This is a genomic window from Flavitalea antarctica (assembly GCF_054461535.1).
Map to the genome: position 1 here is coordinate 57,672 of NZ_JBTLQG010000007.1, position 115,343 is coordinate 173,014.

At 44.5% G+C, this 115,343-nt stretch carries 118 protein-coding genes and 1 riboswitch (2 of these 119 cut by a window edge); of the genes, 31 read left to right on the top strand and 87 right to left on the bottom strand.

Annotated elements, in window-relative coordinates:
* Positions 1-719, top strand: the 3' portion of a protein-coding gene (locus tag ACX0G7_RS09235) for a glycoside hydrolase family 43 protein (protein ID WP_458923168.1). 250 nt of this gene lie to the left of the window's left edge; 719 of the gene's 969 nt are visible here — the last part of the coding sequence; its start codon lies off the left edge, out of view; the stop codon is at positions 717-719.
* Between the two features lie 7 nt (positions 720-726).
* Here ACX0G7_RS09235 and ACX0G7_RS09240 read toward each other — a convergent pair whose 3' ends face one another.
* Positions 727-1,689 (bottom strand): sugar phosphate isomerase/epimerase family protein, encoded by a 963-nt coding sequence (locus tag ACX0G7_RS09240; protein WP_458923169.1) that lies wholly within the window; start codon positions 1,687-1,689, stop codon positions 727-729.
* A gap of 226 nt (positions 1,690-1,915) precedes the next feature.
* Entirely contained in the window at positions 1,916-3,988 is a 2,073-nt protein-coding gene (locus tag ACX0G7_RS09245) for a penicillin acylase family protein (RefSeq protein WP_458923170.1), read from the bottom strand.
* Positions 3,989-4,168: 180 nt separating this feature from the next.
* On the opposite strand from ACX0G7_RS09245, the gene ACX0G7_RS09250 reads away from it, so the two are divergent.
* On the top strand, positions 4,169-4,489 hold the full coding sequence (locus ACX0G7_RS09250; protein WP_458923171.1) for a hypothetical protein: 321 nt from the start codon (positions 4,169-4,171) through the stop codon (positions 4,487-4,489).
* Between the two features lie 101 nt (positions 4,490-4,590).
* Here the strand turns inward: ACX0G7_RS09250 and ACX0G7_RS09255 are convergent, their stop codons facing one another.
* Entirely contained in the window at positions 4,591-5,994 is a 1,404-nt protein-coding gene (locus ACX0G7_RS09255) for an alpha-L-fucosidase (protein ID WP_458923172.1), read from the bottom strand.
* Between the two features lie 113 nt (positions 5,995-6,107).
* Between ACX0G7_RS09255 and ACX0G7_RS09260 the strand changes: the two genes are divergently transcribed.
* The 5 genes from ACX0G7_RS09260 (at position 6,108) to ACX0G7_RS09280 (ending at position 15,475) form a co-directional block, all read left to right on the top strand.
* Complete coding sequence (locus tag ACX0G7_RS09260) at positions 6,108-7,643, top strand: patatin-like phospholipase family protein (RefSeq protein WP_458923173.1); 1,536 nt, start codon at positions 6,108-6,110, stop codon at positions 7,641-7,643.
* Between the two features lie 296 nt (positions 7,644-7,939).
* Positions 7,940-8,140, top strand: a riboswitch (cobalamin riboswitch).
* A 122-nt stretch (positions 8,141-8,262) separates the two neighbouring features.
* Entirely contained in the window at positions 8,263-9,231 is a 969-nt protein-coding gene (locus ACX0G7_RS09265) for a ribonucleoside-diphosphate reductase small subunit (RefSeq protein ID WP_458923174.1), read from the top strand.
* A 64-nt stretch (positions 9,232-9,295) separates the two neighbouring features.
* Positions 9,296-11,677, top strand: a complete 2,382-nt coding sequence (locus ACX0G7_RS09270) for a ribonucleoside-diphosphate reductase subunit alpha (RefSeq protein WP_458923175.1) — start codon at positions 9,296-9,298, stop codon at positions 11,675-11,677.
* A gap of 325 nt (positions 11,678-12,002) precedes the next feature.
* A complete protein-coding gene (locus ACX0G7_RS09275) occupies positions 12,003-12,437 on the top strand; it encodes a response regulator (protein ID WP_458923176.1) in 435 nt (144 codons plus the stop codon).
* Positions 12,438-12,541: 104 nt separating this feature from the next.
* Entirely contained in the window at positions 12,542-15,475 is a 2,934-nt protein-coding gene (locus tag ACX0G7_RS09280; RefSeq protein WP_458923177.1) for an FAD-binding and (Fe-S)-binding domain-containing protein, read from the top strand.
* Positions 15,476-15,532: 57 nt separating this feature from the next.
* Here ACX0G7_RS09280 and ACX0G7_RS09285 read toward each other — a convergent pair whose 3' ends face one another.
* The 8 genes from ACX0G7_RS09285 to ACX0G7_RS09320 form a co-directional block, all read right to left on the bottom strand.
* Positions 15,533-16,726, bottom strand: a complete 1,194-nt coding sequence (locus ACX0G7_RS09285) for an FG-GAP repeat domain-containing protein (RefSeq protein WP_458923178.1) — start codon at positions 16,724-16,726, stop codon at positions 15,533-15,535.
* A 5-nt stretch (positions 16,727-16,731) separates the two neighbouring features.
* On the bottom strand, positions 16,732-18,486 hold the full coding sequence (locus tag ACX0G7_RS09290; protein WP_458923179.1) for a glycoside hydrolase family 9 protein: 1,755 nt from the start codon (positions 18,484-18,486) through the stop codon (positions 16,732-16,734).
* A 148-nt stretch (positions 18,487-18,634) separates the two neighbouring features.
* Entirely contained in the window at positions 18,635-19,963 is a 1,329-nt protein-coding gene (locus tag ACX0G7_RS09295) for a vanadium-dependent haloperoxidase (RefSeq protein WP_458923180.1), read from the bottom strand.
* Positions 19,964-19,968: 5 nt separating this feature from the next.
* Positions 19,969-23,379 (bottom strand): VCBS repeat-containing protein, encoded by a 3,411-nt coding sequence (locus tag ACX0G7_RS09300; protein WP_458923181.1) that lies wholly within the window; start codon positions 23,377-23,379, stop codon positions 19,969-19,971.
* Between the two features lie 134 nt (positions 23,380-23,513).
* Complete coding sequence (locus tag ACX0G7_RS09305; protein WP_458923182.1) at positions 23,514-25,391, bottom strand: RagB/SusD family nutrient uptake outer membrane protein; 1,878 nt, start codon at positions 25,389-25,391, stop codon at positions 23,514-23,516.
* 10 nt (positions 25,392-25,401) lie between these two features.
* Positions 25,402-28,560, bottom strand: coding sequence for a SusC/RagA family TonB-linked outer membrane protein (locus ACX0G7_RS09310; RefSeq protein WP_458923183.1), 3,159 nt, complete (start codon positions 28,558-28,560; stop codon positions 25,402-25,404).
* A 539-nt stretch (positions 28,561-29,099) separates the two neighbouring features.
* Positions 29,100-30,446: a 3-keto-disaccharide hydrolase gene (locus ACX0G7_RS09315; protein WP_458923184.1), complete on the bottom strand. Its 1,347-nt coding sequence runs from the start codon at positions 30,444-30,446 to the stop codon at positions 29,100-29,102.
* 31 nt (positions 30,447-30,477) lie between these two features.
* A complete protein-coding gene (locus ACX0G7_RS09320; RefSeq protein WP_458923185.1) occupies positions 30,478-31,770 on the bottom strand; it encodes an acetylxylan esterase in 1,293 nt (430 codons plus the stop codon).
* 194 nt (positions 31,771-31,964) lie between these two features.
* On the opposite strand from ACX0G7_RS09320, the gene ACX0G7_RS09325 reads away from it, so the two are divergent.
* From ACX0G7_RS09325 to ACX0G7_RS09335, 3 genes are all read left to right on the top strand, one after another.
* On the top strand, positions 31,965-33,626 hold the full coding sequence (locus tag ACX0G7_RS09325; RefSeq protein WP_458923186.1) for a UxaA family hydrolase: 1,662 nt from the start codon (positions 31,965-31,967) through the stop codon (positions 33,624-33,626).
* Positions 33,627-33,734: 108 nt separating this feature from the next.
* Entirely contained in the window at positions 33,735-34,997 is a 1,263-nt protein-coding gene (locus ACX0G7_RS09330) for a DUF6786 family protein (protein WP_458923187.1), read from the top strand.
* A 47-nt stretch (positions 34,998-35,044) separates the two neighbouring features.
* Positions 35,045-35,902 carry a fumarylacetoacetate hydrolase family protein gene (locus tag ACX0G7_RS09335; protein WP_458923188.1) on the top strand — a complete coding sequence of 286 codons (858 nt, stop codon included), beginning with the start codon at positions 35,045-35,047 and terminating at the stop codon, positions 35,900-35,902.
* A 103-nt stretch (positions 35,903-36,005) separates the two neighbouring features.
* On the opposite strand, the gene ACX0G7_RS09340 is transcribed toward ACX0G7_RS09335, so the two are convergent.
* From ACX0G7_RS09340 to rhaT, 6 genes are all read right to left on the bottom strand, one after another.
* Positions 36,006-36,899, bottom strand: a complete 894-nt coding sequence (locus ACX0G7_RS09340) for an SMP-30/gluconolactonase/LRE family protein (protein WP_458923189.1) — start codon at positions 36,897-36,899, stop codon at positions 36,006-36,008.
* 53 nt (positions 36,900-36,952) lie between these two features.
* Positions 36,953-39,676 (bottom strand): family 78 glycoside hydrolase catalytic domain, encoded by a 2,724-nt coding sequence (locus ACX0G7_RS09345; protein WP_458923190.1) that lies wholly within the window; start codon positions 39,674-39,676, stop codon positions 36,953-36,955.
* Positions 39,677-39,791: 115 nt separating this feature from the next.
* A complete protein-coding gene (locus ACX0G7_RS09350) occupies positions 39,792-41,198 on the bottom strand; it encodes an FGGY-family carbohydrate kinase (RefSeq protein ID WP_458923191.1) in 1,407 nt (468 codons plus the stop codon).
* Positions 41,199-41,215: 17 nt separating this feature from the next.
* Positions 41,216-42,490, bottom strand: a complete 1,275-nt coding sequence (locus ACX0G7_RS09355) for a sugar isomerase (RefSeq protein ID WP_458923192.1) — start codon at positions 42,488-42,490, stop codon at positions 41,216-41,218.
* Between the two features lie 103 nt (positions 42,491-42,593).
* Positions 42,594-44,714, bottom strand: a complete 2,121-nt coding sequence (locus ACX0G7_RS09360) for a bifunctional aldolase/short-chain dehydrogenase (RefSeq protein WP_458923193.1) — start codon at positions 44,712-44,714, stop codon at positions 42,594-42,596.
* Positions 44,715-44,750: 36 nt separating this feature from the next.
* Complete coding sequence (rhaT, locus tag ACX0G7_RS09365) at positions 44,751-45,845, bottom strand: L-rhamnose/proton symporter RhaT (RefSeq protein ID WP_458923194.1); 1,095 nt, start codon at positions 45,843-45,845, stop codon at positions 44,751-44,753.
* A gap of 141 nt (positions 45,846-45,986) precedes the next feature.
* On the opposite strand from rhaT, the gene ACX0G7_RS09370 reads away from it, so the two are divergent.
* From ACX0G7_RS09370 to ACX0G7_RS09390, 5 genes are all read left to right on the top strand, one after another.
* Positions 45,987-46,961 (top strand): alpha/beta fold hydrolase, encoded by a 975-nt coding sequence (locus tag ACX0G7_RS09370; RefSeq protein ID WP_458923195.1) that lies wholly within the window; start codon positions 45,987-45,989, stop codon positions 46,959-46,961.
* 360 nt (positions 46,962-47,321) lie between these two features.
* Positions 47,322-47,843 carry a hypothetical protein gene (locus ACX0G7_RS09375; RefSeq protein ID WP_458923196.1) on the top strand — a complete coding sequence of 174 codons (522 nt, stop codon included), beginning with the start codon at positions 47,322-47,324 and terminating at the stop codon, positions 47,841-47,843.
* A gap of 46 nt (positions 47,844-47,889) precedes the next feature.
* Positions 47,890-48,114 carry a hypothetical protein gene (locus ACX0G7_RS09380; RefSeq protein WP_458923197.1) on the top strand — a complete coding sequence of 75 codons (225 nt, stop codon included), beginning with the start codon at positions 47,890-47,892 and terminating at the stop codon, positions 48,112-48,114.
* Between the two features lie 222 nt (positions 48,115-48,336).
* Positions 48,337-48,810, top strand: a complete 474-nt coding sequence (locus ACX0G7_RS09385) for a 23S rRNA (pseudouridine(1915)-N(3))-methyltransferase RlmH (RefSeq protein ID WP_458923198.1) — start codon at positions 48,337-48,339, stop codon at positions 48,808-48,810.
* A 35-nt stretch (positions 48,811-48,845) separates the two neighbouring features.
* Positions 48,846-49,487: a rhomboid family intramembrane serine protease gene (locus ACX0G7_RS09390; RefSeq protein ID WP_458923199.1), complete on the top strand. Its 642-nt coding sequence runs from the start codon at positions 48,846-48,848 to the stop codon at positions 49,485-49,487.
* A gap of 20 nt (positions 49,488-49,507) precedes the next feature.
* Here the strand turns inward: ACX0G7_RS09390 and tilS are convergent, their stop codons facing one another.
* The gene (tilS, locus tag ACX0G7_RS09395; RefSeq protein WP_458923200.1) at positions 49,508-50,911 is read right to left on the bottom strand and encodes a tRNA lysidine(34) synthetase TilS; all 1,404 of its coding nucleotides are present in this window, start codon (positions 50,909-50,911) and stop codon (positions 49,508-49,510) included.
* Between the two features lie 180 nt (positions 50,912-51,091).
* Between tilS and ACX0G7_RS09400 the strand changes: the two genes are divergently transcribed.
* Positions 51,092-51,301, top strand: coding sequence for a hypothetical protein (locus tag ACX0G7_RS09400; RefSeq protein ID WP_458923201.1), 210 nt, complete (start codon positions 51,092-51,094; stop codon positions 51,299-51,301).
* Between the two features lie 17 nt (positions 51,302-51,318).
* Here ACX0G7_RS09400 and ACX0G7_RS09405 read toward each other — a convergent pair whose 3' ends face one another.
* Positions 51,319-51,630, bottom strand: a complete 312-nt coding sequence (locus tag ACX0G7_RS09405) for a tetratricopeptide repeat protein (RefSeq protein WP_458923202.1) — start codon at positions 51,628-51,630, stop codon at positions 51,319-51,321.
* Positions 51,631-51,739: 109 nt separating this feature from the next.
* Between ACX0G7_RS09405 and ACX0G7_RS09410 the strand changes: the two genes are divergently transcribed.
* The 5 genes from ACX0G7_RS09410 to rocD all read left to right on the top strand — a co-directional run bounded on the left by ACX0G7_RS09410 (position 51,740) and on the right by rocD (position 56,551).
* Positions 51,740-52,483, top strand: a complete 744-nt coding sequence (locus ACX0G7_RS09410) for an electron transfer flavoprotein subunit beta/FixA family protein (protein WP_458923203.1) — start codon at positions 51,740-51,742, stop codon at positions 52,481-52,483.
* A 42-nt stretch (positions 52,484-52,525) separates the two neighbouring features.
* Entirely contained in the window at positions 52,526-53,488 is a 963-nt protein-coding gene (locus ACX0G7_RS09415; RefSeq protein WP_458923204.1) for an electron transfer flavoprotein subunit alpha/FixB family protein, read from the top strand.
* Positions 53,489-53,654: 166 nt separating this feature from the next.
* On the top strand, positions 53,655-54,254 hold the full coding sequence (locus tag ACX0G7_RS09420; protein WP_458923205.1) for a bifunctional nuclease family protein: 600 nt from the start codon (positions 53,655-53,657) through the stop codon (positions 54,252-54,254).
* A 2-nt stretch (positions 54,255-54,256) separates the two neighbouring features.
* Entirely contained in the window at positions 54,257-55,087 is an 831-nt protein-coding gene (gene ispE, locus ACX0G7_RS09425) for a 4-(cytidine 5'-diphospho)-2-C-methyl-D-erythritol kinase (RefSeq protein WP_458923206.1), read from the top strand.
* A gap of 225 nt (positions 55,088-55,312) precedes the next feature.
* The gene (gene rocD / locus ACX0G7_RS09430; RefSeq protein WP_458923207.1) at positions 55,313-56,551 is read left to right on the top strand and encodes an ornithine--oxo-acid transaminase; all 1,239 of its coding nucleotides are present in this window, start codon (positions 55,313-55,315) and stop codon (positions 56,549-56,551) included.
* Between the two features lie 67 nt (positions 56,552-56,618).
* On the opposite strand, the gene ACX0G7_RS09435 is transcribed toward rocD, so the two are convergent.
* The 4 genes from ACX0G7_RS09435 to ACX0G7_RS09450 all read right to left on the bottom strand — a co-directional run bounded on the left by ACX0G7_RS09435 (position 56,619) and on the right by ACX0G7_RS09450 (position 58,611).
* Positions 56,619-57,017: a hypothetical protein gene (locus ACX0G7_RS09435; RefSeq protein ID WP_458923208.1), complete on the bottom strand. Its 399-nt coding sequence runs from the start codon at positions 57,015-57,017 to the stop codon at positions 56,619-56,621.
* Positions 57,018-57,067: 50 nt separating this feature from the next.
* Entirely contained in the window at positions 57,068-57,301 is a 234-nt protein-coding gene (locus ACX0G7_RS09440) for a hypothetical protein (RefSeq protein WP_458923209.1), read from the bottom strand.
* Between the two features lie 102 nt (positions 57,302-57,403).
* The gene (locus ACX0G7_RS09445; RefSeq protein WP_458923210.1) at positions 57,404-58,249 is read right to left on the bottom strand and encodes an MBL fold metallo-hydrolase; all 846 of its coding nucleotides are present in this window, start codon (positions 58,247-58,249) and stop codon (positions 57,404-57,406) included.
* A 50-nt stretch (positions 58,250-58,299) separates the two neighbouring features.
* Positions 58,300-58,611, bottom strand: a complete 312-nt coding sequence (locus ACX0G7_RS09450; RefSeq protein WP_458923211.1) for a hypothetical protein — start codon at positions 58,609-58,611, stop codon at positions 58,300-58,302.
* Between the two features lie 144 nt (positions 58,612-58,755).
* On the opposite strand from ACX0G7_RS09450, the gene ACX0G7_RS09455 reads away from it, so the two are divergent.
* The 3 genes from ACX0G7_RS09455 (at position 58,756) to ACX0G7_RS09465 (ending at position 61,984) form a co-directional block, all read left to right on the top strand.
* Positions 58,756-60,351 (top strand): PAS domain-containing sensor histidine kinase, encoded by a 1,596-nt coding sequence (locus ACX0G7_RS09455; protein ID WP_458923212.1) that lies wholly within the window; start codon positions 58,756-58,758, stop codon positions 60,349-60,351.
* A 20-nt stretch (positions 60,352-60,371) separates the two neighbouring features.
* Positions 60,372-61,646 carry an MFS transporter gene (locus ACX0G7_RS09460; protein WP_458923213.1) on the top strand — a complete coding sequence of 425 codons (1,275 nt, stop codon included), beginning with the start codon at positions 60,372-60,374 and terminating at the stop codon, positions 61,644-61,646.
* A 62-nt stretch (positions 61,647-61,708) separates the two neighbouring features.
* Positions 61,709-61,984 (top strand): SemiSWEET family sugar transporter, encoded by a 276-nt coding sequence (locus tag ACX0G7_RS09465; protein ID WP_458923214.1) that lies wholly within the window; start codon positions 61,709-61,711, stop codon positions 61,982-61,984.
* A gap of 38 nt (positions 61,985-62,022) precedes the next feature.
* Here the strand turns inward: ACX0G7_RS09465 and ACX0G7_RS09470 are convergent, their stop codons facing one another.
* The 8 genes from ACX0G7_RS09470 to ACX0G7_RS09505 form a co-directional block, all read right to left on the bottom strand.
* The gene (locus tag ACX0G7_RS09470) at positions 62,023-63,942 is read right to left on the bottom strand and encodes a glycoside hydrolase family 97 protein (RefSeq protein WP_458923215.1); all 1,920 of its coding nucleotides are present in this window, start codon (positions 63,940-63,942) and stop codon (positions 62,023-62,025) included.
* 8 nt (positions 63,943-63,950) lie between these two features.
* Complete coding sequence (locus tag ACX0G7_RS09475; RefSeq protein WP_458923216.1) at positions 63,951-64,388, bottom strand: hypothetical protein; 438 nt, start codon at positions 64,386-64,388, stop codon at positions 63,951-63,953.
* A gap of 65 nt (positions 64,389-64,453) precedes the next feature.
* Entirely contained in the window at positions 64,454-64,786 is a 333-nt protein-coding gene (locus ACX0G7_RS09480; protein ID WP_458923217.1) for a DUF6496 domain-containing protein, read from the bottom strand.
* Positions 64,787-64,869: 83 nt separating this feature from the next.
* On the bottom strand, positions 64,870-65,112 hold the full coding sequence (locus ACX0G7_RS09485) for a hypothetical protein (protein ID WP_458923218.1): 243 nt from the start codon (positions 65,110-65,112) through the stop codon (positions 64,870-64,872).
* Between the two features lie 177 nt (positions 65,113-65,289).
* Entirely contained in the window at positions 65,290-65,472 is a 183-nt protein-coding gene (locus ACX0G7_RS09490) for a hypothetical protein (protein ID WP_458923219.1), read from the bottom strand.
* Between the two features lie 93 nt (positions 65,473-65,565).
* Positions 65,566-65,796, bottom strand: a complete 231-nt coding sequence (locus tag ACX0G7_RS09495) for a hypothetical protein (protein WP_458923220.1) — start codon at positions 65,794-65,796, stop codon at positions 65,566-65,568.
* A complete protein-coding gene (locus ACX0G7_RS09500; protein WP_458923221.1) occupies positions 65,793-66,218 on the bottom strand; it encodes a hypothetical protein in 426 nt (141 codons plus the stop codon). Before ACX0G7_RS09500 ends, ACX0G7_RS09495 begins: the two co-directional genes overlap by 4 nt.
* On the bottom strand, positions 66,199-66,432 hold the full coding sequence (locus tag ACX0G7_RS09505; RefSeq protein ID WP_458923222.1) for a hypothetical protein: 234 nt from the start codon (positions 66,430-66,432) through the stop codon (positions 66,199-66,201). The genes ACX0G7_RS09500 and ACX0G7_RS09505 overlap by 20 nt, the downstream gene beginning before the upstream one ends.
* A 184-nt stretch (positions 66,433-66,616) precedes the next feature.
* On the opposite strand from ACX0G7_RS09505, the gene ACX0G7_RS09510 reads away from it, so the two are divergent.
* Positions 66,617-67,027, top strand: coding sequence for a response regulator (locus ACX0G7_RS09510; protein ID WP_458923223.1), 411 nt, complete (start codon positions 66,617-66,619; stop codon positions 67,025-67,027).
* Here the strand turns inward: ACX0G7_RS09510 and ACX0G7_RS09515 are convergent.
* Positions 67,020-67,406, bottom strand: a complete 387-nt coding sequence (locus ACX0G7_RS09515; protein ID WP_458923224.1) for a response regulator — start codon at positions 67,404-67,406, stop codon at positions 67,020-67,022. The genes ACX0G7_RS09510 and ACX0G7_RS09515 overlap by 8 nt on opposite strands.
* Positions 67,407-67,631: 225 nt before the next feature.
* On the opposite strand from ACX0G7_RS09515, the gene ACX0G7_RS09520 reads away from it, so the two are divergent.
* Positions 67,632-68,375, top strand: a complete 744-nt coding sequence (locus ACX0G7_RS09520) for an NIPSNAP family protein (RefSeq protein WP_458923225.1) — start codon at positions 67,632-67,634, stop codon at positions 68,373-68,375.
* 20 nt (positions 68,376-68,395) lie between these two features.
* On the opposite strand, the gene ACX0G7_RS09525 is transcribed toward ACX0G7_RS09520, so the two are convergent.
* On the bottom strand, positions 68,396-69,352 hold the full coding sequence (locus ACX0G7_RS09525; protein ID WP_458923226.1) for a D-2-hydroxyacid dehydrogenase: 957 nt from the start codon (positions 69,350-69,352) through the stop codon (positions 68,396-68,398).
* Positions 69,353-69,642: 290 nt separating this feature from the next.
* Between ACX0G7_RS09525 and ACX0G7_RS09530 the strand changes: the two genes are divergently transcribed.
* The 3 genes from ACX0G7_RS09530 to ACX0G7_RS09540 are packed head-to-tail and all read left to right on the top strand — an operon-like array spanning position 69,643 to position 72,154.
* Complete coding sequence (locus ACX0G7_RS09530; protein WP_458923227.1) at positions 69,643-70,341, top strand: DUF2306 domain-containing protein; 699 nt, start codon at positions 69,643-69,645, stop codon at positions 70,339-70,341.
* Positions 70,342-70,392: 51 nt separating this feature from the next.
* The gene (locus tag ACX0G7_RS09535) at positions 70,393-71,427 is read left to right on the top strand and encodes a sensor histidine kinase (protein WP_458923228.1); all 1,035 of its coding nucleotides are present in this window, start codon (positions 70,393-70,395) and stop codon (positions 71,425-71,427) included.
* The gene (locus ACX0G7_RS09540) at positions 71,381-72,154 is read left to right on the top strand and encodes a LytR/AlgR family response regulator transcription factor (protein WP_458923229.1); all 774 of its coding nucleotides are present in this window, start codon (positions 71,381-71,383) and stop codon (positions 72,152-72,154) included. The genes ACX0G7_RS09535 and ACX0G7_RS09540 overlap by 47 nt, the downstream gene beginning before the upstream one ends.
* On the opposite strand, the gene ACX0G7_RS09545 is transcribed toward ACX0G7_RS09540, so the two are convergent.
* The 43 genes from ACX0G7_RS09545 to ACX0G7_RS09755 all read right to left on the bottom strand — a co-directional run bounded on the left by ACX0G7_RS09545 (position 72,143) and on the right by ACX0G7_RS09755 (position 108,845).
* Complete coding sequence (locus ACX0G7_RS09545; protein WP_458923230.1) at positions 72,143-72,601, bottom strand: GNAT family N-acetyltransferase; 459 nt, start codon at positions 72,599-72,601, stop codon at positions 72,143-72,145. The two genes, ACX0G7_RS09540 and ACX0G7_RS09545, sit on opposite strands and share 12 nt — an antisense overlap.
* A 37-nt stretch (positions 72,602-72,638) precedes the next feature.
* Entirely contained in the window at positions 72,639-74,741 is a 2,103-nt protein-coding gene (locus ACX0G7_RS09550) for a glycoside hydrolase family 3 protein (protein WP_458923231.1), read from the bottom strand.
* A 315-nt stretch (positions 74,742-75,056) separates the two neighbouring features.
* Entirely contained in the window at positions 75,057-75,293 is a 237-nt protein-coding gene (locus tag ACX0G7_RS09555; RefSeq protein WP_458923232.1) for a hypothetical protein, read from the bottom strand.
* A gap of 879 nt (positions 75,294-76,172) precedes the next feature.
* Positions 76,173-76,790, bottom strand: coding sequence for an N-acetylmuramidase family protein (locus ACX0G7_RS09560; RefSeq protein ID WP_458923233.1), 618 nt, complete (start codon positions 76,788-76,790; stop codon positions 76,173-76,175).
* Complete coding sequence (locus ACX0G7_RS09565) at positions 76,787-77,149, bottom strand: hypothetical protein (RefSeq protein WP_458923234.1); 363 nt, start codon at positions 77,147-77,149, stop codon at positions 76,787-76,789. The genes ACX0G7_RS09560 and ACX0G7_RS09565 overlap by 4 nt, the downstream gene beginning before the upstream one ends.
* Positions 77,146-77,367 carry a hypothetical protein gene (locus tag ACX0G7_RS09570; protein WP_458923235.1) on the bottom strand — a complete coding sequence of 74 codons (222 nt, stop codon included), beginning with the start codon at positions 77,365-77,367 and terminating at the stop codon, positions 77,146-77,148. Before ACX0G7_RS09570 ends, ACX0G7_RS09565 begins: the two co-directional genes overlap by 4 nt.
* A 25-nt stretch (positions 77,368-77,392) precedes the next feature.
* Positions 77,393-77,680, bottom strand: a complete 288-nt coding sequence (locus ACX0G7_RS09575; protein WP_458923236.1) for a hypothetical protein — start codon at positions 77,678-77,680, stop codon at positions 77,393-77,395.
* Positions 77,681-77,858: 178 nt separating this feature from the next.
* The gene (locus ACX0G7_RS09580; protein WP_458923237.1) at positions 77,859-78,482 is read right to left on the bottom strand and encodes a hypothetical protein; all 624 of its coding nucleotides are present in this window, start codon (positions 78,480-78,482) and stop codon (positions 77,859-77,861) included.
* A 165-nt stretch (positions 78,483-78,647) separates the two neighbouring features.
* Positions 78,648-79,058, bottom strand: a complete 411-nt coding sequence (locus ACX0G7_RS09585) for a hypothetical protein (protein WP_458923238.1) — start codon at positions 79,056-79,058, stop codon at positions 78,648-78,650.
* Between the two features lie 12 nt (positions 79,059-79,070).
* Complete coding sequence (locus ACX0G7_RS09590; protein ID WP_458923239.1) at positions 79,071-79,352, bottom strand: hypothetical protein; 282 nt, start codon at positions 79,350-79,352, stop codon at positions 79,071-79,073.
* Positions 79,353-79,464: 112 nt separating this feature from the next.
* Positions 79,465-81,117, bottom strand: coding sequence for a hypothetical protein (locus tag ACX0G7_RS09595; RefSeq protein ID WP_458923240.1), 1,653 nt, complete (start codon positions 81,115-81,117; stop codon positions 79,465-79,467).
* Between the two features lie 2 nt (positions 81,118-81,119).
* Positions 81,120-82,403: a hypothetical protein gene (locus ACX0G7_RS09600; protein WP_458923241.1), complete on the bottom strand. Its 1,284-nt coding sequence runs from the start codon at positions 82,401-82,403 to the stop codon at positions 81,120-81,122.
* A 68-nt stretch (positions 82,404-82,471) separates the two neighbouring features.
* Positions 82,472-84,049: a phage tail protein gene (locus ACX0G7_RS09605; RefSeq protein WP_458923242.1), complete on the bottom strand. Its 1,578-nt coding sequence runs from the start codon at positions 84,047-84,049 to the stop codon at positions 82,472-82,474.
* A 9-nt stretch (positions 84,050-84,058) separates the two neighbouring features.
* Complete coding sequence (locus tag ACX0G7_RS09610) at positions 84,059-84,544, bottom strand: hypothetical protein (protein ID WP_458923243.1); 486 nt, start codon at positions 84,542-84,544, stop codon at positions 84,059-84,061.
* Between the two features lie 9 nt (positions 84,545-84,553).
* Positions 84,554-88,663: a tape measure protein gene (locus ACX0G7_RS09615; protein WP_458923244.1), complete on the bottom strand. Its 4,110-nt coding sequence runs from the start codon at positions 88,661-88,663 to the stop codon at positions 84,554-84,556.
* Between the two features lie 12 nt (positions 88,664-88,675).
* Positions 88,676-89,137, bottom strand: coding sequence for a hypothetical protein (locus ACX0G7_RS09620; RefSeq protein WP_458923245.1), 462 nt, complete (start codon positions 89,135-89,137; stop codon positions 88,676-88,678).
* A gap of 4 nt (positions 89,138-89,141) precedes the next feature.
* On the bottom strand, positions 89,142-89,561 hold the full coding sequence (locus tag ACX0G7_RS09625; protein WP_458923246.1) for a hypothetical protein: 420 nt from the start codon (positions 89,559-89,561) through the stop codon (positions 89,142-89,144).
* Positions 89,562-89,563: 2 nt separating this feature from the next.
* A complete protein-coding gene (locus ACX0G7_RS09630) occupies positions 89,564-90,241 on the bottom strand; it encodes a hypothetical protein (RefSeq protein ID WP_458923247.1) in 678 nt (225 codons plus the stop codon).
* A gap of 36 nt (positions 90,242-90,277) precedes the next feature.
* Positions 90,278-90,787 (bottom strand): hypothetical protein, encoded by a 510-nt coding sequence (locus tag ACX0G7_RS09635; protein ID WP_458923248.1) that lies wholly within the window; start codon positions 90,785-90,787, stop codon positions 90,278-90,280.
* Between the two features lie 12 nt (positions 90,788-90,799).
* Positions 90,800-91,213 (bottom strand): hypothetical protein, encoded by a 414-nt coding sequence (locus ACX0G7_RS09640; RefSeq protein ID WP_458923249.1) that lies wholly within the window; start codon positions 91,211-91,213, stop codon positions 90,800-90,802.
* A gap of 339 nt (positions 91,214-91,552) precedes the next feature.
* Positions 91,553-91,873, bottom strand: a complete 321-nt coding sequence (locus tag ACX0G7_RS09645) for a DUF6706 family protein (protein WP_458923250.1) — start codon at positions 91,871-91,873, stop codon at positions 91,553-91,555.
* A gap of 21 nt (positions 91,874-91,894) precedes the next feature.
* A complete protein-coding gene (locus ACX0G7_RS09650) occupies positions 91,895-92,998 on the bottom strand; it encodes a major capsid protein (RefSeq protein ID WP_458923251.1) in 1,104 nt (367 codons plus the stop codon).
* A 28-nt stretch (positions 92,999-93,026) separates the two neighbouring features.
* Positions 93,027-93,617: a hypothetical protein gene (locus ACX0G7_RS09655; RefSeq protein ID WP_458923252.1), complete on the bottom strand. Its 591-nt coding sequence runs from the start codon at positions 93,615-93,617 to the stop codon at positions 93,027-93,029.
* 32 nt (positions 93,618-93,649) lie between these two features.
* Positions 93,650-94,282, bottom strand: coding sequence for a hypothetical protein (locus ACX0G7_RS09660; RefSeq protein ID WP_458923253.1), 633 nt, complete (start codon positions 94,280-94,282; stop codon positions 93,650-93,652).
* 180 nt (positions 94,283-94,462) lie between these two features.
* Positions 94,463-95,002: an NUMOD4 domain-containing protein gene (locus ACX0G7_RS09665; RefSeq protein ID WP_458923254.1), complete on the bottom strand. Its 540-nt coding sequence runs from the start codon at positions 95,000-95,002 to the stop codon at positions 94,463-94,465.
* 65 nt (positions 95,003-95,067) lie between these two features.
* Complete coding sequence (locus tag ACX0G7_RS09670) at positions 95,068-96,111, bottom strand: structural protein (RefSeq protein ID WP_458923255.1); 1,044 nt, start codon at positions 96,109-96,111, stop codon at positions 95,068-95,070.
* Between the two features lie 14 nt (positions 96,112-96,125).
* Complete coding sequence (locus ACX0G7_RS09675) at positions 96,126-99,674, bottom strand: PKD domain-containing protein (RefSeq protein WP_458923256.1); 3,549 nt, start codon at positions 99,672-99,674, stop codon at positions 96,126-96,128.
* Complete coding sequence (locus ACX0G7_RS09680; protein ID WP_458923257.1) at positions 99,671-100,321, bottom strand: hypothetical protein; 651 nt, start codon at positions 100,319-100,321, stop codon at positions 99,671-99,673. The genes ACX0G7_RS09675 and ACX0G7_RS09680 overlap by 4 nt, the downstream gene beginning before the upstream one ends.
* Positions 100,299-102,494, bottom strand: a complete 2,196-nt coding sequence (locus ACX0G7_RS09685; protein WP_458923258.1) for a beta strand repeat-containing protein — start codon at positions 102,492-102,494, stop codon at positions 100,299-100,301. Before ACX0G7_RS09685 ends, ACX0G7_RS09680 begins: the two co-directional genes overlap by 23 nt.
* Positions 102,491-102,745, bottom strand: coding sequence for a hypothetical protein (locus ACX0G7_RS09690; protein WP_458923259.1), 255 nt, complete (start codon positions 102,743-102,745; stop codon positions 102,491-102,493). Before ACX0G7_RS09690 ends, ACX0G7_RS09685 begins: the two co-directional genes overlap by 4 nt.
* A complete protein-coding gene (locus ACX0G7_RS09695; RefSeq protein ID WP_458923260.1) occupies positions 102,727-103,101 on the bottom strand; it encodes a hypothetical protein in 375 nt (124 codons plus the stop codon). Before ACX0G7_RS09695 ends, ACX0G7_RS09690 begins: the two co-directional genes overlap by 19 nt.
* Positions 103,091-104,503: a phage portal protein gene (locus ACX0G7_RS09700; RefSeq protein ID WP_458923261.1), complete on the bottom strand. Its 1,413-nt coding sequence runs from the start codon at positions 104,501-104,503 to the stop codon at positions 103,091-103,093. The genes ACX0G7_RS09695 and ACX0G7_RS09700 overlap by 11 nt, the downstream gene beginning before the upstream one ends.
* 86 nt (positions 104,504-104,589) lie before the next feature.
* Positions 104,590-104,799 carry a hypothetical protein gene (locus ACX0G7_RS09705; protein WP_458923262.1) on the bottom strand — a complete coding sequence of 70 codons (210 nt, stop codon included), beginning with the start codon at positions 104,797-104,799 and terminating at the stop codon, positions 104,590-104,592.
* Entirely contained in the window at positions 104,796-105,023 is a 228-nt protein-coding gene (locus ACX0G7_RS09710) for a hypothetical protein (protein WP_458923263.1), read from the bottom strand. The genes ACX0G7_RS09705 and ACX0G7_RS09710 overlap by 4 nt, the downstream gene beginning before the upstream one ends.
* A gap of 60 nt (positions 105,024-105,083) precedes the next feature.
* Entirely contained in the window at positions 105,084-105,314 is a 231-nt protein-coding gene (locus ACX0G7_RS09715) for a hypothetical protein (protein WP_458923264.1), read from the bottom strand.
* Positions 105,311-105,610, bottom strand: a complete 300-nt coding sequence (locus ACX0G7_RS09720) for a hypothetical protein (protein WP_458923265.1) — start codon at positions 105,608-105,610, stop codon at positions 105,311-105,313. The genes ACX0G7_RS09715 and ACX0G7_RS09720 overlap by 4 nt, the downstream gene beginning before the upstream one ends.
* Positions 105,607-105,930: a helix-turn-helix transcriptional regulator gene (locus ACX0G7_RS09725; protein ID WP_458923266.1), complete on the bottom strand. Its 324-nt coding sequence runs from the start codon at positions 105,928-105,930 to the stop codon at positions 105,607-105,609. The genes ACX0G7_RS09720 and ACX0G7_RS09725 overlap by 4 nt, the downstream gene beginning before the upstream one ends.
* Positions 105,927-106,205, bottom strand: a complete 279-nt coding sequence (locus ACX0G7_RS09730) for a hypothetical protein (protein ID WP_458923267.1) — start codon at positions 106,203-106,205, stop codon at positions 105,927-105,929. The genes ACX0G7_RS09725 and ACX0G7_RS09730 overlap by 4 nt, the downstream gene beginning before the upstream one ends.
* A 19-nt stretch (positions 106,206-106,224) precedes the next feature.
* The gene (locus ACX0G7_RS09735; RefSeq protein WP_458923268.1) at positions 106,225-106,464 is read right to left on the bottom strand and encodes a hypothetical protein; all 240 of its coding nucleotides are present in this window, start codon (positions 106,462-106,464) and stop codon (positions 106,225-106,227) included.
* Between the two features lie 10 nt (positions 106,465-106,474).
* Positions 106,475-106,681, bottom strand: a complete 207-nt coding sequence (locus ACX0G7_RS09740; RefSeq protein WP_458923269.1) for a hypothetical protein — start codon at positions 106,679-106,681, stop codon at positions 106,475-106,477.
* An 11-nt stretch (positions 106,682-106,692) separates the two neighbouring features.
* Positions 106,693-107,889 carry a PBSX family phage terminase large subunit gene (locus ACX0G7_RS09745; protein WP_458923270.1) on the bottom strand — a complete coding sequence of 399 codons (1,197 nt, stop codon included), beginning with the start codon at positions 107,887-107,889 and terminating at the stop codon, positions 106,693-106,695.
* On the bottom strand, positions 107,861-108,412 hold the full coding sequence (locus ACX0G7_RS09750) for a terminase small subunit-like protein (protein ID WP_458923271.1): 552 nt from the start codon (positions 108,410-108,412) through the stop codon (positions 107,861-107,863). The genes ACX0G7_RS09745 and ACX0G7_RS09750 overlap by 29 nt, the downstream gene beginning before the upstream one ends.
* 4 nt (positions 108,413-108,416) lie before the next feature.
* Positions 108,417-108,845, bottom strand: a complete 429-nt coding sequence (locus ACX0G7_RS09755; RefSeq protein ID WP_458923272.1) for a hypothetical protein — start codon at positions 108,843-108,845, stop codon at positions 108,417-108,419.
* A 418-nt stretch (positions 108,846-109,263) separates the two neighbouring features.
* Between ACX0G7_RS09755 and ACX0G7_RS09760 the strand changes: the two genes are divergently transcribed.
* Together ACX0G7_RS09760 and ACX0G7_RS09765 are read left to right on the top strand one after the other, a co-directional pair.
* Positions 109,264-109,494 carry a hypothetical protein gene (locus tag ACX0G7_RS09760; protein WP_458923273.1) on the top strand — a complete coding sequence of 77 codons (231 nt, stop codon included), beginning with the start codon at positions 109,264-109,266 and terminating at the stop codon, positions 109,492-109,494.
* Positions 109,495-109,524: 30 nt separating this feature from the next.
* Positions 109,525-109,734 (top strand): hypothetical protein, encoded by a 210-nt coding sequence (locus tag ACX0G7_RS09765; RefSeq protein WP_458923274.1) that lies wholly within the window; start codon positions 109,525-109,527, stop codon positions 109,732-109,734.
* Positions 109,735-110,015: 281 nt separating this feature from the next.
* On the opposite strand, the gene ACX0G7_RS09770 is transcribed toward ACX0G7_RS09765, so the two are convergent.
* From ACX0G7_RS09770 to ACX0G7_RS09820, 11 genes are all read right to left on the bottom strand, one after another.
* Positions 110,016-110,411, bottom strand: coding sequence for a hypothetical protein (locus ACX0G7_RS09770; RefSeq protein WP_458923275.1), 396 nt, complete (start codon positions 110,409-110,411; stop codon positions 110,016-110,018).
* A gap of 156 nt (positions 110,412-110,567) precedes the next feature.
* The gene (locus tag ACX0G7_RS09775) at positions 110,568-110,804 is read right to left on the bottom strand and encodes a hypothetical protein (RefSeq protein ID WP_458923276.1); all 237 of its coding nucleotides are present in this window, start codon (positions 110,802-110,804) and stop codon (positions 110,568-110,570) included.
* A gap of 62 nt (positions 110,805-110,866) precedes the next feature.
* A complete protein-coding gene (locus ACX0G7_RS09780; RefSeq protein ID WP_458923277.1) occupies positions 110,867-111,433 on the bottom strand; it encodes a hypothetical protein in 567 nt (188 codons plus the stop codon).
* 12 nt (positions 111,434-111,445) lie between these two features.
* Positions 111,446-111,853 carry a hypothetical protein gene (locus ACX0G7_RS09785; RefSeq protein ID WP_458923278.1) on the bottom strand — a complete coding sequence of 136 codons (408 nt, stop codon included), beginning with the start codon at positions 111,851-111,853 and terminating at the stop codon, positions 111,446-111,448.
* Complete coding sequence (locus ACX0G7_RS09790) at positions 111,853-112,578, bottom strand: hypothetical protein (protein WP_458923279.1); 726 nt, start codon at positions 112,576-112,578, stop codon at positions 111,853-111,855. The genes ACX0G7_RS09785 and ACX0G7_RS09790 overlap by 1 nt, the downstream gene beginning before the upstream one ends.
* On the bottom strand, positions 112,575-113,360 hold the full coding sequence (locus ACX0G7_RS09795; RefSeq protein WP_458923280.1) for a DUF5131 family protein: 786 nt from the start codon (positions 113,358-113,360) through the stop codon (positions 112,575-112,577). Before ACX0G7_RS09795 ends, ACX0G7_RS09790 begins: the two co-directional genes overlap by 4 nt.
* 5 nt (positions 113,361-113,365) lie before the next feature.
* Positions 113,366-113,593, bottom strand: a complete 228-nt coding sequence (locus ACX0G7_RS09800) for a hypothetical protein (protein WP_458923281.1) — start codon at positions 113,591-113,593, stop codon at positions 113,366-113,368.
* Positions 113,594-113,610: 17 nt separating this feature from the next.
* The gene (locus ACX0G7_RS09805; RefSeq protein ID WP_458923282.1) at positions 113,611-113,856 is read right to left on the bottom strand and encodes a hypothetical protein; all 246 of its coding nucleotides are present in this window, start codon (positions 113,854-113,856) and stop codon (positions 113,611-113,613) included.
* 4 nt (positions 113,857-113,860) lie between these two features.
* A complete protein-coding gene (locus tag ACX0G7_RS09810; RefSeq protein WP_458923283.1) occupies positions 113,861-114,319 on the bottom strand; it encodes a hypothetical protein in 459 nt (152 codons plus the stop codon).
* Positions 114,316-115,209, bottom strand: a complete 894-nt coding sequence (locus tag ACX0G7_RS09815; RefSeq protein ID WP_458923284.1) for a DNA cytosine methyltransferase — start codon at positions 115,207-115,209, stop codon at positions 114,316-114,318. The genes ACX0G7_RS09810 and ACX0G7_RS09815 overlap by 4 nt, the downstream gene beginning before the upstream one ends.
* Positions 115,206-115,343: the end of a DNA methyltransferase gene (locus tag ACX0G7_RS09820; RefSeq protein WP_458923285.1), read on the bottom strand. 2,382 nt of this gene lie beyond the right edge of the window; the window shows 138 of its 2,520 coding nt (coding positions 2,383-2,520); the start codon falls outside the window, past its right edge; its stop codon occupies positions 115,206-115,208. The genes ACX0G7_RS09815 and ACX0G7_RS09820 overlap by 4 nt, the downstream gene beginning before the upstream one ends.

The window sequence follows — 115,343 nt, forward strand, 5'->3', positions numbered from 1 at the left end:
CCTCGAATGTGAAGTGGGCAAAGAAGGCGGTCTGGGCACCCTCAATTATTAAAAAGGGCAACAAGTATTACTTGTTCTTCGGTGCGAACGACATACAGAGTGACAATGAATATGGTGGAATAGGCGTTGCGGTGGCCGATAAACCGGAAGGACCTTTTAAGGATTTGCTGGGCAAACCGCTGATCGATAAATTTCACAATGGTGCCCAACCGATAGATCAGTTTGTGTTTAGGGATAAAGACGGAAAGCATTACCTCATCTACGGAGGTTGGAGACACTGCAACATCGCACAACTTAAAGATGACTTCACCGGCTTTGTTCCATTCAAAGACGGGACTACTTTTCGCGAGATCACACCAGAAAAATATGTAGAGGGCCCATTTATGTTTATCCGTAAAGGCAAGTATTATTTTATGTGGTCCGAAGGGGGTTGGACGGGACCTGACTATAGTGTGGCTTATGCTGTAGCTGATTCACCAATGGGACCATGGAAACGGGTTGGGAAAATTCTCCAACAGAATCCTGAGATAGCTACCGGCGCCGGGCATCATTCGGTAATAGGAGATGCTGCCAAAGATGAATGGTTTATTGTTTATCATCGCAGACCACTTAACGAAAAGGACAGAAACAGTCGTGAAACCTGCATTGATCGTCTGTATTTTGATGAACAGGGCATGATAAAACCTGTGATCATCACCCGCGAAGGAGTAAGAAAGTAATCACTATTCATTCTCGTAATGCCTTCCTGACGGAGTTCAGAAAAACCGGTACTTTCTTAAAGGGGTCGCCTGGTCCCAGGGTTTCTATGGGCAGATAACCCCGATACGACGAAGATTTGATGATCTTGAATAATCGTGCGAGATCAGTTTCCTTTTCCTCGCCGTTGATATACATCTTTTCTTTAATCTGCCAGTTGACTGCGTAGGGAATAGATTTTTCAATATCATTAAAAGGGTCGGGTCCCCGGTAACTTCCTATGTCCAGGACCAGGCCAAGCCAGGGTGAATTCACCGCTTTGAGGATTGCGATAGTCTCTTCCGAGGTTCTGACAAAATCATGGTGATTTTGTATGGCGAGCACCACCCCATGAGCTTTTGCCTCAGGGAGACATTGCCCTATGTTTTCAAGAACCATGTCCAGGTACCGAGCCCGCTGTTGTGCCTCAGGATACTTCAAACCCGTAAATATCCTTAATACCGGGGCGCCAAGTTTGGCAGCGACACCTATCCATGCTTTTACAGTTCGTACATGGGCCTGCCTTAATTCCGGGTCATCACTTGTAAAATCGTTCCTGACCCCTGTTCCACTTATGGCTATGCCATGCGAAAGTGCCTTTCGTTTAAAACTGAAAATAACATCGTCAGATGGAACCTCCGGGTATCCTTTGAAATAATAACCGGTTATATCGATAGCATCAATATCATGGTCAGCACAAAATTTTAAAAGGTCCTCAGGCCGGAGACTCCCTTTTGAAAGAGGATCGTTGAAAGAATATGCGTTCAGGCTGGTCTTAAGTCCACGTTCCGGCAACCGGAGGACGTCGGGAGTTAAGCCATGTCCATCTATACCTGGGTGTTGTAAATCCCTGGAAGCATTGTCTTTCATCATACCAAAAGCAGTGCCCGGCTTCACAAAAGGGGAAATTGCCGTAACAGCCAGTAAATTTCGCAGAAATTTTGATCTTTTCATATTCAGGGTCATTTCCTGGCTTCCCGGGGCGGATGGCGCAGGTATATTTACCTGAAATTTACGGTATAAAAACCCTGTTCAACCAATTAAATCCGCAGTATTATTGTATCGGTTTTTCATAGGATATTGGATTTAAAACGGGGTTGAATTTCTATTCAGACCCCTTTTTTATTTTGGGGCTATAGTCGCAGTAACCACATCAATTATTATCCGGTTTTCCTGGCGATCAATAGGGAAGCTTTTTCTTATTGCCCGACAAGGAGGGATGATAGATGGATTTGGCATTACTCAATACTGTTGCCTTATCAAGGGTCATAGGCTTTAGTTGTTGTTTCTGGAACATTTCCATCTGATCCTTAAAGTGTGGTGAATTAGGTTTCGATGATGCGCCGAAAGTGTTAACTGATTCGATGATGGGCAAGCCATTTTTTGGGTATCGAACAAAACATATATAGGCATCGCCCGAAATAACCCTTCTTAACCCGTTTTTATACGGCGCGCTGTATTCCGCTGTCAACACATCTGGTAAACCCCAGGCTGGCCGGGCATCATCTCCACGGACCAGCTTCTGCAGATCACCAAGTGTAATACCAGTTCTTTTGAAGTGTTTCATCATGTAGTCATGAACATACTGAAAAGTTGCAACCGCTTCAGCCTTTGTAATATCTCTTGAATCTGCACCCAATAATCTTTTCGATAAAAAGTCGTACACCAGCAGGAAGATAGCCGCGCCTTTACTATCAGTTACCGCTTTATGATCCCACGCCTGTAAAGTCTCTATGGTAGATTGAAGCTGTGGGTAATCTGTTGCTTTCAAATTGATCAGACTGTCAAGCCCATATGGAAACTCCAACGTTTCGGGCAATTGCTGATCATACTTAATTCGTTTCAGCTGCTCATAGTCCACCTTATCTGTTCCCTTCATAAGCTCCCCTACCCTGATGCTGCGGTTATTGTTGAAAGTTTCAAAACCATCCTTCCGGTCGAAAGTATTCCCGTTGAGGTTGTATTGATTGTCCGTGGCCAGGAAGGGAGAATGGTTCGTATTAAAAAGCCAACCAGAGCCTGGATTAACATACTGAGGCAAAGCGTTTATTGGCTTAAAGGATGTCCACAACGTTTTGGATGTGTTGCCAGGAACTGTTGACTTCCAGTTATAAGCGTTATCCGGATTTCTTACCGGCATTTTTCCATTACTGATATAAAAAATAGTATCATACCGGTCTGCATACATGATATTGAACATGGGGAGACTGGTCATGCTGAGCGCCTGGTAAAACTCTGAGAAATTCCTTGACTTGTTCATGCGGAACCACTGTTCAAGTCCTTTGCAATCCATGTTCGCGGGGAGTCGCATGGAAAACACACCCCTGTCTGTTTTTACCGTTGCGCCATATTTACTCCAATACACTTTCCGGCCTATTCCAACAGGAACACCTTTCACTTCTAGCTTAATCTTCTTTTCCTCCAGTGTCAACCACTCATTGTCAAATTTATACTGGTTGTTATTTGCAGGATTCATCTCCAGTTGGAAGACATCAATTTTATCCTGGTAGTTTACAGTATGTGCCCAGCCAAGGTTTTCGTTGGTACCATGAAAAATCAGGCATCCCCCGGGAAAGAGTCCGCCGAGCATATTCCAGCCTTCTTCGCTGTTAAGATGAGCCTCGTAAAAAGCGGTGGGGCCTTCTATTGGCTGATGTGCATTAATGGTAAGGAAAGCTTCGCCCGAGGTAGTTTTACTCGGATGGAAGACAAATGCGTTTGATCCTTCCCCACTGAGACCGGGAAGCGTCTTTATTTTTCCACCAAGGATTTGGGGAAGCACCTTATCAACCCCACAAAATATGCTGGTGGAAAAAACCACGGCAGTGAGATATTCTCTTTCGTTAAAGGGAAAAGCTTTTTTGTATTTGATTTCCTTAGGGTGTGCTTTGGCATATGCGTTAAGTCCGTCAACATATCCCTTCATCACGGCTATAAAGTCTGCACCCATAGTGTTCCATTGCTCATCAACAAGTTGCCGGCATCTCAGGAGGTTTACAACATAATCCGCCTCTGCTCCTTTTTTGCCCATGGCTGTACCAAGTTTTGCCTTGCCCATAAGCACAACAAGCTGGAGAGTCGCAAAATCATCTTCGGCATGTGCCCAGGCTAAACCATATGCCACTTCTGCGTCCGTTGGGGCGAAAATATGTGGTACGCCGAAGCTGTCCCGGGCAATTTGGATACTTTGGGGATTTATCTGGGCCTGTGTTTCCAAAGTCAGGAAAATAGCGACTAAAACTATGAATTTCATTCGTGTAAAGTAGGTCCAAAAACTCATTTTAGCATGATCCTGGTTAAGAATATCGGGGCTGGCATGTTTTTTAACTAAATTTTCATAACCACGCACTTACCTCATACGTAATTAAGACATCTAATATTTATTAAGCCGATACTAGGGTTAGTCAGGCCTGGACAAACAAATCTTAAAGTCATGGAAGAACAATCAACGCAGCAAGAGGTTTTGTTAATGACGGGAACCAGTTTTTCAGCAAGGCAGCGCATTGAAAATGAAGGATCCGGAAAAAGTCGTAACGTGGACGAAACAACTGAATTGGAAGAGGCATGTTGGAACGGCCTGTTACCGGCAATGTTACCGGAAATTTGCGCAGTTACAGATAAGCCGGTCTTTATCTGGAAAATCCGCGAAGGCAATGCCTTCCTGGAGGTTGAGATCAGTGACATTCCGCGTGATCTGGATGCTTACTATTCATTGGATCCATACGCATACGTCATGACCCGTAGTTACAACTAAATGGTCTCTGGATACCAAAAAAATTCGCAAAGCTCTGTTAACAGGGCTTTTTTTATGCCCTGTTAACAGCAATGGTCCTTAACCTTTTCTTAAAAACAAGTTTACAGCGTTCCGCTTAGCTTAAATACCCAGGCATCGTTTGACAGATTTTGTGACGGATCAACGGCGGGCATCGTAATGGTTAATTTGTTACCGGAGTGCGTGAATCTGACTGCACCGTTGTAACCCAATAACTTTACTGCAGCCGGCTTTTTAACACCATTGATCACCAGCGGTTTGTTGTCAGCAACAGTAACCATAGCAAACAGGTCTTTCCCCTTTGTTGAGTAAAAAACTTTTGTATCTTTTTTGATAGCAGGTGCTGCAGACCAGGCACGACTTCCATAGATAGCCTCTCCGTTTGTCTTCAGCCAATTCCCGATATCAATAAGTCTTTGCTGCATAATAACCGGTATCCGGCCATCTGCAGTTGGGCCGATGTTAAGTAGCAGATTACCACCACGTGCAACCTTGTCGATCAGGATCTTTATCACCTCCCGGCTGCTTGAATAATCTTCCAGTTTTTCGTTACGGTTATATCCAAAGGAACCGCCAATTCCGCGACATTCTTCCCAGGGATGAGCTATCATTTTTCCTGAGGCATTATCATCGTGAACAAGGTCATATTCTGTTGTGTAAAAGGAACCGTGTTTAGAACGGGTTTCCTTACCCCACCGGTCATTAACAACAACGTCTTTCTTCACCGGACTTTCATTAAATAACCAGCTCAGGAACTGGGTGCTTTTCCAGACCTCGCTGGGATGATCCCACTCACCATCTGTCCATACAAGATCAGGATTATACCTGTTCACCAGGTCCTTCATCTGTGGGATCATATGTTCATCAACATATCGGTTAACATCTTCCTTATACAAGGGATTATACCATTCGTAGAGTGAATAATAGAAACCCATTTTCAAGCCTGTCTTTTTTACCGCTTTCGACAGATCGCCTGCCAGGTCGCGATGTGGTCCCACATCCATTGCATTCCAGTTCCAGGAATGTACACTGGGCCAGAGTGGGAAACCCTCATGATGTTTGGAGGTCAACACTACATACTTAGCACCGGATTGCTCAAACAACTTTGCCCATTCATCAGGATTGAACATCTCCGCTTTAAAGCCACTGACAAAATCATTGTATTTAAAATCTTTGCCATAGGTTTTTTCATGGTGGGCAAGAAACATCTTTCCAACAGCATTATTATCCGTCATTCGTTTACCGTACCATTCCGCATATTTTGAATAGGTTGGGATTTCGGGACCGGTCGGTGCCCAGGCTGGTACTGAGTATAATCCCCAATGTATAAAAATGCCGAATTTGCTGTCCTCGAACCATGAAGGTATGGGGCGGCTGTCAATAGACGCCCAGTTGGGTTCATATTTTTGCGAGTATCCATCAACGTTATACAACAGCGTTATTGTTGTAAAAAAAGCAATCAGTCTGATCCGCAGTTTGTTATTCATCTGGCTGGTTTGAATGTTTATGATGATGCACAGAGCAACCTTAATTTACAAATGGCCCGTTGAAACTAATGAATAATTCAGAAAGTCGTATTTTAAGTCTTTAAAAAAATTCAATGTCGGTAACCAATAAGTCGGTCAGGCAGTTTATTGACGAATCAGGCGCAGATGAACTGATCAGGGAAATAGATGAGACGCTGAGGCAAAGAAACAACGGAAAGAAACCGGTCTATTCTGACCTTGTATTAAGGGAGGATGGTAACGAATATGAATATGTCAATTATGTGCAGGAAGGCGGGGGTGTTCTAGGTATCGCATTGATAGGTTACACTTATGCATTAGAAAAACTGGGTTTTCGTTTCCTCAGGCTGGCCGGTACGAGTGCTGGTGCGATTACCACTATGATGCTGGCGGCAGTTGACAGAAAAAATTATCCTGGCCATGACTTCAGGCTGCAGTCCGAGATCATGCTACATGAGTTGATGAGTTATGATTTGTGGCACCTGGTAGACGGGCACTGGCTGGCGAAAAGGTTGATCCGGATTTTTATTAACTACCGCTTCGGCACCCGTTTGTTGAAGTTCCTTGTTGGCTGCTCTGTGGTTATACCGATCCTTTATGCGTTTTATATAATCATTGTTCAGCAGGTTGATAACCATTTGGTTTTTTCGCCACTGTTTACCGTTATACACAAAATATTCAGCGCATTGGCCCTGCTTTCAGTGATTGCCCTGGTGATACAATTATCTATTTTCTTTTATTTCAGGCTCCGGTTCGCGCGTGCCGGTTTTGGTATCAATACAGGCAAAAATTTTCATCAGTGGATCACAGAGATCTTACAAAGAAATAACATAAGCACGCTTGAACAGCTGGAAACGAAGATTACAGAGCGATATGGGAACATTGAAATGCGCCCGGAACGCATCGCACAAAATATTCCAGGGGATGATGTTTCGGTTCCTTACCCTTATCTCACCCTCGTTGCGAGTGACATCACCGCGCAGACAAAAGTGGAATTTCCACTAATGGCGGCCGACTATTGGGCGGATCCTCCTTCCATCAACCCTGCGGATTTCGTGAGGGCCTCAATGTCGATACCGATCTTTTTTGAACCGTTCCGTGTAGCCGTACCGCAACACGTCCAGAATACCAGCCGGCTACAAAAGATGACTGCTACACTAAGGGATAAGAAAACAAGTGCACCGAAGATTTCATTGTTTGTGGATGGCGGAATATTGTCAAATTTCCCGATTAACGTATTTCACAACTCGACGGTAGTGAGTTCAAGATTGCCAACGTTTGGGGTAAAGCTGGAAGATGATAAACATATCAGTCCCGGAAAAGAAGAGCCTGAATCAAAAAGCTTATTTCAGTATTTGATGACCGTTTTCAGTACGGTAAGATTTTATTATGACCGCGATTTTCTGAAGCGAAACGCCATGTATGAAAAGTGCATCGGCTATGTGGATGCTGCTGAATACAACTGGCTGAATTTTGGAATGGATGAAAAAGCAAAAAAAGAGTTGTTTTTAAGAGGAGTACAAGCGGCAAAAACTTTTTTTCTCGGTGGTAAGGTTTGGGTTGATGGCAAAGAAAAAGAAGTTCCCGGTTTTGACTGGGAAGCGTTTAAGCTTGAACGACAGCGCCTGTGATCCTGCCCGCAGGTGGCCGGAGTTCATGAAGAGATCCGGACCACCTTTATCAGAAGCCAGGGCAGGTAATAAGAATACGAACACCCGGAGCTTTTAGATTCAGATGATTAACACTTTTTTGAGTAAGTGTTTGCACTGGCAAACCTTGCACCAAATTCGTCAAGTGCCGATGAACGAAAGTCAGTTCTGACGGGGGTTTCATGGGAATTTACAAGTCCAGCCAGCCATTGGGGACGTGGAACAGTTATCAACACGGTGGGGATATTCAAATCCCCCGGGGATAGCCGCGTTTCCTATTTTTGAACCTGTCATTTGGTTCCCGCATGGGCGGGACTAAAAGGGAAACCGGTGCGAATCCGGTGCTATCCCCGTAGCTGTAAACTCCTTGGTGCCATGAGTTCCGGGCCGTTCAAACTACACACCACTATCAATATTATGATGGGAAGGTAATGAACGGCGGAGTAAGCCAGAAGACCTGCCAGGTGACAAACACTGTCCGCTTTCGGAGGAAAGGCCAAAGTGACTGGATTTTTATTTCAACCGGTTATGCTTTATTGATGCCTCCTTATTGTGTCTGCCGACAGGCAAATAAAATTGTCATCTACTAAATACACTTGCGATGGAAACTGAATTGTTGTTAAGAGAGAATAAGGATCGTTTTGTTATCCTTCCGATTAATTATCCCAAGATCTGGGAAATGTATAAAAAGCACGAAGCCAGCTTCTGGACTGCTGAGGAGATTGACCTCAGTGGCGATATGAAAGACTGGTCGTCTTTAAACGATGGAGAAAGACATTTTATTTCACATGTCCTCGCTTTTTTTGCTGCCAGCGATGGAATCGTAAATGAGAACCTGGCCGTAAACTTCATGAGCGAGGTTCAGCTTCCGGAAGCACGTTGTTTTTATGGCTTCCAGATCATGATGGAAAATATCCATTCCGAAACTTATGCCTTATTGATTGATACCTATATTAAAGATCCCAAAGAAAAAACACGTTTGTTCCATGCCATTGATACCGTTCCTGCGGTAAAGAAGAAGGCTGAATGGGCACTTCGCTGGATAGACCAGGGAAATTTCGCAGAACGCCTGGTGGCTTTCGCGGCTGTTGAAGGAATCTTCTTCAGCGGAAGTTTTTGTTCCATATTCTGGATGAAAAAAAGAGGGCTTATGCCGGGCCTCACATTCAGTAATGAACTCATAAGCCGTGATGAGGGACTTCATTGTGAATTTGCATGCCAGTTGTACAGCATGCTGAGTAACAAGCTTTCCCAGGAACAGGTTCATAAGATTATCTCAGATGCGGTGGTGATCGAAAAAGAATTTATCACCGAGGCATTACCTGCTGCACTGATAGGCATGAATGCAAAGCTGATGCAGCAATACATCGAATTCGTTGCTGACCGCTGGCTTAGTGAACTTGGTTATGACAGGATGTTTAATGCAACCAATCCTTTTGATTTCATGGAAATGATCTCACTTGAGGGTAAAACTAATTTCTTCGAGAAACGTGTAGGAGATTACCAGAAAGCAGGTGTCATGGCAGGAAATAAAGACTCCCAGACCTTCAGCCTTGAAGATGATTTTTAATTGAACTGAGCGCAGGAATACTAACCACGGATACTATATACAATACCCATTAAATGTTAACGATATGCAGGTAATAAAAAGAAACGGAAAAAAGGAGTCTGTAAAATTTGATAAGATTACAGCCCGCATTGAAAAACTTTGCTACGGATTAGACAGGAGATTTGTCAATTCGATAGACGTAGCAAAAAAAGTGATTGAAGGATTATTTGATGGGGTTACAACTACTGAACTGGATAACCTGGCAGCGGAAACTGCGGCTTCGTTAACCGTCAAACATCCTGACTTCGCACAGCTGGCCAGCAGGATAGCAGTTAGCAACCTGCACAAAAACACCATCAAAAGTTTCTCAAAAACAATGCATTTATTATACGAATGCGTTGATAAAAAAGCAAACAAAAAAGCACCGCTGTTATCTGATGATGTCTGGGACATCATCCAGGAAAATGCAGAACTGCTTGACAGCACAATCATATATGACCGCGACTATGGCTTCGATTACTTCGGTTTCAAAACGCTCGAAAAATCCTACCTGTTAAAAGTTGATGGCAAGGTGGTAGAACGCCCGCAACATATGTACATGCGTGTTGCAATCGGCATTCATAAAAATGATATTGAATCTGTGATCAGCACTTATCATATGATGAGTGAGCGCTGGTTCACACATGCCACCCCCACCCTGTTTAATGCCGGCACTCCAAAACCACAGATGAGCAGTTGTTTCCTGCTGACTATGAAGGAAGACAGCATCGATGGTATTTATGATACACTGAAACAAACTGCAAAAATCTCACAAAGCGCCGGTGGTATTGGTCTTGCTATCCACGGCATCCGTGCAACCGGAAGTTATATTGGTGGCACTAACGGTACAAGCAATGGTATCATTCCTATGTTGCGTGTATTTAACGATACTGCACGTTATGTTGACCAGGGCGGCGGCAAACGTAAAGGCGCGTTCGCAGTTTATCTTGAACCATGGCATGCAGACGTATTTGCTTTCCTTGATCTCAGGAAAAACCATGGTAAAGAGGAGATGCGTGCCCGCGACCTGTTCTATGCACTCTGGATCTGCGACCTGTTTATGAAACGTGTTGAAGCAGATGGCCAGTGGAGCCTGTTCTGCCCGCATGAAGCACCGGGATTGCAGGATTGCTGGGGTGAAGAATTTGAAGAACTGTATGAACGTTATGAAAAGGAAGGCCGTGCAAGAAAAACAATAAAGGCCCAGGATCTCTGGTTCGCCATACTTGATGCACAGATCGAGACAGGCACTCCTTATATGCTATATAAAGATGCTGCAAACAGGAAAAGCAATCAGCAGAATCTTGGCACCATAAAAAGTTCGAATCTCTGTACAGAGATCATGGAGTACACCTCTCCCGACGAGGTTGCCGTTTGTAACCTCGCATCCCTCGCCCTGCCACGTTTTGTTATTGATGGCAGTTTCGACCATGACAAACTTTATGAAGTGACCTACCAGGTGACCAAAAACCTGAACAAGATCATCGATAATAATTATTACCCGGTTGAAGAAGCAAGGAACTCTAATGTGCGCCATCGCCCGATTGGGCTGGGGGTTCAGGGATTGGCTGACGTGTTCATCCTGCTTCGGCTTCCATTCGAAAGCGACAAGGCAAAAGCGCTCAACAAGGAAATTTTTGAAACCATCTATTTTGCCGCAATGACCGCTTCCAAGGACCTTGCTAAACTGGAAGGTTATTATGAATCGTTCCCCGGTTCACCAGTGTCAAAGGGTATATTCCAGTTTGATATGTGGAACGTTGAACCCACCCTGCGCTGGGATTGGTACACGCTGAAGGCTGAAGTCATCAAACATGGCGTAAGAAATTCTTTACTCATTGCACCTATGCCTACCGCTTCTACCTCGCAGATACTCGGCAACAACGAATGTTTTGAACCCTATACCTCAAATATCTATGTCCGTCGTGTTCTGAGCGGTGAATTTGTGGTGGTAAATAAACATCTTTTGAAAGACCTGGTAGAGCTGAACATGTGGAACGACGACATGAAGAACCGCATATTGACCAACAATGGATCCGTCCAGGGAATTGATGGAATTCCTGAGAACATTAAAAACATCTATAAAACCGTTTGGGAAATCAAGCAACGTAACATCATCGATATGGCTGCTGACCGGGGAGCGTTCATCTGCCAGTCCCAATCGTTGAACCTGTTCGTCGATTCACCATCCAGCAGCAAACTTACCTCAATGCATTTCTACGCATGGAAGAGTGGGTTGAAAACAGGTATGTACTACTTAAGATCCAAAGCCGCAAGCCAGGCAGTCCAGTTTACTGTTGAGAAACAGGGTGGAAAAATGGTTGAACCCATGATCAACCAGCAGTCCCTGGGTCAGCCTGTGGACGCCGAAATGCCTGCGGGTGCTGTGTGTACCATGGAAGAAGGCTGTGTAACCTGCAGTGCTTAAACACGCTTACTTGTTCATTGTAATACCACCAGGTCTTCCTTACGGAAGCCTGGTTTTTTTATGCCAGGAATCACAGACTGAACTATCTGATAGTCAACGCTAATCATAAATGTTTAATCTTAGAATATATTATCAGAAATTAAGGATATTTGGTGTAGAAATTAGTCTACAACCCTTATGCATAGGCCGGAGTGACATCTGGTTTGAAAATTGATTTATTGCCATAAGTTAAAGAAGAAGCGATAAATACCGCAGAAAACACGAATGCTTTCATGCCCCATATGAACTGGATTAGCCCGGTCATAGGCCCATAAAACATACTTGTATGAAGAATCAGAAGAATATTATTTTCATCGTCGACGATGATCCGGACGACAGGCAGATCATTTTAGACGCGTTTATCGAGAACGATTTCAATATTGACTATGTATTCATCGAAAACGGAGATCAGTTAATCGAATCACTTAATACACTACCACGGGAACAATACCCTTCTTTGATACTGCTTGATCTGAACATGCCTGGAATGATGGGTCTGCAGGTTTTGAAGGAGTTGAAGGCAAACCGAAACTGGAAAGCGATTCCCGTTATCGTGCTAACAACTTCAACACTGGAAAAAGACCGTGACTCTTCCTATGAGATGGGTGCAAGTTGTTTTCTCCGTAAGCCCGTCGCCTTTGAAGAGCTTGCAACCATGACATCTTCTATCGTGAACTTGTGGTTCAACGATAAAAAAATACACCAGAACGCGGACATTTAATACGCTTTCTTCGTGGGCGTTGCTGCCTGTAAATGCCTCACTGTATCAGGCTCGCAAATAAATCAGTAAATTGCGTTGTTTTTAAGTGTAAAATCAACCGACTGATGCATGATAAATTGCGTGCCCTCGCCCGCGAACTGGATGGAGAGTTATATGATGATGATACAATGCGGATTCTTTACGCGACAGACGCATCAGCATATCGTGAGAAGCCTCTCGCTGTAGCTATTCCCAAAACAAAGGATGACCTTAAGAAACTGATCGCTTTTGCTGACCGCGAAAATACCTCACTCATTCCAAGGACTGCAGGCACCTCGCTGGCAGGACAGGTAGTTGGCAGTGGCATCATCGTAGACGTTTCAAAAAACTTCACCTCTATCATCGAGATCAACCCGGAAGAAAAGTGGGTGCGGGTTCAGCCAGGTGTTATCAGGGACGAACTGAATATTTTCCTGAAACCCTATGGATTATTTTTCGGGCCAGAAACCTCAACCGCAAACCGGGCGATGATCGGTGGTATGGTCGGTAATAACTCCTGTGGTTCAAATTCTGTGGTTTACGGAAGCACACGCGAACATTTAATTTCCGTGGACGCAATTCTGAGTGATGGCACTGAAACAGTTTTCAAATCAATAGGACTGGAAGAGTTTCATGCGAAATGTGAAGGAAACAATTTAGAGGCGGGAATTTATAGGACCATGCGCTCACTGCTTGGTAACTATGAAAATCAGCTGGAAATCAGGAAGGAGTTTCCAAAGCCATCTATTGAACGTCGCAATACTGGGTATGCCGTCGATATGTTACTTGATATGGCTCCGTTTACGGCCGGAGGTGCTCCATTTAATTTTTGCTCTCTTATTGCAGGCAGCGAAGGCACACTCGCTTTCATTACAGAGATCAAGTTGAATGTGGTCCCCTTGCCCCCTAAAGAAACCGGCTTGCTCTGTGTTCATTTCAACACCATTGACGAATCGCTCCGGGCTAACCTCATCGCACTGAAATACAAACCCAGCGCCAGCGAACTTATTGATCATTATATACTGGAATGTACAAAAGACAACATCGAACAAAGCAAAAACCGCTTTTTTGTTAAGGGCGATCCAGGCGCGATACTTGTTATCGAGTTCTGCAGATCAGCCCGGGAAGAGATCGTTGCTATCGCAGCGGATATAGAACGTGAAATGAGGGACCAGGGTCTTGGATATCACTTTCCGCTACTCTTTGGTGCAGACACAAAAAAAATCTGGACACTTCGCAAAGCGGGTCTCGGATTGTTAAGTAATCTTCCGGGTGATGAAAAAGCCGTCCCGGTAATTGAAGACACTGCTGTTGACGTAAATGATCTTCCTGCTTATATCCGTGAGTTCAATATCATTCTGAAGAAGTATGATCTTTACTCTGTTCACTATGCCCATGCCGGCTCGGGAGAGATACATTTAAGACCCATAATAAACTTAAAGACAAAAGAAGGAAATGAATTATTTCGCTCCATTGCCGCGGAGATCGCAACGTTGGTAAAAAAATACCAGGGTTCTCTCAGCGGTGAACATGGAGATGGAAGATTGCGGGGTGAATTTATCAGGCAAATGGTTGGCGAAAAAAACTATAAGCTGTTACAGCAGGTAAAAAGCTGCTGGGATCCAAAGGGTATATTCAATCCTAACAAAATTGTTGATACGCCACCCATGAATACGATGCTCCGGTATACACCGGGGCAGCAAACACCGCCATTGAAGACGATATTCCGGTTTAACAATCAGAATATACTTCAACATGCGGAGCAATGTAATGGCTCAGGTGATTGCCGGAAAACGGAATTGTCAGGCGGTACGATGTGCCCGTCTTTTATGGCCACAAGGAATGAGAAAGATACAACAAGAGCCAGGGCCAATATTCTCAGGGAGTTTCTCACCAATTCCACGAAGATCAATCGTTTTGACCATCCCGAAATAAAAGACGTCATGGATCTTTGCATCAGTTGCAAAGGATGTAAATCGGAATGCCCGTCTAACGTCGACATGGCAAAACTTAAGGCGGAATTTCAGCAACATTATTACGACGCTAACGGTGTTCCTTTCAGGTCCAAACTGATCGCAAACTATACAAGCTCCTCTTCATTGGGCGCTATAGTACCCGGCTTATATAACTTCGCCGTTACAAACAACGTGATTGGCAAACTGATAAAAAGGATCGCAGGTTTCGCAGTTGAAAGGTCTATGCCTACCCTGGAAAAAGAAACACTGCGAAGCTGGTATAAGAAACATCGGAAACAACCTGCGCGTTTTCAGGGAGATCCAATCCCCGAAAAAACGGTTTACTTTTTCTGTGATGAATTTACAAACTTTAATGACACTTCCATTGGCATCAAGGCTATCATGCTGCTGGAAAAACTGGGGTACAATGTAGTTATGCCTGATCATATAGAAAGTGGCCGCACCTGGCTTTCCAAGGGCCTGGTACGTAAAGCAAAAAAGATCGCTGAACAAAACATCCGCATGCTTGCACCATTGGTATCAACCGACCATCCGTTGATAGGTGTAGAGCCCTCTGCGATACTTACTTTCCGCGATGAGTATATGGATCTTGCTGATGAGGCTTTACTCGATGATGCGCGGAAGTTAAAATTAAGCTCCTTTATGATTGATGAGTTTATTGCCATGGAGATTGATAAAGGCAATATTACCAGTTCGCAGTTTACTACAGAGGCCCGCAAAGTCGTTCTTCATGGACACTGCCAGCAAAAGGCTTTGACTGGTGTCACGTCTTCGGTTAAACTGTTATCATTGCCGGCAAATTACCAGGTGGAGACGATACCATCAGGTTGCTGCGGCATGGCAGGATCTTTTGGGTATGAAAAGGAACATTATGATATATCTATGAAAATCGGGGAGCTGGTTTTATTCCCGGCGGTCAGGAAACAGGGACACGACGTTATCGTTGCGGCACCCGGAACAAGCTGCCGCCACCAGGTTAAAGATGGAACAGGGGTGAAAGCGTTGCATCCTGTCGAAGTGTTGTACCAGGCCTTGATCCCGTAGCGGGTTTTCTCCCGCCTTTCGATTCTGTCAGTTCAATATAAATCGGGGTTCGGCGAATTACTCAGCATAAAATACCCACAAGCCATCTTTACCCCCGACAACCACATCTTTTTTTCCTGACTTGTCCAGGTCGGTAACGGCGAAGTAATTTCCAGTACCCTTGCCGGTTCCTTTGGGACCGAAGACAATGGTATTTTTATCAAATGATTTTCCGTTCCATTTGTAATAATACAAACCATAATCATCTGCAGCGCCTGCATCCTTATCATCGTGGGCACGATAACGTTTACCGGTGATCAGATCGGGCTTGCCATCATTATCAATGTCTTCCCAAACCAGGGTATGGAACTGTGAATGTTGTGCATCGATGCTATGTTTTTTCCAGGTTCTCGTCTTATCGGTCTTGTTATACTGTTGTTCATACCAGTCAAGCCCGTATCCATGGCCCTGTCCGACGATCATATCGCTGTTGCCATCTCCATTCAGGTCAGTGACTATCACGGGTATACCGGTCTCGCCTAAGCGAAATTCAGGGTGAAAGGTCCATTTTTCTTTCCAGGGATCTGTGGGTGCCTCAAGCCATCCATCCGGCAACACAAAGTCACCTCTCCCATCCCCGTTTATATCCCCAAAGCCAAAACCATGGCCCTGTTTTTCATGCAGCACAAATTTGTCGAAGGTGCCGGTAGCCTTATTCAATCTGAAGCATAATAATGGGCGGTTGGGATTATTAGGTATGATCTCGATCGATCCGTCACCATCTACATCCCAGGCACGGGTAGTCTCAACGTTTCCGCATTCAGCAATGACGTGTTCGGGCCATTCAACTTTTTTACCTTTTGGATTTTCGCGCCACCTGACCGTGTTCCCCCACCAGCCACCGGTAACAAAGTCGAGATATCCATCGCCATTTACATCGATGGGGATAGTAGAAAAATCATCATAAAACTCGCCCTGTTTCCTTACTTCGCCTATCTTAATTTTTTCTTTGAATGCCGGCCCCGGATACCAATAGGCCCCGGAAATGATATCGTCGTTTCCATCATGATCAACATCGAAGACTGCCGCTGTCTCGTAAGCCTCAGATGAGATGATCTGTTTACGGAATTTTAAGGGATCAGGAGATGGAAAATCTCTAACCACTGAAGTGATTGATGCCGCATTTTCACCGGCGCTTTGCGGCAAACTGATATTATTATTAAGGGATAACAACAGTGCTGTCAGTAACCACTCCGGTTTATATGTTAACATAGACATTACTTTTTTTGAGGCGATTTAATATATCCTAATCTACCCTGGATTGCTTCGAATGCGTTTACAAGATAGACCAATGGTGCGTTCCAGTTGATAGCAATTTCATTGCTTGCATAAGAACAATAGTCATCCACATAAGCCGTCTCGGGATCCCTGAAAGGATAACTGCATTTATCCTGCATGCCGGGATTTGGTCCTCCTGCAAGTAAGCCGGGTACCGGCTCCGCTACCCCGTCTGCTTCTGATGGACGGTGATGCGGATGTTTCGGTGAACGGCTGCCAAAGCCGGTTACGAAATGATATCCTGTTGCATTGCGGCCGCATAGATAATCGAGGTTAGCCAATGCTGCATTTGCATACCTGACTTCGCCTGTCAGCTTCCAGGCGTTGATCATCAGAATTCCCTGGTTGGCAGCATTTGAATTTGATCCCCAGTTGAAATCGGATTTTCGGGTGCCCATCACTGTTAGGAATGCATTTCCTGGTACGAGGGAGCAATACTCATCAGCTAGTTTCAACAGGTTATTTTTTAGACTGCTGACTCCTGGTTCATTTTTGCCTGATCGCAGTAAGGAGTATATACCAAGCATCTGCACCTTGGACCAGGCGGGTAAGCTGAAGACGGGCCCGGGGGCGGATGTCAACTTGGATTCGTATTGCCTGTCGGCCGTAGTCAGATACAATTCAGCTGCTGCCCAGTACCATTCGTCGTCAAGATTCCGGTCGCCATAAGCACCGGTTGTAACCTTTGGCAGATGCAACAGGTTCATAGAATCCTGGTTATAAAGCACCGCCGGATTGTTAACCGACCAGTTCCAGGATCTTTTTGCTGCATTCAGACAACTGTCGCGCAGACCAGGCAGTTGTTTCTCAAATTTAGCGAGGATCCTTGCAGCCTGGGCCATCACAGCCGAAAAGTCTAAGGTCGCGGCCGTACTTTTCTGCACAGCATAACGGGTCAGCTTCGTGATCCCGGGCATAACGGTACCGTCAAAAGCCGCATTCGTGCATTTATGATATACACCTCCATCCTGCGGATCCTGCATGGTCAGCATCCACCGCAGGTTATATAATACCTCATCGAGGATATCCGGTAATTGATTGCGTGATTCGGGAATGCCGACGTTTAGTGTATCGAAATACACACTGAAATCTTCATAAGCCGACAAAAGCGTACCCATCGTGATACCAGAGTTAACGATATATTTATTGTAATCCCCGGCATCGTACCATCCACCGGGGGAAGAGATAACTGTGTCGCCCCCCTGTTGGTTTGTCCTGGCCGATGAGTGGATCACGACAGCGGTATCAGGGTGACCAGCAGCACGGGCCCATGGTCCGGCATAAGTCTTATCCAGTGGCATCGACACACGCTGGTAATAAAATCCCTTCAAAGAAGCAACAGCCAACCCGCTGTGTATTTTTGGACCGATAGAGAACTCCAGGCTGGTTCCTTCCCGGCCATCAGAGTAAATATATTTGCCAGGAGTTGAGACCATCGAAAAATCGGCTACCTGGGTTTTTAAGCTTGAGTTGGTTGACTGTTTTAATACAGACGGCTTGCCCTTGAAGACAATTTTTTTTGATTGGGCGTTTCGAATTTCAAAACCGGATACCGGCTCATCTGTGAAAAGTACTGCTATTTTTGGCGAAGCTGTGTAGAAGCCAGTTTGATTTATGGCAACGGTTGGTTTCTCCTGCCCATAACTGCTGCCGCACAACACAGCAATTACAAAAAATAATATTCCTTTTATCATAAAGTTGGAGTATCGCGATTTCGCCATGCAATTAAAGAATCGAAATATCGGCAGGCAGTTAAAGCGTCGAAAATTTATCACCCACTTAAAGTATAGACATTTTACCATGCCATTAAAGTATGGAAATTTACAAGACTTTCCCGGGAAGCTATTTATCAAGCACTTTTAAAAAATGATTAGCGACCTGTATTCCCTGCTCCCTGCCGTTTACGATGGCATCCATGAAATGTATTCCGCCATAAAATCTCGAAATCCCTGCTTCATCCGCTGCCTGCATAAACGAAGAAAACTGTCTTGATGGCAAACCGAATTTTACCTCCACCGTGTCCGTGTAATCAAACTGATTACCAAGATATTTTGTCAGCACGGTAGCCGCGGCGGCTGATATCGTAGAATGGCCGCTCGGGTATTCCGGGAAAGGAGGTGTTTGTAACAAAGGGACCCAGGTGGGATCTTTATATTTACGGATTGCTGTTTCGGGCCTGATCCGGTTACTGCGAAACTTTTCATCCCAGCACGCAAGGAATCCGTCCATCAGCACAAGCGATACATAAGTATGGATCCGCAATGATTCATCAAATGACTTATTTGCCTTTTTACAGGCGATGCCGGTGATGCCCATCCAGTGTGCACCGGGCGAGATCTTTTTGAGACCAACCTGCATATGGCCACCATCCTGCAAAGCAAAAGGGTTACAATCCCAATAGGCTGCAATCAAAAGGCTGTCTGCCGGAAATTTATTCCCATGATTATAGTTCAGCATCATCTGCTGAAAAAAAACAGAACTGGTATCTTTTGAAAAAGATTGAGGAGGTGCAGGTTTGAACTGGCTGCTGCTATCGAGGCTAAAAGATCGGATAGTATGAAAATAGGGTTCAACAGCCGGCATAAACCCCGGAGGCGTCGGATACCAGGACCCATCCTCTTCTAAAGGTGAGTATCTTGGGAAGTTGGAGATCTTGTTATAGCCATCCGACTTAGCGTATTGAAGTATCCTTTTGCTGATCGCCGAGGCGTAATCAAGCGAGGCTTCTATCTCATCTTCAGAGTACCCGCGCTCAAGACAGGAATCAAGTACAATATCACGGTACTTTTCCAGCAATTTGCCGGAGGGTTGCATTTTTGAGGCAGTGGCAATCATAGCCAGCAAGGCCGACAAACGGTAATCATAACCGCGGATTGAATCTGGCCTTTTCAAAACGGGATATTCGTTTATCCTTCCTGCCAGCCGGATGTAGCTGCTGTCGTGCTGTGACATGATCTCGTAGCCCGACAGGAAGGTATAACCGAAAAAACGGGCAGCGAGTGGCGGACTTGTTACATCATGTAACATAAGCTCACTCATTTCGCCGACAAAATTCCCGATATCCTGGTTGGTCAGCTTCGAGGTTTTATCATTTTTGCCTGAACATGCAGACAGATAATATAAGCCACAAAAACAGACAAACAGCAGCGTATACAAGCGGGTTATATTCATGTTCGTCAATTACGATGATAAGCAACGATCTTACGATCAGTTCCGAAAAGCACCTTGTTGTTCAGAATCATAATACTCCTGGTATCACCTCTTACATTGAAGCCCGATACAGCTTGTGAAACAGGCAGGAAGCCCCCTTTTCCATCGCCGCTCAGTAACAGCCCATAATTTGCGTCTGACTTCCCAAGCCTCAGCCTGGGCTTATTGATGTTTCCACCGAGGATCAAGTCTTTAAAGCCGTCTTTATTGTAATCTGTTATTCCGATGGCGTATACAGGTGCCAACTGGGCAGCTGCTGGTAATGGTTTAAAGGAAAACTTGCCGGTGCCCGTTCTCATAAAGAATCCTGTTTCAAATGTATTGGCAATAAGATGCTCCGCACCCTGCAACTGCTCCGGATCGAAGATGTCATTCAGTGTTGTGTTGGCATATCCTTTATAATCGGTAAACCGGGTACGCATGGTACTTATCTGGTCAAGTAATTCGTCACGCGTAAGATAAGGGTAGGACTTTCCCTGGATATAACAGAGCAGAATAGGATCCACGGCTCCGTTATCGTCAAAGTCTTTATAATACATTTCAGCCGGCTGCTTTTCACTTGCCCTGATCTGTGAATTGAGGCCATAGTTTGCAGCGATCAATTCAGTGTTGCCATCATTATTAAGATCTGCTGTATCAATTTTATTCCACCATCCATGATAATTTTTGTCAACGTAGTCGCTGGTACGATTCGTGAGTTTACCTTTCTCGTTAATGAATATGGTCAGGGGCAGCCATTCGCCTACGACCGCGAGATCAAGTTCCTTATCACCATTGATATCCATAAAAATGGCATCGGTAATCATACCCAGTTTTTGAAGAGAACCTCCTCTCGAGTCGATTTCATTCCGGAACTTTCCTTTTCCATCATTAATGAGCAGATAACTTTCCGGGGTTTCGGGATAGCGTCCCGGAATTACCCGCCCGCCAACATAGATATCCATAAAGCCATCGCCGTTTACATCCGAAGTTGCAACGCATGCTTTACTACTGGTCATCGGCGGCAAAGCATCCTGGCTTTTTGAAAATATCCCTTTACCATTATTCATATACAGCCGGTCGCGGAGCAATACATCACCTGGCACATAGTTATGATACCCTCCGGAAGCGACATACAGGTCCGCGTGACCATCATTGTTAGCATCGAAAAATATCGCATCTGCATCTACGCTGCCTTTATCTGCCTCAAATGCAGGTTGAGAAGACCGGGAAAATTGCCCGTCAGATGCCTGGAAAAGAACAGATGCAGCAGCTCCCTCTCCGCTACCTGCAAAGATGTCTTCGAGTCCATCTCCATTCACGTCGGCTTTCGCGAGGCATGGCCCGTCGGATGACAACGGGTTCGCCATTAGTGGTTGGCGTTTGAAGTCATTGAACTCTTTAACGTTACCTGTTGGCAGTTCCGCGAAAGCAGCCTGGGTAAATATTCCGGAAGGAACCGCCGGTTGCTGGTATTGTTGAGTGGCCGATGCCTGCTTTATGTTCAAGAGCTGGTTGGACTTCACATTTTTCATCAGTTCTGTGCTTCCCCCGGGCCAGACGATCCGCAACGAGTCAATCACCTGTTCTGCACCGAGCCCAAAATGCAGGATACCTGAAACGACAGACTGGTAACCCCGGTTGGGCATCTGCTCAAGGAACTGAATCTTGCCTTTGGTATATATTGTCACCTTTGCTCCGAGTCCCTGGGTATTGGCGCCGTTTCCTGTTAATTGAACCCTGAGATAATTTGCATTCGTGTTTTTTGCTTTTTTGTTTTCATACACAAAAGCCGGTTTGTTGATATTATTGATGACCAGGTCAAGGTCACCATCATTATCGAGATCAGCATACACCGCTCCATTGCTATTGGCAGTACTATCGAAACCCCAGACTTTACTCTTGTTTTGAAACCTTAGTTTACCATCGTTTCTGAACATGTAATTAGCAAGTGATGAGGAAGGTATCTGTTGAACAAGATTGTAGATATCCTGCCGCATAAGATTCCGGTTCTTCAGGAAGTCGCCCATATACTTCATGAAATCCATATTAGTGAAATCCCGCGTATATCCGTTTGTTACAAAGAGATCTTTCCAGCCATCGTTGTCAAAGTCGGCGAACAAAGGTGCCCAGCTCCAGTCGGTATTTGAAACTCCGGAGAACTGTGCCATCTCACTGAAAGACCCATTACCATTATTAACGTGAAGCATATTACGCATGTACTGATAATACAGTCCCGACCTGAGGCCAAGATTGAATTTCTCATAATTGTCAGGCGCAAATAATAGTTTCTGTCGTTCATTGGATTCGGGCAACATATCAAGGGTAAATATATCCGGTAAGCCATCATTGTTGATATCGGAAATATTGTTACCCATCGAGAAATGAGAAGTTTGTCCCAGTCGCTTTTGGATTTCATTTATGAATCCACCCTTCTTATTATTTATGTATAGGTAATCAGGAGCGGAGTAGTCATTCGATATATACAGGTCGGGCCAACCATCGTTGTTGATGTCTGAAACAGCTGCGCCAAGACCATAAGTTAGCTCCGAGCTGCTAAGTCCGGACTGCTCAGTAACATCTGTAAATTTGTTATTATTATTCTGCATCAGGCGAACACCGATAAGCGGGTTCCTGCGGCCGATCAGATCTGCAGTGCCCGCTTCATCAAGTATAGGAATAGCGTTAGGATTATGATTCAGCAAAAATAAGTCAAGATCCGAGTCAAGATCATAATCAAAAAATACCGCCTGTGTTGTGTAAGAACTATCAATGATTCCATAAGATGCAGCAGATTCGACGAAACGAGGCACACCGTTTTCTACACCCTGGTTTATATAAAGTTGTTTAAGGCGATTTTCGCCTCTCACCTTCCCGGAGTAAGATAAAAATATATCGAGTTTATTATCGCCGTTTATGTCTGCAATCGTCACACCGGTTTTCCATGGGCCACCCCTGCCGGAAGCCCCGCTTTCATCAGTGATATCTTCAAATTTCAGGTCACCCCGGTTAAGATAAAGCCTGTTGGGAGCCATATTCGCGGTAAAATAAATGTCTTCGAGACCATCGTTATCAAGATCACCAACAGCAACGCCACCTCCATTATAAAAATACTCGTACATCAACACATTAGTGTTGATGCCTTCAGTAAGGGTATTTTCAAATGTGATATTTGTCTGATCGGGCGACAATAACTGAAAGAGTTCCTCTTCGTCAGCCCCCGTCCCGCTTTCGTCCTGATCATCGCTTTTGCTATCACTGCTACAGGCCTGAAACAGGTATAAACACGACAACAAAATAAGACATGTCAGAACACGCGACGCACCCCGGCCAATCATAGTCATGAGCATTTTCAACGTTGTCCCGTACAGAGAAATATTCTTTATTAAGAAGTTCAAAGAATGAAATTTTATTGAGATAATCAGCCAACTGGCTTCAGTAAATGCTCACAGATGTTTTTTACGGATTCGCTAAAATAAAAAATCTGTGCTGCATAAGCATGAGCACAGATTTTTTTTATTTACAGAAAGATTTATTCGTAGCCGGGATTTTGTATGAGTTTTGAATTCTTTTGAATTTCATCCCTGCTTATAGGAAGGAAATACATTTTATCCAGCCAATTACGATTCTCTAGACTGTTGTCCACAGTGGGCGTGTAGGTATAGTTGTACCTGCTCTCATCATATTTGTAAGGAGTCACTGCAGTCATGCCAGGTTTAAGAGTGCCCCTGACAACGATATAAACAGTTTTTCTACCTAATGTGGTTGGAGCAATCATCCATCTGCGCGCATCATGGAACCGCTGTTCTTCATAAGCCATTTCGATTCTTCTTTCGTTGCGGTATCTCTGGCGTAAAGCATCGCCAGACTCCGTGACGGCAGGCATACCAGCGCGAAAGCGAATCTTATTCAACCATGTCCTGGCTTCGGCATCTTCACCCAGTTCTATACAGGCTTCAACATAATTCAAGACTGCTTCTGTATACCGAAAAAATGGCCATGGAATATCCTGTCTGTCTTTGTTGTCATTTAATGCAGGGTTCGGATCAATGAACTTCCTGGCATAGTATCCAGTCCATGAACCATTCCAGTTCTCGATAGAGCTCTGGCGGGTGTCAAGTCCTGGTTGCATTCCTGATGCCATCTGGTATTGGCCAGACTGGACCTGGTTTGCAGGATCGATTGTTCCTGACCTCGGTTTCCACGGTGCACCATCATAAAGAATGGTAGCGTAAAAGCGTGGATCACGATTTTTGTATGGGGCAGCCTGGTGTGCTGGATTAGACCAGTCAAATTTAGTTCCGTCCATCATTTCATAATCGTCAACCAACTGTTGAATGGGTGTGTTACCCGCCCAGTTGTTATAACCATTAGGACCGTTATTCAGACCCATCTGGCGGCCACCTTCTTGTTTGGCGGCGATAAAGTAACGACCAAATATGATTTCAGAGGATGCAGTAGCATCAAGTCCGGGAGCTTTAGATCCACCTCCCATTGCAATGGAGATATAGTTAGTCCTGGCCGCTTCAGGTAATTCAGGACCGGCAAGATTCAATTTATAACCACTGGTTGCATCAAGCACTGCTTTGGCAGCATTTTTTGCAAGCGTCCAGCGGGCAGCGCGTGTGCCGGAAGTATAGCCAAGCACCTCAGGTTTTGAAAAAGCATTGATAACAGTTGATTTTGCTTTCGCTGTAGGCATATCATGTAAATCGCTGGCAGCGTATAATAACACCCTCGCCTTCAAAGCCCTTGCGGCATTTGCGGAAGCACGACCTTTTGCTATCGTTTTACCGGTTAAAAAAGTAATAGCCGAATCACAGTTTTTTATGATGTTGTCCACATTGGCTGCATATGTACCTCTCTCAGCGGAGTAGTCCTCGCCCAGGCCATATGTTTTGGTAACTATCGGGCCACCACCATAATATCTGAGTACTTGCTGGTTATAATAGGCGTAAAGGAAACAAGCCTCGCCACGTAAGCGATCCTTTAGTGCCGCATCCTCAAATGTGGCGATGGGAAGATTTTCTTTGGCGATCAATGCAGACCTGATTTTTTCATACATATTCTGCCACTCGTAAGTATAGTTGGTCCAACCCAGATTTGAGGGGTTCAAAATTCCCTCGTTTACTGTATTGATACCGCGTCCCGCATGTGTGAAAATCGCTTCATCTGAAAGAGAGGCGAGCATCTGTTCATCGAAACCGCCATTGCCGAGACCGTGGTTACCGCGGCTGTCATTGCTAAAATAAACGCTGTTCACAAACGCTTCTGACAGCGCCGGATCTTTCCAAACCTCAGACGCAGGAACCTGGCCCAGCGGTTGAGTATTCAGAAAGTCCTTTTTACAGGCAACCAGCACAATTCCTGCCAGCGCCATAAATGATGTAATCCTGATATATTTTTTCATACCAATTTTTTTATAAAGTTACACGAGCACCAAAGCTGATAATTCTTGCTTGAGGATAATACTGACCGCTGCTGCTTGTAGATTCCGGATCCCAGATCTTCATTTCATCCCATGTGATCAGATTGAGACCACTTACATAAACCCTGACTGTGCTAAGACCCGCTTTTTTGCTGATATCTACCGGGAGGTTGTAACCTATCTCAACGTTTTTCAAACGCAGGTAATCGCTGCTTCTCAGGAAGTAAGTATTATTTCCGAAACCACCACCGGTATAGTAAGTGCCACCACGGTTTGAGATCCTTGGATCTTTAGAACTTGGATTTTCAACAGTCCAGCGGTTATCATAAGTGTCCTGCAGATAGTTTCCAATATCACCGGATTCAGTTCCGATGAAGAGAAGACCGCCAGTCGCACCCTGGAACAGGATAGATAAATCGAAGTTTTTGTAACCAGCGTTGATATTCAAACCACCGGTAAATGTTGGATCACGGTTCTTATCAAGACGCACCTGGTCGTCAGCATTGATTTTTCCATCACCATTGATGTCTTTAAATTTCATATCGCCTGGCAGTAACTTATTGGTTGCTGCGGAGTAATTGATCTTGTTGGCATCAATCTCTTTCTGGTCAAGGAAAACACCATCATACTGGTATGCAAGAAAGTTTGGACCATTCGTACCGAAACTTTTGCCGGTTGATTTCTGGTATTCGATCGCGTTTGGATTTTCGCTCCAGTTGATGATCTTGTTTTTTGCAAAACCTCCGTTAGCGCTTATAGAATATCTGAAATCACTTTTCTGCTCAGCCCAGGTGAGTTTGAATTCATAACCTTTGTTTTCCATTTTACCTAATGCAACTGGTGGCAAAATAAACGCTATACCAGAACTGGCAGGAGTAGTTCCTAATGGCTGAACAAGGATGTTATCTCTTTTATTATAAAAGTACTCGAATTCAAAGCTTAACCTGTTATTGAGCAAGGCACCTTCAAGACCTAAGTTAAGGTTATTGGCAACCTCCCATGAGAAGTCAGGATTTGGAACAAGTCTCTCCTGTAAAGTGCGCTGAACAGCATCATTGATAATATAACTGTTAAACGTGTACGTAGAGAGATAAGCATATTCCTGCAAAACTCCATTATAGAATACCTGGTCATTTCCCATCTGGCCGTAGGAAGCCCTGATCTTAAGGAAATCCATGAACTTTACATTGTTCGCAAAAAAGTTTTCTTCAGATATGTTCCAACCTGCAAGGATACCAGGGAAGAATCCAAAACGGCCGGATTCAGGGAACATATAAGATCCATCATATCTCCAGAGGAACTCGAAAAGATATTTCTCTTTGTAGTTATAGCCGACGCGACCAAAATAACTAAGACGGGCTCTTTCATAAGCGTTACTGCCTATAGTCTGCTCAAGGTCGCCACCGGCGAACATCTGGTCAATCGCAGGTGACAGGAAGTATCTTCTGAATGCATTTATACTTTCAAACTCTACAGTTTCCCTGGTAACACCTGCCAGGAAATTAATGGTATGATCTCCAAACTTAGTGTCATAGTTCAATAACCCGGTAAGGTTAATGTTGAGACTATTTTCATTTGCCTGGCCAAGCCTTGGATCACTGAAAGTAGATCTTACGCGTTTCTCAAGTTTTGGTGTAACACCATCAGCCTCGTAGCTGGTCTTATCCCAGAAATACAGGGACCATGGAGTTTCCCACCTTTTTGTTTTCCTGTAATATTTATCAAGCGCCGCAATACCAGTAAGTTTAAGACCCTTAACTCCAGGGATGTTGATCTCAAGTTTACCAGTTGTCTGGATATAATCCCTGGTATCTTTATCATAACCGGTTTGGTTGGTAGTGATCACCACCGGATTCTCTCCATTCTCAATGTCTGGTCCTGGTAAACCGTTAGGCCAGATAGCCTGTTCTGTTGGCTTACCACGCATTTGCATACGGAATATTGCACCTGCACCCCTTGTTGGGAAGAACCGGTATTCTTCACGACCAACTAGTCCGATACCGATGTTGATGTATTTATTTACTTTGGCATCCAGATTCAGACGAACATCATATTGTTTATATCCAGTTGCTGAGTTCTCGTAATAACCATCCTGGTTTTGATAACCCACAGAGGCGAGATATCTTAAACTTTCTGTACCGCCGCTTACCTGCAGGCTATGTCTTGTCTGGGGCGACCAGGTTTTCAAGGTAGCATCAAACCAGTCTGTATTTGGATGTCCCCATGGATCTGATCCGTCCGCTGATTTTCTGATATCATCTGGTTTATATGTAGCGTTGATAGTTACATTGTCATTTGTACGCTTGTAACTACCGGTAGTTTTGAAAGAGTTCCAGGCAGCAGCCCACTGGTCAGCAGGAATATCCTTAAATAAAACCAGTTCATTAGCCATCGTAGAATACTCGACAGCATCGGCAACTTCTGGTATTCTTGTTGGTTGTGACCAGCCCTGGTTGAAATCGTAGCTCAACATCGGCTTACCATTTTTACCACGCTTGGTAGTAATAAGGATAACACCGTTTGCCGCCCTTGCTCCATAAATAGCAGCCGAGGCATCTTTCAGCACTGACATACTTTCTATATCATTCGGGTTGATACGATCGAGACCACCCGCACGGTCAGGGATACCATCGATAACGATCAACGCTGAGCTGTTACCCAAAGTATTTGTACCACGGATACGGATTGCAGAACCATCATAACCCGGTTCACCACTCGATTGTATCGCGGTAACACCAGGCAGACGGCCGGCAAGTGCGTTGGAAAGGTTCACCGTGTGCGATTTCTCAAGCTCGGTTCCTTTAACAGTTGCAACGGCCCCGGTTACTGTCACTTTCTTTTGTGTACCATAACCGACCACAACAACATTTTCCAGATCATTGGATAAAGTATTCATTCGCACAACCAGTTCCGTCTGGTCAGCCAGCGCAACCTCCTGCGATTGATAGCCCACGCCGGTAAACACCAACGTCGCTTTCGGATCAGTAACAGACAAAGAGAAGTTTCCGCCTTCATCAGTTGTTGTACCTGTGGTTGTACCTTTTACAACAACACTGACATTTGCAATTGCTGAATCTTTGTCATCGGTTACTTTACCAGCTATTCGTACTGTCGACTGGCCAAACAAAGAGCCGGACGAGCACAATAGCATGACAAAAAAGCTTAGACAGCTAATTTTAAAATAATGGGTTTTGAACATATGGCTTGTTTTATTTGCAGGTTGAGAATAAAAAACGTATGAGAATACATCTGTACAGGACGATATGCCGGCGTGTGCAGATCGTCCACAGAATTATCGCAAGGAGTATTAACTACTCTTGAAAGTCGGTATAATTGAAGAAATTATCTGGACCCGAAATGAATAAGGAGGATGTCTTTCGACACAAGAAACATTTTTCATACAAGCAGTTTTATGTGTTTTAGTCAATCGTGTACCGTTACTACTAATGCTTAACCAGGGCTTAAGTCACAACATACAAGCAATCAATAAAAGCAATTCGATTATCATTGTTTGGCTCAATGATATATCATAGCCAAAGCAAGTTAAAGGAATCTTTTTTAATTATTAATGTAATTTTAACATTTATTTTTTAGGGTTCATTTAGATGGATAATTATCGTGTGCAAATGAAGCGAACATTATTGTTACTCACCCTTGCGTTAACGGTAAAAGCAAACACAACACTGCGTTCTAGCTCGTTTTTTTAATTTTCAAACTACGAAACGAAACTTCATTTCCATGATCCTGCAACAACAAATGACCCTTCGCAGCCTCACCGAAATTCGGATAATTTCTGTACTTACTTTTTGCAACCAGGGCTTTATATTCTGCAGAGCCGCGGGTGTAACTGACTACCTTAAAACCGTTCAGCCAGTGTTCAACACGGTTGTCCGGATATACGACTATTCTACCGCGGTTCCATTCGCCGATTTTCTTTTTCGAAGCCGGGATTTCGGTCCTTGGGATAAGGTCATACAGAGAAGACATTGTCCTGTTTCCACCCTGACCCATTTTTGCATCGGGGTGTTTTTCATCATCCAATACCTGGTACTCGAGGCCAATGGCAGACCCACTGTTTTTTTCTGATTCAGTTACAAAATATTTTACACCGCTGTTTGCCCCTTCAGTTAATCGAAATTCAAATTCGAAATCAAAACTGGCGTATTCTTCTGTTGTCACGATATCCCCACCATTGGTTGACTCACCTCCATTGGATGCCAAAACCCGGATGGTGCCGTCTTCGATCTTCCAGCCTTTTTCCGGAAATGAAGTTTTCTTAGCTCCTCTCCAGCCCTGTGTGTCTTTCCCGTTCCACAACAGGGAATAGCCGTTTTTCTTTTCCTGTTCTGAAATGGTATTGGGCATAAGATTTACTACCTTAATATTATCCCATGCGGAAGACTTCGGATTTTTTGTCTGGATCCGTATGTTCCGCCACATGATCTGTTTTCCGGGACTATCAGTCGATCTGATCGAGTGAACCTGCAATGCAATAAATCCTGAAGGAGTAAGATCGTCTATCAGATGTGAGACAGGTATACCATTCACCCAGGTCCGGATAACCGACCCGATGCACTCCACCCTGTATTTGTTCCAGGCATTGTTCCTGAAAGCTTTTTTTGCCGGCAGATTATAATCGGTGGTACAAAGCCATCCACGCCTGGCTTCATCATAAATACCACCGCTCCATGCACGGGGTGAGGGATCTATTTCTATCTGGTAACCATGAACACGGCCATTCTGGTAATCGGGTTTACTCAAACTTCTTACCTGTATACCTGAATTCATCGATGTGTCAACTTTGCACTCAAGTTCGAGGACAAAATCGCCATAGTCCTTTTCTGTAACCAGGAACGAATTAGGGGTGTTGGCCACCGTTGTGCCAACAATTGTTCCATCCTTAACTTCATAAGTTGCCTTTCCATTTAATTGTTTCCATCCGGAAAGGTCCTTGCCATTAAATAATTTTTCCCAGTTCCCCTGGCCGGAAACTGTGATGGCTGCAACAGCAAACACGAGACTCAGCAAATATTTCATCAATTCAGATTTTTTGTTTTAACCGGCTATATCATTTAACCTTCAACTGATCGGCGAGCCAGTTGTTCATCATTAATGTTTGTTCGGGAAACGTCCAATGGCCGGTTTCCAGGGCGAGATAAAGTTCTTTTTTTGCCGGTATCACGTTATAGGCTGCATACATCGAGGTTGGGGGGCAAACGTCATCATTAAATCCCCAGGTATACATTCCCGGCACTTTCACATTGCGGGCGAAGTTGACCACATCATAGTAAGCAGCAGTTTCAATCTTGTCTTTTTTGTTATTGAAGGCCATATTATTTGGAGCGAACAAATGCGGCCACCCTCCTGCCCTTCCATGCAGGTACCCGGTAACATCACAGAGCGCGGGATAATATGCTGCCAGGTGTTTGACCCTGTCATCGAGTCCTGCGGTAACAAGCGACAACGCACCTCCCTGGCTGCCCCCGGTTACTGCCAGGTTTTCGCCATCATACTGGGGCAGACTGACCAGCAGATCATTGGCCCTTACACAGCCAAGATAAACGCGTTTATAATAATATTTGTCACGGTCATCCAGGTTGAAATTCTGATATCCATTCAGCGAACCGGAAGCCAGGTTAGTGTAGACGATCGGATCCATTGTTACCGGCACACCATGAATACCAATTTCCAGTGTAATCATTCCGCGTTCGGCCATGGCGATGTTGCCATTATAAGGCCTGATCCCAGCTCCGGGCACCGACAATAATGCCGGGTACCTGCCTTCTTTCCTGGGCACACACAAAATTCCGTAAACGCGCGAATTGTTGAAATTCTGAACACTTACATGATATACATTCACTTTCTCCGTGCAACGCTCCGGTAAAAGGGTCATCCTTGTATCCAGGGGGATTTTCGAGAGCGCAATTTTAGCACTGTCCCAGAAACTTTTGAACCCGCTTGGATTGGCTACCGTGGGTTTGATAGTAAGTGGATCAAAGGCCGCTGTCGCCCATCTCCGGTATTCCTTTCCATCGACCCTTGCTGTGACAATACAACGCAAAAATCCAGCAGTCTTCATGGTGCCGGCGTCGATCTTAAAAGTTCCATTTGTAATGGTCATCGAATCCTTTTTAATGGGATCCAGCTTTTCCGGGCCATACTCATAAACTATCCGGGCATTTTTAACCGGGTTACCGAACTGCAGCACGGAAACATTGAAGGTAACTTTTTCGCCAACCTTGTAGGTCCAGTTATCGCGATCCGGGGCAATGACTACTTTCACGAGTTGTTCTCCCGGCTGGGCTTTGGCAGTAAACGCCACAATAATTAAAAAACAGGCAAGCAATTTTGATCTGAACATTGTGCAATCTTTAATCTTCTGAATGATAATCGGATTTCGTAACATTATATTATTTCGCAGGGCGATTTGGTAAGAGGATCTCTATTCCCTATAATACATTAAATTTACAGTTATAAATAAACCGGCTCTGAAGGTTTCTTCAGAACAAGATTTATTTCAGATGCAAAACTCAATATTAAATCTTCTACACTTCGATGCAAAGAAAAACTTTAAAAATTCATCCCGACGATAATCTTGAAGTTGCACTAACCGATCTTCAGCAAGGGACGGTTGTGAAATGTGGTGACCATGAGATTACATTGATGGACACTGTCCCCGGCAAACATAAATTCTCTCTGAAACATTTTGCACCGGGCGATGAGATAATTATGTTCGGAGTGCTGGTAGGTAAGGCTGTCGTTGATATTCCTCCCGGCAGCCTGATCACAACGAAAAATATTACCCATGCCTCAGATTCATACAGGTTGAAGGAACGCCGTATATCATGGAAGGTGCCCAATGTTGATGAATGGCGCAAGAAAACTTTTATGGGTCATCACCGGGCCGACGGATCAGTTGGTACTGCTAACTACTGGTTAGTGATACCACTTGTTTTCTGTGAGAACAAAAACGTGGATGTTATGCAGGAAGCTTTTTCAAAAGCACTTGGATATGCGCCTGCAAAATCACCTTACGAAGCTTATGTGGAAAAGCTTATAGAACGGCATGGTAACGGGCAGAATTATGCTTTTGCTGCTGACCTGCAGACGGAGACCCTATTTGAGGAAGAAGCTCCAAGGCAGCAAAAGATCTTCCCGAATGTTGATGGCATAAAATTTCTTAATCATACGTTGGGTTGCGGTGGAACCAGGCAGGACGCGCGGGCGCTTTGCGGACTGCTGGCAGGTTATATCACTCACTCGAATGTTGCAGGCGCAACAGTCTTGAGTCTTGGTTGCCAGAACGCACAGATCAGCATTCTCCAGGAAGAGATTGCCAAACGCGATCCATCGTTTTCAAAGCCGATGTATATACTGGAACAACAACAGATCGGCAACGAAAAGAAGATGCTGCAACAGGCCATCAGCCAGACTTTTGAAGGCCTGGTGATCGCAAACAAATCGGTGCGGAAACCGGCTCCTCTCAATAAATTATGTATTGGGCTCGAATGCGGAGGCTCGGATGGATTTTCAGGTATATCGGCAAACCCCGCAATTGGCTATACCTCGGACCTGCTGGTAGCCCTTGGAGGTTCTGTTATACTTTCCGAATTTCCAGAGTTATGCGGTGTTGAACAGGAAATGAGCGACAGGTGTCTGACACCCAAGATTGCGGAGCGTTTTATGGACCTAATGAATACGTATAATGCCAAAGCCACGGCATTGGGCAGCGGTTTCTATGCAAATCCTTCCCCGGGTAATATTAAAGATGGCCTGATCACCGATGCAATAAAAAGTGCCGGTGCGGCAAAAAAAGGTGGCAGCTCGCCGGTTGTTGATGTACTCGACTATCCGGAAAAAGTAACTAAACCCGGATTGAACTTATTATGTACACCTGGGGGAGATATTGAATCTACCACCGCCGAAGTTGGTTCGGGCGCTAATGTTGTATTATTCACAACCGGTCTTGGCACTCCGACCGGCAATCCCATAGCACCGGTTCTCAAATTATCAACCAACACCGCATTGTATAATAAAATGAATGATATTATCGACATAGATACCGGTGATATCATTGCAGGAAAGGAAACCATTGAAGAGGCAGGTTCTCGTATATTGCAGTACGTTATAGATGTGGCAAGTGGCGAGATCCCTGTGAAAGCGGTAGCCGCCGGGCATGATGATTTCATACCATGGAAAAGAGGCATCTCTCTGTAAAATTATAGACCATGACTTGCGGGTTATGACATCCATAACTCATCGGGCTGACTTGTAGTAAGGATAAAGCTTATTGACAGGGCAGCCCTTATATTAAAGTTGCTCCATATGAATGCAAATTTTTTTTTGCTGCCCGTGCTCTTATTGTCAATTGCCTGTAATGATGCTGACCAATCAAAGCCGGAGATAACCAAATCAGATTCTTCAGACAATATGCCAACAAAAGGAAGTTATGCCTATGATGCAGATTTCCTCAAAAAAAATACTGCGAAGACACATGAATTAAAAGATGCTGATGGCAGGGCCATGGTTCTACTTTCTGCTGACTACCAGGGCAGGGTTATGACCTCATCGGCGAAAGGGGCCGGCGGGACCAGTTATGGCTGGCTGAACTACGACCTGATTGCTTCATCCGAAAAGAAAAAACAATTCAATCCTGTTGGTGGAGAGGAACGCTTCTGGCTGGGGCCTGAGGGCGGCCAGTATTCTGTTTATTTTAAAGGAAAGGATTCATTTGCCTTTGATAAATGGCAGGTACCAGCCATAATAGATACAGTCACATTTGACGTTGTCAGTGCTGATGCACAATCAGCCACTTTCAGAAAAAGTTCAGTGCTGACCAACTACTCAGGAACTGTTTTCAACCTGGAAATCAACCGCAAGGTCAGCCTGTTATCACCGGCGGAAATCGCACGGGAGTTGAATATCGAAATTGATCCAACCATATCCTCCGTAGCTTATTCTTCAGAGAACTCAATCAAAAACACCGGCAACGCTGCCTGGAAAAAAGAAAGCGGATTATTATCTATCTGGCTCCTGGCCATGCTTACGCCTTCTGATCAAACAAAGGTCCTGATCCCCTTTGATCCTGTTGAACGTGCAGAAAAGTTTATCACCAAAGATTATTTCGGAGCGATTCCGCGGGATCGGCTGACCATTACCGATAGTTTCCTGGTTTTGAATTGTGACGGAAAATACAGATCCAAAGTTGGCATTCCCCCGTCAATCGCAAAGCCGGTGGCCGGGAGCTTCGACTTCAGGAATAATATTCTTACCATTACTAAATTTACTGTGGACAGAAATGCTTCATATGTTAATTCCAAATGGGAACTTCAACAAAATCCATATGCCGGCGATGCGGTCAACGCCTATAATGATGGCCCACTCGCAGACGGCACACAGATGGGGCCATTTTATGAGATCGAATCTTCTTCCCCGGCCATGCCGCTTAAGCCCGGAGAATCGCAGGTCTATAAGCAGAGCACTTTTCATTTTGAAGGAGATTTCGGGAAACTCGAATCACTGGCCCTTACAGTACTGGGCATTTCGCTCAGCAAAGTAAAAGATGGCATAACAAAAACGAATCCTTAGTTTTAACCAAAACATTAATAAGTTTAAGCACTTCAATTATCAGCATCATGCATTTATACAAAACCTCCAAAGGGAACTTTATCGTTCATGACAATAACGCTTATAAAATAGATCAGGACTGGGATGCAATAGTCAATAGTGATAATCTCTATAATTATTTAGTTGGCATCACTATGAAAAGTGAACCGGTTGATCCTGAAGTCCTGAAAACCGCTATTGTACGCCATCTGCAGGCACCTGTCGGGAGCCAGGAATTGTGGGCGGCAGGTGTTACCTATCTCAGGAGCCGTGATGCCCGGATGGAAGAGTCTAAAGCCAGTGGTGCTGCAGATTGTTATTCGCAGGTTTATGATGCAGCAAGACCCGAATTGTTTTTCAAATCATTACCACACCGGATCTCCGCTCACAATGAACCGGTCAATATCCGCAAAGATTCAACATGGAATGTTCCGGAACCGGAACTGACTTTACTTATCAATTCCAGGGGAAGAATAAATGGCTATACCGTCGGCAACGATATGAGCAGCCGTAGCATTGAAGGCGAAAACCCATTGTATCTTCCACAGGCAAAAATGTATGAGAGATGTGCAGCGCTCGGACCATGTATTTATGTTCCGGATGAACCGATATCACCCTCTACTATCATAGAACTTGATATTCAGCGCAACCAGCAATCTGTTTTCAATGGTCAGATCGCACTTGACCGGATGAAGAGACAACATACCGAGCTGGTCGATTATTTATTCCGGGAATTCAGGTTTACTAATGGCGTGATGCTGATGACGGGAACAGGAGTGGTACCCCCCGACCATTTTACCCTGGAGGTTGGTGATGAAGTCAACATTACCATTATGGGCATAGGCACACTAACGAATACTGTGGCCATTATGGAGAATGACAGGTAACCCGGGATGTCATTTAGTAAGGACAACAAGTCCCCCCGAACTATCAATGATCTGTTACTAAGGGGGCACTATCCCTTAAACAACCAAAGATGCACTTGCACGCCTAAACACGCTCAGCCGTTATAAACCGGTTTGCCGGCAGACCCTTTACGCCTGGGTTTGCCATAAACAGGCTTCCTGTATCGGGATAGGACTTGAGCGCGTCTTCATCTAAACCGTCCCTTGCAGTAGTAATAAACAATGTGTCCAGGTCCCTGCCACCAAAGGTGCAACAGGTAACATTTACAGCCGGTACGGAAATCTCCGCCAACTGTTCACCGGTTTCAGGGTTATAGCAGGCAACCCTACTGCCTCCGTAAAAAGCAATCCATAAATTGCCGTTGGCATCAATACACATCCCATCCGGGCTGCCTTCCTCGTCTTTCAGATCGAGAGCAACCTGTCTATTCGCGAGCGCTCCACCGGGTATCGAAAATTCGAAACTCAGCACATGTTTCACTTCTGTATCTATCAGATACATAGTTTTGTTATCTGGCGTCCAGGCAAGACCGTTAGACATGCCGAGACCGGGAACCATTTTGGTCACGCTGCAATCTTTATCTACCCGGTATAATGCCGCCTTACCCTTTTCCCCTGGCATATGTAAGGTTCCAACCCAGAGTCTCCCCGCCGCATCTGCCTTTCCATCATTGCAGCGGTTGTCCGGAAGCCCGGCCTCAATCTCTGCAAGCTTAGGCTGGTCACCGGTAGATGTATTTAGTCTGACCAGCTTGTCCTGCAAGGCGCAAACAATCTCATTATCCGAAGTAACTGCTATACAGCCCACCATTTGATCAAGCAACCATGATTTGTGTTGGCGTGTGGCCGGATCAAACACAAACACTTTCTTTGATTTGATATCCACCCAGTATAATTGACGGGTAATATGATCCCAGACCGGTCCTTCACCAAGAACGGCTTCCTGTTTAAATGCCACGGTTGCTTTTATTGTTTTCATTGCATTAACTACTTACCGAAATTGTGCCATCGGATAACGACCATTGTGCCCGTTCACCTCACGGTGAAATTGTAAACGCCTGACCCAAGTTCTACCACAACATACTCTCCCTCCTTGCCGCTGATCTTTAATTCGCCGACAGCGGACAATGCTTTGCCTGATTCAGAAACTGTTTCGGCTGAATTGGCCGGGATATAAACCGTTGCCTTCGTATTCGGAGGTATCTCCACATTTAAATTAAACTTCCCATCATTGATTTTCCATTCAGATCTCAGCTTTCCATAATTGGTTTCATAATCGGCGGCCACTTCGGTAAGTCCACCACCTATATGCGGCTTTATAGAAATATGTTTATAACCGGGCATGGAATCATAGGTATCAACACCGGCAATCACCCGATACATCCAGTCTCCGATAGCACCATAGGCATAGTGATTGAATGAATTCATGCCCGGGGTTTGAAAACTTCCATCGGGCTTCTGACCATCCCATCTCTCCCAGATCGTTGTGGCTCCCTGCTTAACCGGGTAAAGCCATGAAGGATAAGTTTCCTGCATCAACAATTTAAAAGCAACATCAGTGTATCCAAACCTTGACAATACATGACATAAATAAGGAGTACCTAAAAACCCGGTGGTAAGATGGTTGTTATATACCTTGATATTGTCTGCCAGTCTTTTTGCAGCCTGTTGCCGTTGATTTTCCGGTAACATATCAAAATTCAATGCGAGTACATAGGCGGTTTGGGTACCCGAAACAAGACGTCCACCAGGGGTAAGATATTCTTTAAGATAAGCTGCCTTCACATCATTGAGCAGCTGTTCATATTTTTTGACGTCCTCTGGCTTGTTAAGCACCTTCGCGGTGTTGATCATGATCTGTACGGAGTTTGCATAGAAACATTGTGCAATCATGTACTTGTCAGTGATCGCACCCATCCCACTGTTATCATCATCAGGCCTGTAGAAAAGCCAGTCACCAAAATGGAAGCCCTTATTCCAAAGATTTTCTGTTGAGTTTAATTCCATAAACCCAACCCAGGCTTTCATGCTTGGATATTGTTGTTCAAGCACTCGTTTATCACCATAGGCCTGGTACATTGTCCATGGAATAATGGTTGCAGCATCGGCCCAACCGGTTGAACCATCAGCTCCCTTTGCAAGTACGTGCGGTATAACAAAAGGAACACTTCCCTTATCAGTCTGATCTGCCGCAAGGTCCTTCAGCCATTTGTTGAAGAAATTATAAACGTGCATGTTATAGGTAGCCGTACGCGCAAATGCCTGCGCATCGCCCGTCCAGCCGAGCCTTTCATCCCGTTGCGGGCAATCGGTGGGTACATCAAGGAAATTGCCTTTTTGCCCCCATTGTATGTTATGCTGAAGCTGGTTGATAAGGGTGTTGGAGGTTTTAAAATTCCCGGTTGGTTTCATATCAGAATACATGGCAACGGCAGTAAAGTTCTCAAGGTTAATATCGCCTTTGAAACCTTCCAGCTTTATAAACCGAAAACCCTGGAAGGTGAAGTGTGGTTCAAAAGTCTGTGGCTCTCCGCCTTTAACTATGTAAGTATTTAACTGTTTTGCTCCACGGAGATTATCGGTATAAAAATTCCCGGCTTTATCCAACACTTCTGCGTGGTAAATTTTCAGACTGTCTCCCTTATTACCAGTGGCGGTTACCTCAACAAGACCAACCAGGTTCTGCCCGAAATCGATAACTTTTTCTCCCTTTGGTGTTGTTATTAACTTGAGTGCTTTAAAACGCTCGTGTTTTTTTACCGGTTCATTATAGGTTGCAAGAAGAGTGTTTTTTGCAGCGTTAACAAGTTTGACGGGTAACCAGTCCTGATCAGTAAATCCGGCATTGGCCCAGCCATTTTTTTCGAAGTTGGCATCATACACTTCGCCATCATAGAGCTCCGATGATTTTACGGGACCGGTAGAGCACTTCCAGCTGTTATCGGTGCTTATAGTTTCGACCGTTCCATCATTATAAACAATGCGGATCTGAGCAAGCAGGGCAAGTTCCTTCCCATAGAGGTTCTGGTTTGCTTCCCAGGCGAGCGGTGTGCGATACCAGCCACTGGCCAGCCCGGCCCCCATTGCGTTTTTACCGGTGTTCAGCAATGCCGTAACATCATAAACCTGGTATTGAAGCCTTTTGTTATAACTCGTCCAACCCGGCGTAAGATAATAATCACCTACACGTTTGCCATTGATGAACGCTTCATAGATCCCGTGAGACGTTATAAAAGCAGTAGCTGATCTTATTTTTTTTGCAGCCGTAAATTCTTTCCTGAACAACTGCCCGGGCCGGTTAACCGAATCTTCGATAAAACCGATACTGATCCATTTGGCTTCCCAGTCGGCTTCATTTAACAAACCCATTTGCCATGACCCGACTTCACTCCAGGGCGAAGTTTTACCCTTATTATCCCAGACCCTCACCTGCCAGTAGTATTTCCTGGCAGACTCCAGTGGAGCGCCTCCGTACATATTATGTAAGGATTGACCCGAAGTCACCTTGCCACTCTTCCAGGTGATGTTTTTTCCGTTTCGTAAACCAGAAGGATCACTGCCAACACGAACCTCGTAAGCAGTCTGCATGAGGTTTCGTTCGTTGCCCTGTATTTTCCAGCTGAAGGCCGGTTTGGCTATGTCAATACCAACCGGGTTTTTAAGATTCTCAATGAGTATGTCATAAACGGTCGTTTGCGCATTGCCGTTGGAGGTAACCAGGAAAGCGAGACTTAAAAGCAGAAGAAATTTTCTCATGGTAGCGAATTATTGAGTAGTCGATGATAGGAATCTATTGATTTGCTTTGATATTATCCATCCAGGTTTTAGCTGGCTGGTTGAGTTAGTTTCCATTTATGGTATGAAGTTAGATTTAGTGAAATGTTTTTAGTTGGATGATATTATCAGGCAACGGTTCGGGGTTCCAGTATTGATGAATAGCCAGCGCGGCACCCAGGCCGGTAGATTGCGGAACCGTGGCCGCGGCAACAGAAACGTTCGGAAAATCCAGACTCAGGAGATTCATATAAAGATCATTTTTGCTGAATCCTCCATCAACAAAGATTTGTTTCAGATTCGGATCATTCATGACGAGCCTGGTTGACGCCACCTGTTGAACCATGATATCACGCATTAACTGGTGATATGCGGTTTCGTAGTCCTTAAACTCCGATAGTTCACGGCTGCTGAATGCAGAAGCACCGCCGACTGGATTTGTATGATCACTGAGATCATCACCAGGACTACTCTTTGATTGAACCGCAGGGTCTCCCGGATATTTCAACAAAAGGGCTTCATAGATTTCTTTGTTGAACCGGATTCGCGAATGAGCAGCATCATCCTTAAGAAAAAAATCACCCAGCTTTTTAATTTGTTTTTCGTGTTCATTGCCTGCAAATAACCTGGAAGATTTCACAGGTTCGCCTTTAAAGGTCAGGTAACATAAACAATCATTCCTGAGTTCGGCCCTGGTAAGCGGATCCTTATTGAACGGATTCATGCTGATGCACCAGGTACCCGTCGAAATTAATATAAATGGATCTTTGAAGTGTAGCAAATAAGGTATTAAGGCAGCTGAGCTGTCATGCAATCCAACTCCGATTGGTGGTTGTCGTGATGTAGCCGGATCATTTACAAGCGCATCTCCTAAAACCACCGGAGCAAACCTGGATCCGATCTGTTCCGACTGAACCCATTCATGATAAGCGTTTGAACGAAAGTTCCACAAATTTGTGTGGCAACCGACGCTTGTAATGTCTGTACTGATCTTTCCGGAGAGTATATAATTAAGGTATTGCGGAAGATGTAATGAGGACCTGATCTTATTAAAGAGGGCCGGCTGTTCATGCTTCAAACGATAAAGCTGCATTCCGGAATTCAGACTCCCAAGCACCGGCGAGGCCGTTATCATAGAAAATTCCTCTTCACCACCATAGCGCTCATAGAATGCTGCAAGTAATTTTTCAGGATATGGCTTCAGGTAATTATACAGGGGTGAACATGGTTCACCAGATTTATCCAGATGCACAAAACTCGCTCCGTAGGATGAGAAATTGAGGGCCGCTATTTTATAGGTGGCGGACATTGAGAGCTCCTCGAAATTGGTGATGACCCAGTTGGTGAGTGCATGTACATCCTCACAGTTGAAACCGTCTTCATCGGTTGTCTCCGGCAGCTGCACGCTGGATTCCCTGACCAGTTCATAGTGTTGGTTGAACAGCAAAAGTTTTTTGTTGGTTTTACCAACGTCAAATATGGCAATTACTCTGCCGGCACTCATAAGCAATCGTTTTTTATCTATAGCCCCGTAGCCACCGTTTTAAGTCCCCGCTCACGGATCAGGTTTTCGCGGATCCTGCCGGCACGGAACGCCCGTACAGGCTCAAGTGCACCGCCTGAGTCCAGTCTTGCCTGTGCAACCAGTGGACGAAGATCGGTCCGGAAAGCATCCTGCAATATTTCCTGCGCCAGAACCACATCATTGTTTTGTTGTGCCTCTCTTAATTTTTCCCGGTCAACCGAAAGTGCCTGGGCATAGGATAACATGATCGCTTCAACAGATTGCAACAGATCTTCAAGCGGATCTTTAACGTTGTGAGAAGCATCTATCATCCATCCAAGGTCAGTATTATGATTCATTCCCTGGGCGTCCATACCATCGACCAGCTCATTAAAAATCAGGAACAACTGGTAGGGCTTAATGCTTCCGACCGTGAGGTCGTCGTCGCCGTATTTTGAATCATTAAAATGGAAGCCGCCTAATTTGTCCTCCATGAGTAATAAAGCAACGATCTGTTCAATATTTGCATTTGGCAGATGGTGTCCCAGGTCAACCAGCGTATAGGCTTTCGGACCCAGTTTGTTGGCGTACAACAGCGACTGGCCCCAGTCTCCAACCGTTGTAGAATAAAAATTAGGTTCGAAGGCTTTATACTCGACAAACATTTTCCAGTCAGCCGGCAAGGCTGCATAGATCTCCCTGAGTCCTTCCAGCGTGTTTTGAAATGCTTGTCTGAAATTCAACTGTCCGGGAAAACAGGAGCCATCACTCAGCCAGACAGTCAATGATTTTGATCCCAGGTCAACCCCATGTTGAATCACTTCAATATTATGTTGAACCGCCTGTGCACGGACTTTCCTGTCTACGTGTTGCAAGGATCCAAACTTATAGCTGTGTTCCTGGTCTTTCTGATCCTGGAACGTATTTGAGTTCATGGCATCAAACTGCAAACCGAGTTGTGCAGCCAGCGCCCGTACAGCCGGGATATTTTCAGGGATGTCCCATGGAATATGGAGCGAAATGGCTCCGCTGCTTTTGTTAAGCGCATGCAGGAGCCCGATATCTTCCATTTTTTCATGAAGGTTGCGGGGCTCTCCGCCCCCCGAAAACCGACCGAACCTTGTGCCACCCGTACCAAGTGCCCAACTGGGTATTGCTACCTGGAAGTCGATTAACTTCTGGAGTATGGCCCTTGCATTTGGCAGATCGCTGACAAGGGACTCGTATTTGCGTTGATGGCTTTTATACCATTGCTGGTTATGGTCCTCAACAAATTGCTTATCTAGTTGCATAAACTGAATTTAATTTGAAAAAACGAACCCGTCAGTCTTAACACTCAACGAAACTATCACCCATAACTCATCACTCATCACCCATAACTCATCACTCCCCTGCCTATCTTACAAATGCCATTGCCACCCCACCATCAACATTGAGCACATTACCGGTCGATTTATTCAACAGGCCCCCAACGAATACAAAGCAGGCGTTCGCGATGTCTTCAGGAAGAATGATCTCGTTGAGTAAAGTTCTGCCCGCGTAATATTCAGGCAGCTTTTCGATCGGCACGCCATAAGCTTTAGCGCGTCCTTCTGCCCATGCACCTTCCCAGATCTTACTGTCCGAAATTACCGCATCGGGGTTTACAACGTTTACCCTTATGCGATCACTACCCAGTTCAGCAGCATTGAGCCTGCTCAGGTGCAGCTGCGCAGCTTTAGCCGAGCCGTAGCCGGCATTATTAGGACCGGAAACGAGGGCATTTTTACTGACGATGTTTAATACATCACCGCCAAGTTTTTGTTTTTTCATAATCGATACGCCAGCCTGTGTTACCAGGAACTGGCCCTTAACCAATACATCGTATAGCAGGTCCCAATCGGATTCAGAGTGTTCACCCAACGGTTTTGAAATGCTTAGACCGGCACAGTTTACCACTATGTCAACCCCGCCAAAATTCAGGGCCGCCACATCGAAGGCCCGGTTTATCGTTGACTTATCAGTAACGTCAAGCAGGCTGGACGCGAAAACATCTTTTGAATATTTTGTAGAGAAATCCTGCTTTGCTTTTTCCAGCCTGTCCCCGTCATTATCATTGATAATTACACAGGCGCCTTCATCTGCAAATTTCCTGGCTATTGCTTTACCGATTCCGCCGGCACTGCCCGTCACAAGCGCAATGCGCCCGGTCAAAGGTTTCGGCTTTGGCATCCTTTGTAACTTTGCTTCTTCCAGCAGCCAGTATTCAATATCAAAGGCTTCCTGCCTGGGAAGTGAAGTATAAGTTGAAATGGCTTCCGCACCGCGCATCACATTGATTGCATTCGCATAGAACTCTGCTGCAACACGTGCAGTCTGTTTGTCTTTTGCAAAGGTGAACATCCCCACCCCGGGATATAAGATCACCACAGGGTTAGCGTCACGAATAGCGGGACTATCAGGATGTTTACATGTATTATAATAGTCTTCGTACTGCGCCCGGTATTCTTCAAACTGTGACGTGAGTTTTTTAAGAAATGTGTCCGTATTTGAAAGATCTTCACCGGGTTGCATGTCCAAAACCAAAGGGCTGATCTTGGTGCGGAGAAAATGATCGGGGCAACTTGTTCCCATTGGCGCGAGCCTGGCAAGATCATTTGAGTTGATGAATTCCATCACTTTTTCATCATCGGTAAAATGCCCGATCATCCTGGACTTCGAAGAGGCAAGACCGCGCAGAACGGGTGCGAGCTGTGTTGCTTTTTTATACCGCTCTTCTTTTGGAAGTGACTCGAGTTTGCTTCCTCCGAAAACCTCACCTTTTTCGGCGGTTTTCTGCTCTATATATTCTGCGCATCTTTCGATCACTTCGAGTGTGTTAATATAACTCTCATAGGCAGTATCTCCCCAGGTGAACAAACCATGGGAACCGAGCATAATGCCCCGGATACCGGGATTTTCATCAAGACATTGCCGGAGTTTTAATCCAAGGTCGAAGCCTGGTCTTTGCCATTCAACCCAGCCAATCGTTCCATTAAATAACTCCTGTGTGATCTGCCTTCCATCTTTCGCCGCCGCTATCGCTATAGCCGCATCAGGGTGCAGGTGGTCTATATGGCTGAAAGGTAAAAAGCCATGCAGTGCCGTATCAATAGAAGGGGCACGCGAGTCCAGGTCATAGATGCAATGATTGAATAACTCGACCATTTCATCTTCGTGTTGTTTGCCCCGGTATATATTCTTCAGGCTGAGCAGGCGGTCCATATATAAAGCGGCAAGGCCATTCTTTTTAAGTGTCCCAAGATCCCCACCCGAACCCTTAACCCACATCACGTCGGTGGTTTCACCAGTCAGCCGGTTTTTTGCCGGCCCCTTGTAAGAAGTATTTCCACCACCGTAATTGGTCAACCGGAGATCGGCACCAAGCAAGTTAGAGCGATATATCAGCAGTCCAACCTCGTCGCCATCAAACGCAGCGGCTTTCTGCTCATCCCACAAATAACTTACATGCCTGAACTTTGATGCTGTAAGAGACATAATCAAATATTTAATTATCTAAAAATTGGTTACCTGTTATTTCATAGAATTTCCATATCCCACTACTAACACAGAAATAATGATTGTGATGATACCGGCAATTATGGTATAAGTTGTTTTGCGGTTCACCCCTTTCCATTCCTTCAGAATAAGTCCCCATAGATTCGCGATCAGGATGATAAAGGCCATGTGTAGGATCCAGGAGCTTGCGCCATTGCCTAGCTTACTTTCCCCCATCCCATAAAAAAAGAACTGCAGGAACCAGGTGATACCGGCAAGGGCAGAGAAAAAATAATTGCGGGTAAGCGGAACATTTTTATTGGTGTAGTCGTGAAAAGTTTTGTTCCTGGCATTTAAAATCATGCACCAGATAAAGTTTACGGTGAGACCTCCCCAGAGAATGACAACATAAACCACATTGTTCTGGAAAAGAAATTCTCCGTCGCCGGGATTAGCTGTCTTCCAGACTTCATTAGCAGTGTTGGCCATGGATTTGCCCGATTCAATTCCAAAATTAAAACATGCACTGAGTATCCCGGAAATTATGGATACCGTCATGCCGAGCCCGAATTTATATTCTGTTTTGATCACCTCTCCATGAGGATCTCTTGCAGGCGCAACTTTGCTTAGCTGCTGCTCTTTCATAACACCTGCTTTACCGCAGATGATAATTCCAAGTATACAGATCGCAAGGCCTGCTAACACTGTTTGCCCCCAACCAGAATTAACGAGCATACTGAACGTATCCTTCCCTTCTGCAGGGAAAAAATTATAATACATGGAAGGAATCAAAGCTCCGAAAACCATACAAAGCCCAAGTATGATACTCGAACCAAGAGATACACCCAGGTACCGGACACCCAGGCCATAGGTCAATCCCCCGATGCCCCATAGTAAGCCGAACAGATAGGTTGTACCGATGACATTGTTGTCGGTTTGCCTGATAATCTCTGTAAAACCCGGAATAGTTAAAAACGCTGCCAGCGGCGGCACAATCAACCATGAAAAAATCCCCCCAACTATCCAATAACTCTCCCAGGACCAGCCCCGTACTTTTTTAAATGGTATATAAAAACTTCCTGATGCAAAACCGCCGATGAAATGATAAATGATCCCAAAAAGTACCTGCATGTAGTTGCTGTTTTTCCAATATGTATCAATCGTCGGGGCAATCTATGAATAAATTTCTATTCGCCCGTGATGCACTGTCATGGGGGTAACCGGAACGTTGCCATCAAATTCGTAATTTGAGCGCCTATTAATCAATCAACGATGAACCTGCACGTAATAGTTAGCAAAACCTGCCTTACGGTGGTGTTCATAATTCTGGCACTAAGTAAAGGATCAAGTCAGCCGGGTGTCGCCCAGGTAAACGGAATCAACATTGCTTATCATAGTTATGGCAGCAGGAACAAAGAGGCGTTTTTGTTGATTTCGGGAACAAATGCGCAATTGACAATGTGGCCGAAAACCTTCTGTGAAAAACTCGTAAGCAAAGGCTACCGGGTGATCGTATTTGACAACAGGGATATCGGCTTATCAACAAAATTTGATGATGCCGGCCTGCCAGACTGGAACGCCATCACAAAGGCGCTTGAGATCGGAGAAAAGCCACCCCTTGCCTATTCGCTGGACGACATGGCAAAGGATGCCGTTGTGCTCCTTGACGTGCTTGGTATAAAAAAAGCGCATATTGTTGGTGCCTCTATGGGTGGGATGATTGCACAGCGGGTTGCTTATTATTATCCGGGGCATGCATTGTCATTGACAAGCATAATGGCGGGAGGAGGCAAACCTACTTTTCCCCTGGTGGCAAGGGTTGATCTGTTAAGTACTATTCCTGCCCCTGGTCCCGCGGATGACACCGCGAACTACATACAGCGGGAATTACAAAGCATGAAGGTGTTGGCAGGAAACACTTACCCCGTAAATGAAACAAAAGCGCTTGCACTGATCAGATCAAATATCAGGAGATCCTACCATCCCGATGGTTTGGTCCGCCAGGGTGCAGCTTCAGTGGCCGGCTTTTACGCCGGAAGAACTGCTGATCTTCAGTCTATCAAAATACCTACGCTCGTCATTCATGGCACCGAAGACCCGCTGGTGATCATTGATGCCGGAAGAGACGTGGCAGCATCTGTACCCGGTGCCCGGTTTGAAAGTATTGAGGGCATGGGTCATGATCTGCCGGAAGCCTTACTGGATAAACTGGCGGCATTAATTATTGCCAATGCGGAAAGAAAATGATCTCCAGTTTGCAAGAAGATCTCCATCACTACCCGAAGAAGTAGTCGGCGGTGCGTAAATAAATAGAATTTAAAATGCGCAAAGACAACAATAAAAAAATGCCCCAGGTTATGGGGCATTCAAATTACTGTGTTGTTGGAACTTAGCCTGCACAAAGTTAATTAGCTTGTGCTAAGAAACGAGCTTGTGCTAAGGTCAGTTAGCTTGTGCTAAGAAACGAGCTTGTGCTAAGTTCAGTTAGCTTGTGCTAAGTAACGAGCTTGTGCTAAGGTCAGTTAGCTTATGCTAAGAAATGAGCTTGTGCTGACAGAAATGAGTTGTTCCGCCCTTCAGTTCTAATCAAAATGTATCGCAGGTTTCATGGCTGCGCGCGGTTGTGCAGGTTTGACTGGCTCTACAGGCGCAACAGCTTTGACAGGGGCTGATGGTTTAGCGGGAAGAATGGCTTTTGTTGGCGCCTGTTGCCGGATGATCACCGCGTCATCATCGCTCCTGGCAGGAACCGGCGGAGGCGGTGGTGGCAGTGGTGGCTCACTTTCCACCGGTCTGGCCGGTGGTGGTGGCGGTGGTTCATTTTCGCCTGGTCTGGCAGGTGGTGGTTCATTTTCGCCTGGCCTGGCCGGCGGTGGTGGTGGTGGCGGCGGTGATGGTTCATTTTCGCCTGTTTCTACCGGAACCGGTGGCGGTGGTGGCGGCAGGGGTTTGTTTTTACTGGTTTTGGCGGGAGCCGCCGGAGCAGGTTTTAGCGGTTGCGCTTTATCACCAGCTTTTTTTTCCTGGGCGATGGCAGCGCCGCTTATGCCAATTCCCAGGATGATCAATACTAATGTTTTTTTCATAACAATCTTTTCTACCAGATGCAGAACCCGCAATTATCCATAAGAAGCAGGATGGCATAATTTTTTAGTCTGTTGTTCAAAGCATTAACATGAACCAATCATTAGAACCCAACATAAACGATGACAAAAATAAATTTCCCGTTCGCGAAGGACAGGGAAAAGATTCATCCATAAGAAGTGATAAGGACAGAGCAAGTGGTGAGGACAGTGGTAATTCTGATACTTATCCTGAACCCAGTTCTGATGATAAGAAATATAAAAACCAGGATGAATACAATCACGTAGACAAGGAGAAACAAAATGAATCAATTTAGCAGTTCTGGAACTTGGGCTATATCAAGTTGATTTAAGTTCCGGTTTAAAAACCTATAGGGTTTAAACAATCGAAGGCATTGCTTCAGTACACCGTACATCACTGTACCTTACTGCAGCAATGCTTTACTTTTTGTAACGTTGAAGTTGTTACTCCAGCTCACAGCTTGCGCTATCAATCCCTGCTTTTGTTGTTTGCAGTCCAATGCTTTACTTTTATATGGATGAAAATTCAATGTTGGTCAGTTGGAAAAGCACATGACCCTTATGTAAAAGATGGTATCGAAGACTTTACGAAACGAATCAACAAATACTATCCTGCCAGCTGGACACTTATACCCGCTCCAAAAAACGCCGCTTCTTTAAGTGAAACTGATCTCAGAACCAGGGAAGGCGAATTGGTGCTCGCCATGTTGCAAAAAGACGACTTCCTCGTTGTACTTGACGAAAGGGGACAAATGCTTGATTCACCCGGGCTGGCACAATTCATTCAAAAAAGAGGAAATGAAAGTGTGCGTAACCTGGTTTTCCTGATTGGCGGCGCATTTGGTACTGACGATGCTGTGCTGAAAAGAGCAAATTTTCTATGGTCCCTTTCCAAACTCGTTTTTCCGCACCAGTTAGTGAGGCTGATACTTTCCGAACAAATATATCGGGCTTGCTCAATTTTGAGAAATGAAAAATATCATCACTCATAATCATTAGATTTGAAGCTGAACCAATCGTTTTTTTCATGAGCATTACCCTGATCATTATCATCATCACCGTACTCATCTCGATATCCGCCCTGAACAATGACAAGATAATGAACGACCTGATCTTTGATCCCCCTGCCGTAACTTATCAGAAACAGTGGTATCGTTTTTTCACCAGTGGGTTCCTGCATGCCGATTATATCCACCTTGCTTTCAACATGTATGGTCTGTATATTTTCGGAAAATATGTTGAAGTTGATTTCATGCGGCTTTTCGGAGACCTGGGCAGGGTAATGTATTTATTGATGTATATCCTTGCGCTGTTTTTTTGTTTGCTTCCCACCTATTCACAACATAAAACAAACAGTTCCTATAGAAGCCTTGGGGCCTCCGGTGCCGTATCTGCAGTTATCTTTGCGTTTATTCTGCTCAATCCGCTTGTTCCGATGGGCTTATTGTTTATCCCTGTACGGATCCCCGGTTTTGCTTTTGGTTTATTATTCCTGGTGATCTCTTCTGTACTTGACAAACGTGGTGGCGGGAATGTGAATCATTCTGCACATATCTGGGGCGCCCTCTTCGGTATAGCATTTTTGATCATCACTTGCTTTGCGTTTAGTGATTATAAACCACTGTCTGCCTTTATCGAACAGGTTCGCATGTATTTCGGGACTTTCTAAGCGGGAAAAACAACTGCAACTTATTCAGATGGCCCATGAGAGATCATGATAACATCCCTGGTACTTTCTATAATTTTAAACCTGTCGTCAACCCGGTAACCAACCACCCAGATGATCTTTTTGCCGGATTCAACGACCCACACCGATTCCTTATCCGTTTTCGAAACCCTGGAATCGATCAGGAAGCGTGCTACTTTTTTCTTTTTCTTCATGCCCAAAGGATAAAAATAATCACCCGCTTTCCAGCGGCGGAGCATTAGTGGAAATTCGATTTTCTTAGCGTCCAGGTAAGCAACCGATGGCTTCGATCCGGAAGGAATAAACGGCTTATCCCCTTTGAAACGAATCTCGTTTACTGGCAGTTTTGACAGGTTGAGATTTCCGCGCTCGTAGTTAACAGTCTTGTCACCCTCATCAATGACCACCAGGGATGAATGCTGCTGTTCAGCAGGAGCTATGATCAGCCAGTTGCGGTTCCTGATGACGCGATATCGGTCAGACAAAACCTGCTTGCCCGTTTCAGCATGCAGCAATTGTAAAACCTGTGACAGCTGATGCGATGTGAACCCGTATTGTTGTATTATCTCAAACAAAATGGTCTCATGGGCACGCATCCTGACAAGCTTCAAAATAGGGATATGTAATTCCTTTTCCCGTAGCTCAACAAGGTTACTGATTTTTTTGTCAACAGCCTCACGGTAAAGAACAGCCGCATCCTGGAAGCGATGAAGATTATGGTAAAGATTTTGTTCGACCTGTGGATATATTTTCTGAAGCATTGGGATCAGCTGATTGCGGAAATAGTTTCGGGTGTATTTATCCAGCTGATTTGAACTGTCTTCTACCCAGGCCAATCCTTCAACCCCGGCATATTCAACTATCTCGTTTTTTGTAAAACACAACAAGGGCCTGACCAGGTGTTCCTGTTTTGGCAAGATGCCACGGAGACCCGTTATTCCCGTACCCCGGAACAGATTCATGAGCATGGTTTCAACACTATCATCCATATGATGAGCAGTAACTACCAGGTAAGCCCCTTTAACCGCACCAGATTTATTATTGGCTGTATAGGCCTGTCTCAGCGATTCAAACCATTCATACCGCAATACCCGGGCGGCAACCTGGATCGATAAATTATGAAGAGCAGCATATTCAGTGGCATTCACATCTTTTATAAGAACCTCAACATTTGCCCCGGCTGCAAACCGGGTTACAAATTCTTCGTCGCGCTTGCTTTCTTCTTTGCGCAGGTTGAAGTTGACATGAGCCACGACACACCTAAAACCCGCTTTTCTGCAAAGGTCAAGTAACACTATGGAATCAACCCCTCCGCTTACAGCCAGGATCAGGAAATCATCTTTCGTAAATAATTTTTGCTCTTCTACAAATCGAATAAACCTGTCTGATATCGCTTGCCCCGGCATGAATAAATTGAATATTTATCCGGAAAGCTCCGGCTTTTTTAAAGAAAAATAATAAATTCTGTAACATACAACGATCATATGCGTCAAACTGTCAACGATTTCAATAACACCGGAGAATCATACAACATCAATAATATTGGTTGAACCGGAGATCAGTTAAACTGCACCAGATTTAAAGAAATGAAAAAGCTAAGTGTAATAGCCGGCCTTCTTATCATACTCGCCGCCTGCGGACACAGGTTTGAAGGTCCCGGAGAAACGACATCAATAGACAAAATCCAGGAAGAATCCGGGATGTTGAGCAATGGTGCCTCACTGGCTTCCTCCCTGGAACCTCAACCGGTAAAACATACCGGACTCAGGCATTTTCACAAAAAGAAATATGAGTAGCAGTCCACACTCACCGATCAGTCAACAAGATCTTCATAAGCCGCCTGCAACTCATTTAAGGAATGCCTGTCTCCAGCCTCCCTCGCTTTTTGCATTCCCCTTTCATACCACCCGATAGCCAGCTGAGTTTCACCATCTGCCTCCAGCAATTTCGCGAGATGATAATACGAACCTACATAACCGGGATCCCTGGCTAACAAAGTCTCGAAAACAGCTCTCGCAGATTCACGCTGATCCAGTTTCAAATATTCAAGCGCCAGCGCGTGATTCAGAAAGCTATCACCTGGGCTTTCTTTCAGTAGTTCTTTGAGTTTTTCGAGTCTTTCCATTATTCACAATTAAATATGCTGAAAAGTTTCTGCCCTTAAAAGCTGGCTCTTATATTTGTGTATAATGGTTGCATAAACAACCAGTTTCAAAAACGTCAAAAACTCGCCAATGAAGATTCTTGTCTGTATCAGCAAAACGCCCGACACTACGGCAAAAATAGCTTTCAAGGATAACAATACGAAATTCGTTCAGGACGGGGTACAATGGATCATCAATCCTTATGATGAATGGTACTCACTTGTCCGGGCAATTGAACTGAAAGAAAAAGATCCCTCTACTATTCTACACCTCATTAATGTCGGGGGACCTGAAAACGATCCGATCATCAGGAAGGCACTGGCCCTGGGCGGTGACGAGGCCATCCGTGTTAATACTGACAGTGGGGATAGCTTTTACATAGCCTCCCAGATCGCAGAAGTGGCAAAACAAGGTGGATATGATCTTGTTTTCGCAGGAAAAGAAACGATCGATTATAATGGGTCCTCGGTTGGAGGAATGATTGCTGAACTGCTTGACCTCCCTTATATAAGTCTTGCCACGAAGTTTGAGCTTAATGATAACTCGGCTACTGTTACACGTGAGATTGAAGGCGGAGATGAAGTGGACGAGGTCTCCCTCCCTGCCGTGATCAGTTGCCAGAAAGGGGTAGCTGAACAAAGAATTCCGAATATGAAAGGTATCATGGGTGCGAGAACAAAACCATTAAAAGTGCTGGAGCCCGCTGCCGCCGAACATTTAACCAGTATTGTGGGTTTTGAATTGCCCCCGCCGAAAGCAGGTGTAAAAATGATCCCTGCAGATAATGCGGGTGAATTGGTTAAACTGCTTCATGATGAAGCAAAGGTGATCTGAAACCGGTAAAGCATTATTTAATCTCTCATTCAAGCATTTATTATGTCTGTTTTAATATTTATAGATCATTCAGATGGCCAGGTTAAGAAATCTTCATTTGAAGCACTTTCTTATGGCTCAAAGATCGCCGATCAGTCAGGGACGACCGCTGAAGGCGTTATCTTGGGGACGGTAAGCGCTGATCTTTCGGAACTTGGTAAATATGGTGTTACTAAGATTCACCAGGTTGCTGACGAGTCTTTGAACAACCTCGATGCACAGGTTTACGCGGACATCATCGGTCAGCTTGTAAGCGGCACCGGTGCAGATATTATTGTGTTTTCAAATAACTTCAACGGCAAGGCTGTTGCACCCCGTGTTGCAGCAAGGCTGAAAGCAGGCTTTGTATCCGGCGCAACTGCCTTGCCCGATACCACTGATGGATTCGTGGTCAGGAAAGTTGTATTTTCAGGCAAGGCCTTTGCAAAAATTAAAATTGAAACTCCTGTCAGGGTTATCAGCCTGAATCCCAATGCATATCCAGTTAGTGAAGCCGGGGGTAAGGCGGAAGTTGTGACCGCCCAGGTAAATATTCCCCAATCGAAGGTGAAAGTGGTACAGTCGAGCGCTGCAACCGGGGAAGTTGTGCTCACGGAAGCGGAGATTGTGGTTAGTGGGGGCCGTGGTCTTAAGGGTCCTGAAAACTGGGGCATAGTTGAAGAGCTTGCTTCTCTGCTCGGAGCAGCTACCGCTTGTAGCCGCCCGGTTGCGGATAGTGGCTGGAGACCACATCATGAACACGTGGGACAAACAGGAATAGCCATTGCACCTAATCTTTATTTCGCGATTGGTATTTCAGGAGCGATACAACACCTCGCCGGGGTAAACAGAAGCAAAACCATAGTTGTCATAAATAAGGATCCTGAAGCGCCGTTCTTCAAATCTGCCGACTATGGTATCGTTGGAGATGCTTTGGAAATAGTTCCAAAAATCATCGCTGAAGTCAAAAAACTGAAGGGGAAATAGCCAACCGGGGGTGGAATGATTGGTTGATTGTTGTATTGGGTAAGCGCAAGTTAACCAATACTATAATCAACCATTTTTTGTAAAAATGAAGCTCGCGGGATGATTTTTTTTCACTTTGTTATCATCCAGTTTTTTAAATAAAATGCGTTAGTTTCGTGCTTTCGTTATGAAGAAAATAGAACTGGAAATAGTCGCGCTGTCCCATAGTATTACGCAAACACATTCCTATGCAGTGGTTTTAGGTGAAGTAAACGGTCTTCGTCGTTTACCTATAGTTATTGGCGGATTTGAAGCCCAGGCAATAGCAGTCGCCCTTGAAAAGATGCATCCCAGCAGGCCACTTACGCATGATCTCATGAAAAATTTTATGAATGCATTCAATATTGAACTGCAGGAAATAATTATCTGCGACTTGCAGGAAGGCATATTCTATTCAAAACTCATTTGCGCCTCGGAACACGACACTGTCGAGATCGATTCCCGTACTTCCGATGCTTTGGCACTAGCCGTAAGGTTTGGTTGCCCTGTTTATACCTACGATAATATCCTCGAAAGCGCAGGAATCCTCATGGAAGATCCCGCTAACAAAAAGAAACAGCCCAAAGAGGCGGTGGCTTCTTCTGAAATTTCTGCCGGCCAGGAAGATCTTAAAGCTTTATCTGCCGACGAACTGAATACGCTCCTCAATGAAGTACTCGAACAGGAGGATTATATCCGCGCAATAGCTATCCGGGACGAGATTAACAGCCGCAAAAAGAACAGATAAACTTGGTCAGTTTCCCGAATTGTAAGATAAATCTCGGACTACATATAGTAGAAAAAAGAAATGACGGTTATCATAACCTTGAAACCGTATTTTATCCCCTGCCTTTAACTGATATTTTAGAGATTTTACCAGATCATGGGTTCGCAGGGAAAACGCCTGAAACTTCTCTCACATTAACCGGTCTCCCGGTTGCAGGCGATCCTCAAACCAATCTTTGTTTGAAAGCCTGGCACCTTTTAAAGCAGGATTTTGGACAATTGCCTCCCGTGCAAATGCATCTTTATAAAAACATTCCCATGGGTGCGGGCCTTGGTGGTGGCTCATCAGATGGCGCGTTTACGCTCTTATTACTGAATGAAAAGTTTGGGCTGAATCTGCGTCCGGAAGTGCTGGCAGGTTATGCTTTGAAGTTAGGATCAGACTGTCCATTCTTCATTTACAACAGGCCCGCGTTTGCAACTGGCCGCGGGGAATTAATGAAGCCACTGGAAAGAGATCTGAGCGCTTATTCATTCCTGCTAGTTAACCCGGATATTCATATCAGCACAGCCCAGGCTTTTTCCAGGGTAGCGCCGGTCCCGGCCCCGGTCAACCTCGCTGAGGCCATTATGTTACCAGTAGAAAACTGGCGGGAGTTGGTACGAAACGATTTTGAAGAACCTGCTTTTTTTTATTACCCGGCGCTGAAAGACCTCAAAAAATGGCTATATGACTCAGGGGCTTTATATGCTTCAATGACCGGTTCCGGTTCCTGTTTTTATGGTATTTTTCCAAAAAACCAGTTGCCTGGTGAAGATCCCGCTGCCGGTTGGAAGCTGCACCGGATACCCTAGCTCCCCCTTTGATGGAGCAACCCCTGCCACCAGGTTTTTGAAAGTCCACCAGATTTATTATATTGCAAAAAATATTCGCATTCCACTGCTGCTGACCATACCTTGTTTCTTAGGCCTCAACCTCGATCTGCTTAATCATCGAGGACGCTAATCTTTTGCCAGCCATAGCTTAGCCCCGTGCACCGGGGTATCTCAACACAACACAAATCTTTCAAAAACATTTTCATGATTACTAAAAATTCGGTTTCCGAAAAGGCAGCATATTTTATAAACAAAGAAGAAGAGTTTGGGGCGCATAACTATCATCCGTTACCGGTTGTGCTCGAACGTGGTGAGGGTGTTTATCTGTATGATGTGGATGGCCAGCGATACTATGATTTTCTTAGTGGATATTCGGCAGTTAACCAGGGTCATTGTCATCCAAAAATCATAACAGCGTTGATAGACCAGGCTTCAAAGCTAACACTCACCTCCCGTGCGTTTCACAGCAACCTGCTTGGTGAATTTGCTGAATACATAACAGGTTATTTTGGTTACGACAAGGTATTACCGATGAACACGGGGGTTGAAGCTGTTGAGACGGCTATAAAACTATGCCGTCGCTGGGGCTACCAACGTAAATGCATAACCGAAAACTCAGCAAAGATCATCGTTTGTGGTGGTAATTTTCATGGCAGAACTTCAGCAATCATTTCATTCAGTACTGATCCTTCTGCATATACAGGTTATGGCCCTTTTATGCCCGGCTTTGTAGTTGTACCTTATAACGATCTAGCTGCACTCGCAGTTGCCCTTAAAGACAAAGATGTTGCCGGTTTTCTGTTTGAACCGATCCAGGGTGAATCCGGTGTGGTTGTACCTGATAAAGGATATCTATCAGCAGCAAAGAGTTATTGCGAAGCGGCCAATGTGTTATTCATCGCAGACGAAATTCAAACTGGCCTGGCAAGAACGGGTATGATGCTGGCCTGCGACCATGAAGCGGTAAGGCCGGATATCCTGATCATCGGGAAGGCTTTAAGCGGTGGTACTTTGCCTGTCTCGGCAGTGCTCGCGGATGACGAAATCATGCTTACTATCAAGCCCGGTGAACATGGATCCACTTATGGCGGCAACCCTCTTGCATGTAAGGTGGCCATGACGGCGCTCCAGGTATTGAAGGACGAAAACATGGCGGAAAACGCGGCGCTCATGGGTAATCGCTTAAGAGCCGGGCTGAGTGAGTTGCAGTCACCTTTTATTGAAACTATTCGTGGCAAGGGATTGTTGAATGCGATTGTGATCAAACACAAAGATCCCGACGCGGCCTGGGCACTCTGTATGGAGATGAAAGAAAATGGACTCCTTGCAAAACCTACACATGGGGATAAGATCAGGTTCGCACCGCCGCTGATCATCACGGCAGAACAGGTAGATGAAGCTGTTCAGATCATAGCAAAAAGCCTGAAAACGCTGGAATCATGACCAGCCTGCGAAAATAATTTTCAATACGCTATTTGCAGAGTTCTGAGCAGACAGGTGTTTGTCTTTTCTAATTTGCGGGATCATTTACAGTTTTAGTATCCGGAACAACCGCCATGACCATGATAATGATCGAGCTGGCGAGCATGATCCAGATGGCGGGCTGCTTAACCGGGCAAATTCCATTATAACATCCCGTATACACTATATAGGATTTTATCGCATAAGCCAGTATCAGTCCGCCGAAAATAAAGTTCCATCTCTTGGCCCAGACCCTCGGAATCAGGAAAAAGGCTATGGCAAATACCGAGAAAAAAATGAACACGTTTCCGGGCTTACCATAGATCTGACCCTCAGAAAAAAATCCCGTAAAAAATTTGTTCAGATCCGGATACCAGGTCCAGGGGAAAAAACAACTTGCAACAAGAACTAGCGTGGTTATAACACCAATAATCTGGGAGTATTTCATCTGGGAATTTATACCCAAAGCTACCAAATTATCAGGGTGACCCAAGCCTGTTAATTTTCAACACCCATCTGTTCAATGATGCGCTGCAGATCCTCCTGCATCTTCTCCAACAAAACAGTGTTAGCACCCGCTTCACTTTGAATCCGGATTTCTGACTGAAGCCTGGTAAGCATTTGCTGGATTTCTGTCATCAGGGATGCAGCATCATACCCCGGGTCAGATGGATTTAAATACCTGGAATAAATCTGCTGGCAGGTTGTTAGTAGCTGAGTGTCTGATTGCATGCGAAATGTATGTAGTTCGATCAGATCTGAGCCAGCAAAAGACATACCGCCCGATCTACATCATGGTCTCACCCATGGTTTAGAAACTTAGCAATAAAAATCCTAAAACAAACTGAGTTGTGAGTAGGCCGGCGCCTGCGGTAACCTTGGCCTGATAAAAGCGTCTGCGACATATTGCCCCAGGCCGGTTATTTCAAAAACAGGGGTTTCTGTATACCTTGTTGCCACTACGACATTAGTTGTGCCTGCATGTTTTGTAAAAAGCTCGCCAACAAGTTTGGGACAATTATTTTCTCTTGACAAATGTGCAAGAAGCAGGTGAGTCATATAGGAAGGACGATGCTGCAGAAAGATCTCCAATGCCTGCGTGTTTGAAAGGTGACCTTTCCCGCCCGTTATCCTGTTTTTCAGAAACCATGGATAACGACCTTCACTCAACATCAGTTCGTCATAATTTGATTCAAGAAAAGCCGCATGACAAATACTGAAATGCCTGGTCACATGTTCACAAGGCTTGCCTATATCTGTAAAAACGCCAATATTGATCTTACCATTTGAGATAATAAAACTGTGCGGGTCACAGGCATCGTGGAATTTCGGAAAGGCAGTAATTGTCAACCCCCCGATCGTAATGGGCTGATAAGGTAAAAAATTATTAATAAGGGTGGCATCGAATCGGATCTTTCCGTTTCTAAGGGTAGATGTTGTTATGTACACGGGCAGCCTGTAGCGTTTCAACAATGTAGGAATGCCTGAGATATGATCGTTATGTTCATGGGATATGAACACAGCTTTAACCTTTTCAAGACTAAGTCCAAGCCGGGACATCCGCAGTTCGAGTTCCTTGCACGGCAAGCCGGCATCAACGAGAACTGCCTCTTCGTTATTACCGATATAATAACAGTTACCGTTGCTGCCGGAATTAAGCGATGTGATAAATAATGACATACCGAAGCTGCAAATCTAAGGCATTTTGCAGTCGGGAAGTCAAAGCCCGCCTAAGGTTTTTCCTCAGTGGTTGTCACGCTTTTTACATTACCATATGTATCCTTCACAACTGTGGTAGTCTTGCGGACTTTCGATGACTTTTTACCTGACATGGCAAAAATCAGTATCAACAGCAACAAAACTCCTCCTGCTACCCACATCCAGTTCCGCTCGAACCAGGTTCCCAGGTCCTGACCATTAATTTCTACGGTTTCCTGTGCAAACAAGCCTGTGCTTATTAGCGCAAAAGACAACAGGAGCGAAAAATACATGCTAATTTTCCGGACTTTAGTTTGATTGATTGACGGCCTGAGTATTGTCATAATTAAAACGTATTGTGAATAAATAAATGAGGTTCCCAGGCATAAAATATCAAAAGACATGCCCCGCCCATGTTGTAATACCTGTTGGTAGCCCTGGCATTACATCTCCGGGTATATCATTATCTTCATTCCAGATTCAGTATAATGACCGAAAACCAACATAAAACACCGGCGGGCACAGGCCAGGCAGAAGCATTTGACCAGGGAGGAGGATATCAGCAGGCATTCCGTTTGTTGATGCATGCACCGGTTGCCATCTGCATGTTAAGACTACCGGATTTTGTGATCGAGCTTGCGAATCCGCCGATGCTTGAGTTATGGGATCGTGATGCAAGTGCGATCGGCAAAAAACTTACCGAAGTTTTTACGGAAGTCTCACAACAGGGTTTTGACAAATTGCTGCATTACGTAGTTACAACCGGTAACACCTTTCATGAACATGAGAGACCCGTAGTGATCATGCGGAATGGAAAAAGAGACGAGGTTTTTGCAAATTTTGTTTTTCAGCCTTTTTATAGCGAAACGGGCGAAATGGTTGGTGTGCTTGCTGTAGCGAGTGACGTAACGGCGCAGGTTCATGCCCGCAGGGCAATCGCACAGGCAGAAGAGACTACACGACTTGCAGTTGATGCCGCCAGGCTCGGCTCTTATGAGCTCAATCTGGAGACCGACGAGCTCTCAGTGACGCCAAGATTTGTACAAATATTTGGACTTGACGCGGCAGGTGACAGATCTGCTTATACCAACGTGATACATCCGGATGACAAAGCCGCAAGAGCAGCGGCGCATGAACTTTCCATCGTAACCGGGAGACTCGAATACGAAGCCAGGGTGATCTGGAAAGATCAGTCAATCCATTGGATAAGGGCAACAGGCCGTATTTTATATGACCAGAAAGGAAAACCGGTAAGACTGCTTGGAATTGTGCAGGACATCACCGAAGAAAAGAAGTTTTCTTCCGAATTAAGCCTGAGGATTGCCGAAAGAACGAGAGAACTGGAATTGGCCAATCAACAACTTGCAAGATCAAATGCGGAACTGGAACAATTTGCATATGTAACATCGCATGATCTCCAGGAACCACTTCGAAAAATACAGATGTTTAGCAGCATTCTTTTAGGCAAAACAGACGCGAAGCTGGATGGCACCGAATACACGAAGAAGATTTCAGACTCCGCCAAAAGAATGACATCCCTGATCACGGACCTTCTTGACTATTCAAGGTTGTCAAAGGTCGAGCCAACCTTTTCAGAGATCGATCTGAATAAGATCCTCAACAATGTGCTCGGGGATTTTGAGTTGTTGATAGAACAAAAGAAGGCAGAAATCAAAAGCAATATCCTCGGGGCTGTTCCAGGCATCCCGGCGCAGATGAACCAACTATTCTACAACCTGATCGGTAATGCTTTAAAATTCTCTCATCCTGCCAGGACACCTATCATTACCATTTCGGGCAGACCTTTACCTGCGGAAGACAGGGTAAAATTTAATTCGCTTTCTAATAATAATCCCTATTATGAAATCAGGTTCGCCGACAATGGGATCGGCTTTGATCAGCAATATGCAGACAGGATCTTTGTAGTATTTCAACGATTAAACATGTCTCCCGATTATTCCGGCCATGGCATAGGACTGGCCATCTGCAACAAGATTGTTTCGAATCATAACGGGGTCATATACGCGAACGGAAAGACAGACGAGGGCGCCGTATTTACCGTGATATTGCCGGTGAATAAATAACTTTATCCATAAAAAATTATATGGCGGTTGACCAAAGGCTGAAGGCTATCATCGGTGGGTCTATTGGAAATCTTGTTGAATGGTACGATTGGTACGCCTACTCTGCTTTTTCTTTGTATTTCGCTTCCAGCTTTTTTCCAAATACCGATTCCACAGCACAGCTCATCAATACTGCAGGCATATTTGCAGTTGGTTTTATCATGAGGCCGATAGGCGGCTATATCTTCGGGAAACTCGCCGACACACATGGCCGGAAAACCGCAATGACGCTGTCCGTTTTGTTAATGTCATTCGGTTCTCTACTTATCGCTATTTCACCGGGATATAATGCCATCGGCATTTTCGCCCCTATCCTGTTGCTCATAGCAAGGTTGTTACAGGGATTAAGTGTCGGGGGTGAATACGGAACTTCGGCTACCTATCTCAGTGAAGTTGCGCTTGCTTCACGCCGCGGATTTTATTCCAGCTTCCAGTATGTAACCCTGATTGGTGGTCAGCTGTTGGCCGTCGGCCTGCAGCTGTTGTTACAAAGAATATTCCTGACTGACGAACAACTGCACGAATGGGGCTGGAGGATACCCTTCATAATCGGAGCTGTACTTTCACTCATAGCCTTATACCTAAGGCAGAACTTACATGAGACCGCCGCATTTGTGAGCCAGCAAAACAAAGGAGCCGTCCGCAGAAATCCCCTGTTAACGCTACTGCAACATCCACGGGCGATACTTACTGTAGTTGGACTCACACTCGGCGGCACCGTTGCATTTTATACCTATTCCACCTACATGCAAAAATTTCTGGTGAATACTACGGGTTTATCAAAGGATCAGTCAACGTTGCTTACCTTTTGTTCTCTGCTGCTGTTCGCTTTTCTGCAACCGGTATTTGGAGGGCTGAGCGATAGGATCGGCCGTAAACCACTCCTGATAGCCTTCGGGATACTGGGTACAATTTTCACCATACCCTTATTTATGGCACTGCAATCTGCAACCGGTTTGTTTAATATATTCCTGCTGCTTATGGCGGCCCTGGTGATCGTAAGCGGTTATACATCCATAAATGCCGTTGTTAAAGCTGAATTGTTTCCGGTTGAGGTAAGGGCACTGGGTGTGGGTCTTCCCTACTCGATTACCGTGGCCCTTTTTGGTGGAACCGCCGAGTACATTGCGCTCTGGCTGAAAAAAGCCGGGCATGAAGACTGGTATTACTATTATGTAACCGTCTGCATTTTTATTTCTTTGCTGGTTTACCTGTTGATGGCGGATACCAAAAAAACTTCATTGATCAAAGATTAAGCGAACCCGGTCCTCCGCCTATCAGTCCATGGTGATGGCATGGCTTTTCTATCTGAAGCCGGATGGAACAATACGCCACACAAATAGGCATATTTGCCGGGATTTGCACTTGTATTTCATTGCTTCCCCAACTGGTAAAAATTATAAAGGAAAAAAAGGCAGAGAATATTTCATATCTCATGTTATTCATTCTGCTTATCGGCGTGGGAACCTGGATATGGTACGGTTCACTTAAGGAGGACATGCCTATCATCATCACGAATTGCGTATCTTTTTTTATAAACCTGCTGGTCATCTTTTTTACCATCCGCTATAAACAAAACGAAAAAGCGGCTTGAGTAAGACCATCACTATTTGGTACGGAGAGCCCGCAATTTTAGTCCGCGGGGATTTCTGTAATCCTTATGGCGACCGCGTTCCGGCTCAATATATCAAACTGGAGATTTGTATCCGAACTTACTTTGCGCTCCCTCTTTCTTACCCTTGTAGGAGAATTTAAGGCCTGGTCATCGGTATAGATGGTAGCCGTGTACCGGGCTCCGGTTTTTAAGAACCTGAGCGCTAAATTCAACTTTCTTTCGGTTACACCATTAAGGGAACCGACAAACCAGTTTTTGCCTGCGCGCCTTGCGATGGTCACGTATCCGTCCATCGTACCCTCGATGATCCTGGTTTCATCCCACACAACCGGTAGTTGATCAAACCAGTCAAGTTCAGCTGTTTGCCGGATGATACCGGGGCGAAGATCTGTAGAAGTGTCGGGTAAAGGTCTGTCGTACCAGTACAGGAACTGCAAGGGACTGTAGAGACATACCGCCTTAGCTAGTTGTGCGGTATGCGAACCCATTTTGTCCACCCGTTCGTTAAAATAACAGATAGTGTTATCTGCAGCGCCCGCTATCATCCGCGTAAAAATTGTTTTTATGGTATGCTCAAGAACAGGGCTTTCTTCATCCCCCCGTATACCTTCCTGTGTAAGCAGGTTCGGATATGTCCGTGATAATCCCGTAGGCCGATACTCATCATGTATATCAACGAGCAAATGGTATTTTGCGGCCTTGGTGACTGCGCTATGCAGCCACGAGGTAACAACTTGTGATCCGACCTGTACAAAACCAAACTTTATCCCCTTAATGCCCCAGGACTCATACAGCGGAAACAAAGTATCAATCTGGCGTTCAAGTGCTCTCCTGTTTACATAGAGAAACACACGCACCCCATGTGTGCGGCCATAGGCAATTACCTTTTGCAGATCGAGAGAACCCTTCGCGCGTGCGGGATCCAACGATACCCTGGAGGCGTCTGACGTATCACTATCTTCCTTTCCATACCAGCCGGCATCAAAACATATGTAACTGATATTATGCCTGGATGCAAAATCAATGCTATTAATAGCACCCTGGGTAGACAATGTTACTTCACGTAAAATTTTACCAGGCTTGATCCAGTTATCTTTCCCGATTGCTGATGGCTCATTAAGATTTTCCAGGAGATAATTTCTTCCCAGTAAAGCCGCCGGTGAATCACCAATAAGGATATATCGCCAGGGGGACAAAATGGTATTGGTTGCTTCTATAGCTGATCCCAATACGCAACCCAGAGAATCGGACCTGGTACCTGCGAACTTCATTCTCGCAAAGTCCGTCAGCGCGGCTTCTCCCAAAGCCAGGTATTTACTGTTCGGTATTTGTATTGTCAGTGGTCTTTCGACTGTATCTGCCAGTTGCCGGACCGGTATCTGTGATATAGGACTTTGAGCGAACCTGCTGCTCCAGGCAATGCTACCGGGAAGCGTTTCAAACATGCTTTGTTCTGTCTGAATAGTAAAGTCCCCCCGCTTGTACACGCGATAACGATATGCGAAACCTTCGTTGTATAACCGGCAGATCACAATGATGCTATCTGGCGATTGGCCACGGGTCTCAAAACGAAAAATTATTTCGCGGTAATTTTCAGGAACAATTTTTCTTTCACCATATAGCGCTGTCCATGAACGTGAGACGCTTTTCTTCAAAGGTTTCCCGGCATAATACACCGTGTTTTGCGGGGCAGGATTAGATGATTCTTTGTTCGATGCGGATGGTCCCGTATTTATGCCGATGATTCCATTTATCAGTCGTTCCTTTGATTTTGTAAGGAACGCATACGTCATCAATGACCTTTCATTGCTTCCTGTATTGATTTCAACGAGCAGTTTGTTGTCCGGACTGGCCAAAGAGTATTGTTGAGCCGTCAGCGGCGTTGTACAAATAATAAAAATGGCCAGCAACACCGGCAAAATTTGAATCGTTTTCATACGAGATTTTAAGAGAATCTTTCTATCTGTCGTTTTGCTGATTCAAGCCGGCGTATCTGCTTTTTTAACAGTTCACGCATGTATTGGGGAATGAAGACCGATTGGATGGCTTTTGCATATTCGGCACGTATATTATTTTCGATGACTACACATTGCTTCATGATAGCCCCGCGTGTGGGAATAGGAACGACAGGAGTTATACCCTCCCTGATATCTTCAACAGGCGTCTCGGTTTCGATATTACCTTCGATGGTTTGAATTTCGATACTTATCCATATATTATTCTGGTAGCTTTCTCCGGCCACCAGTGCGAAAAATTCGCGGTAATCAGCATCTAACTCATTACCATAATCGAGAAAGTCCTTGTAGAATTTTATGCGATCGTTGTTGATCCTGATAAGCCCATTTAATATTTCTACAGCATCCCTGGTTCGAGGATTCAGCATGTAAGAACAAGTTTTCCCATTACAGATTAGGTTGATAGTATACCTCTGAAGATAAGGAAAATGAATCAATTGTATTTTGATCTTTTGGCCGCTTTCTTTTTCGCGGATTTTTTTACCGCACTCCTTTTTTTCGATGCTTTCTTTTTTGCCGTTTTTTTCGCAGCTGATTTTTTTGAACCTGATTTCTTTGCAGCTGATTTCTTTGCAGCTGATTTTTTTGCCGCGGATTTTTTCGGGGGGACCTTTGCTCCTTCTTTCCTCGCTTCGGAAAGTGCTATGGCAATTGCCTGTTTCCGGCTGGTAACTTTTTGGCCGCTTCCGGATTTCAATTTGCCTTTCTTTTTTTCATGCATTACAGTCTCTACTTTATCCTGGGTTTTTTTAGAATACTTTGCCATCGGAATAATGATTTGGTTAGAAAATATAGTAATAGCCAAAACCGAATACAATTCAGGTGCCATTAGTATTTCTTCAAAATGCTTTATTTCATCAACTCATCCAGTGTTTCCCCGATTGCCCTGAGCAGGCCGTCATTAACGGACTGATGACCGGTACGGTCCTCTGTAAGTGCACGATAAGTACCTTCTTCATCAGGCTCAAAGAAGTATACCGTACCATTCAAATCAATTTTGAAACGGTGGGTATAGCCCCATTTTATCATTTCCATTTTGAGCAATAGATCTTCCTCCTTGTAATGTACCGGTAGCTCTAACGTTTCGTTCATTGTTATAACGCAACTAAGTAAAAAATCTGGTGATCCAATGCTCATCAGTTAAGCACTAAAAAAAACCATCCTGGTTTATTATCCAGGATGGCTTCGGACACTACGCCCGATTTAATTACTCTGATAAACTAATTATTTAAAACAAATCCTTTCAGTTATAACCTTTACACTTGTCTGCTACAGTTTGCTCCTGTGTTTGTTCCCATCAGTTCTCGTCGGTTTTTTGTTGTGAGTTACATCATTTCCTTTGAAAGTCTGCTCTTCATTTTTCCTGCTGTCCAGGTTGTCTTTATTTTCTGGTGGTTTTTGATTTGAATTCGTCGCCTGAGGCTTCGATTGCTGAGGATTGTTACTTTTCATATTCCAAGTTTTAATGTTCGTTAATACTTCTTATGAGTTAACTTCTTATAAGTTACGAATTCCGTTTAAGCTTTCCTGAAATTTTAATCAACATCAGCCGGCTTCACCATCGGTAATTTCGGTACCGGTGCCTTCACCTTCGTTTTTTTTGTTTTTTTCTTCGAGGTTGGAATTGGCAAAGGGATCAGGGTTCGATTTCGGACCTTCAATGATATCCTTCTTATCAGCCACTTCAGATTTGTTCACAGCCGGGTTTTCGGGCGAAGCGACCTTATCAGTTTTTAACTTCCCGTCTGGTGTTTCAACATGAATATTTGATGTCATTTCTTTTTCTTTTTTAAACGTTTTTGGCTCAATTGCTTTCTTTTTTTCCAGCCTGCGACCGGTTCAGGATCGTAAAGTGACTTTCCTTTTTTGTCGATTAGCCCGGTCAGCTTACCCAGTGATAAACTCAACTTGCCAATCTTTGCTGCAGGCTGCTTTCTGCTTGTGTTGGCTTCTGCGTCGAAAGCTGCTATTGCCTGATCAATTATCGCAATCTCTTTTTGATGGTCCTTCAGCTTTCTGTACAATATCATCAGGCGATTATAAGCCAACTCGTTGAGGGGCTTTTTTTTAATGATGCCTGAATAAATCTTTATGGCCTGCCCGGTATCCCCCTCCACTTCATAATCTCTTGCACGTTCAAGCAGTTCTTTTATCGTTCCCTTACTGTTTACATCCGTATCAAGATGTGCGAGTTTCATGAGTATCTACATATTTTGCTATGATGGCCTGGAGTTTCTGCTTCAGATCAGGAGGACAATTAGTATTATACAGAAGGTGAGCCGGGTCAGATTCCCAATGGTAACACTGGCTCGGTTTCATTGTGTTACCGTCTATGTTAATTGCCTGGCTGTCAAGGGATTTTAACTCTTCAAGCAACATCTGTTCATATTCTTTATTAATCCTTGTTTCCATTATCATTTTTGTTGTAGAGGTATAAAAAATATGCCACCATTGCTAACCGTCAGGTCTCGAGCCGTGCAGCACATAATCGGAAACACTTACGTTGATCCAATGCTCTAACCTTAAGCAGGTTAATTAGCAGATGTCGGGTGCGTATGTAGTTTGTTAAAAGACGTCGGTGCCTTAACTTCGTCGCATGATTGGACATATCCTTCTGATTGATGATGATCCCGATGAATGGGATATTTTTAATGAAGCACTGCAGGAAGTTTGTGAGAAGTGTAAATGTACTTATGCAGACGGCGCGCTGGATGGGTTGAATATGCTTCGTTTCATACGCCCTGACGTAATATTCCTGGATATAAATATGTCTAAGGTAAATGGTTTCGAATGCCTGGAGAGGATCAAGAAGATTGATACTTTCCACGCAGTTCCGGTAATCATCTATTCAAATGGTATCCAGGACGAGACTTTCAAAAAAGCACTGAAAATGGGAGCCGTTGCATGCATACGCAAACCTACCGGCATTCCTGCACTCGTCAAAGTTCTTGATCATGTAATTAATGTCAACGAACCACTGGCCTCGCTTGGCACGCGTTTTATTTAGATTCGAACTCGGGGCTGGAAATCATTTCTAGTACCTGCTGCAGTTTCTGAAGGCTGTTTCCTTTCTCCAGGAAAGCATACGCGCCCTCCTCAAGAGCAAGCTGAATGGTCCATTCGCTGTCATCTGCCGAAAATGCAAGCAACCTGGTCTCGGGATAATGATGGCGCAGGTGCCTGAACAGGGAAATACCGGGCAGATCGTTCAGCTGAACCTCGGAAATGATGATATCAGGTAGACGATCGGTTGTAGCAAGCAACTCGATGAAATCAAGCGTCTCACCGGATTTGATGATTACCTCATAGTTAAGATAAGTCAGCACTTCCGACAGGCAAAGTCGCAGGATCTCATGGGGCTCAAGAATGGCAATAGTCTTCGTCAAGGGTTGTGTGTTTGGGGGTTATTTGCCAAGGTACACACACGGTTATTTTCATGCAATGTTTTTAGTGGTCATTTAGGAAAAAGCAAGACTTTCTGCTAGGCCCGATAAGTGTTTATAGCTAAAAAAAATATTTATCTCTCCAATCATTAATTGCGTTACAGGTAGATTTAACACCGTTATATTTGTCCTCATTAACTTTTCAGATTTCTAAAACTATTTTGCCAGATGAAATTTTCTCTCTTGTTTATCGCACTCGCCGCGCCGTTTCTAATTTCTGCCCAGTCTCCTGATTCGAAATATTACGAGCTTCGGATTTATTACTGTCATCCGGGACGACTGGATGCGTTGGTCGAGCGTTTCACCAATCATACAACCAGGCTGTTTGAGAAACACGGTATGGAGAATGTCGGCTACTGGCTGCCGATAAATAATACCGAAAATGCCCTGTATTATGTTTTGGCATATCCTTCAAAAGAAGCCAGGGATGCTTCGTGGAAAGCGTTTGGTAGCGATACAGTATGGAAGGCAGTTGCAGCAAAGTCTGAAGAATCGGGTAAGATTGTTGCAAAAGTGACTTCCATATTCATGGATGCCGCAAGTATATCACCCGCAATCAAACCTTCCATAGCCAAAGCCGACCGGACCTTCGAATTAAGAACTTATTATATATTACCGGGAAGAAAGGAGGAATTATTAACCAGGTTCCGGAACCATTCTCTTAAGCTTTTGTCTAAACAGGGCATTCAGCACGTCGCCTATTGGACAACGGTAGAACCTGCAGGAAAAGAACCAAGACTCATTTATATGGTTGCTTACCCGAATGAAGAAGCGGGCAAAAAATCCTGGGATGCATTCCGGAAAGATCCGGATTGGATCAAAGCAAAGGCTGAGTCTGAAAAAGATCATCAGATCGTTGAAAAAGTAGAATCGGTCTGGTTGAAACCGTTGGCTTTTTCAAAGATCAGATAGACTTGTAAACGGCTGTCTTTCTAATTCACTACGTTTACGGGGTTTCCCTGCTGAAAACTGACCAGGTTACGGATCGTTCCATCCAATAGTCGTGCACGCGCCTCCACCGTGGCCCATGCTATATGAGGTGTGATGATGCAATTTTTCGCTGACAATAAAGGATTATCTTTTTCCGGCGGCTCTTTGGATAACACGTCTAACCCGGCGCCGGCGATTGCTTCCTTATTCAGGGCCTGGGCAAGGTCATCCTGATTAATGATCGGACCACGCGCCGTGTTGATCAGAATAGCGGTCTTTTTCATTAATGAGAGGGTCGATTTATTGATCATCCCTTTTGTTTCATCAGTGAGCGGGCAGTGTATGGTTACTATATCCGATTCCGAAAGCAGGGATTCGAGTCCGGCCGCACTTATAGAAGAATTGTTCCCGTGTTTGGTGAGGCTGCGGCTGTTAGCCAGGACCTTCATACCGAATGCAAGTGCTATATCTGAGACCTGCCTGCCTATTGTACCAAACCCGATGATGCCAATCGTTTTTCCCTCCAGTTCATGAAGCGGTGCCTTTGTAAAAGAAAAATCCTTGGAATTGACCCAGTCCCCTGCTTTTACGGCCTGGCCATGCAGACTCACCTGGTTGTAGAACTCCAGGATGAGTGAAAAGGTAAGCTGAACAACGGAAGCGGTACCATAGCCGGGCACATTCGACACCACGATCCCCTTTTCTTTCGCAGCAGCAACATCTACTATATTGAAACCCGTGGCCAGCACACTGATAAACTTCAACCTGGGCAACATGCCTATCATTTCCCGGCTGACCGGAGTTTTGTTTGTAAGAATGATTTCGGCATCCCTGCACCGCTCAACAACCTGGTCACTTTCTGTTCTTTCATAAACGGTGAGGTCCCCGCATTTCTCAATTTCCGCCCAGCTCAGATCCCCGGGATTTAATGTATACCCATCTAAAACAACTATCCTCATAACATCATTAATTTAAAATCTGCTTTGATCTGTTCCTTTTTACGATCCCTATGCCCGGAACATCCACATTTAATTTTATCTGCAATCCATCAGCTTCAGTTAATTCCGATCCTCACAACACCTTTACCTGAAAAGCAGTGTACCCTATCACCTTCTGCTCCCCCACCTCAACTAAATTATGGCTTTTGTCTTAAACATATGTCCCTGCTCGTCGGCTGATATCCCCGTTGGTCGGGATTTCGTTTTTTAACACCGCCAGGATAGTTTGATTTGCTGAATAAGTAAACAACATGAACATCATTCACCAGGGTAACATCCTCATTCACATCCTTGCAGGAACAATCGCATTGATCGCTGGTTTCGCGGCTATAATAAGTATTAAGGGAGGCAAACTACATCGGCGTTCCGGGAAGTATTTTATGCGGACCGTGATCATTGTTATTATCACGGGCTTAATCGGGGTCTTTATTTTTAACCGGAACAATTTTCTGCTGGTGGTTACCCTTCTCAGCGGTTATACCTGCTTTAGCGGTATCAGAGCGATCCGGCTGCAAGGTCAAAAACCGGGAGTCTGCGACCTGATCGTCCCGATAATAGTGATGGCTTCGGCACTTTACTATCTTTACCATATCACTACTATAGGACTGTTCTGGGCGCCGGCGGTAGTCTACCCGACTATAGGAGCCCTTTTTATCATTACCATTTATGACCTTACAAAAATGTTTCTGAGCCGGGTCTTTCTCACAAAAGCCATGATGTATGAGCACGTTTATAAGATGGTTAGTTCAATGATAGCAATCACATCCGCTTTTACCGGCACAGTGTTGCCCCAGTACAAACCCTATAGCCAGTTATTACCTTCTCTATTCGGTTTCGTTTACATATTCATTATCTTCATCAGACTTAGCAAAAAAACAGGAGCCGGTAAGTTAGCGTTTAGTGACGGGCACAAAAGTGCAGATTCTGCTCAAAACAGGCACCATCAATAGGCAACGCCCGAATTGATTCAGACATCGCAGTTAAAACTTAAATTGTTTTCAATGGGGCCTGCACTGAAAATCTTTTTGATTTCGGTATTGATTGGTTTGTCGTTTGGCACCTTCATTTATCTGAATTATGATCATCGTCCGGTCCGTATCCTGATTTCGATCATTTCGAGTGTCAGTATAGGCTCGTTGATGATGCTGGCAATATATTACAGATCTCATTTTACAGTAGTGACGGGCAACGTTACCCTGAAAATGGTTATCATGATCTTCCTGTTATTGCTGGCAGCCATGGCCGGCACGGAAATCACCCTGATAATACAAGCGTGGCTGACAAACAGCCATTACACTTTCTTAAATGGGGGGAGCATTTATGTTCTGAACATACTGGTAGTAATGGTCGCGGGCATCCCGATCTATGTGAGTGAGGAATGGAAATCGGTTGCTAATGCCAGGGTTCTGAACCAGCAATACAGGCTCCTTCAGCTGGAGCAACAAAAGACGATGTTTGAACTGGAAGCATTAAGGTCAAAAATTAATCCTCATTTTTTATACAATGTTCATAATACAATTGCGGGTCTGATTTCAAAGGATCCGGCAAAAGCCGAAAAACTGGTGCTGCTGTTGTCAAAGTTTTTCAGATTCACACTTACTAAGAGCAGCCCTACCTTTCACGCGGTTTCAGAAGAAATCGACATCATTACTACCTACCTGCAAATGCTTAACTTAAGATATGAAAGCCGCATGACTTATGCTGTAATTGCCGGGCCGGAAGTGTTACATCTGCAAATGCCATCTTTTATACTGCAGCCTCTGGTGGAAAACGCAGTGAAACACGGGATAGAAAATACAACCGGAAATGGCTTTGTTAATGTGGAGTTCAGGCTGAAAGATGATACGCTGCTTATCTGTATCAGCGATTCCGGACCGGCATTTGCTGATATACCCATCACCGGTCATGGACTCGGTATGGTGTCCAATAAACTGAAATTATTATACAATGATGATTATGAACTTGAATTAGTTAACAGGCCCACAAAACATGTCAGGATCAGCATTCCAAAAAACTATCAGCACCCTCTTAATTGATGATGAAGAAATTGCCATTCACCGTCTGAAAAAGGAGCTCGCTGTTTACCCGGTGATAAATATCATTGGAGAAGCACACGATGGCATTGCGGCGGTCGAAATCATAAATTCATTACGCCCCGAACTTATCTTTCTTGATATCCAGATGCCGGGGCTGAATGGATTTGAAGTGATAAGCCGGTTAGACTATCTGCCTATGGTAGTCTTCGTTACTGCATTTGAAGAATATGCCATCAGGGCCTTTGAGAAGAATTCAGTGGATTATCTTTTGAAACCGATAGAAAGTAAAAGACTTGCGATAACAATTGCGAGGATAACCGAAAAAAGTATCACCGATAATGACACGGTTTTAAAGATCAGACAGCTTATCAAAAATACAGGTAGCCAACAACTGATTACTACCCTACCCGTTAAACAAGGTAATAAGATTACGCTGGTGCACATCAATGATATTTATTTTTTTGAAGCAAGGGACAAGTATGTATATATACATACTGGCGAAGAAGAAAAACTGATCGATTATTCACTCAGCTACCTGGAAGAGCGTTTGCCTGCTGAATTTGTGCGTGTACATCGCAGTTTTATTATCAGCAAGCTAAAGATCAGGGAGGTGCATAAACACTTCAAAGGCACCTTTATGTTTGTAATGAACAACCGAAAAAGTTCAACAATAAGAAGCGCCTACTCTTATTCTGAATCAATCAGGCAAAAGCTCCTAACCCCTTAATAACTTTTTCTCAAAACATATACTGTTTTCAACACCGGTATATTGGCCATAATTGGGGATGATACTATAGCCCGCCCTGTGATAAAGCGCTATTGCTTCAGGCTGCTTGTTCCCGGTTTCAAGTATGCAGCTCGTGTAAGACATTTCACTGGCCCAGCATTCCAGTTCAGTTAATATCTGCAATGCGGCCCCTTTGCCACGGTGTTCCGGTGCTGTAAACATTCGTTTCACTTCCATTTCCCGGGATGAGTATTCTTTGATGGCACCACAGGCAACTGGTACTCCTGCATCATACGCCACTATAACATGTTTGATTTTATCGATCTTATTATACTGGGAATAAAATGCATGGTCGGCGCCGTCCCTTATGGCCAGGTCAGCATCCAGTAGTTTTACGAGATTAACAAAATCAGGGTCAGCTGAAGTTGTTCTTTTGATGTTTAACATGATGCCTTACTTATCGTGTAAATATCGGAATTCAGGTTTATTTATAACTGATCCCTTCATCATACCTGAACAAAGCGTATCTGGATCCTTCCAGGTAACCGGGTACATCTTCCTTCTGATCTTTTACGGCTGCCTCGGACACAGGGGTGGTAAAAGGCATCCTGCCCGTTGGATTAAACTTTCCGGTAACAACGTCTAAAAGAGCATCCGTGGAAGTTCCGAAAGTTGCGATTACACCTTTGATATTTGACCTGGTCTGGTCATTGTAGATCTCATCTATCACCCACGGATTCGTATAATTGATGGCCAGTATGGTGGGCTTTTTAGCTATCAGCTGATTGATGGAATTGATGTCGACTCCATTCTTTGACAGGGAAAGCGCAATAGGTGAACCATCAGACTCAAACAATGATTTACCCCCCGGCGTGATCCATAACAGGATCAGGTCGGCTTCTTCCGGGGTCTTTACAAATTCAACATTATGATTTATTTCTTTAGCAGAATAAATGTTGTGCGGGCTGGCGGCTCCTCTTTTTTGCAGGTAGGACTCAAAATAAAGTTTTGTTTTTGGCTTTACAGGTAATGACTTCGCTTCGTTCCTGAGTAACACTATCGATTTGCGTAAAGCCAGGTCTGCCCTCTCCTGGAACTTTGCATTACCAGCAATTTTTTCTGCCTCTTCTTCATCTACATAGGGATTTTCAAAAAGGCCAAGATCAAACTTTTCCAATAACAACCGGTGAACAGACTCATCAACAAGTTTTACATCAGCCATACCCGATTTAACTGTTTCCAGCAGTTTTGCAGGATCTGCCGTTCCGGAATAAAGATTTACTCCAGCTTCGAGTGTTCTTTTATAGCGTTCTGTCACTGATAAATTTTCTGCACCCCAGGGCATCATTTCAATCGGACCGGTATCTGAATTAATAATTCCTTTGAATCCGAGTTCAGTCCTCAACAAATCCTGCAACACCTTTTTATTATACGCATATGCGATTTCTTCGTACTCAGTACCCTTTGGTATGGAATAGTAAGGCATGATTGCTGACGTACCTGCTTTGATTGCTGCCTTAAACGGGATCAGGTTATTGCGAAACATCTTCCCCGGGAAAACTTCATTTTTCCCCCAGTCAAAATGTGGATCCTGTCCACCTTCCCCGGAGCCACCGCCGGGAAAATGTTTAGTGGTTAATGCTACCGATGTAGCGTTGAGCTTATCGCCCTGGAAGCCTAAAACGATCTCCGTTATCATTTTTGCGGTCCACTCAGCATTTTCGCCAAATGTACCTTCGATACGTTGCCAGCGTGGTTCAGTTGCCAGGTCGGCCATATACATATAGCCTTTTCTTAAACCGACTGCCTTCCACTCCTGCCTTGCGATATCAGCAAACTCGCGCACCAGTTTCGGATCACGCATCGCAGATAGCCCCAACTCCCCGGGCCAGGTGGAGAAAGCCGTTTTTCCAACACTTAGTCCGATCGCTGCGTCCTGTGTGATATGATTCCGCGGATTCGATGCAACAATCGCAGGTATTCCGTGGCCATCACTTTCACAAAGTGCCTGTAATTTATTTGCCCATTGAGCAGTAACCTTTGATGGTGCGTTGGCCCTGAATATAAAATGGCGGAGATGAAATTGAGTCACTCCCTTAGTGGTACCGGCAACATTCATAACGGGTACGGGCAAAGGCTTGCGCGTAAATATATTATTGCTGGCGACAACATCATCCTCATTAAAATCACTGGTTACAGGCTGCCTGTTTTCGGCCGGTTGAGGACCACCCTCGTTCTTCAGCCTGGTTGTACTGATGAGCATGAATCCAACTTTTTCTTCGAGTGACATTTTGGACACGAGATCGTTGGCTCTTTGTACAGCGGGCAATCGCCAGTCTTCATATTGGTCGAGTGTGCCATTTTTGTTGAGGTCCTTGAACTGGAGTCCGTCGACTGTTAACAGCTTAACTGTGCGGTAACCAAGTTCCGGTTGTTTCCGGGCCGTTTGCGTTTTTGATTTCGGTTTTGCTGTTTGACCAGCAGGCTTCATTGGGGTATCGGTCTGCGAAAAACATACTGCCATGGGCAGCATCGAGATACCAAATACCAAACGGGTGATCAAATTACGGGAGGAAATGAAGCACATAGCAAAGCAGTTTATCGTTTGATTTCAGATTTGTCCTTAGCCAATTAAACCAGGGTCAACAAATCACAATGATTTCAATTTACAACAGAATTATACTCCGGCATCTTTTTTATTAAACCGTCGGTGAGTGAGTATTTAATAAGATAAAAGTTAATTAGTGCAGGTAGAACAGAGGGATTGTAAAAAAAAAACAGCCCCAGTGTTATTGGGGCTGAATAAAGATTGCGGAGGTCTCGAGCGAACCTCCGGAAATTTCTTTAATTTGCTTACTATCAATTGATTAAAGTTACGCAATCACATTTCCCTAACGATTTACTAACGTGCAATATGTTGGTCGAATAAGTTTAAGCCTTCAATCACTTTCCCGTATTCGGTCGCCCGTTCAGAGTGTCCGTTAAATAATTCCTCCCAGGTACCGTCTTCCCGGTAGGTGATATCAAGGAAATACGCACCATTTCGCAGGATCCGGAAATAAGGCTGTTTGTTATATGTATCGGCAAAGATCTGCAGGTCGTGCTTAACTCCTGCATTATCGATGTATACTTGATCCATAATTGAAAGGTAGGGATGACAGCGCAATTTTACGCCGTGAAAAATGGGAGAATGGAAAGGTTTATCTGGGAAATTATTTTAGTAAAATTACATAGCAGGGGTTTTATATCCCTGAAAGTATCCCTACCTTTGAAATGATCCCCGCTAAGGTTCAAAGACAGTATGGTTTTTCAGGATGATATTTCGGAGGTCAGGTACTTGTTGCTTGACCTCCGCTGTCTTTATTAGGCATCTACTTCCCTTAAAATAGTATAGAAAGAAAAAATTCGCACGCAAAAAATATCGATTTAAGATATTCTTTCAGGTCACCCGTTGTCAACCCCTAAGACAGCGCGGGCACTGGTATCTTTCTATATTCAGAAAAATTCGGAAACCGATCAATCGGCAGAAACGAAAATTTCCTGAGCCTAATAAAGCGAAACCTCTTATTTTATTTTCTTGCAACATTGAAAATATGGGAGTAAGACCGTTTGAAACCCAGCCAATGAAAAAAGCCCGTAAAAAGCTGGAGGACTTTAAACGGGCTGGTTGAGCCTTATCAAGGGCTGAAACAACCCGACATTATTTTCCTCCAAAAATATTATCGGATGTTCTTTGGTAAAACAAACTTACGATTACATATAACCGCAGCACAAAAAACTAACACCGCAAATTCCCCAACTTTTGCACAGACAAAAAAACCTCCGTTGTAGAAACAACCGAGGAAATTAACCAACACTGCATAAAAATGTATATAATGAAAAAAGCGACCGCTATAAAAATAGCGGCCCTTGGATTTGCACGGATGATGGACTTGGACTGATCAATATTTTTCCTGTTATCAAAATTCCCCCTGTAGAAACAGGGCGATTAATATTTCACCCTCAATGAAAAACAGAATTATAAAACAGGTCGTTTAAGTTTCCAGTACATGGCGTTCAGCTTGAAATCATAATCATCGGTCTTCGTTGCCGTGTTTTGATGATATCCAGCTCCGTTATATTTTTTGGCAAAGGTTGTCCAATCTCTTTTTTGTAGTGCTTTATCAAGGCCCCAGGATAACAGCAGGTTGGAAAATGCTTTCAAGTGAAATGCCTCTCCCTGCTCATGTGCCTGGGTGAATTCGAAAATGTGATTGTAGCCTGCAGCCTTATGGTTGAATCCCATGATCTGAAATTTTCCGTAACTGGCGGACAGGTGAGCAATCTTGATATCAACCTCGGCAGCTTTCATCAGGCGCGGCCATTGTTCACTGTTCTTCCCGTAGGGAAATGTCATCCACTTTTTATACAACACTTTTTTCAGGTCCGGTTTCGCGGCCAGGATCTCGGCCGGGTTTTTCCCTGCCTTTTCAAGTTCCTTCCAGAAGATATGCGGCTCGAATAAGATTTTCACCTCCCCAGTTGGTAAAAAACCGGAGCCGCCGGATTCAACTGCGGCCACGGTTTCAATAACCAATGGTTCGCAATTCAGGATCTCGGCGGCCTCGATGTAAGATTGTTTGGATATTGGGCTCATAAGAATATCATGAGGACGTTTAGCACTACTATTGCACCGATATAAATGACCGCCCACGTCTTTCCGTTGTAATCGAAAAACATGTCCTGGATGCGATCAATAACGCTTGTCGTTGTTTCACTGATCCAGAAAGGCGGCTTTCCCCTGAATACATTCAGAGCGATATCAAAAACCAGTTTCCTTTCGACGAACAACAACACGAAAAGAATTATATCCTTTGTTATGATCGTGGCAATTACCACGGCGGCAAGATAACCGGCAGCCCACAATGAATGAACGATGGGTTTGTTTTCCCGGATCAGCTTTGCATGATACCAGGCCATTGCGATGTTTATGAGGACAAATAATAGCTGTATCATGATTTTTTCCTTTTATATCCGAAAGCAAACATTGCAATGGCGCCGGCCGCAAGCAATATAAGTCCCGGAAAGAGAATGAATCCTGCCGCATCGGCATGGCTTTTAATTGTTGATTCCCACATTTGCCAGCCTGCGATAGTGCCAGCGATACCGAGCACGAATGCCAGTACTGAATAAAAAATCGGGTTTTTCTTTTCTACGTCTTTGTTGAATTCCATGATTAAAGTTTTAGAGAGTTTTAAATTAATTTTTAGAACGATGTTTTTTTGATTTGTAGAGGGATGGATTGTTGCGGCATTTTTTCCTGTACTGTCTTTGGTTCAGAAATCTGCCAGGAGGATTGCGCCAGCCGAGGAAATCACCATTGGTATTGACCCGGATTTCTTTCGAAACTGTTGGTCGAATATCCTTGTGAGTGACTGCTTCCTTTGTTGCGGTTGGTGCGTTGGAAGTCCTTGCCTGACTGGTTCCCGGAGCCATTAGGCCCATCATTGCGGTGAGTGCAGCGAGTTTTGTAAATGATCTTCTCATTGGTTTTTTATTAGGGGTTTAGGTGTTGGTTTTAAGCTGTATTTAATTGAATCGCCTGTAACTGAATCAACCCGGCAAACTATATAGCTCACTTTCTTCCCTTCAATCGGCATTTGCTTCAGGCATGATTGCAGAAGCGTTATGTAACACATGAACAGGAAGACGGCGACTAAGTATTTCATTTCGTTATTCGGATTTCTTTTTTACCTAAAAAATGCTGCAGGCAACAAACAATGAAAAAGAAGATGGCCAGGTACATCCATATTTTTTTCCAGGTCACGTTTGTATGCAACTCCTGAGCAACTTCATCGAGCTTTATTTTGAAAACTTCCGTCTTCGCAGTATTCTCGATTTCATTTGTAATGATTGAGTCCTTACATGGAATGATCTGGCGTTGTAATTCGGCTGCAATAGACTTTCTGAGTGCTATTATATCAACCTTAGGCACCGACGCCAGTTTCGCCTGTATTGATCGAACAGTCGCATTGCATTCGATTTCCTGCAACTCGCCTTTTGCCACCAACTCAGTAACAAATTCATCAACTGCATCGAGCGAAAGATTTCGTTCCTGAGCGATCTTCACCCATTTTTCCGCATACTGGCTTAATGAGTCTTTTACCCTGCGGGCCTTAGCAGTGTCTTCGACAACAATCACGGTAGTTGATTCCTTCACCGGGTATTCGGTAGCGCAGTAAGCGGAAGAAACATTTGCATGGTCCTTCATATATTTCACAGCCTTCCGTTCAGTTATGCAGGATGAAAAGCAGATCAGCAGCGATATGTACAGAAATAGTTTATTCATTTTCGTTGGCTATAAGGGAGATTATTATAAGAAAGGAAATGAACGCAAGCCATGGTATAAGCACCCACCAATCGGCAAAATGAACGGAAGCAGCAACCAAAATGAACAAGGTTATCATTCCCGGGATTGACCAGATAAAATTCCATATCGCTCTTAGTCCGTTTTTCATGGCTTAGGTGCTACGTCCGAAACTTTTGTAATTGGTTCATCTGTGTTTGCATCGGCGATGTTTGTTTTTACATCAACGATGCTCAGAACCTTTTTTTCGTAGGTGCTGAACTTCGCCATTATGGTAGCTGATCCAATTGCACCAACAGCGGCGAAAAACCATTTAACCGCGTTTAATATTTCAGGCTTCCAGTGAAGCAACTCATTCAGTCCAACGATGAGGGCCAAGCCGAAAATTTGATTTCCGACGATGATGTTCCATTCCTCTTTCCAGTATTCTTTGAAACTGAACTTAATATTTGCTGCTGCATCCCTTTTTTTCACCGAGGGAATTTTTAAAACAAACAAGTGAAGCGCCTGGCCGATGACATACATTAAAACGCATTGGCAGTATAGAAATAAGGTCATAGGGTTTGGGTTTTATTTTACGTTTAAATAATACTGTTTCGTTTGTTCCTCCATTTTCGTCATCCGAATCCGCATATCAATCAGGTCCAGATTCAGCCGTGTGACTGTAACCTGTAAGGCACTTACCTGCTCAGTTCGTGATTTATCCCTTTCCTCCATCTTAGCCATGAGCTCACTCATCGCGTTGATCTTCGTAAATACCCCAATAATAAACGCGGCAATGACAGTCATTACAACAGTCTGGTAATGTTTTTCGAAGCCGCTTGCTTTTTCTACTGTCATCCTTTCTGCCATTGTTTTATTGCTGTTTTAAATGATTGGAGATATTTTACTACCTCCAATCATTTTCCGTAATTCAGTTTTCTACGGAAGGGTTAGGGATTTGGGTTTTCATAGGGATATATCTTTAATCACTGACTGAATACCAGTTGGTGCCGTCACTCATGAATCTTAATGTCTTGACCGTGTTTAAAGAATATGGCAAGGTTTCCGATGTTGCTGCTGTCACGTAAAGACTTCCCGAAACCGTTGTCACTTGCAAAGCGAATCCTCCAGGATCTCTCAGATATATTTGAATCAAATGGTTTGGTGCCAATGCGGCCGAAGGCAGTGTTATAGTTCGATTTGCGGTTAGTGTGCTGTTATACCTCACGTGAGTTATGCTGTCAATGACAGTATAATCAACATCGTTGATGACCTTTAAATTCGTTGGGGAAATTCTCTTTGCTCGGCCAACCTGATCAACACCCACAAATGAATTCCCGGTGCCTGCAAGTCCGGGGTGCAACCAGGATGTGCTATCAATTAGCATCATTCTTTTGGACGAACCAAAGCCAGCCAAAGGCCCGTGTGTTCCCCAAATTTCCAAACCCGAGCGGCCCTCAGAAAGTATAATGCCACCACCTTTGAACGGGTTGGATGGATTTAACTGTTGATAGTATCCAAGTGATATTCCTCTCCTGGTTGTTGACGTGTTACTCGCTGGAATACCTTTAATTAATATCCTTGCTGATAAATCGTTTACTGCATCAGCATTTCCTGGTGAGCCTAAACTGCTTATTTCCAGCGCAGGACTCAGAGGAAAATCAAATCCTGGAATACCAGAGTTTGGAGGATTAAAGATTGTAGGACCATAAACATTTAATGCAAGAGATGATACTTTTTTAGTATTGATTGAATCCGGTATCAAAAGATTCTTAGCCGTATCATATGACAAACCGTTATCTGATCCAACCGCGCCCGCAACATTTATCAAAACGCTTCCGTTTACACCTGGTGCAGTGATATCGGTTGAATCGACAGCCCCGCCTCCTGATAAGAACATGAATCGATCAACACCGGCATATCTCATATAGATTGAGTCCGTACCCGGCTTTTTATATAGTGAATCAGCAAAGTGCTTTACGTTAATTCTGAACGGTGTTGTGGTCGTTCCAAGTCCTTCGGCAGTACTATTCTGTCCGTCAGCCATTGCGACGAGTGCAGGGCTTCCAGAGGACAATGGATCGCGGAAAACAAAGTCACCGTATAAAACGGTTCCTGAATTTTGTGTACCGCTGAATCCAAGTAGCTTGCTAACATGTAGCCCGGTTAACCAGGATGGATTGCTATAAGTCCCCGCAGTTGTAACAACGGGATCTGTTATGCCGTAACCTGCAAGGGTTGTTGGCCTGGATCCGATTTGCGCAAAAGTATAATCACCGGCCTGAGCCGAGATAGCTCCTATCCTTCCAAATACATTTGTAACCGGACTCGAACCCCCACCGATGACAATGGTATCGCTTCCGCCGCCTGTCGTATCAATGATAGTGGTAGTTCCACCACCGCCCATCTTTACCCAGGCCCCGCCGTAATAAACTTTTATTGTACTATCGGAAGGATCGAAATAAATAGGAACGGCGTCAGCGGTATCCAAAGCCGGTGGCATTACTTTCGGAATACCGAAGGCGCCGGTTACCTTGAACCGGTTGTATTCATACCAGGTTGAAATTTTCTGATACTTCTGAGCCGAAGCGAAAAAGGAAACGAGAACCAATAAAATAGAAAATATTTTTTTCATTGTTATGCTTTGACTGTCCATAATACTCCGATGTTAGCCATCCGGGTTTCACTCCCTCCATAAGATCCTGTTGTACCGAATGGTGTTTGAGCCACATAGTCAGGAGTTCCCGCTGCATCCGACATGGATTGCAGATTGTTTCGTGCATAGCTGTGAGTGTGGGCAATAACTTCATCAGCCTGAAATCCACCAGGACGATTTGCATGCCTTTCCGGGTCGCTTCCTGTAGCTGTTTTCAAACCTCTTAATGCTGAGTTCATCAGGTTTGGCAAACGGAAATTTGTTGATCCATCGCCCTGGCTGAAACAACCCTTGAATGGATGGAATACAGTTCGACCTGCAACCGTTACACTTTCAGTTCCCCAAACTGAATCGGTAACCAGTGAGCTTCCGAGAGTTTGAACCCAATCCCATAACCTTGGAAATTCAGCACGACCAACAAGGCCACCATCGCAGAGAAATTCGCCGGTTTCAATTTTATAAGATGCTTGAATTTTACCAACGTCTTTCCAGTTTCCTGAATATTGAATTGGTACATACCCCGCGACATCTTTATAAAGCCAAATCGTTTCGTTAGGGCCTATATAAATCGCGTCTTTTGCCTGATTGTTGGTATAGATATATTGGCCGCCCTGAGTCATTATCTTCGTTTGAATCGGGCTTCCTAATAAACTCTCAAACGGTATGATCGTATGATCCGGAATAGTGCTCAGGTCCGGGAGAGTAACCGAAATAATACTGCCGCCATTCCGGATCTGCATTAACTTGTTAACATGATTGGCCGCAGTCATAGTGAGATTTGTGTTCACTATAACGGCACCGTCGATCAATGCGCCGGTGCCGTTTCCGGTTCCACCGCCACCCGCGCCAGGTGTTCCACCTGCCAGGGTATAAACGTTTAATGAAAATCTTTGACCTTCAAGGAGCGTATCGCCGGGAATTATTATTTTGAATCCACCTGTAGATAGGATCTCGAAATCTGTTGACTCGATAAGTGCGCGGCCATCTCTTTCCAGATAAAAGGATTGGTTTGCGAGAGCAGGTATAGAAACGATTACGCCACCCGCCTCGGCCGCTGTTACATCATGAATTACATATTGGCCATTGATAACGGGCTGAACAATTTGACCGTTGCCACCAGTGCCGAAAAAGGCCATTATGGTTGTCAGGTCTGCATGACGAGTTTTATTGTCAGCGGCCTGCCAGACGGGAATTTTATCAAATGCCGTTAGGTTAACCGCTTGATTTAGTTCTGGTATTCGTGCCGTAACGTGTGGCTCTGACATAGCGCAATATTACCTGCCAGTATCAAAGCGGTCTGCGATTTGATTATAACCTCGGGGAATATTATAATTTAAACTTTCCTATACACCTTGCCGGTTGCATTTTCCACAACAAGTTGAGTGAAACCTGTCATTGTTGAGGTCGTTGGCACCCCTGTAGGATCAAAGGCAATTGTACCCTGTTTTATTCGGAGTTCACCAATTACGTTGTTATTTAAAGTAGGGTTTGTTTGCAGGTATTTATCCAGGTCGATAATATCCCTGGTGTTTGCATTTTGCCCATTTATAACAAGCTCGATTTTGCCGGCCGTAATCAGGTCCGCAACCTCGACAGTGATTTCAAATTCATTTACAATCTTTCGGGTCGTTGAGGTAATTCGGATTTTTCTTTGGAGCCCAAGTTGGCTGTCTGTAATCCAAATGAGATCCCCGATCTGAGGAGCCCGGTTCAATCTCCTGAGGTAAACAGGATCGAAGACAACGGTGTATTTTTTCTGAGGTACGGAGATATCATTAAGCAATTTTGTCGCCGCTGCCAGCAGTCTTGTTTCGGCATTGGTGATATATGACGGAGGCATGAGAATGTCGGTAAATACGTAGGTATCTCCGATCGCAGGCCGCATTAAGTTATTCGGCACTTCCAGCGCCGCCTCATCCCGGTTTAAATTAATATGAACCCTCTTAAAAACGTGTTCATACTTATTGATATCGAATGTATATCCGGAAAGCTGTCCGGTGTTAAAGGTGACTTTTGCGGACATTCCCGGTATCAGGTATGCATTAAGATCAAAATCAATAGAGCCATCACCAAATTCAAACGGGTTCAATAAATTTACCCCGCTCACCGTTCCGGTCCTCTGCGGATAGATATCATCAAATATTTTAGTAAACTCTATTACCCCGAATAGACTTGTATTCTTTTCAATGTAATCGGCTCCCCCTGGTAGTTTCAATCGCTTTGTGAAATTCTGATATTCAGGAGGGATGTTTTTATCACTTCCATAAGCATATAACCTGGTAACGACACTGGATCCATCGGAAGGAGGTTGCGCGGTTATTTCATACAATCCGTTTCCTTTACCATGCTTAGAAGTAAATCCTGTATCTCTTTGCTTTTTGGCAAGGTGAATCGTTGTGCCTATCAGCCAAAATTCAGTATTGAAAGCCTCCGCAATTCTTCCCAGGGCGTTGTAACAATTTTCAGCTGCAAATGTCAGTAGCTTATAATCCGTGGGAATAACCTCGCCCAAGGTATATGATGTATCAATGCGCTGCAGGTTAGTTACAAGCAGATTCATAAAATCCTGTGCATTACCCATCAGGGAAAAATCTGTTTCCTTCAACGTGTTATTATCTCCCAGGAAAAGGTAATTACACCGTGCAAGGAGTTCACCCTGAGAAACCATTTCCACCTGATAGCGAAAATGGAAAACGCTTAGTTTCGTTACGTAAGGCTCGGAAACCAATGTATATTTTTCACCGAAGACATGGCAATAGTCATTTATTTTAAACTCCAAGTGTCGGCTATCTTCCCAGGAAAGGGTAATTCTGTTGGCTCCCATTATTGCCTTTGTTTGCCCCGACTGATCATCGGGCTTCACTGAAGCAAATAACTGTCCGTTACCCCGGTATATATCTACTGATTGCATAGTTTGGAATTATGTAACGAGGTAGCGGCCATCCTCGTCTATGATAAATGTGGTTGAACCTGTTACGCTTGGAGCGGTCTCAGTAAAAACGACAGTAAATCGACATACCACCTTTTCACCTGCTCCAACTTTTACCCTTGTGAACCGGCTGAAGTTGTTGCACTCTTTATAAAAAACATGGTAATCCTTATCAAGCTCAGTAATATGTATCCGTCTCAGTCCCGGCTGCTTCATGAGATCCAGGAAACCGTCATATTTTGCCCGGAAATCGGCTGCGCTTTCCGCCAGCGTAACAATGGTGAGGGTTACATCCCGTTCCTTAAAAAACACCCTGGAGAGATCAACATCTTGCCCATCGGAATCAAGCCAGTCATGGGTAATACTTTCCTTTTTGGCGGGGTATTTTAAAAAGCTATCGCTTCCAGATTCAACGATCATGGCAAAGACTGTATAAAGGTCCCGACCGTCAATACTATAGTGGCCTGCTAAGTCCATAAAAGAATTTTAAGGTTTGATTTTAATACCGTTCAATTTCAGGTCACCGAGAATTTTATAACTCAGTTCTATAAACGAAGTATTGTACCGGATATCATTTAAGGTGGTCAATTGTTGGGTTGCAACCTGTAATTGACTGAGTGCTGTAACTCTCAATCCCCCGAATTGCCCCGCGATCAAATTTCCAGTCTCTTCTGACATTTGACTAAAGGCCCCTACAAGCGCATTTGGTGAATTTTGATTTTGTTGATTGTTTCTCCTAAATACATCAATGTTGAATTGCCCTGCGGCCTGCTGAGCGGCCTCCAGGTTAGCGTTGAAATCTTCCGTTAATTCCTCTGCCTGGGCAAAGAACCGACCGAAATCATCAACCCATGATCCATCACCGCCGAAGTCAAATGATTTCATCATATCGTCTTCCAAACCTTTGAAAGCTCCACTGAAAACTTTTGAAAATATAAGCTGACTGAGCATATCTTCTAAGGTTTTCGAGACGCTGTCACTGAAAGCCTTCGCAGCACTTTCGCCAGATTTGAACGCATCGACCAAGGAAGTGCGGAGAGTGCTTCCGAGATTGCCTGCAAGCTCTGAAATAATACCCTTCATGTTTTCCTTAGCTTCCTGTATCTGCTCAGTCCACTCAATTGCACTTTGTAAAAGTTGCTTTGTTTGCTCATCAATCAGGCCCTGCTCGACCAACGATTTTGCCAGCTCAACATTCAATTCCTCCCATCCATTCGCGGCCACTTTTATGAGTTCCGGATATTCAGCGAGGAGAGGTCCGAAAACGTCCTCTTTCTTCATACCGCCGAATAGTCCAACCAGGCCACCAACGATACCGCCGACAACGGCACCGATTGCGGTACCAATAACCGGTACAACTGATCCAATGGCGGCTCCTGCGGCAACACCCGAGACGGCTCCTTGTCCCACTGCACCCCAATCAACCGCGTTTCGCTGTCCGAGCTTGGCCTGTCCCTCCGCAAGCTTTTTAAGTGTCTCCTGATATTTTTCGGAGGCATCGCTGAGTTTTTTGAATCCGTCAACCATCCGGCCCTCGAAATCTTTCACGAATACACTTTCTGCCAGTTGCGATTGAATTCCGAGCTGATCATTCAGCAGTAAATTATACTGTTCCTGCTGACCAATGATTGAAGCGTAATATTCTTCTTCTGCCTGTTTCCTTTTATTCGCGGCATTTATAACCAGTGCAATCAGATCCACGACGGCACCAATACCGGCAGCGATTTTATCTCCCTGGGTTGCTGTCTTGGAAAATGCAATAGTGAGTTTATCGGTTTGTGAAGTAAGCCCAACTAATAAATCGCCCATGATAGACAGGTCGCCGGTAGCCCCCTGCAATGCCTGTCCGAGCTCACCTGCGAGATCTGCGAATCTTGCGAATGATTGCAGGTCGCCATCTTCCAAACCGTTCGTCAGCCCGGTAAGGTCTGCCTGAAGTTGTTTGTAATAATTTGTTTCCTTGCCAATTTCTTCGGCCACCACGGCCATATATTCCCGAAGGTTTTTAATTCTCTGCTTTATAACCTTCCTGCCAACACCTTCAATATGTTCAAAAAGTTTCTGGTATTCTTTGGAGCTTTCGGCAAAAGTGATTTTCGCATCCTGTAATTCTTCGTCCCTTTGCTTTTTTAAAATCGTTTCCCTTTCTTCCAGATCTTCATTGGCGCCGGATTTCCGTAGGGCTGCAAGATCTTTCTGATACTGTTGCTCTATCTGTTTCCTCCTGCCGTTGAAAGTGATCGTTTTTTCAATTACCTCCTTTTGCTGCTTAACAACCAGTTCGGCCTCATTACCGAGCCGGTCCTTCTCGGCATCGGCCAGGGCCTTAACAAGGAAATCCTTTTTGATAACTGCACCAACACCAGTTCCCTTTGAAACCAGTGCAAGCTGAGTTTTTATAAATTCGATGTAGTCCTCATATTCGGCAGTCTGGAAGTTGGTAAGTTCCTGCGCCTTGTCCTTTCCAACATCAAGTTTATATTCTTCGAACCTGTCGAAAACATCTTTGGTCTGCTCGATGAATTTTTTATATTCCTCAGCTTCGTTTTTCTCCTTTTCATTCCCGACCTGTAAACCCCTTGCATTTTCAATCCTTTGCAGTAGTCCACCTTTTTTATTTCCGTCGATTTTTAATTCTTCGACTTTCTTTTTCAGGGCATCATATCTGGAATTGATTCGGTCAATCTCGCTGTCAGCAGTTGTAAGGCCCGCGCGGGCGGCTTCACCTTCGGCCTGGCTGATTTCCTCCAACAATGCTTTCAAATCGTCCAGGGTGTCCTTCATCTGCTTTGCCGAGCCCTTGCCAGCTTTCTTGCCTGTTATACCTTCCAGCTCGGTTTCGAGTTTCCTGATATCAGCTGTAAATGACTTGTATTCCTTTCCGGTTTGAGATACTTGATCCCGGCGATCTTGCAGTGCTTTTATTTCTTCCTGAATAACAGCAACGGTTCGCTTTATTTCTACTTGCTTTCCACCCTCGGCAGCTTTTTGTTTGTCCAGATCCGCACGGACTGACTTTTCAATAGCGGCCGATTGCGCATCAAGTGATTTGATATTTTCGTCGAATTCTTCACGAAGCTCCTGAATAAATGGATCGCTCTTTTTCAGTGCTTCCTTATAACTGTCAGGCATGCCGGCAATACGTTTTTCAATCGCCTGGCTGAGTTTCGTTTGAGCATCTATCCTTTCACTTTCAATCTTTACCAATGCGCCCTCAGCGGCCTGCGCTCTCGCTTTGCTGCGGAGAGCTTCAACATATTTTCTTATCAGGTCAACACCTTCCTGTGTTTTCAGGTTTTCAAGTGTGAGGCCATTCAGATATTCAGGAGCCGTTTGAATTGCTTTCCTCAGTGCTTCCTCTCTGGTTTTCCGGGTCTGGTTTTCATCCCTGGCAACGACCAGAAATTGTTCGACCTGAACTTTTTCCTTGATAATATTCTTTTCGGCTTCTGCATGCATATCATTCAGCCGTTCCTGCGCCTGGATGGATGAATCAGCAGTTTTATTGAAGATAACCAGCGCCGTAACGATTGCAGCAATACCGGTGGCGGCGGCCACGTACGGGTTTGAAAGCATTGTTGCGTTGAGCAGCTTCGTGGCACGCTCACTGATCACCATGGCCTGCCATTTCAGTGTTTCGGCAGCAGTGTACTTCAATGCTTTCATCGCTGCAAATTCGTTTGCGATAGCGGACACAATAAGTGCCGCTCGATATGTTCCATAGGTAAGAACTAATACCTTCAGAATGTCGATAACGGTCTGGTAATTCTCAACCAGGTTAATTGCCCCCTTTATACCCGATGCAAAAATTCCTTCATTATCTTTTCCAATATCATTCAGCATAACCTGCCAGGCATCGCCGAGCCGTGCAAGCAATCCGGTCAGGGTTTTCGATTGCTCCTGCATAAGGTTGAAAAACTTTCCACCTTCACCGGTTAAGTTCTGGAATGCTTTTTCAACCTGGGGGAAACCTACTTTGCCAGCCTCAACTAATTTTGTGACTTCACTTGCGGAAACCCCTAACACCTTCGCCAATTCCTCATAGATAGGAATACCGCGGGCGGCGAATTGACGTATGTCTACTGAATACGCCCGGCCCTGGGATTTAAGGGTGCCGTATAAATAAACTATGTCGCCAAGAGGCGCGGAAACGCCTGCAGCAATATTGCCGAGTGTGTTCAGGTCCTTCGTCATGGTTTCAACGGCGAAGCCATAAGCCAGTAATTGTTTTGCACCCTGAGCCACTTCGCCAAGACTAAAAGGGGTTGCCGCGGCAAATTCAATTGCCTCTTTCATCAGCTGATCGGCTTTCTCCTTACTGCCGAGCATGGTAGTGAAAGCAACCTCCAATTGCTGAAACTCACCACGGACCCGGATCAGATCAGATACGAATTGTTTGCCCGCTGTTAAGCTCAGATAACTACCAATGGCAACCGCCGCTTTTTTACCGAACTTATCAATCTCGTCGGCAGCGGTGTTTGAAGTTTTTGCCAGGGCATTCATTTGGGCCTCCATCCTTAAAATGGTCTGCTGAAATCCTTTATCGTCAATACCTGCTGTCCATCTTAATGATCCATCGGTCGAAGTAACTGGCATATTGAAAGTTTTTTAGGGTTTGGATTCAGGCGCGGTTTCTCTCGGTCCGAGAATGCTTACACCCCGCACAAGTACAATAGATTTAAGAAAATTCGGAAGGTCCATCATATCAACAACGATCTGATAGAGGTTTGATAATTCCTCAGCAGTTGTATTTTTCATTAGCTGATTCTTCAACTGCCTGCGCTTAATACCTGGGAATCGTTCTGCCGCAATAGCAACGACTTCGGCCATTTTATCAATATCTGCACTCGCTATCGAAACACTGAAAGCAACTGTAGACGCGTTGGGCTCCCTTACTGAAGTGGATCCGATAGTCATCAGGAGATTCGATATTGCTTTCAAGTTGGAAAGTGTCAAGGGTTCAAAATTCAGTGCCCTCTCAAAAGGAATCGGTTTCCATAAAGTGAAAATATTTCTCCTGGTCCCTTTCAGAATAAGTTTTGTTGCGGTTGGTGCTTGTAATTCGTTCATAGTTTTATCCAGCTATTTTTTTAAATGCTCTGTTCAATGAGGCTTCGGCATCTATCGAACTGCCGGTTATAACATCAAAGCCTTTGGCCTCTACTGCCGCCGCGTATTGCATACCGGCAACCCCTATAAGTGCGTAACCGGTTGCGAATTCATTTTTCATAGAGGCGATTACCTTTTTTGCTTTGTTTTGCCCAACATCAGTACCGGCGAAACTTCCGAAAATCTGCTTTCCGTTTTTAAGGATAACATAACCAATCGAGCCCCGCAGATTTCTTGTCCGATCCTTATATGTGTTTGTGCCTCTGGCGTCCCGTACAAATTCCTCACCGACCTGCTTCATTTGATCAAGGATAACCGTGTTGAAGGCATCCGTTTTCTCTTGAAAGTATTTCCTGAGGCTTTTGCCGTTAAAGTTTGGGCGCATGATTATTTGTTTGCAATTCCAAGAAAATCGGCCAGATCCTGAACTCCTTCAACCTCGGTTCCATCTTCCTCCCTGCCATTTTTTTTACTGGATTCATATTTCGGTACGGTAGCAGAAAGCAGCAGAATATTTGCGTATGACATTTGCCACATGATCTGATCCCAGGTACATCGAAAATATTTCATCAGGCCGCCGATCGTTGCCCATAGATTCCCGTTCTTTTTTTTATCGTCCTCATCTTGCTCCTCTTTATTATCCAGTTTATAAAATTTCATGAATTTTGAAATCTCAATCTGGTTTATAATTGTGATTACGATATCGGATAATTGTGCAGGCGCTAAATTGTTTTCAATAAGGTCGATCAGCGATTCGGCTGGGGCCTCCTTTGTGTTTGTGAACCCTATCGCTGCAATTTCTGCCATGGCCCTGGAATGCTTTCGTATTGAATCCAGCGAGGCGTTTATGATTCCCTTAATCGGAACTGAAGTCATATCCTGCAAATCGACCAGTATCCGAGAGATCCTGACAAGGGATCCCATCGACAAGGCTTTTACCTCATAATCCTGGCGAACCGCTTTCCTGAACCAAAACCGACGTTTCTTATACGTCGTAATTGTAACCTTTACAGGTTCGCCCAGGAGAGTGTTTGCAGATTCTTTATACATAATAAAAAGGCCCATTGAAGGGCCTTTTGTTTAATATATGGTTATTGGATATTACGCATTTTCGATTACCAGTCTTGACTCACCAACCTTGGTAGGCTGAAGAATTGAAGCCGTGATATCGATCTGAGAAAGTGTATCCCTCTTAAATGACATATTGAGAGCGGCAGTAACCTTCGCCCGGGCAATCCTAAGCTTTCCACCCTGTTTCCACTCGACTTCAATTGAAGCCTCGATTTCAGGGATTGAATCAGGGGCTTTCCAGAGTTCACCGGTACCGCCAGCGGCAGCTACAATAGTTCCACCGAATAATTTCTCCAGGGTGGCCGCATCATTCGCATAAGTTGACCAGGCCAGGTTCATTGAATCGGCTTCTGTTTTGATACTCATTACCGGGGAATCTGATTCCTCGATTTTGAAGTCGGTTGTTTGCGCCTCCTCAGTTGTTAATACTGCGGTTCCTGCAACGGTATCGCCAACAGCGGCAAGCGATGTACCCATACCACCGTCACCGGCAACATCGCCCATCTTGATATTGACAAGACCTAATTTATATTTACCCATTTTAAAAAGGTTTTAAGGATTGAATGAAAAAATGTTTATTCGGATATTAGAAATGTATTCTTGTGTTCCTGGTTCTTCGAAATTTGATTGCTGCCCAACATGGCAGGAGAAATCATTAGACGCATAATCTTCGAGCAGAGGGATAATCAGGTTGCTAACAGCTTTCAATTTTACACTATCCGGAGACGATATTGAAGGTTGCCCCACAACATTTATCTTTAGATTCGGGCAGTGAAAATTTACATTTAGCACCCCGCGCTGAAGCTGTTCATTTGAAACCACCAAAGAGTTAATAACGATATCCTGTTTTAGTGATCCATCCGGCCTTTTATACTTATAAATCCCTCCGTTTATAGAGGTCTTCAAAGCAGTACTGGCGTTTAACCTGGTCCAAACAAGATCGACAAACTCAAATGATGTCTTCATATTATCCCAACTGTCTTGAATTTCCAATCCAGATCCGGGCATTTAACTGCCCTCGGCTGAACTGTAAACATGGCCCTGAAACAAGCACAACACCATCGGCGTTAGTGACTGTTATTTCCTCCCCTACCTTTATTAATCGCACCGATAGATGGCAGTAAATGATTGCCTGTACCTGAATCTTTTTGCCGTCAGTTCCTTCAATGTAAGAGGTCCGGGATTGAACCTCAGATCTCCCATAAAAAGCACATGACTCAGGCGTTCCAGTTGTAACCCAATCGCCGGCTCCGTTTTGCGTAGCTGTCAACGGCGTTACGACTTGGATGATATCAGGATACTGCTTTACCACTTCCTTACCTCCCTAACTTCTCGCTTCGGGTTTAATGTGCCTGTAACATCAGTGCGATCATACTTAGCAGCAAGTAAAAGAAGCCTCGATTTCAGTGCAGCAGAATTTTGCTTTACCGAATAACCACCCTCAGTAATATCCGGAGTGATCCAGATAGCGAGCAGAACATCTATAACAGCCATTTCAATCTTGGCAGAGTCCGCTTTCCTGTAGTTGGTTGTTCCAACCAGGTCATTATCGAGTAGAACCTTATCAATGATATCATCATTGACCGGTATTCCTACTGTGCTGACCAAGGCTTCTTTTATGTTCATTTATCAAGGAACTTTATACTATTAGAAAACGGCAGTCAGGATATGAATGCTGTCGATTGAATCAATCGAAGGGAACGCATTCCATTCTGCTTTGGTCCACTCCTGGAGCGGTTCGTTTTCGTTCCATTTTGAAATCAAGGCACTTCCGAACTTCGCATAAGAAACGTTTGCGACTTTGTTCAGTTCCTCCATTGCATAGGCATTCTTGATTGTACCAAGATTTCCGGCAGGGATGAATGATGCCTTGTTGTCATTGAACGGCCTAACGACTCCGATTACTCCGTCGCTTTCAACACCGAATACCTGGTCAACGATTTCGACAACCGGCAACCTGTTAGCTGAAAGGAATGTATTCACATTGTCAAGGGTTGAAAGTGCAATCGGGTTGAATCCATTACCGAGTTTACCGGCATAGAAATAACCTTTCATGGTATCAATTACCTCAACTGCTTTATTGAACTTATTCCAGAGCGAATCGCTCATCAGGATTTTTGAATAAGTCACGCCTCTTGCTTTTCCGAGTGCAATAACAGCGTTGATATCCGTGAGCGGGGTTGCAGTTGCAGCGGTTGCCCAGGTAAATGCCGCATTGGTTTTATTCGCTGACGGCATCAACAGATCAATCGGGTTCGCCAGTACAATACCATCAGGATTGGTTGCCACGCTAAGGCTGATGAAACCGGTAGAAATTGCCTCAAGGGTCATCATGTCAATACGCTTGTAAGCGGCGTTACCAACCTTCTTCGTATCGTTCCAGATATAATCAAGGATCTGATTTTTCTTGGCGGCCGGATCCAAAGAAAGGGCCTCCATCATCCTGAACTCTCTCAGGTCGCTTTCCTTCATTGCAAACATTTCTTTTACAACAGGAATTTCGCCTGAATATTTGGTCAGGTCCGGTCTGCTTCGAAGCGGTGTTTTGGAATCACGATCAACAACAGAAGCCACAGCTTCAATTCTGCTCGCGCCGACAACGCTTGTGAACGTTAGCGACATTTGAGGTGCCGCAATGTTGAAGTAACTCGGAAACCACAACGGGGCGAACCGGTCATTTCTCGAATCGATAACTAGCTGCAAATTTTCGCTGTCTGCGTAGTCACCGAATATGGATTTTAATTTTGCCATAATATTTGTCCTCCTTTAGGGTTGGGGATTAATAAGAGTTAGAGAATTGGATTAACGAAAGCGCGGTTTTAACCGAAGCCTGCTGAGCGAATGTTCTGCGGGCGTAGATAGTACCACGGATTACAACAGACACCGAATCGGTTTTGCCCAATTCATATTCATCGTAAGTCAATCCGTTTGGAGTGTACATCAATGCGGCAGCACTTGCACCGGTAGCACTTGATTGAAACAATCCAGCACCAACAGCGGCAGCGCCAAGGGTTGTGCCGACAGTCAGGGTATCATATAAGGTCGATGTTGTTGTATCAATCGCGGTGATTGCATACGCAGCACCACCAACAACGCGAGCCAGATAATCACCTACCTTGAAGCAATGGTTTTTCTTAACCTTGTAAGCCACTGCGGCCCCGCCTGCAGCTTCTGTTACCTCTGCTGTTTTCAAAACTTTTGCAAGCCTGGTGGCCTCATCAAAAATAACCGGGGTTCCTGCCGGGAGATAATGCGTAAATCCGGTGATACCAGTTGTATCAAGACCTAAACCGCCTTGTACTGTTTCAAAAACTTTCTGCCATACTTGCAATCCGCTTTTTACGGAGCTAGTTGTAGGTTGTAAACTCATAGGGAGCGAGTATTAAAATTTTATAATATTGTTTAAACCTTTGCGGCTGGCTGCGGTTGAGCAGCCTTAGCCCAATTCTGAATGTCACTAACAACTACTTTCTTTGAAGCATCGCCACCCGCACCGGCTAATGGTTTTCCACTTTCAACAAAGCCCTGGTTAGCCAGTTCTTGTTTTGTCGTTAACCAATCGGTTTCAATCTCAGCGACTACGGCATCGAACTGATCCTCACTCTCGGGTGTTCTGCCTTTGAACAGGTGAGCAGGGATCTTCTTTTCAGCAAGCGTTTTATTCAGCTTTTCAGCTAATGCGGAACGCTTTTCCTTTTGATCCAATTCAGCAAGTTTGCGATCAATTTCGGCCAGCTTTTTTGTCACTGGATCGGAATCGTCGGCACCCTGATTTTGATTTGAATCTGTCGGCTTCGGTTTGTTTTCAGCAGCCCATTTTTTTTGTGCTGTTGTTACTCGCTCATCGCCGTCTGACTGTAAAAGAGCTGCGTAATCTTTAACTGAGATGGGTAGCTTTTCGAGTTCGTTTATAGCGCCCTCAATTGCGGTTTCTTCTGTTACTGTGGCGGCTAGCTTTTCCGCGATAAGTCCCAGAACTTTTTTCGACAGCCCTAAATATTTTTTATTCAGTTCTGCCAGAATTTTTTCCTTCATGTTTCAAAGAATAGTTGAATGATTCGTGTGAATGATTTATGAAACGTGAAATTGCGGACAATAAGAAACAGGTGAAAGTCTATGATTATAATGTCGGGGAACATTATAATGAAAGGTATGTGCGCAATGAAAAAAGGCCCCACTGGTTAGCGGGGCCTGGCAATTCTTTTGCAATAAATATTAGGCGATGTCAGATCGTGCATTGATATATGCAATTGCCGCATCTTCCTCCCTACTGAATCGGCCAAGGCCTTTGGACTTTCCGTTTATTCGAATATGGGCCTGCCATTTGTTGCGCTCGGATGACCAGCTCACTCCGGAATACTTGGAGGTTTTTCGTAAACAAAGGCTACGCTTAACGGAGTTTGACCGGGATGGTAAAAGCTGAAGGTTTGACAGGACGTTATTTGCTTTATTGTTGTCAATGTGATCAACTTCAAATCCTTTGGGAATAGTTGGATTAATAAAGCACTTATACATCGTCCTGTGAATGGCGATTGTTTGTTTTTGACCACCTCCGCCTAATGTGACTTGAAAATATCCGTCAGCAGTCTGGTTTTGGTTTAAAACCTTGCCTCGGATAAATATCTTTCCTTTGCAAATCTTTCGGTAAGTATAATGGTCGGAGCTTCGAACTCGGCCGGTAGATGAAATTTGGTAAAGGCCTGCATTGCCGGGAATGTCTTTCCATTCTTCAATGGATTCAAGTAAATTTGTCATTGTATGTTTGATTTGTCGTTATTTCAAATATACAAAATGCCCCTGTTGCAGCGATGTTTCAGGGGTTATTTTTTCGACAATTGATTACCAAAATATTTCTGATTGTAATCGAAAACATAGGGCGTATTATTCCAACCTTGAATACGCTCGGCATTCTTTGAAGTCCATTGCTGGGTTCGCTCCGGAATTGTCGATATATACTCAACCGTTGGCTTTTCTTTTGTCGAACCCAATTGATAATCCAGCATCTTGTCACGCGCATCCTGAGGTGCAAGTATTGGAACTGCAATACATCTGCAGAACGGGTGGAAACCTGGGAAAAGGAAATCTTTAGGATATCGGCCAACTAAGGAATCACAGATATCATAAACCGGATGGTTATTCGAAAGTTTTATTTCAATACCTACGACAAACCATAATTTTTGCCAGCGTTCAAAATCCTGGTGCTCATAAGCAAGGTTGGTTTCGGTAGCCGTCAGTCTCAGGGCATTTTTCTGCGGAGATTTATAAACGCCTCTGCCGGGTGTCTCGGAGCCCTCACTGTTTCGGAGATTCGATCGCAGGGTTTTTGCAATCTTTCTGGCAGGTGTTCCCTCCTTCATTTGAGCGACGAGGGTTTTCTTGATAGTCGCTTTGTATGAGTTTGACAACTTCCAAACCCGGGGAGAAAGCGATCGAGCATTAAAATGGGATCCAAATTTATCGGCGGCCTGATTTATCGGAGTGCCTGGAGGTCGGCGACCACTTCCGCCCGCGGCTGCCTGTATTATACGTCTTGATGGCGGCTTTTTACCGCCCCCGAAATATGATTCAGTGATCAGGTCATTCTTTTCATCAGCGAGCCGTCTTGCCCTGTTTATTCCATTCAGAATAACATTCGAGGCATTTGCATGAAAGGTGGTTGTAATCCTGTCAATACTTTTTTTAACCTCGAGCGGAAGAAATCTATTTTTAAGTAGTTTCTTTTTTGCCGCCAGGTATGCGATTTCGGTCGATCCCTTGTCCATAAGCGCCATGACCTGCTCCATGATCTGTAAGGCGAGAAAACGATTTTTCCGCTCATAAATCAGGATCAGTTCGGGAATGGAGTATTTTTTTTCGCCAGGCATTACGGATTCACTTATCAGCGATTTATGAAAATAGTAGAATTGAAAACTTTCCTGGGTATGCGTTTATTCGCAGGAGGCTCGCAAGTTGTATAGGTTATCCCTGAAGCAACATTGTAAACCGCGTACCCTGTCGCGGTCGAGGTGTTTCCGCAGATTTCATTCCCGGTTGATCTATAGGTCGGCACCTGATTCCCTACTTCGATATTGTAAATTTGAGTACTTCCTTTTCTTCCTAAAATGTTACCCCGAATTTTAAATCTGGTGCTATCTGCCGGCTCCGTTATTCTTGTGTCAATCAGAATATTGCTTGCCCAGGTAACATCCCCCAGGTGGGATGCGCTATCAAGATTGTTATTTCTGATTTCAACCAGTCCCGAGCCGCCTAATGAAGCAATATTCCAGGTATAAGTATTGCGAACAGTGTTTGAGTCAACGAGGCATCTTGTATATGTACCCAACGAAATTCCGGTACCCTGAGCAGCATCAAACTGGTATCCTGTCCGAGTAACAGTATTATGATGAATCCGGTTAACGCCTGCCATTGCTCCTGATAATTGAATCCCTGGCCTTCCTGTGCTGTCTACAATGTTGTTGTAAATTTCGATATTTGATAGCCTTGTTGGAGTGTAGTATTTAGTGACCCCACCGCAATCTATTGGCCTGTCAAGGTTATTCGGGTCCGTGCTTCCCATATAAAAACCCTGTGATCCCATGTTTCTGATAAAGCAGTCATGCACCTTGATACTATCGAGCCAATGATAGGGATAGTTAATCGTAGTATCGCATTCGGCTTCATTTTTAATCCAAAACCCGTACTGCTTGCGATTAATAAAGAGGTTCGATACTTCTATATTTTTTGATTTGCCCCCAATGCTGACCGCCACTCCATCCCCTGGAATCAGTAGAGTGTCTTTTATTGTAAACCCGTATTGTGTGCCGATTTCTCCCGTTCCGACAATCTTTAAGTGAGTTGAACTGTAAACTCCAAAACCGTTGATCATTTCAACTGCACCATCGTTTATAATTACAACAGGGCATTCGGAAGTTCCGTGAATACCTGTGAAAGAGAAATACCCCCACTTTTTATTAGTTTCTTTTTTCAAAACGAGTGTGTCGCCTGGGTTATAACTGAAAGTATTACCGTCTAAATACAAACTAGTTATAAACTGGCCGCCTGAAATTGAAGTAATATTATTCGGCGCAAGTTGAATCCGGACACCTCCGCAGCCCTCAACTAGCGGCAATTTTGTAATCTGTACCTCATCAAAACCGTTGTCTCCATCATCATCAGTTGCCGTTAATCTAAAGGTGTAAACACCTCCCGTATTCATCCCGGTTATAGTAGTTGATGCGCTTGTTGGACTTGTGATTGTTGCTGCAGGCCCGCCTGTCTGTGTCCACATAACACTAGCTATCGTTCCGTCGCCATCTGTCGGTGTGGCAAGCAGGTTGGCGGTGGTTCCCAGGATAGTTTGATTCTCCCCTGCGTTTACTGTTGGAGGTACATTCGCCGAACTTCCGTTAACCGTAACCTGCATAACATCAAACTGAGCGAGCGAGTCAGAATCGAATACTGATCGTTGAAACAGGTGAACGCCTTGCGTCAGTCCGGTAATATTTGTGTTGGCAGTTGTCGGGGTGCTGATAACTGATCCTGAGGAAACCAGGTCCTTAAAAATATTCATGGCAACGATGTTGTTGAATATTTCCCTGTGTCCCCTGGCGTTCAAATGTACTTCATCGCCTGCAGCGTACTGAGGTATTATCGTTGAAGTTCCCGGATAAGTTACCATATTCCAGACGTCAATAGCATAAGCACCGAAAGCGGCAACGACTGAATCTCTTATAACCTGTAATTTCGTTTGTGAAGCGGGATTATTAAACTCATCACTTGTCCGTGGTTGGGTTGTAGATATGTAACATTTAATCCCTGCGAGAGCTGCCTTATCCCTAAAATGCCGGAAAGCCGCCATGATTTCGGCAACCGTCAATCCGGTTGGATCTTCGAAGGCATTTGTTGGGAAAGTGACTATCAAGACATTTATTCCTTTCGCTAAAATCGCATCAATATTTCGGGTTGCATCAATCGAAGGCGAATGAGGTCCGGGGCCGGTGAATCCAGTTCCTACTGCTCCAAATGGGTTTGTGCCGCCCAGGGATAGATTGTATATCGTGTCAATAATTCCTAAGCCTTTGTAATACGCTTTTAACCTTCTGGCAAATGATGAATCTATATTTGCAGGCCCCGCACCTTCGCCCGTACTCGATCCAATAATTCCGATTCTCCAAGGTGTCGCCGGGCTGCCTGGAGCCTTTACTTTTGACCATACTCCCGATGTTGTTAAGCCTTCCGGATCGGCGCTCGTTGATGTTACATTTACTGAGTTGACCGGTAATGTTATCGTTTGATCTGATCCGGCTGATACCGTTGGCGGGGCATTCGGAATAGCCGGATTTACCACTACGGTAACATCGTCAGTTGCCGTTAAACTCGTGTTGGTAGTTACGGTTAACCTGAAAACATAAGTCCCTGCAGTTGTCAGTCCAGTTATCGCTGTTGTGGCACTGCTTGCAGAGGTAATAGAATAAGTTCCTGGCCCTGATATTTTCGTCCATGCGTAACTGGTAATACTTCCACCAGTTTGGGGTGTTCCTGATCCCGTTAATGAGGTTGAGGAAGTTGGTAGAGTGATAGACTTGTCACTTCCGGCGTTTGCCGTAGGACTTGCAATTGCAGTCGTGGAGCGATTCATTCGCGCCATCCTGGTCAACATATTTACCCCGCCATACCATGTGTTTGAAGTTGTAAATGGCGGGTTCCATGCTGCACTTGTATGCCCAACCCCTGCCAATTGTAATAATGATACCGGCGCGATTGGATTTGCCGCCATGATGTTGTTGTAATCTCTTATTGCCGAGGTTACGTGTCCGTCATCGGCTCCCATAATTGAAACCCAAGCTACTTTAGCCTGTGCAAAACGGGGCATTAATACGGATACATCGCTACCCGCGTCAGCCGCAGCCATCGGAAAAATACCGCATATCTTTTTTAACCAGGTTGTATCGAGTTTAGCGGCTTTGTTGATACCGTCCCCGCCTGCTGATAGCCCGGTGAGAAATACCTGGTCAGTCTTTACACGATAACGAGAGAGAATATCATCTACAATATACCGACCGTGGTCAAACATATTAAACGACCAAAAGGAAGACGCTGCGTGAGGTGAAACAACAATAAATTTTGTGGTGTCTCCTGTTAAGCTGTCTATTCCGTAAGCATTAAACCCGTTTTTGATCGCTTGCGGCAGTGAGGTATTAGTTACCTGTGTAATATTGTTGCTGTTTCCCTCCCCGGCCCCGTGGAAAAAAAATATAATGGGATATTGCTTTGTCGGGTTGGCTGCATAGTCGTCCGGCAACCATAACAACGCTTGTGCCTGTGTCCCGCCTGCTGATCTGCTTACCGAAATAACAGTTTGCCGACCAATTACGGTTCCCAGGGGTTGAACTTGTGCCGTTGAAAATATTGATACAAGTAAGAAAAGCGCCGTTAATAGTTGTTTCATTCTTGGGTGACTTTGATTGCATTTACATAACCGAATGTGAAGCCTGAACCAGGGCCGACGAAAAAGAATATTTTTCCCGATCCGTTTGGAACTTTACCCGTTACGACGTAGTTGAAATCTCCATTGTAGTTTCCAGATAGAATCGTTTGATCAGTTACCCCCGCATTATCAATGCAGGTGATTTTACTGGTACGTGTATCTGTACCGCCCACCTGCCGGCTGGAAAGGATTTCTATTTTGTAAGTCTTAGATGTATTCAATCCGTTGATTTCAATACACTGCTTATTTGTTGCATAGTTGATGCCGTTGTTAAAAAAGTAGGCGATATACAATCCGGTTGGCAGGACGTGGCCCGATCCCGCGAGCGTTACATTCGCCGATGCCGTTCCAGAGTTACCGTTCCACACCGCCGCATCTGAGGCCGTTATAGTTGAAAACCCTACGGCATAACCGCCCCGACTGTCGCTTGATGTAAGTACCGATGCATCCGGATTGCCTATTACGTTTGTCCATCCTGACACCGTGTTAGTGCTTGCTGATAAATTAAACTGAGCAACCACAACGGGAGCCCCGCCGCCGCCTGCATACTTATGGCCGTTGACTAATAAGCGACCTCGTTGCGCATTAGATTCCGTCAGTGAGGCCAACAATATCCCACTTAGTATCAGCCGAGTTATAAACGAATTGAACATACATTGTTTTTGAAATAGTTGTTGTGGTTGGTAGTGCGAGAACTGTTCCTGCGCGGTATATCGCATTCCAGGATAGAGTCCTAGCAGTACCATTGTCTTTTATCCTGATAAGCAGCGCCTGTCCGTCTGTCGGTGTGCCTGTTGGTGCGCCGAAGGTTGCATTTGCCGCCAGTACCGTAACATTATACTGATCATTTGCATCGGCATCGGGAGTCGGCGTTGTGCTTGAGGTGGTTGTTCCTATCCTGGAAGTTATTCGCTTATTGGTGAGCGTTGCGGTTGCTGAGTTTTTAGTAGCATCAGAAGTATTGCTCACGTTATCCAGGGCAAGGGTTGCCTTCACCTGTGCCGGTGTTCTACTCGCCCAAGCAGAGGAAACAGAAACGATAAAATTATCCGTTGTTGCGGTCAACCCTGCAAGGGTTGTCAGGTCTGCATCGGCAGCCTGTTTTGTTGCGAGCGCTGCCACAAGGTCCGTTTGACTTGAAAGAGATCCGCTTATGCCACCCCAGGCAACACCTCCGCCAATAGCTATTAATGCAGCTATCTGCTTTACAAATTTTGTATTGGCAAGAGCTTCACTGCTATCGCTGGTTGCCGGGGTTGTGCTGGTTGAAGGAGTTATAAATGTTGGGCTGGTTGCGAAAACTGCAGCACCTGAGCCTGTTTCATTGGTAAGAGCGGCAGCTAAGTTTTCGCTGGAAGGCGTTGCCAGGAATGTAGCGACATTTGTTCCAAGGCCGGTTATACCTGTTGATACTGGTAACCCTGTACCGTTTGTTAATACTACTGCTGAGGGTGTGCCAAGTGCAGGAGTTGTAAGTGTTGGAGAGGTCCCGAAAACTAAAGCTCCCGTACCCGTTTCATTAGTGATGGCTGTTGCTAAATTCGCACTTGAAGGAGTTGCGAGGAAAGCACCAACACCGGTTCCCAATCCACTAACTCCCGTTGATATCGGTAACCCTGTCGCATTAGTGAGCGTTACGGATGCCGGCGTACCAAGAACAGGGGCCGTCATGATCGGAGCGGTAAGGGTTTTACTTAGTAAGGTCTGTGCCCCTGTAAGCATCACAACGTTAGAGCTTAGCCTTGCGTCTGCTAAGGTTCCAGCAGTGATATCTCCTGCGTTTGTGGTAGGCGGAGAACCGGTTCCACCTGAAAATGCGGCAATCAGATTCGGGTCTGTTACATCAACTTTTAAGCTATCAGCCTGGAAAATCAATCCTGTTCCTAAAAGTGTTGGAGTTGTTATCGTTGCCCTTATAGAACTGGCGGTGTCAATCAAAGCCGCCTGATTTGCCTTAAGAGCAACAGAGGCGACGGAGGCCTTGCCGTTTAATCCTGTTTCATAAGGATCAAGCATCGCAGCTGTATCGCTTATATTAACCTTGAGAGCAACCGAAGCAGTAGAGGCTTTGCCATTCAGTCCCGTTTCGTAGGGATCAAGCATTGCAGCGGTATCTGATTTCAATAACCTTAATGCCAATTGATCGAACGTGCCATCTGAGGAAGGAACATTAGTAGTATTCCCGTTGGTTGGTGAAGGGTCAATAGTTACCCCCGCACTTGCACTTACAATTGCGAGTCGGAGAGCGGCGGCAGAATCGGCAAGGGTTGTTTGACTAGTTTTTAGTGCGATAGCTGTCCGGTAAGCCGTAAGCATCGAACTGGTGTCTGATAGATTTAATTTTCCAGCTATGTCTGAGGCAATTAAGAATCCCGCGCCGTTTGCCAGTTGGTTGGTATTCGTTGGAACGGTTGGCCTGTTAATAAGATCGTTATAAGATCCCGTTAAACCTACTGCGGCAATACTGGATAGCTTTGTTTTCTCTGTCGCGGTGAATACTTTGTTGGTTGTACCATCAACAATAGAATCGGCCGGGATACTTCCAGGTATCTTCTTTTTCCATTTCTTGCCTGCTGCACCGGCGAAAACTGTGATCTCATTTGCAGTGCATGAACTGCAGACGATATAATCAGTATTATTCGCAACAACGTGAGCCTGGTTGAAAGATCCGAAGACGGTTTTCATCGTAGCAATATCCGGCACAATGATCGACGTCTGTAATGTCTGAGCACTACTGCTTATAATACAGATAGAAAACAAAAAAGAAAATAGGTATCTCATGGATAAAGAATTGCGATTTTATGTAAAGTGGTTCCGTCGTGCATGTAGAGCACTTTAGGGCTGGCATACTCGGTTTCGTCAGCGAGTACGATAATTGATCTCTTTTCTGTTGAATTACCGATTGCGGCAAACGTGGCAACGGTATCAATTGAGGCATTGCCGCCACCGTCACCGGTCCCATGCCTGGGGAAAAGGCCTTTAACCTCTACGTTAATTTTCCCGCCTGCTTGTATTATGTCGCTAAGTCCCATGGTTGAGTTTTATTTATTTTTAGTGATCCCTGGTAAAAAATAAAAACCTCGTCGCTGAGTTTACAAAGGATTTGAAAGTCATAATTTCCTGACGGCAGTTCAATTGAACTATGTTTTTTTATAGTCAGCACATGGCCGGCAACTTCAATAGCTCCGTTATCAACTGTTAGCTCGGTGATATCATCGGGATTTTCTATCGGGGCGACTCTCATTTTCCATTCCCCTTCCAGCTCGATCGGATCTCCGTTTTCATCCGTGTGAGAAAGCTCCATATCTGGCCATGTCGTATTATCGAATACGCCCTCAATATCAAAATGAGCAGATCCATCAAGGTTTAATATGTTATTACTCGCCATCGTCGTTGTTTAAGTCGTCCAATGCATTCGGGTCTGTCTCTCTTTCTTTTTTCTCTTTCAGGATTAATTTCAATTCCTCGGCTGCATCGGCAATCATTGGATTTTTCCGGATGGCCGTTTCGAGGCTCATGATGCCGGCCGTAACCTGGGATACTATGTTGTCAATGTCCTCGGTAAGATTTTTCGGCATGTAGTATTCGAACAGTGGGCGAATTACGAGGTTCCGGGCTGCCTCAAACTTTGGATTTAGTTTGATCATTGAGGCTTTGATGTAATTTATTCTGCGCTGCTGTCCCTCTCCGAAATACTGTTCGTTCCTGGCCGCTTTTAAATGGCAGGCCATGAAAAGGAGCTTAATAGCGAAGCCGGATTCCGCACCGGTTTTTGCCATCTGAGTGAAAGAAATATCTGCGGTGTCGCTCTGATCATAAATCAGCGAACGAAGGTTTTCCTGTTCGAGTTTGATGGATTCAGGCGAGTGATCCCAAGTCATGTATTCGGCAGTTGTACCAGTATCCATTTCAATCATTTTCCCCTGTTCGCCTTTCTTCGAAAATCCTTTAACCTCCCCGCCCGTGATCTTAACCATCGGAGAGCCGTAGTACTCGTTTGTATCTCCGTGCTTGGATATAGATTCCTCGAAGCGGTCACAAAGCGATTGAACGTCCTTATAATCGGGCTGGGGTACTGTGTAGTAAATCACCGGGATCTTGCCGGCTGGATTAACGGCCGTTCTTATCTCCCATGCTTTATTATCCAGCTTAGTGAAATTGTAAATCGTCGCGGCGGTGTAAACGTCAAGGTGCTCAGTCTTGGTTGAATCTTTACCTGTTACAAAATACCGGCCGAAGGCGATCATGTCTCCGTATTCATTGTATGAAGGGTAAAGGGTATCGCCCAGGGAATTGGCGAGCACCTTCATCCGGAGTTTAACCTTTACTTTTTCATTCGGTGTTCCCTTCCAATAATCATCGCCAGCGGCCAAGGGTTCCGAATACCATAATTCGGCAACTTCTGTTTCAGAGAAAAGGATCTCGGCGAGGTTCATGTTTTTATAAAACATTTTATTATCGTCGATACTCTTTTCAATCATTGCCAATAGTTCATCCTGGAGCGAATCACCCCCCGTATTAGCATCGAGTTTAATCGGATTGCCGCATAAGAAAGCAACGGCCTGCCTAACAATTTTTTTCTGTAACGGCAGCGATAGCTTTATAACCTTAACAGCTACTTGCCCCTCATCGGTGTCAATGATTTTATCCGGCCTGCTATTGATAGCGTGCTTTGCGGGATCGTACTGGGCCAAAATCTCTTTTATATCGAGCTTGGGCCTTTCGCTATCAAGGGCCTCCTTTAATCGTTCGGGAGTGCCGACCAAATCGAGCAGCTGTTTCTCTGTCATTTGGTTGCAATGATAGAAACAGCGATTTATGGAAGGTAGCCGACTTGTATAATGTCGGGGAATGTTATAGAAATACTGATTGCCATTTACCGTTCAGTCAGTACGAAGGTGTTTCGATCTTCCGGGATGCACTGATACTTATAAAACTCATATTCAACCCGGTCAACCCTTTCGGGATTGGCCGGATCGAATTCGGGCAATGGCGGCCTTTCCAAAACTTCGTAAACATTTAAGTGAACCAGTATTTCAGCGCCATGCAGAGGGCCGCCAATAAAAAAAGCAAATCGACTATTCATTTCCCCGCAATTTTAAACCTGGTAATCACTTCAACTGGTTCGAGCTTAATGTCACGCTTGATTTCAGACGTGAAAACGATCGTCACCTCTGGGTTCTGGGAAAACAAGGATGCCGCATCGAGAAAATCCTGTTCTGTTCGGTACCTGTTTATCGTGCAGCCATAAATATATTCTGTCTCGGTTATGATCAGGAAGGGGCCATGCGGGTTGTTATGGGGTGCCATAGGAAATTAAATTGAGAGAAGTGACTTAGAAGTGACTTCTTTTCTTATGATGATTGGTTTTTAGTTTAACTCAGGTGGTACTCCTTCATGCTCGTTGAAAAATCCGCAGCGGACAAGTACAAATGATTTTTCTGTCTCGTCGCTGTCTTCATGCAGGCCCAATTCGGTTACGCCTGATTCCTCCAAACAAGGGTGCAGGAATACTCCATCAAACTCGCCCGAATGCGAGATCAATACGGACATTTCAGGATCTATGCCCTGAAGCATTTTCAAAAGGTCTTTTACTTTCATGATGGTTGTTTTGCTTTTAGCGCGCAGTCTACTATAATTGATCCAGTTGCAACGACAATCGGATCATCTTTATATTCTGACTTGCTTGCGTAAACGAATTCGTTTATCTCTTTCATTATGGGCTGCGAAAACTCGGATGACAAAGCAGCCATCATTGTCACGCCTGCACCCATCCCGCCGTAAAAGAACATGCGGAATTGGTCACTGTGTGTATGTTCCGGCCACTTATTCCCAAACATCGCGTCCATCATTTGGATGAACATTTGTTCCACCTTATTTTCTGATTGATTACTCATGCTAATGTTTTGACTTGAAATTTATCCATGATGAAGTTTTGATCTGTCTTGTGCTGAATGCAAAGTTGGGTAACAGTTCTGCATCGGTTAAGCATTCGCATGTTTAGGATTCTTGCCTCTACGGTTCTGCGGTTCATTCCCATCATCTTGGCAGTTTCATTAACGGTATAGCCGTTGCAGAGGGCATCCAGGATCTGTTCGTTTTTGCTTTTCATGGGGTTGATTCTATTGCCTGCCATATCCGTTACCTCTCCTGTTTCGAGATTTAATCGCCGGTATTCAGTATGAACAGGGACGCAAAGTATTGTTTGGTTTTTCATTCTACGTCGGGTTGAGGCTCGAAAGGACTGTGAGCAGTGAGGTAATGGGGTGGCAGACCGTCAGCGCATAAGCTGAGATAAACGGAACCGCCGGCATTGAGTTTTTCAAGTTCTGCAGGTGTCGGCTTCCATGCAGTTATAATATGCGGAGTTTTATCACCGCTAGGAAGGGTTTGCTCACCTTCCCAGGCTGCGATTGAAAAACAATCTTTGTCTTTCCAATCACCGGGCTTTGTAAATACTTTGGTTGCTTCGGGAAAATTAAATGGGTTCATGTGTGTGAGCGTTTTTTGGTTAATAATTTTTAAATTCATTCAAATCCTGATCAGTGTATCCCACTTTTATTTCTGATTCGTGTACCTCTTTCGAGGTCAATAGCGCCCCGGGCTCTACGCATGGAATTTCCTGTAATCGGTTATCCTTATCCATCCAAGCGAGATTTATTCCGTACTGATCAGAAATTTTTATCACGGTCATAGGGGTATCTATGTTGCTTCGCAGGTATGCGAGATCTCCGAGTTTGAATTTTTCCATGTGGTTGTATTTATGCGGTCTTGATGTAATCAGTAATCACGATTATAGAATCGGCAAGTACGTTTCTGCCAATGATAAGCACTCCCTCCCCTTTGGTTCGGAAGGAATAAGCGCATGGCTCATTGTAGGGCTCAATCTTAGGTTCTACAAATTCAAAATCTGCGGCAATCTCAAATTCTAAATTTTCCTTCGGCGTTGTAATCATTAATTTTCGCATTGGATTTTTTTTTAGTGAAAGTATTTTGCGTTGCTCTTACCAGTTGGTTTCGACCTGCCCAGGACTTCCATTAACACTACGTATCGAACTGCATCAATACCATGATTCCAGGCGTCAATTGGCTTATTCAGCCACTTACCGTTCTTATCCTGCTCGTATGTATAATTCTTAAACTCCTTAATCAGATTAAAAGATTGGGGAGTGATATACATCTTCATGGTCTTCATTTTGTCGATGCCAGCCATGATTGATCCTGCTCCCTTTTCCACCGGATGGATGTTTATACCTGCTAAATGGATTTCATCAATCATTCTCGGATCCGCGCTTTCGCTCCATACCTTGGTATCTGACTTTTTTAACTCGGAAACAATGTCACTGGTTAGCATCCTGGTCCGGTAACAAACCTCGTCGAGAAACAAATCGTTATCCCTGATTGACACGTTTATTATCGCGGTCACATCATTCGTGTAGCCCAAATCCATGCCCCGGAAATGCCTTTTGGTTGTAGGCCAGATATCCGTAATCTCTGGAATATCGAAAACTAGCCCTTCGATTTTTGCCCGTTTACCCAAACCATATATTTCCCATTTTCTTTTATCAGCTGTGCCGATGGAATAGTTATATTCGGTAGGCTCGTAAGAAAGGATCTGCTCTTTTGCATTTTTTGGTATCAATCGGTTATCCAACATCGTTGAATGACTGTACCAAGCCTTGGGCCTTTTACAAACGCTATCATAAATCCAGTGCTCTTCCTCCGAGGGGTTGTAATCAAGTATCCCAAATCCCTCACACCTTTGCATTAGCTGATCAAAATCATCCTTGCTCGCTTCTATCGCCTCATTTATCCAGAACGCATCCGACCGCATACCGTGAATCTTCTGAGTATCATCAAGTCCTATAAACCAGAATTCAACACCATACAGCGTGTATATCCTATCGCTTTTATTGTGATTCTTTTCATCGTACAGGTTATAAAACTTCAGCGTGTCGGTGAAATCCTTCATTACTGTTGCTTTTAACCAGGTAGACTTCAAACGGGCAACTATTACCCTTCCGGATCTCTTTTTCTGAGCCCAGGCTATCCAGAACTGAATAATCGAATGCGTTTTACTGCTTCTGCTCCCGCCCTCCAATACAAACACATTGTATATAGCCAGCGTGAAAGCCGCCCATAATGAATCAAATACCTTCGTTGTCAGTCCGACCATTATTCAGGTATTTTTGAAGTTGTTCGTCGGTCAGATTTTCGGCAGATAAAAACACAATCGGTTGACTCGCCGGCAATGCTTTACCATCGCTCGTGATATCAGTCTTATCTCCGTACTTTTTCGGGCGGAGCTTAGCGGCTACCCATTTCCGGGAATCAATGCGCAGCCTTGCCTTTGCTACTTGTCCCTTTGTTGGGTCTGGCGGCAGGTTCTCGGCAATGGAAATCGTCTCGTCCGCAAGTAGATCCGCCTGGTCCTCGCGCGCGCACGCGTAGCGTTTCGCAAAATCTTCTCTTTCACGTAACCACTTCATAACCGTTGTGATTCCGGGAAAGTCTTTATTACGTTTACATATAATATTTAAACCTGTTGCTTGTGAAGCAATTGCGGTTAATATTCTTTCTGCAAGTTCCTCGGTATAGATATCCGGCCTACCCCTTTTTTTTGTGGTGGGTTGCTTGGTTCGCTTCTTAACTGGCCGTTTAGCAGGCTTTTTACTGGATTGTTTATTGGGAGTTTTCATAGGGTTATGCTGCGGAGTTGTTTTGATTTTGGAGGTGAGATTCTACTTGTGTTCGGAAATCATCATATACCCGTAATGCAATAGCAACCTCCCGGGCCAGTACTGATACATTGCTCGGGGGCATACCTAAGACATTGGCCATCTGAGTTACAAGGCCCCGTTTAGGTGCGAATTTCTTCGCGTTCAGATAATGTTCGGAGTGATATGATTTCAGGATAACGCCAATGAATAAGCGGCGATCCATTCCGGGAGAATAAAATTGTGGTACTTTTTCGATTTTCCATTCGCTTCGGGCGTGAAGCAGTTCATCATTGATTATTTCTTGGGCGAGTGCGAGATCCCGGATTACCAGGGCCCGACCAATAATAGCAAAATCATCCCTGCATAGGGATAGTCGATCAGAGGATTGATTTCGGGATCTTAGGTATTTCACTGCTTACGGTTTTAAGGAAACCGCAAGGACTTTACAGATCTCGAATGTATGAAAAGTTTTCGCTAACAAAAATTGACATACATTTTCTTGAGGACAATCAACTGTGGACAAAAGAACAGAGATCTTGCGATTGGGGTTACTATCTTGCTTGCGGATGATAATAGAAGGCGAGTTCTTAACACCATCACAGTTCTAAAGGTTAATAATTACAACAGAAAATCTACACAACAGACTATGCAGCAAAGATCCCATTGTCCATTTCATCGTTTCATTTCCTTGAATGAACTTTGCTATGAGAAGCGAAGAACCAGTTAATGCTATATTATCTGAAATATCTCAGCTATAGACGGTGTGTTTTGATTGTGGTATTGAAAAGTGATTTATCTTTGGATTACGAAAATCAAATCTGTAGAATGGATTGGCCCCCAGGGACGGGAAAGCAGCCATTCTCACCTTTGAACCAGTAACACGGTTCATATCTATATCGTTCAGTGCAAGGCACATCGATCCCGCTGATGAAGTCAAAAATCTTAAAAACAAATCCTCCAGGATACTGGGGAGATACTGCCTGGTAACATATAGCCGGAAAGTAACTCCCGAGCTTGGATCTATATATACATTCATCATTATCAAAACACAAAAACTATGAACCAGAAGCAAAATTTTAAACAAATTCTTTATGAGAAAAAATCGACGCCTGAGGAAGGCAAAAAGAGAGGCCAGGGAAGTCGCCGAGAAGACTCCACCAATGCAAAACTCCCGTAGTAGCGGCGAAACTAAAGACGGGAGCGATGCAGTCGGAAAAGTAAGATGGACTGACTACGTTCAGATAGGCCTTAGCCTATTGAGAACAATCTGGTTCTTCCTAATTAACGTGCCCGACAAGTAAATCAAGCAGGCCGGTGGAAAATTGATACAAAAGTTCAATCCGAATCCGGCCTGCAATTTACACTTTAATGTGGTTATAGCCAAACTACCCTGTCACTAATGACTGGTAGGCCGTAAATCAACAGTTGGAGTATGACCCATCTGCTGGTATCGGTGGTTTGCGGGATGGCTACACCTGCGTGGCTTTACCGGTTTTTCTGGATCCGATATAAAACTGAGTGACTGGTTTGGAGGTTCCACATGAAAGGAGCGCCGAAGATCCGATCAAGAGTAGAAAATATTTCATTTGTGGTATTTTATTTGAGTTTTTCCTTTTGGGTTTCTTCTTTTTTCACTTGTGGCAACGGCCTTTTTGTATTCTTTTACGTAGTAATTAAACTCTGGACTTTTGAACCAACCCTGTAGAACGGAGAGATTAATATGAGATAGAATGCCTTTGGCCTGATCATTTTCGTGCTTTTCTTCCAGACAATAGATCAGCAGATTTTTGATCGCGGTCATGGTATCGCCCGTGATTATAATATCCTTTATCCTTTTTCCGGTTGAATCATGCCGCCACTGTATCCCTTCGGAATAAATGAAACCATTGGACACTTCCCCGATGGAAACGGTGAAACTGGTTATCTGAGCGCAAACAGTCGCAGGTACTAGCAGGATTGTAATCAGTAGATATTTCATTGAATGAAGTTATGGTGTGAGAATTGATAATTTAGAGGACAAACCCGAAAACCAGACAAAGGCGGCTGAATTTTAGAAGTCATGCTAAATTCAATCTGATATGTATGAAATAAAATTTACGATTCATGTGACGATTCGGGAAATTCCCTGGAAGGATTAAATCGGATAGTTCATCCAGTAATCGATCGTTTGTTCATGCGATCGATTGAGATATACTGCCGGTGGCCTGACAATTTTTTTCGGTTGTTCTTCCAGATAGGCAGTTTCCTGTACTGAACGACTCGGCGGCATGGCTTCACCAGGCAGATATATACCCTCCTTTAGTTTGGTTTTTATCTTATGTACATCCCAAAAGGGAATTTCCATGATAGCGCCCATTTCCTTAAGGGTCATAGTTTCCATGTTACTGCGAACGAATTCGATTTGAGCAACAGTGTGTCCAGAGATTCTCCGTGTCATGATGTTTTGATATAATTTGTTTTTTCAGATGATTGTAATCCGTGTTCTTGCTTGTATAATTCCCAGCTCCTTTTTTGGCACTTTAAACAAGTGCATCCACCTGTACTTCTTACTATTTCTTCCAGCAACCCCATCAGCGTTTCAGCGTGTTGTTGGGATTTAGTTAGATGGTGTTTGAGAGTCGATATTTCATTACGGCCTTGGTCCCATGATTCCTGATTCTGTTCTATCTCCCTCTCCAACTCTGCTATGCGGGATTCCCTGTCAATGATAGTGTTTTCATGTCCTACGATAACCGAGTAAAGCTGTTCCTTATCCTTCGCTAACTTCAGAACGTGTTGATTAAGTTCGGCTATGCGGTTCATAGCAATCTCATAATCTGTTGAACGATTCTTCCACTGATTCTCCAACTCCTGCACCCGCGCTTGTAGTGCAGCGGTTTGTTGGGAGGCGTATTCGGTCATGGCTTTTGCAGCGTTTGAAAGGTTGTCGCTATGCGAATTGTTTTGCCAATTGGTGTTATGGTTTGCGAAGATTTCCTCCGGCGTTAATTGTTTATCCATTTGTTTATTTTTTTACATGCCGACTTTGCCAGCCTTGAATTCAGCCACAAAATTGTCATAGTTATCAATTCTTTTGGATTTTATCAGGATCAGTTCTTGTGACACTTCCAAAGCTGTTTCCAGTTCTTCAATCTTCTTTTTCAGAAGTTCTTTCTGTGAATCGGTGAACTGTTGCTTCACTTTGGCTGCCTGAATTTCATCCTTCATCTTCTGGATGGTTTCCAGGTCGGCTTTGTGCTGTTCCTGAAGTTCAGTGTTCAGTTTTGATAAAACCTCCATCTTTGCATTATTTTCTTTGATCCAGTCTTCGTACCATTTAATGGTTGGTTGCCTGTCTTCATAGGACCATTTTTCAATTTTTGCTTCCAGTCCCCGGATCTTTGGAACACCGGCATTTTTTAGTAAGGTTTTTAGTGTCATTATTGGAAATTTTCTGGTTTAGAAATTTGTTTGAAGCTGACCACCCACACCCAGGGATTGAGATTCCAGCTTTCTTTTCCATTGATCATCTGCCAAATAAACTGAAAGCCGTCTTTGTGGTCACTCATGTTGTTATATTCCAGATGGAATTCACCTTTTTCCGTGTTCGGTCCATCACGTAAAATTCCACGTTCAGCACCTTCAGCTTTGGCATCTTCTTCACTGATGTCCTGAAGCCGTTCCACCCTCACTTCAGTAACTTCCAGAAAGATCCGGCAGGCGGATTTCGGCATGAACAGAGAGGGACGCTTATACCAGCCGAACCCATACCGGCCTTTAATAATTCTGGCAGGCGGATTGTTTTCATAAGCATAATTGAATAAACTATCGCCAGTCAAATCTTTGAACGACCATTTTTCTTTTCCCGTTTCCGTATCTGTGACGCAACTCCAATGGCCGTAAGCATAATGAGTTTCCCGAACCCAAAGAACATCGCCGGGCTGTCCGTAGGGACATTTAAGAAACGAAGTATTCGGCGTGTCATCGGTTGGCCAAAACTTATCTGTTCCAGTAATTTGCCATCCTTTCACCTTTTTACCTGTTACGGCACCCTGAAAGATTCTTAATTCGGGTTGTGGCTTCATTATTCGCCTAGTTACAGACTTCCGGCCTGCCTGGATAGCTTGCACCATCGGGGTGCTGAATAATATCGGAATGAACTTCATAATTTGATGTTTGGGAATTGACGAAATTGAAGGTGAGAGGGAAATTCATTAATGTCACCGCCATGCCTATCCGACATATTTAGCTGTTTTGCCAGATGGGCACCCATTTGCTTTACAAACACAGGTATATAGTTTCTTTCGCAGTCAGCAACTATTCTTTCAATCCACGACAACTCGCATGGCCTATAGCGGTATTTTCCATTCTCATTGCCGCTTTCTCCGCCAACTATTACCCAGTCGAAGGCAGGGAGGACATGAAATTCAATTCCTATCATACTCAGCTTGGCATCACTTAAATGAATAGGTCCGTGCAATGGTTCTAGCGAAAGAAATTTCACTCCTGAATGGTCCACCTGGCTCATGTCGATCATTCGTTGAATCCCTTTTTGTGATCCAACAGAAGTACCCAACCAAACATTTTTCCAACCTTCGCCCCAATCATCCGGAAGATGAGCGTTTATCCTTTCAGGCCGCTTGGTCAGAATCTGAAATGTATGCTGCGGACATTTCCTGATAATATCCCACATTTCGTTTCGATAACTATCAATGGCAGGATGGAAAACATCTGTGAGCGAGCTGGTAAATATTTTCGATGGCTCATGGATTCTTAAGGGAAGATTGAAAACAGTTTTCGTTCTGACAATCTCCAAAGGATTATACCTGGTACTATCAAAACTGTCCCGGTACATATAACAAAATTTACAATCTTCATCAACTTTTGTGCAACCTCTGGCAATATTCCAGGTCGCATCCGTCCATTGAATTGCTGATTTTTGTGCCATAGTTTTTATTTTTTATTCTCCAGGTCACTGGAAATTTTTTCTAATTTATCGGGCTCGACCTTTCTTTTCGGGACGAGGTGATTTTGACTCATGATTGTAACCAGGTCCCTGACGATTGTATTGAGCATTAGGGCGGGGTTGGCTGCTCCTTCATCTATCAGGTAGGCAACAATGGCCTGCGGGTCCTCGCCGGCCTCAATTGCCTCCTGGATTGCGTAAAAAAATAAGCTCATGGATATTGGATTTGTATTCAGTTGTTAATTTTTAACCGCTCATAATCTGAGCTAGGAATTTGCATAAACATATCAACGGCAATCTGGTGAGCTGGTTTATCAGGGTTAAATCCGTTCATGATATCGGTTTTCAGTAAAGCATTTACCCGTTTAGTTGCTTCCTCTCTGTCAATTTTAAGAGTTGACATTGTAGTTTCGATTAAATAGTTCGTTACCTCGGTTGCTTCCTTTTCGGTTTTAATTGGCCTTCGTTTGTAGTTCATAAAATCAAGAGTTCAATTGTGTTAATAAAGTTTTGTAGTTGATAGAGCTGAGCCTTATCAGTCGCCATCCAAGTGCTGCAGCAGCGTTATATTTGTCAATGTCACGGCTCATTCCTTCCACGGAGGTATGACTTCCATTCCGGTCAAAGATTCCTCCCTCGTATTCTATTGCGATTTTCAGAGCAGGGATGCACCAATCAAACCTCCATTTTCTTTCCGGGTGAAAAGGGTGCTCCTGCAATAACTGCAGACATTTTGCATTGCACCAGTAAACCAGGTTTAACTCAATCCACTCCTTTGCAGCCGATTTCTTTTTGTGTGCCTGGGTAACGATCTTTCCGTTTTCAGTCTGGATTTTCTTCCGGATCCCAAGAACACTTTCAACGTATGGCCGATCCTGTACGGCAACCTTTTTGGCTTCATATAGCTTTCGGATATCTTCTTTGGTCCATCGGTTTTTCACGCTACATGAGTTTGACGGTTGAAATATTTCATTGCTTCAGAGCCTATCCAGCGACCCATTGGAACAGCTACGGCATTTCCGATAAGTTTATACGCTGCCCTGGAATCAGGGAATTTGTAGCTATCTGGAAAGCCCTGCAGCCTTGCATATTCACGAATAGAGAAAGGCCTGAGTCTTTTACCATCCATCACTAACCTGGTACCGAGATCTTTCGCATAATGAGCAACACAGGTAGGCGCAACGGCTCCCGGCTTAGACGGATCGACTATGATAGGCTTGTCTCGATACTTTCCTGCTATCCTTGAGTGAACGTAATCAGGCATATCAACTTCCGCTCCTGGTTCCATGATATCAATCATTCGGGATTGTCTGCCTGACGGTTCCATGATGAAAAACGGCTTGCGAGTACCGATCAGGATCAAACGCTTTCTTTGCTGCGGTAACCATTTCAATGCATCAAGCGGACAAAACACCTGCACATAATAGTCTGGCAGCTTGGTCATAGCTTCCATCACGACTTTAAATTTCTTCATGCCAGGGACATTTTCGACTACATACATTTCAGGTCGTTCTATTGCGATATGCCTAAAAAAGTGGAGGAAAAGATCATCGCCGGTTCTGGTTCCGTGGATGTCAGCAATTGAACTATACTTTGTGCAGGGGTAAGTTCCTACGATTATATCAGTCTTAGGCTGTTCATTGACGGTAAAATCCTTGATATCACCTCTGATAACGTTATGCCCGAAATATTGCGGATTCATCTGCATGCAGTCGGTTGCATCCTTATCGAGATCCAACGACTGAACCATATCAACCCCGGCATCCATTAAGCCAATTTCCATTCCGCCTGCTCCGCTGAAATATCCTTTTGCTGTTGGTGTGTAACTCATGATGCAATCAGGTCGAAAAGTGTAGGTATCTCGTTTTTGTATTCAGTCTCTTTTAGGTAAGTAGCGGCGCACTTCGCATATGTCTCATTCAGTTCGATGATATACGCCCTTCGGGCTTTCTTCAATGCCCTGAC

Bases quoted from the DNA above. Each gene is read 5' to 3' on its own strand.
- ACX0G7_RS09320 (WP_458923185.1), bottom strand. From the start codon at position 31,770: ATGTTCAGATCAAAATTGCTTGCCTGTTTTTTAATTATTGTGGCGTTT.
- ACX0G7_RS09550 (WP_458923231.1), bottom strand. From the start codon at position 74,741: ATGTGCTTCATTTCCTCCCGTAATTTGATCACCCGTTTGGTATTTGGT.
- ACX0G7_RS09565 (WP_458923234.1), bottom strand. From the start codon at position 77,149: ATGATACAGCTATTATTTGTCCTCATAAACATCGCAATGGCCTGGTAT.
- ACX0G7_RS09725 (WP_458923266.1), bottom strand. From the start codon at position 105,930: ATGAAAAACCAAACAATACTTTGCGTCCCTGTTCATACTGAATACCGG.
- ACX0G7_RS09345 (WP_458923190.1), bottom strand. From the start codon at position 39,676: ATGAGAAAATTTCTTCTGCTTTTAAGTCTCGCTTTCCTGGTTACCTCC.
- ACX0G7_RS09530 (WP_458923227.1), top strand. From the start codon at position 69,643: ATGAACATCATTCACCAGGGTAACATCCTCATTCACATCCTTGCAGGA.
- ACX0G7_RS09500 (WP_458923221.1), bottom strand. From the start codon at position 66,218: ATGAAACTCGCACATCTTGATACGGATGTAAACAGTAAGGGAACGATA.
- ACX0G7_RS09260 (WP_458923173.1), top strand. From the start codon at position 6,108: ATGTCGGTAACCAATAAGTCGGTCAGGCAGTTTATTGACGAATCAGGC.
- ACX0G7_RS09715 (WP_458923264.1), bottom strand. From the start codon at position 105,314: ATGAAAGTAAAAGACCTTTTGAAAATGCTTCAGGGCATAGATCCTGAA.
- ACX0G7_RS09520 (WP_458923225.1), top strand. From the start codon at position 67,632: ATGAAATTTTCTCTCTTGTTTATCGCACTCGCCGCGCCGTTTCTAATT.
- ACX0G7_RS09475 (WP_458923216.1), bottom strand. From the start codon at position 64,388: ATGCTGAATCCTCGAACCAGGGATGCTGTAGAAATATTAAATGGGCTT.
- ACX0G7_RS09775 (WP_458923276.1), bottom strand. From the start codon at position 110,804: ATGACCCTTAAGGAAATGGGCGCTATCATGGAAATTCCCTTTTGGGAT.
- ACX0G7_RS09665 (WP_458923254.1), bottom strand. From the start codon at position 95,002: ATGACAAATTTACTTGAATCCATTGAAGAATGGAAAGACATTCCCGGC.
- ACX0G7_RS09285 (WP_458923178.1), bottom strand. From the start codon at position 16,726: ATGTTAACATATAAACCGGAGTGGTTACTGACAGCACTGTTGTTATCC.
- ACX0G7_RS09265 (WP_458923174.1), top strand. From the start codon at position 8,263: ATGGAAACTGAATTGTTGTTAAGAGAGAATAAGGATCGTTTTGTTATC.
- ACX0G7_RS09410 (WP_458923203.1), top strand. From the start codon at position 51,740: ATGAAGATTCTTGTCTGTATCAGCAAAACGCCCGACACTACGGCAAAA.
- ACX0G7_RS09720 (WP_458923265.1), bottom strand. From the start codon at position 105,610: ATGAGTAATCAATCAGAAAATAAGGTGGAACAAATGTTCATCCAAATG.
- ACX0G7_RS09495 (WP_458923220.1), bottom strand. From the start codon at position 65,796: ATGACATCAAATATTCATGTTGAAACACCAGACGGGAAGTTAAAAACT.
- ACX0G7_RS09315 (WP_458923184.1), bottom strand. From the start codon at position 30,446: ATGAAATATTTGCTGAGTCTCGTGTTTGCTGTTGCAGCCATCACAGTT.
- ACX0G7_RS09770 (WP_458923275.1), bottom strand. From the start codon at position 110,411: ATGAAATATCTACTGATTACAATCCTGCTAGTACCTGCGACTGTTTGC.
- ACX0G7_RS09380 (WP_458923197.1), top strand. From the start codon at position 47,890: ATGAACCAATCATTAGAACCCAACATAAACGATGACAAAAATAAATTT.
- ACX0G7_RS09630 (WP_458923247.1), bottom strand. From the start codon at position 90,241: ATGGGCCTTTTTATTATGTATAAAGAATCTGCAAACACTCTCCTGGGC.
- ACX0G7_RS09570 (WP_458923235.1), bottom strand. From the start codon at position 77,367: ATGGAATTCAACAAAGACGTAGAAAAGAAAAACCCGATTTTTTATTCA.
- ACX0G7_RS09635 (WP_458923248.1), bottom strand. From the start codon at position 90,787: ATGGGTAAATATAAATTAGGTCTTGTCAATATCAAGATGGGCGATGTT.
- ACX0G7_RS09255 (WP_458923172.1), bottom strand. From the start codon at position 5,994: ATGAATAACAAACTGCGGATCAGACTGATTGCTTTTTTTACAACAATA.
- ACX0G7_RS09385 (WP_458923198.1), top strand. From the start codon at position 48,337: ATGAAAATTCAATGTTGGTCAGTTGGAAAAGCACATGACCCTTATGTA.
- ACX0G7_RS09580 (WP_458923237.1), bottom strand. From the start codon at position 78,482: ATGAATAAACTATTTCTGTACATATCGCTGCTGATCTGCTTTTCATCC.
- ACX0G7_RS09745 (WP_458923270.1), bottom strand. From the start codon at position 107,889: ATGGTCGGACTGACAACGAAGGTATTTGATTCATTATGGGCGGCTTTC.
- ACX0G7_RS09290 (WP_458923179.1), bottom strand. From the start codon at position 18,486: ATGATAAAAGGAATATTATTTTTTGTAATTGCTGTGTTGTGCGGCAGC.
- ACX0G7_RS09275 (WP_458923176.1), top strand. From the start codon at position 12,003: ATGAAGAATCAGAAGAATATTATTTTCATCGTCGACGATGATCCGGAC.
- ACX0G7_RS09405 (WP_458923202.1), bottom strand. From the start codon at position 51,630: ATGGAAAGACTCGAAAAACTCAAAGAACTACTGAAAGAAAGCCCAGGT.
- ACX0G7_RS09740 (WP_458923269.1), bottom strand. From the start codon at position 106,681: ATGCGAAAATTAATGATTACAACGCCGAAGGAAAATTTAGAATTTGAG.
- ACX0G7_RS09340 (WP_458923189.1), bottom strand. From the start codon at position 36,899: ATGAAAACAATAAAAGCAACCGTGGCATTTAAACAGGAAGCCGTTCTT.
- ACX0G7_RS09620 (WP_458923245.1), bottom strand. From the start codon at position 89,137: ATGAACGAATTACAAGCACCAACCGCAACAAAACTTATTCTGAAAGGG.
- ACX0G7_RS09435 (WP_458923208.1), bottom strand. From the start codon at position 57,017: ATGAAATACTCCCAGATTATTGGTGTTATAACCACGCTAGTTCTTGTT.
- ACX0G7_RS09655 (WP_458923252.1), bottom strand. From the start codon at position 93,617: ATGAGTTTACAACCTACAACTAGCTCCGTAAAAAGCGGATTGCAAGTA.
- ACX0G7_RS09805 (WP_458923282.1), bottom strand. From the start codon at position 113,856: ATGAACTACAAACGAAGGCCAATTAAAACCGAAAAGGAAGCAACCGAG.
- ACX0G7_RS09640 (WP_458923249.1), bottom strand. From the start codon at position 91,213: ATGAAGACATCATTTGAGTTTGTCGATCTTGTTTGGACCAGGTTAAAC.
- ACX0G7_RS09700 (WP_458923261.1), bottom strand. From the start codon at position 104,503: ATGACAGAGAAACAGCTGCTCGATTTGGTCGGCACTCCCGAACGATTA.
- ACX0G7_RS09325 (WP_458923186.1), top strand. From the start codon at position 31,965: ATGCAAAGAAAAACTTTAAAAATTCATCCCGACGATAATCTTGAAGTT.
- ACX0G7_RS09660 (WP_458923253.1), bottom strand. From the start codon at position 94,282: ATGAAGGAAAAAATTCTGGCAGAACTGAATAAAAAATATTTAGGGCTG.
- ACX0G7_RS09785 (WP_458923278.1), bottom strand. From the start codon at position 111,853: ATGACACTAAAAACCTTACTAAAAAATGCCGGTGTTCCAAAGATCCGG.
- ACX0G7_RS09555 (WP_458923232.1), bottom strand. From the start codon at position 75,293: ATGGATCAAGTATACATCGATAATGCAGGAGTTAAGCACGACCTGCAG.
- ACX0G7_RS09270 (WP_458923175.1), top strand. From the start codon at position 9,296: ATGCAGGTAATAAAAAGAAACGGAAAAAAGGAGTCTGTAAAATTTGAT.
- ACX0G7_RS09610 (WP_458923243.1), bottom strand. From the start codon at position 84,544: ATGGACTTAGCAGGCCACTATAGTATTGACGGTCGGGACCTTTATACA.
- ACX0G7_RS09705 (WP_458923262.1), bottom strand. From the start codon at position 104,799: ATGAATAGTCGATTTGCTTTTTTTATTGGCGGCCCTCTGCATGGCGCT.
- ACX0G7_RS09450 (WP_458923211.1), bottom strand. From the start codon at position 58,611: ATGACAATACTCAGGCCGTCAATCAATCAAACTAAAGTCCGGAAAATT.
- ACX0G7_RS09440 (WP_458923209.1), bottom strand. From the start codon at position 57,301: ATGCAATCAGACACTCAGCTACTAACAACCTGCCAGCAGATTTATTCC.
- ACX0G7_RS09525 (WP_458923226.1), bottom strand. From the start codon at position 69,352: ATGAGGATAGTTGTTTTAGATGGGTATACATTAAATCCCGGGGATCTG.
- rhaT (WP_458923194.1), bottom strand. From the start codon at position 45,845: ATGCAGGTACTTTTTGGGATCATTTATCATTTCATCGGCGGTTTTGCA.
- ACX0G7_RS09590 (WP_458923239.1), bottom strand. From the start codon at position 79,352: ATGGCAGAAAGGATGACAGTAGAAAAAGCAAGCGGCTTCGAAAAACAT.
- ACX0G7_RS09355 (WP_458923192.1), bottom strand. From the start codon at position 42,490: ATGCAACTAGATAAGCAATTTGTTGAGGACCATAACCAGCAATGGTAT.
- ACX0G7_RS09310 (WP_458923183.1), bottom strand. From the start codon at position 28,560: ATGCTATTGTGCTCGTCCGGCTCTTTGTTTGGCCAGTCGACAGTACGA.
- ACX0G7_RS09510 (WP_458923223.1), top strand. From the start codon at position 66,617: ATGATTGGACATATCCTTCTGATTGATGATGATCCCGATGAATGGGAT.
- ACX0G7_RS09650 (WP_458923251.1), bottom strand. From the start codon at position 92,998: ATGGCAAAATTAAAATCCATATTCGGTGACTACGCAGACAGCGAAAAT.
- ACX0G7_RS09415 (WP_458923204.1), top strand. From the start codon at position 52,526: ATGTCTGTTTTAATATTTATAGATCATTCAGATGGCCAGGTTAAGAAA.
- ACX0G7_RS09350 (WP_458923191.1), bottom strand. From the start codon at position 41,198: ATGAGTGCCGGCAGAGTAATTGCCATATTTGACGTTGGTAAAACCAAC.
- ACX0G7_RS09585 (WP_458923238.1), bottom strand. From the start codon at position 79,058: ATGACCTTATTTCTATACTGCCAATGCGTTTTAATGTATGTCATCGGC.
- ACX0G7_RS09240 (WP_458923169.1), bottom strand. From the start codon at position 1,689: ATGAAAAGATCAAAATTTCTGCGAAATTTACTGGCTGTTACGGCAATT.
- ACX0G7_RS09390 (WP_458923199.1), top strand. From the start codon at position 48,846: ATGAGCATTACCCTGATCATTATCATCATCACCGTACTCATCTCGATA.
- ACX0G7_RS09575 (WP_458923236.1), bottom strand. From the start codon at position 77,680: ATGAGAAGATCATTTACAAAACTCGCTGCACTCACCGCAATGATGGGC.
- ACX0G7_RS09465 (WP_458923214.1), top strand. From the start codon at position 61,709: ATGGAACAATACGCCACACAAATAGGCATATTTGCCGGGATTTGCACT.
- ACX0G7_RS09330 (WP_458923187.1), top strand. From the start codon at position 33,735: ATGAATGCAAATTTTTTTTTGCTGCCCGTGCTCTTATTGTCAATTGCC.
- ACX0G7_RS09375 (WP_458923196.1), top strand. From the start codon at position 47,322: ATGGCTGCGCGCGGTTGTGCAGGTTTGACTGGCTCTACAGGCGCAACA.
- ACX0G7_RS09490 (WP_458923219.1), bottom strand. From the start codon at position 65,472: ATGAAAAGTAACAATCCTCAGCAATCGAAGCCTCAGGCGACGAATTCA.
- rocD (WP_458923207.1), top strand. From the start codon at position 55,313: ATGATTACTAAAAATTCGGTTTCCGAAAAGGCAGCATATTTTATAAAC.
- ACX0G7_RS09735 (WP_458923268.1), bottom strand. From the start codon at position 106,464: ATGGAAAAATTCAAACTCGGAGATCTCGCATACCTGCGAAGCAACATA.
- ACX0G7_RS09600 (WP_458923241.1), bottom strand. From the start codon at position 82,403: ATGTCAGAGCCACACGTTACGGCACGAATACCAGAACTAAATCAAGCG.
- ACX0G7_RS09445 (WP_458923210.1), bottom strand. From the start codon at position 58,249: ATGTCATTATTTATCACATCGCTTAATTCCGGCAGCAACGGTAACTGT.
- ACX0G7_RS09780 (WP_458923277.1), bottom strand. From the start codon at position 111,433: ATGGATAAACAATTAACGCCGGAGGAAATCTTCGCAAACCATAACACC.
- tilS (WP_458923200.1), bottom strand. From the start codon at position 50,911: ATGCCGGGGCAAGCGATATCAGACAGGTTTATTCGATTTGTAGAAGAG.
- ACX0G7_RS09765 (WP_458923274.1), top strand. From the start codon at position 109,525: ATGAGAAAAAATCGACGCCTGAGGAAGGCAAAAAGAGAGGCCAGGGAA.
- ACX0G7_RS09560 (WP_458923233.1), bottom strand. From the start codon at position 76,790: ATGAGCCCAATATCCAAACAATCTTACATCGAGGCCGCCGAGATCCTG.
- ACX0G7_RS09615 (WP_458923244.1), bottom strand. From the start codon at position 88,663: ATGCCAGTTACTTCGACCGATGGATCATTAAGATGGACAGCAGGTATT.
- ACX0G7_RS09245 (WP_458923170.1), bottom strand. From the start codon at position 3,988: ATGAAATTCATAGTTTTAGTCGCTATTTTCCTGACTTTGGAAACACAG.
- ACX0G7_RS09800 (WP_458923281.1), bottom strand. From the start codon at position 113,593: ATGAGCTTATTTTTTTACGCAATCCAGGAGGCAATTGAGGCCGGCGAG.
- ACX0G7_RS09670 (WP_458923255.1), bottom strand. From the start codon at position 96,111: ATGCCTGGCGAAAAAAAATACTCCATTCCCGAACTGATCCTGATTTAT.
- ACX0G7_RS09710 (WP_458923263.1), bottom strand. From the start codon at position 105,023: ATGGCACCCCATAACAACCCGCATGGCCCCTTCCTGATCATAACCGAG.
- ACX0G7_RS09400 (WP_458923201.1), top strand. From the start codon at position 51,092: ATGAAAAAGCTAAGTGTAATAGCCGGCCTTCTTATCATACTCGCCGCC.
- ACX0G7_RS09460 (WP_458923213.1), top strand. From the start codon at position 60,372: ATGGCGGTTGACCAAAGGCTGAAGGCTATCATCGGTGGGTCTATTGGA.
- ACX0G7_RS09360 (WP_458923193.1), bottom strand. From the start codon at position 44,714: ATGTCTCTTACAGCATCAAAGTTCAGGCATGTAAGTTATTTGTGGGAT.
- ACX0G7_RS09480 (WP_458923217.1), bottom strand. From the start codon at position 64,786: ATGGCAAAGTATTCTAAAAAAACCCAGGATAAAGTAGAGACTGTAATG.
- ACX0G7_RS09675 (WP_458923256.1), bottom strand. From the start codon at position 99,674: ATGAAACAACTATTAACGGCGCTTTTCTTACTTGTATCAATATTTTCA.
- ACX0G7_RS09470 (WP_458923215.1), bottom strand. From the start codon at position 63,942: ATGAAAACGATTCAAATTTTGCCGGTGTTGCTGGCCATTTTTATTATT.
- ACX0G7_RS09795 (WP_458923280.1), bottom strand. From the start codon at position 113,360: ATGGCACAAAAATCAGCAATTCAATGGACGGATGCGACCTGGAATATT.
- ACX0G7_RS09595 (WP_458923240.1), bottom strand. From the start codon at position 81,117: ATGAAAAAAATATTTTCTATTTTATTGGTTCTCGTTTCCTTTTTCGCT.
- ACX0G7_RS09645 (WP_458923250.1), bottom strand. From the start codon at position 91,873: ATGAACATAAAAGAAGCCTTGGTCAGCACAGTAGGAATACCGGTCAAT.
- ACX0G7_RS09305 (WP_458923182.1), bottom strand. From the start codon at position 25,391: ATGAAAAAATATATCAGGATTACATCATTTATGGCGCTGGCAGGAATT.
- ACX0G7_RS09790 (WP_458923279.1), bottom strand. From the start codon at position 112,578: ATGAAGTTCATTCCGATATTATTCAGCACCCCGATGGTGCAAGCTATC.
- ACX0G7_RS09280 (WP_458923177.1), top strand. From the start codon at position 12,542: ATGCATGATAAATTGCGTGCCCTCGCCCGCGAACTGGATGGAGAGTTA.
- ACX0G7_RS09370 (WP_458923195.1), top strand. From the start codon at position 45,987: ATGAACCTGCACGTAATAGTTAGCAAAACCTGCCTTACGGTGGTGTTC.
- ACX0G7_RS09485 (WP_458923218.1), bottom strand. From the start codon at position 65,112: ATGAACGAAACGTTAGAGCTACCGGTACATTACAAGGAGGAAGATCTA.
- ACX0G7_RS09625 (WP_458923246.1), bottom strand. From the start codon at position 89,561: ATGCGCCCAAACTTTAACGGCAAAAGCCTCAGGAAATACTTTCAAGAG.
- ACX0G7_RS09250 (WP_458923171.1), top strand. From the start codon at position 4,169: ATGGAAGAACAATCAACGCAGCAAGAGGTTTTGTTAATGACGGGAACC.
- ACX0G7_RS09690 (WP_458923259.1), bottom strand. From the start codon at position 102,745: ATGGGACTTAGCGACATAATACAAGCAGGCGGGAAAATTAACGTAGAG.
- ACX0G7_RS09695 (WP_458923260.1), bottom strand. From the start codon at position 103,101: ATGGCGAGTAATAACATATTAAACCTTGATGGATCTGCTCATTTTGAT.
- ACX0G7_RS09420 (WP_458923205.1), top strand. From the start codon at position 53,655: ATGAAGAAAATAGAACTGGAAATAGTCGCGCTGTCCCATAGTATTACG.
- ACX0G7_RS09335 (WP_458923188.1), top strand. From the start codon at position 35,045: ATGCATTTATACAAAACCTCCAAAGGGAACTTTATCGTTCATGACAAT.
- ACX0G7_RS09815 (WP_458923284.1), bottom strand. From the start codon at position 115,209: ATGAGTTACACACCAACAGCAAAAGGATATTTCAGCGGAGCAGGCGGA.
- ACX0G7_RS09730 (WP_458923267.1), bottom strand. From the start codon at position 106,205: ATGAACCCATTTAATTTTCCCGAAGCAACCAAAGTATTTACAAAGCCC.
- ACX0G7_RS09455 (WP_458923212.1), top strand. From the start codon at position 58,756: ATGACCGAAAACCAACATAAAACACCGGCGGGCACAGGCCAGGCAGAA.
- ACX0G7_RS09545 (WP_458923230.1), bottom strand. From the start codon at position 72,601: ATGTTAAACATCAAAAGAACAACTTCAGCTGACCCTGATTTTGTTAAT.
- ACX0G7_RS09605 (WP_458923242.1), bottom strand. From the start codon at position 84,049: ATGCAATCAGTAGATATATACCGGGGTAACGGACAGTTATTTGCTTCA.
- ACX0G7_RS09505 (WP_458923222.1), bottom strand. From the start codon at position 66,432: ATGGAAACAAGGATTAATAAAGAATATGAACAGATGTTGCTTGAAGAG.
- ACX0G7_RS09295 (WP_458923180.1), bottom strand. From the start codon at position 19,963: ATGAATATAACCCGCTTGTATACGCTGCTGTTTGTCTGTTTTTGTGGC.
- ACX0G7_RS09750 (WP_458923271.1), bottom strand. From the start codon at position 108,412: ATGAAAACTCCCAATAAACAATCCAGTAAAAAGCCTGCTAAACGGCCA.
- ACX0G7_RS09540 (WP_458923229.1), top strand. From the start codon at position 71,381: ATGTCAGGATCAGCATTCCAAAAAACTATCAGCACCCTCTTAATTGAT.
- ACX0G7_RS09685 (WP_458923258.1), bottom strand. From the start codon at position 102,494: ATGAGATACCTATTTTCTTTTTTGTTTTCTATCTGTATTATAAGCAGT.
- ACX0G7_RS09535 (WP_458923228.1), top strand. From the start codon at position 70,393: ATGGGGCCTGCACTGAAAATCTTTTTGATTTCGGTATTGATTGGTTTG.